Genomic DNA, 115,343 nt, shown 5'->3' on the forward strand with positions numbered 1-115,343 from the left:
CGAAAAGTCACAAGACCTCTACAGCTACGAAGCCTCGATCGACATTCTCGAAACACTCGACCCCAAGCTATTGTTTGTCATCGAGGAATCAACTCGCCGTTTCAATGCCGAGTGCCGATCGATCGATCCGAAGAACTTCAACGCCGACGTCCGCGTCTTCCTGGACATCTACAACCAATCGCTGCAGCGAACTTGGGGCTATGTCCCGATGAGCGAAGCCGAAGTCGACGACCAAAGCAAAGGTCTGAAGAACCTGTTGCTTCCCAAACTCACCAGCATCGCAGAAATCGATGGCAAGCCTGTCGGCGCGGGATTTGGCCTGCTCGACTACAACCCGTTGATCAAAAAGATCGGCGGCAAATTGTTCCCATTTGGATGGCTAAAACTTTTGATGGGACGCAAGAAGCTCAAGCGTCTCCGGTTGGTCAGCGCCAACGTTCTGCCGGAATATCAAAAGTGGGGCCTGGGTTTGGTCACGCTTTACAAGATCTTGCCCGAAGCAATCAAATTCGGAATCGAGATGGGTGAGTTTTCTTGGGTGCTCGAGAGCAACCAACTTTCGCGGGGAACGATCGAACGTGGCGGAGCCACCCGAAGCAAAACCCACCGCATCTATGACCGTTCGCTGACACCAGATTCTGAACAGGCCTCCTCGTGAGCGAACCACTCTCGATCGATTCGATTCTGGGTCCCGGCGGAAGCATCAGCCGCCGACTGCCTCGCTACGAACCTCGCGAACAACAACTCGAGATGGCTCGCTCGGTCTCATCGGCACTGACCGACCGCGAGCACTTGGTCGTCGAAGCGGGCACGGGTACCGGAAAGAGCTTCGCGTATCTGGCGGCCGCGATCCTTCACGCGACGTCGGATCAAACCGAACCCGGAACCAAAAAGCCAAAGCGTTCGACGGACGACGCCGACGACCGAGTTGGCCCGGCCAGTGATCGAGACAAAGACCCCGATCGCCCCAAACGCGTTCTGATCTCGACGCACACGATCAGCCTGCAAGAACAGCTGATAGGCAAAGACATCCCGCTGCTCAACAGCGTGATCCCGCGGGAGTTTTCCGCGGTGCTGGTGAAGGGCCGAAACAACTACCTTTCGCTAAGGCGAATGGGACGAGCGGTTGAAAAATCGGTGTCGTTGATGGCCAACGATTTCCAGATGCAACAGCTTCGCGAGATCCGAAAGTGGTCCGACAACACGCCGGACGGGTCACTATCAACGCTGCCGATCAAACCCGATGGTCAAGTCTGGGACGAGGTCCGCAGCGACACGGGCAATTGCCTTCGCAATAAATGCCCCAACTTCAAAGACTGCTTTTACTTCCAAGCCCGACGTCGCGCTCAAAACGCACAACTGCTGATCGTCAATCACGCGATGCTGTTCACCGACATTGCGATGCGTCGGCAAGGCGTTTCCCTTCTTCCCGACTACGACGCGATCATCCTCGACGAATGTCACACGATTGAATCCGTCGCGGGGGATCACCTTGGTATTCGGCTGACCAGCGGCCAATTCGACTACCTGTTCGATCGTCTTTACAACGATCGCCAGCAAAAGGGTTTGCTCGTCGCTCACGAGCTGGAAGCCTTGCAAAAAATGGTCGACCGATGCCGATTCGCGGCCAGCGAAATGTTCGCCGGTGTGCTGGATTGGATGCAAGAATCACGCTCACGCAATGGTCGCGTGCATCATCCCGAAGTCGTGCCAAACCCACTCAGCGAACCGATGGAGATCCTCGCACGGCGACTGCGAGCACATGCGGACGGACAAGACAACGACTCCGACCGTCAAGACTTCCAGTCTGCCCACGATCGACTGCTCGCATTGGCCGGCGGCCTTCGCGAATGGTTGGACCAATCGCTCAAACAAGAATCGGTCTACTGGGTCGAGACCTCCGGCAGTCGACGCGGAATGGACCGAGTCTCCCTGTCCGCTTCACCAATCGACATCGGCCAAACGCTTCGCGAAGAAGTGTTTCAGAATGAGGAAATCGGCTCGGTCATCATGACCAGTGCCACGCTTGCGACTGGCGAACAAGACAAGTTCAAATTCTTCCGCAGTCGCGTTGGCCTGACGACTGGGCGCTCACTCCAAGTCGGCAGCCCCTTCGACTACGAGAAACAAGCCAAGCTGATCATCGTTCGCGGACTTCCGGATCCATCGGCGAAACGAGACGAATTCGAAGCCGCACTTCCCCAGCAAATCAAACGCTTCGTCGGGCACACCGATGGCCATGCCTTTGTGCTTTTCACCAGCTACTCGTTGCTCCGCAAATGTGCGGAGGCCATCACGCCCTGGTGCATCGAACGTGACCTTCATCTGTACAGCCAAGCCGGTGATCAAAATCGAACTCAACTGCTCGACTCCTTTCGCAAAGATCCTCGCGGAGTGCTACTTGGAACGGACAGCTTCTGGCAGGGAGTCGATGTACCGGGTGACGCTCTCACCAACGTCGTGATCACGAAATTGCCGTTCTCCGTTCCCGACCATCCGCTACTCGAAGCACGGCTCGAAACGATCCGTGCCCGCGGTGGCCATCCATTCCCTGACTACCAATTGCCTGAAGCGGTGATCAAATTCCGGCAAGGCTTTGGGCGTCTGATCCGCACCCGCGATGACTCGGGGATGGTTGTGGTTCTCGACCCTCGAATTCGATCCAAACCTTACGGCCGACTTTTCCTCAGCGCGCTTCCACCACTGCCATGCCACGACGTCGGCACCGTCCCACGTCAAAAAACAAAGAAGCAGTGAGCAATGATCCAGGTCATTTTTCGCGACGCGGATTGGTCTCGATCAAGTCAATCGATCGCTGCACCTTGCTAGAATCAAGCCGCTGCATTCGACCGAGGTCATCCGCCATCATACCGGCATCAACGGACGGCGGCACTAAGTTGGCGTCCAATTCAGGGTGAGGTGCTGACTCATTGACTGGATTGGAATCTCGTTGGGAAAGACCGGCTGTGGCACGGTTCGGCTGTGTCGCGGACGACAACGACGACCCAGCGCGTTTGAGCTCCAACAGAATCCAGTTCCGGTTCACCGATGTATCGAAGGAGTCGGGCCTTGAGTGCGAAGCGTTGTCGTTCAGCGGCAGAAGCACCCGCCATTTGTTTTGATGCATGTCAATGCGACTCGGAAACAGGATCGCATCTGCTTTGCCACCTCTTCGGTACAGATCGATTGCCCATCCAGTCTCGCCGAGCAGCAGCTGGTAATCCAAACGGCGTTCGCCACCTGTTGTATCGATGAGGCGGATTGAATTCTCTTCGACAACAACCGTTTCAATGATCGTTGGATTGGTATGCGACTTTCCATTCCTTTCTGAGGAAGCAACTTCCCACTGGCCGATCAACCCCTCCCGAAATTCGCGAATGGGTGACTCGGCATGAAGTTCCGCTGCTGCGACCGCCAAGAATGCAATCGCGATGAACTTCGAAACCATGGGTGACCTCCGTGTAATGACACTGCCGATTCAATGGATTATTTTCAGTTCGCCGAACGCCCCGCATCGCCTGGGCCGTACGTTGGCTATTCCTTCGAACCCAAAAGTACCACAACCAATCGCAAACGGAGAGATATATTTCTGGGTTTCGAGCCGACGACATCAGTCTTCCGACGTCAAATTTCGATGTGGTATCCAATGGATACTTTCCATTGACTTTCCTGTCTCAACTGGCGTTTCCCAATGCGGCTCTTCGCTCTTCCGCTCTTATTGTTCGGGCTCGCGGCCCCCTGTTTATCAGCCGAACAGAATCGGGTGACGATTCAGTGGTTTGAACTCGATTCGACACAGGAACCCGAACTGACGAAGAAACTGGCGAGCTCAAGTTCGATCAAGAACTCCGACAAAGTTCTCGCCGAGCTTGGCGACTGCAAATCGGCGTGTTTGATGGTGCACCATGAAATAAGTGTCACGCCGGGAAGTCGCGTGCATCAATCGACCACGATGGGCGACACCACGTTCAAACTCAACCTGCTGGTCCGGCCTGGTGATCAGGAAAGCTACACTTTCCAATACGCGTCCTCGCTGGAAACTCTCGGACCGGGGCAGGACATTACCCAACGAACCACGGTCAAGAAGATTGACTCGGAGTTCAAGCTGTCTCCAGGCAAGAGTTTCGTGCTGACAGGCTTGGAGCGGAACAGTCGTGAGAAAGTCATCACACAAGTGCTGGTCGTTCGCTTGCATGGTCCAGCCCAAGAACAGTCTGACGAAACAGCTCAAAATGGGTTGGAAGCCTATTCAAGTCCTGAAGCAACACCTTCGAATACAGATTGACACGGTTCATGGGCTCTCTGGTCCCGATGGAAACGCCGTCGCCGCTTGGCCTCGCTACTCACCAACTCCAAGACTCATTCGTCGCACGACTGCGGTCGACCCCAATCCCAAAAGTGAAGAAATGATAAACATTCAGTGTGAGGTTGGTGAACCCTCGTTTCGAAGCCTTCCCGAGTAGCGGGGCATCACTAAGCTCAAGCGATTGGTTTCATTGATGCCTGATCTGGGTTCACAGCGATGTCCGTTACTTCTTCCACTTCCACAGCTTTAGCGTGTGGTGCGTGTAAACATTCGAATGCTCCCGACGCTCAGTTCTGCGGCGGTTGCGGTCATGTTCTGCATGAGAAATGTATTCAGTGCGGTGGCTTGGTGAGCCTGACTCAGAAGTTTTGCGTTGGTTGCGGGCAAGACTTGAACGCGTGGCTGGAAAAACGAATCGCGGAACAAGAGACAAAGCTCGCCGATGCGGTCACCGCTGCAAAAAATCACGAATACGATCGTGCCTTGGGCTTGCTCAACCTCCTAGCAAAGAACAGCGACTACCGCTTCAGATCCGTCCAAGAACAGGCGGTTGCAGCAAAAGGCAAAGTCGAAAACCTGCAAGAAAAGGTCAACACGCAAGCCAACCAGCGAATCGCCGCGGCCAAAGAAGCTCACGCTCAAAACGACCTTTCGACGGCAGTCAAACTGCTCGTTCAAGTTCCTGAAAACTTGCTTGACGAAGACTCCCGTCGCATTCGGCAAAGCAGCCAAGTCCACTTGGACCAGCTCAAAGCACTGCACAGTGAACTGCAGCAATGCCTGGAGGAAAAGAGCTATGCGCAGGTTGCCGGGCTACTGCAGCAACTGCTGGAACTGCAACCTGACAATCAAAGGTATCAACAACTTTCGCAGCAAGTGGGTGACAAGCTGTTGCGACGCGCCGAGAGACTTTGCGTTCGACAAGAATACGAAGCTGCCCGAAACATGCTGACGTCACTTCCGACGATTTGCCACAACGATCAATACAACGAACTCTTCCGACGAAGCGACTTGGCTTGCTGGCTGTCGAAGCAATTCGATGTGGAACCTTACGCAACCAATGCACTCGGCCGTTTGGCAATGCGATACGCAAAGGAATTTCCTTCGGATGGGAAAGCCGCGGACTGCGTCAAACAACTTTCAAAAGCGGTGAAGTCCAAACGACCAACCGCCCGCGATGGCTTGGCACCTTGGCGAGCCGATGCGAAGAGCTGGATCGGCGGTCGCGTGGGCGTCCTCGCCAGTCCTCAGTCGCTGAACTTCGAGGAACTGAAAGAACGCCCCCAATCAATGGCGCCGTTCGCGGTTGCAATCGGCTTGGCACTGCAAGCACTCGGGCTCGGTCGAATCACCGGAAACTTGCTGCCCAAGAAGGGCGTGATGGCAAAACTCGGATTAGGCAAAGCAAAACCAGCCTGGGGAATCGACGTTGGCTCTTCCGCGGTCACTGCCGTCAAATTGCGAATGGACAAAGGCAGTGAACAACCGATCGTGGAAGCCACCCACCGAGTCGAATTCAAAAACCCAACTTGCCGCGGTGGCTCAAAATCAGCGAGCGAATTGGTACCCGAAGCGATCACTCGGTTGTTGGAAGAAATCGATGTCGCTAACACACTTGTCTACGCGAACTTGCCCGCCTGCGATGGTGTTGCTCGTTTCTGTGAGCTGCCACCCGTCAAAGACAAAGACGCCGAACGCTTGATCGAAACCGAGGTCAAAACTCGCATTCCAATCTCGACAGAAGACCTGGCACTGATTTCATGGGTCGCACCCCTGCAAAAAGAGAGCACGATCGGACGCCCTGTGGTCATGGCCGCCGCAACCAAACTCGCCGTCAGCCGACGTGTCGATCTTCTCGGGATTGGAGGCCTGAAAATTGATGGACTGATCCCGTCTCCCATCGCTTTGGCTAACTTCGCTGCTCACGAGTTTGCAGAGTTGCTTTCACCTCCCGAAGAGAAGCCAACGAAGAACAAAAAGTCGAAAGCGAAGAACGGGAAAGAGGCTTCCGAAGAACAGGACGAAGAGATCACCGCGGAGGTGTCGGTCTCAGGCAAACAACCCACGCTCGCATTCGTTGACGCTGGGGCATCCAAAACAACAATGCTTTTGATCTCGCCGGTTTCGGTTTGGTTCTGGTCCTACGAAAGTGGTGGAGAAGATGCCACCGCTGTGGTTGCTCGACGAACCAAGGTCACCGCGGAGGAAGCCGAACAATCCAAGCGAAACCTCGCGTCACTGAAGACACCGCACGATGTCGACGACGACATTCGCGAAAAACACGAAGTCACCCGGGCTCGGCTTCGAAAGCTCTTCCAAGAAGCGGACAAGACTTTCCGCCACTTTGATGTGAAAGAAACTTGGTGCGTCGGCTCGGCTCACCAGCAGCACGGTTTCCTCCGCCGCGTGATGATGAAGTAGCCACTCTGTGGCTGAAATGGACTCAACGATAGAGTCTCTGCTGTATCCACTTGGCACGCTCGACTAGGATGACAACGGATCTTTGCGTTCCCCACGCATCGATTGGGAAATCCATTCTTCAATTTCGAGCGGAAATATCAATGAGTGCTGGTGGCGGACGTTGCATGCAAGTGGCAGCGGGATTGGTTTTGGCGTGTTTCTTCGGCTTTTCTCTAGGTGGCGATGCGAACGCACAGGACTCTTCCACAGTTGATGCTCGGCAGCATTTCCAAAACCCGATCGCAAAAGGCGCCGATCCTTGGGTGATTCGGGATCCACATCAAGCTCGCTATCTGTGGTGCAAATCAGACAACGACCGTGGCATTCTCATCTTTGAAAGCGACGATCTGACCACAATGGGGGAACGTCACCTTGTCTGGAAAGCACCTGACGAAGGACCTTATTCGAAAGAAGTCTGGGCTCCCGAACTGCATGTGGTCGGTGACCGGTACTACGTCTACTTTGCGGCTTCGGATGGAGACAACGCTAATCATCTGACCTATGTCTTGGAATCCAAGACATCTGACCCGCTGGGCGAGTACAACCTGCACGGCCCCATGGCCACCGGAGATGGCGAAGACGGACAATCGCCTAACATATGGTCGATCGATATGACCCTTCTGAATCACAACGACCAGTTGTTCGCAATCTGGTCGGGATGGGACAAACCGGGCAGTGACAATCAATACCTCTACATCGCTCCGATGAGCTCACCGACCGAATTGTCGGGGCCTCGCGTTCTTATTTGCGACAACGACGACTATCTGTGGGAACGAGTGGAACCCGATGCTTCTCAACGGGGGCTCAACGAAGGCCCTGAGGTTTTTAAAGCGAAAGGAAAGACATCGCTGCTCTATTCCTGCGGCGCCTCTTGGTTGCCAACTTACAAGATCGGTCGATTGGAATTGGTGAAGGACAACCCGTTGGCTCCCGGTGCCTGGAAAAAGTTACCCGAACCGGCTTTCCAAAGCACCGAGACCGTTTACGGCGTCGGTCACTCCTGCTTCGCAAAGTCGCTGGACGACAAACAATGGTGGCACATCTTTCACGCCAAAGTGGGTCCCGAGCACGGATGGAACCGAGCCCTTCACTTGCAACCCATGAATGTCTCCGATGATGGAACGCCACTGCTCGGCACACCACTGGACCGGGCGACTGCGATCGAGCGGCCAAGCGGCAAGTCTCTCAGCGAACGATAGCTCGAGACGATGAGCCGGTGTCATCGGATTCGATCAGCTCCAGAACCTGATTCGCTCGAACGTCATCAAAACGCTGAGCACGCCCGCTCGGCCAGCGAACTTCGAGCGAGATCACTTCATCCGACGCAAAGCCAAAATGAGCCATTTTCTGATCCGTCGAAAGATAGGTTCCGCCACCGGTGATCTCTTGAAACTGACGGCGTCCATCTTGGACGGCCTGCACCTTCACACCTTGTCCATGCCGCGGTGAAGATCTCCCCACGAACTTGACCTGCAACCAATTGCTTTTGGTTTGCTGCCGCTGATTCATCAACAACGCCGCCGGTCCGTTTTGATGCACCACGACAAAGTCGATATCGCCATCCGTATCAAAATCGATTTTCGCGACGCCGCGACCAATCTTGGGCTCTGAGAAAAACGGCCCAAGCGACGGACTGATGTCCTCGAACTGCTCACCGGAAAGAGCAAACAATTGGGGCGGCATCTTCTGCAGTTTGTTCTTTGGATGGTTGTCGACGTGACCGTTTGTCACGAACAACTCGTCGTGACCATCGTGGTTGAAATCACAGAACGTCGCTCCAAACCCGAGCACCGACTGGGACGGCAACGCCAACCCCAATGACGAAGTGGCATCCTGAAATCCAGACTTCCCCAAGTTGCGATACAGCGTGTTGGACTCGTTGAAGTAGTTCGTGCAAAAAATGTCCAGCCATCCATCGCGATCCACATCCGAAACCGCCACTCCCATTCCCGCCTCGAACTCACCTCGCTGATTGGTCGCACAACCGCGAATCACGGCCTCTTCTGAAAACATGCCTTGTTCATTGCCGCGGAACAGGAAGTTGGCCGTCGTGTCGTTGGCGACGTAGACATCCAGTCGATCGTCGCGATCAAAGTCGGCGATCGCGACGCCCAAACTCTTGCCATCGGCAGCGGTCAATCCGAGCGAGTTTGCCTCGTCCAGGTAGGTCCCATCGCCTTGATTGATGAACGCTTGGTTTTCCCAAGACGCGAATTCTTGCGGGCGACACAATCGACCTTCCCCATTCGTGTCGCGGCAGATTGGGCCCGCGATCATGTCATACATCAGGTAGTTGCACACGTACAAATCCAACAGTCCGTCGCCGTTCAAATCGGCGAACTGAGCGGACGTGCTCCAACGATCCTCCGCGGAAACGAGGACTTGGTCGGTGACGTCGACAAACGTCCCATCACCGCAGTTTTGAAAGCAGAGATTTCTATCAGTCGTTGTCAGATACACGTCCTCGAAACCATCTGAGTTGAAATCCCCAACAGCGAGACCTTGCCCGTAGTCGGACTGAACGTCGCCGAAAGCAGCCGGCGTCAACTCAAAGGCTTTCGCGTTTCGATTGCGAAACAGAGCGAAACAAGCTTCAGCAGAAAGATCGCCCGGTCGCCGATTGCCACCTCGCGAAAAAACCAAGTCTGGCAAACCATCGAGGTCATGGTCGAGTACGCCAACGCCTCCACCCATCGATTCCGGCATCCACAAATTGGATTGCTGGCCGGTGCGATACTCGAACTTCAAACCCAGCTCACTCGAGGCGTCTTGGAAAGACAAAGACTCCGCCAATGCCTCTCGCGTTATTTCAGCCAGCTGTTCGTTGTTCGCCGGCTCAGCCTGTTCATCCGTTGTCTCGGACGCAATGTCCGTGAACAAACGGCCGTTCTCTTTGGCAGCCGGTACCGACTCAGCGGAGACTACTTCAGATAGTTTGGAGTCTTCTCGCGAGCACCCCAGACTCACCAACCAACACACAACCAGCAGCACATACACACGTCTCATCGCGTCGCCCTTTCGACCAGCGTCTCCAAGCGTTCCGCGATGAGTGGTTGCTCAGCGGAGAGTGCAAAGCGATGCATTTGACGCAAAAGTGATGGAGTCAATTGATCGATCGATTTCAGATCGGTGATTTCGCGACGAATTTGGTTGCCGAGCGCACCAAGTTCGAGGTATCGCTTGGACGCGTCGACGTCGCCCTGGTGAGCCAACACGGTTCCGAGTTGATGACAACCGATCCAATCGAATGGATCTCGCCGAATCGATTCGCGGAGTGCCGCTTCGGCTTGTTCCCATTCTTGCCTCATCACATGCATCACGCCTTTCCAATGCCAAGGCCTCGGATCGCCGGCGCTGGATACCCGTACTTTTGCCAACCATCGTCGCATCTCTTCCGCATCGCCCTCGCTGGACGCTTCCTCGACCTGTTCCAAAATCAGTTCTGTATTCTCTGGGTATCGCATGGACAGATCATCCAGTCGCTGATGCAAGCGAACTGTTTCCTCGTCGAACTCTTTTCGCGTCGTATCCAATCCCGTTTCGTTCAATCGTTTTGCCTGTGCCGCATGACGATACGCCATCACCAAGTAGGGCTCGGGATCGTCAGCCAGCTCTGCCCATTGGCTCGCGAACGTTTCTCCATCGCTATACGTCACGATCGAACCTGCCAAAAGGTAGACGTACATCGCTGGTGTATCCGCTTCGTTCGCAACCGCGTCATTGACGAGCGGTGTGATCGCTTGCTGTTGAAACGTCAAACCATACTGTCGAAGCAGTAGACGACGGTGTTCAGTCAAGCTTGGATTGGACTCAATCGCTTGCTTCAAGTACTCGATCGGAACGGCTGGCAGATGCTCGGCATCTGACGCCATCTTCGCCATCAGAACACAACGCTCGGCGAACATCGGAAGCTCCGGCTCAATGGGCTCCAACAAGTCTCGAGCGGTCGATTCATCACCACGCATGTACGCGGCCAATCCAGCTGCGAAACGTGCTTCGGGATCACCAGGCCGGTACTCCATCCACATCTTCGATATCGACGCTAAGTGCCCCCAACGTTGACTCTCCGTCGCAACCTGTGCTGCGTTGCGAAATTCGTTGACGCGTGAACGTTGCCAGAAATGACGCCCGACCAGGACCGCCAAAGCGATGCAGAGGATCACCAATCCATGCTGCCATTTCAGTTGCGATTGGCGCGAGGGCAGGCTAGGGCGTTCGCTTAACGAATCACCTCGCGTTGTTCTGGCATTCGCCGGTTCCCGTTGAGACGGCCTCGCGTGCTTTTTCATTCGTTTCTCGCTTTGCGTATCCGCATTGAAACACATCGTGAATTTGATTTTTTACATTGAACCCCTTTTCACAGGTCCGTAAACTAAGATATTTACTCACTAAATGCCATTAAGGGAAATCGGTTCGCTTTTCGGGCAACCGGATCGAAAGCTTTGGCGTCCCAATCTCCCCCCAGAGAACCATCCATTTTCACAGGATTCATCGCGATGCACCGCCTCTCTCACTTTCTCGCCACAGCTGCCTTTTTCGCTGTTTTCGCCGGCTGCGGGCCTGATACGTCGATCACGACGACTGATCCGCCACCGCCGATGACGGAAGAAGAAATCAAAGCTCAGGAACAGCACTACCAACAACCGAGCATGGCAGACCGGAAATAAACCAAAAACACCTACGATAATTTACCGCCCGAAACACGGCAATTTGGGCAATGAATCGCTACGACACATTCCCATCCCACTTTTCTCTTCCGTTCTTCTTTTTGAGGGTTCCTAATGAATTCCAAGGTTTCCCGACGCGGGTTTACTCTGGTTGAGTTGCTCGTTGTCATCGCCATCATCGGCGTACTTGTTGGCCTGCTATTGCCAGCCGTTCAGGCCGCCCGAGAAGCTGCACGCCGAATGCAGTGCGGCAATAACATGAAGCAGCTTGGCCTCGCGCTGCACAACTACCATTCCGCTTACAACCGCTTGCCTCAACACGGTGGCGGCACAGCGCACGTGGCTGGTGGCCCCGACAACGTTCTGATGCTCAGCGTTCTCGTTCCGATGACTCCGTTCATTGAACAACAAGCCTTTTGGGAACAAATCAGCAACCCGTTTGTTGCATCCAATGGAAACACCTACCCAGCGATGGGCCCCGCCCCTTGGGACACCGGCTACGATCCATGGCGAACCACTGTCGGAACGTTCCGCTGCCCGAGCGACCCGACCGTCCCAACGGCTGGCCAGTTTGGGATGAACAACTACGCAGCTTGCATCGGCGATGGCATCAACTGGACCGACCGCGGTGGCATCAATGACAACGGGACGCCCGGCAACCCACAAGCAGCTGATCAGTTCCTGCGAGGTGTTTTCAAAACCCGACGAGCGACCGCGTTTCGTGACATCCTCGATGGACTGTCAAACACAATCATGATGGGCGAGATCTGCACAGACGCGGGAAACCGTGAAATCATCGGCCAACCAGTCTTCATCGGTGACGGTGCGGTTTTCACCAACCCGACCGCCGCTGCTTGCACAACCAACGCGATTGACCCTCAGCGGCCTCAGTTTTATTTGCCGACCGCGGAACTGCAGTACGGCCGAGCCGACCAATGGAACCGAGGGCATCGATGGATGTGTGCTCTGGGGATGTACACGATGATCAACACCATCCGGCCTCCGAACAAAGAAAGCTGTCAGTCCCACAACACGGACGGCCGAGAGGGAACCTATACCGCGGCCAGCAGACACCAAGGTGGTTGCCACATTCTGCTAGGAGACGGTGCGGTTCGATTCATCACCGATTCAATTGAATCGGGTAACCAAGAGGCGTACATCGACCAACCCGGTGTCGAAAGCCCTTACGGAGTGTGGGGCGCACTCGGGACCGCGGCAATGCGCGAGACCCTCGACGCGGAAGCCTTCTGACAAATCGTGACCATCTCCGAAATGGATTTCGCTCGAAGCATCGGACAACTGCTTGGAGTCCTCTGTTTCGAGCGAACACGATAGAATCAACCGAATCACTCGCCGGACGAACCCTCGCCCGGCGAGTGATTCTTTTTTTGATTCAACGTCCATTTCGCCCATGACTCGAATGTCCACTCCCACCACCACTGCCGACGACGGATTCCCTGCGACCGGACGATTGGCATCGGTCGACTATGGAACCGTTCGCATCGGCGTCGCGATTTGCGATCCCGACTGGATCCTGGCCAGTCCGCTCGAAATCCATCCAGTCAGCACGCCGGAGAAGGACGCCCAGTATTTCATTGACCTGGCAAAGTCCGAACGAATCTCCGCTTGGGTGGTTGGCCTTCCAATTCACTGCGACGGCGGCGAGAGCGACAAAAGCAAAGAAAGCCGAAAATTCGCCGCCTGGCTGAAAGAAACGACTGGCTTGCCAACGCGGCTATTCGACGAACGTTTCACAACTGTCGCAGCCAATGCGAAAATTCGACAAGGAAAAACGACTCGAAAGAAGACGAAACAACGAGTCGATGCCGTTGCCGCCCAAGTTTTACTGGAATCGTTCCTGGAATCCTGCCGTTACCGTGGTGAGCTGTCCGGGCACATCCTGGAAGATTCAACTTCCGATGATTCGCTTGATGATGCATGATGAAGCCGGCCGCCCTGAGTGTTGGATGAGCCAATGATGTCGCTCGGCAAACTCGAGAACCTCTGATGAGATGGATCGCAATGACCAGTCGCACGATATCCCTCTGCTCATGCACGTTGGTTTTGCTGGGACTTTGTTCCGCGTTCACCCTGACCTCCGCTGCACAGGCCGATGAAGCAGACGTCGTCGTCGTCGCGGCACCTGAGCTCGACGAAGCCCTGCAGCCTTGGATCCAAATGCGATCCGACCAGGGACTGCGAATCGCGATCGCTCGTCCGGGCGACACCGCAGCCCTCACGCATCAACAGATCTGGAATGCTGGCGGTCCGGAAACTCGTTACATCGTCTTGGTCGGCGACACGCCCGACTACGACACACGTCGCGATCAACCACATCAAATACCAACCTGGATGATCCCAGCCCCGGTCACTTCGCGATTCGGATCCACATCCGCTTTGCCCAGCGACCTTCCTTATGGTGATCGTGACGGCGACAAGATCAGTGACGCTGCGATTGGCCGCCTACCCGTTCGATCGGCCGAGCAACTCACTCGCGTGATCCAGCGCATCGAAGCCTATGAAAACTCAGACGACTTCGGACTCTGGCGACGTTCATTTCAATTGACCGGCGGAGTCGGCGGCTTCGGTGCCATGGTCGACACCGCCATTGAATCCGTCACTCGTGGTGTCATCACGACCGTCTTGCCAGCGGATACGAAACCACAGATCGCATATGCCAGCCCCAACCATCCGTTTTGCCCGGCGGGTGAATCATTCACCGATGCGGTGCTTCATCGCTACCGCACGGGAGCCCGTTTCTGGGTGTATGCCGGTCACGGACAAATCGATCGCCTCGAACTGTTGAAAACAACGGCTCCCGATGGCACGCCTGCAGCACGTGAACAATGGTCAGTTGAATCGTTGCTCAACAATCAAAACGCAAATCAGCTTAAACGAGCCCCCGAAGGCGCAACCATCGCCGTGTTGCTCGCTTGTTTTGCCGGCGCCTACGACGCACCAGGAGACTGCTTGGCCGAACGAATGATACTCGCCGACGGAGGCCCTATCGCGGTGATAGCTTCATCGCGTTTGTCGATGCCCTATGGAAACGCTTGCATGGGATTGGGACTGCTGGAATCGGTTTACTCGGGCGGCCCTCAAAACACCGGATGCGACCGAATCGGTGACGCGATGTTGCATGCCGCCCGCAGCCTGCAGTCCAAAGAGAAAGGAACGCAATCCACAATGCGAGTGATGGTCGACACGCTCGCGTCGATGATCTCGCCGGCGGGCACGGATCTGCAACAAGAACGTTTGGAACATGCCGCGCTCTATCAATTGCTCGGCGACCCGACCTTGCGTCTGCACCCGCCGCAACCGCTGGACCTGTCCATCGAATCCACCGACGATGTCGCCGCACGATCACTCAGTGTCGCCGTCACCAGCCCCATCGCCGGGACGTTGATTGTCGCCATTGAACGACCGTTGACCGCGATCACTCAAACGCCCACCGATTCGCCCAACGATCACGATGCCCACGGAACCACGATCACCGAGCACCACATCGAAGTTCCCGCCGGCAAACGAGTCCTGCAAACACTTTCGCTTCCTTTGGGCGAAACCGGTCCATTGATCATCCGGGGTTTTGTTCATGGTAAAACAGGGTGGGCCAGCGCGGCCCAGAGAACCTTCCTCCCTGATTGACCCACCTCATGCGAATCCCCTATCTCCTGCCGTTTTGCCTCCCCGCCGTCTTCACAATTCTTCCCACCCCAACTTTTGCCGCCGATCCCGATGATGTCGCGGGGTCACGCCCCAACATCGTCGTGATCTTCATGGACGACATGGCTTACGCCGACATCGGTCCTTTTGGTGCCAAGGGCTACTCCACACCGAACTTGGATCGACTCGCCAACGAAGGCCGCAAGTTCACCGACTTCAGTGTTTCTTCCGCAGTCTGCTCCGCGTCACGTTCGGCTCTTCTGACCGGCTGCTACCACCGAAGACTTGGACTTTCCGGTGCCCTCGGACCTCAAGCCAAGGTTGGACTCGCTCCGTCCGAAACCACCTTCGCCGAAGTTTGCCGATCCGCTGGCTATCGAACCGCCTGCCACGGAAAATGGCACCTGGGACATCACCCCAAATTCTTGCCAACCAATCAAGGATTCGACCAGTTCTACGGAATCCCCTACAGCAACGACATGTGGCCGTTGCACCCCGACACCATTCGTCGTCAACAGAAAGATCCCCACGATCCAGGCAACTGGCCACCGCTGCCAATCATCGAAGCTGTCGCGGGCCAGCCCCCTCGAATCGTCAACGACAACGTCCAACCCACAGATCAAGAACAGATGACGGTGGAACTCACCCGTCGCAGCGTCGAGTTCATCGAAGATCCATCCAGCGACAAGCCGTTCTTGCTGTATCTGCCTCATCCGATGGTCCACGTCCCGCTGTATGTCTCCGAGCGTTTCCGTGGCAAGAGCGGAGCAGGGCTGTTCGGCGACGTGATGATGGAAATCGATTGGTCGGTCGGCCAAATTCTTTCCGCGATTGAATCCATCGACCAACAAAAGAACACGCTCGTGATCTTCACCAGCGACAACGGACCGTGGCTTTCTTATGGCAACCACGCCGGCAGTGCCGGTCCCCTTCGCGAAGGCAAAGGCACCCAGTGGGAAGGCGGCGTTCGCGAACCAACTGCGATGTGGTGGCCCGACACTATTCCGGCTGGCACCACCTGCGACACGTTTTGCTCCACCATCGATGTGCTGCCAACGATTGTCGAGTTGACCGGCGGCGAGGCTCCCGAGCAAAAGATCGATGGCCACTCCATCCTGGACTTGATGTTGGATGTCCCGGGCGCGAAATCACCTCACGAATCCTTCGTCGGCTACTACGGCGGCGGGCAACTCCAAACGATTCGCAACGAACGTTTCAAATTGGTTTTCCCGCACGCCTATCGAACGCTTGGTGATCGTAAAGCAGGAAAAGACGGCATGCCCGACGGCTACGCGATGACCAAGTCTGGTTTGGAGCTGTACGACTTGGACGCCGATGTTTCGGAAACAACCAACGTGATCGAAGCCCACCCGGAAATCGTCAAGCAACTGCAGGCCGCCGCGGAAGCCTATCGTCAACAACTCGGCGACAAACTTCAAAAGGTCACGGGTTCAGAAATTCGCGGCCCCGGAAAGCTGGCCGAAGACGATGCCCAACTGAAGTGGTGATGTCCGCGTTGACGATAATGAGTTTCTCGGTGGGGACCACCGAGCTACAGGTTGATCGCCATCCACGTAGGCCGTGACGTAGCAACGCGCAGACAAGGCTCCCATGCGTGTCACCTCTCCCGACGAAGGAGGTCGTGCAATTTTGAAGTGCCGTGCTCGCAAGGTTGAAATCACCCTCCTGAACGCAGTTGGGGAGGGTCGGAATGCGAGCGTTCAGCGAGAATTCCGGGGAGGGTAGTGCGCGCCATATCCCATGCTCGGCCCTCACCCTCGCGTACGCCTGAACGGCGTCGCTCGACCTCTCCCCAAACTTCGTTTCGGGAGAGGTACGCCGTGTGTAAATCCGCCGAAAAGCGGCACTTCAAAACCGCACGACCTCCGAAGTTGGGAGAGGTCGGATGCGAGCGTTCAGCAATGCATCCGGGTGAGGGCGTAAGCGTGACCCTCGCCAAACAACACTGACCGCCGTATCACGCCGATCAAACGTCACCAGCCAATCGCACGACCTCACCCAGCTCCATCACTCCATCATAGAGTGACCGGCCGACAATCGCGGCGGGCATCTTCATCTCGACCAGTTGCTTGATGTCGTCGTAGGTCGTCACACCACCGCTGGCGACCAAAGGGATGTCGCTCGCGGCGGCCATCTCAGCCAACCCTTCAAAGTTGGGCCCTTGCATCATGCCGTCTTTCGCGATGTCGGTGTAAACAATCGCGGCAATGTTCTCCGTTCGCGATCGCAACTTCGTCGCAAACTCAAACGCAGAAACATCGCTCGTCTCGAGCCAGCCTTGCGTCGCAACCTTGCCATCTCGAGCATCAATTCCGGCGACCAATTTGCCTGGAAATTGGTCACACATTCCAACGAACCAGTCCGGGTCTTTCAGCGCCCGCGAACCGACGACCAACCGAGTGACACCAACCTTCAGCAACGACTCGATCGTTTCTTCATCACGCACGCCGCCGCCCATTTGGCAGGGCAGCCCAGTCGCTTCGATGATCCGCTTAACCGCATTTCGGTTCGCATCGGGGCTATCGCCTCGAGCAGCATCCAAATCGACCAAGTGCAATCGCTTGGCACCAGATTCCTGCCATCGCTTCGCGAATTCGACGGGGTCATCACCGAACGTGGTTTGCTGGTCGTAATCCCCTTGGCGAAGACGAACCGGTTTTCCGTGACGCAAATCGATGGCGGGCCAAATTTCCATGCGTGGTTCGTTTCCAGGTGTCTGCGAGGACAAAAGTTGCGGGTTTGGGGCAGGGTAGGGCAGGGCAGGGTTGCGTCGGCGCTACCGTGAATACGCGTGAGGATAATTCGAGACCGCCGTTTGCTGGACCCGTCATGACAAAAATTCGCCATCTCGTGCTCGTCTTGGGTGATCAACTCAACCACGATTCCGAGGCCTTCGACGATTTTGATCCCGAAACCGATCGTGTTTGGATGGCGGAAAACGACGAAGAAGCCACCCATGTTTGGTGCCATCAAACTCGCCTGGTCGGATTTTTCAGTCCGATGCGGCACTTTCGCGAGGAGTTGATCCAGCGAGGATTCGATGTTCTCTACCACGAACTGACCGGCGATCGACGAAAGGCTCGCGAAAGTTCATTTGCCAGCGTTCTGCGGAGAACGCTCTCGGCACACTCGGTCGAAAAGATCTTGGTCGTTGCTCCGGGTGACTACCGAGTTCGCGAACAACTCAAATCCACCGCCGAGCAGGAAGACGTGCCACTTGAGTTTCTCGCCGACAATCATTTCTACTGCTCGCCCGACCAATTTGACGAATGGGCATCGGGTCGCAAATCGATGGTGATGGAACAGTTCTATCGAGCGATGCGAAAGGAGCACAGCATCCTGCTCGACGAAGAAGGTGCCCCGGAAGGCGGTCAATGGAACTTCGACCAAGACAATCGCAAGACATTCGGCAAAGGCGGCCCGAAAGAAGTTCCGCCGACGCCCTCATTTGAACCTGACGCGATCACACGCGAAGTGATCGCGATGGTGAGAGATCGATTCGAAGACCATCCCGGCAAAGTCGATCGGTTCGATCTGCCCGTTTGCCGCGACCAGGCGTTGGAATCGCTCGATGATTTCATTGAACATCGATTGCCGTTGTTCGGCACCTACCAAGACGCGATGTGGGAGGGCGAAACCTTTCTCTATCATTCACGATTGTCTCATTCAATTAACTTGCACCTGCTGTCGCCGAAAGAGGTCGTCGATGCAGCAGTGAAGGCTTACAAAAATGGTGACGCACCGCTGAACTGCGTCGAAGGATTTGTCCGACAGATCCTTGGGTGGCGAGAGTACGTCCGCGGAGTCTATTGGAACCGAATGCCAGACTACGAAGAACGCAACGCTCTTCACTGCGACTCGGAACAAGATGTTCCGCCGTTCTTCTGGGACGGCAACACCGACATGGCCTGCGTCTCCGACGCGATGCGTTTGCTGGTCGACACGGCCTACGCGCACCATATCCAGCGACTGATGGTGCTTGGATTGTTTGCTCAACTTTTTGGCACACACCCGTTGCGATTCCATCACTGGCACATGGCGATGTATGCCGATGCGATCGATTGGGTCAGCCTTCCCAATGCACTTGGCATGAGCCAGTACGGTGACGGAGGCTTGATGGCGACCAAGCCCTACTGCGCCACTGGCAAATACATCAACCGCATGAGCAACCACTGCAAGAATTGCCGCTACGATCCCGCGAAATCAACCGGGGACGACGCCTGCCCATTCACGACTCTGTATTGGGACTTTCTCGATCGTCACAAACAGCAGTTTCAAAACAACAATCGCATGACGCTGCAACTGAAGAACATTGAACGAAAAGACTCCTCTGAATGGACGGCCATCCGTTCGCGTGCAAGGAAGATCCGCAGTGGAGCGATCAAATTGCAGCAGTAGCGTCAAAGCGTCAACGGAATGCGAAGAAAATCATGGAAGCCCGCATTAGCTTCATTCATTCTTCACCGCACACTCACACCGGATTGACGGGAAGAAAAGATGCAACCGCTATCCTGAGGCGGAAATTCAACCTTCCCGCCGAACATATTCAGGACGCCCCGAGTGTTAAGCAATCGCATCGAAAACCAATCGCTTAGCACCTTGTGCGAGCGCGTCGGTGTGGCCTTCGAAGTTGGTCTCGATCCCCATCGAGTCTTCGAGCGCGAAGCCAAACATGCGAGCACACTGTATGGACGCCGAATGCAATCTGTCGCCGACCAAGTTCGCGAAGGATCGGCTTTGTCCGATGCGGTGAAATCTCAGGGCAATTACTTCCCCCCGCATTTTGCCGAGATGTTGGAAGGCGGTGAACGATCCGGAAAGCTGGACAGAGTGTTGGAAAGATTGGCGGAGTACTATCAGCAACTCGCCGACTTTCGCGGGATCTTCTTCAACTCCATTCTCTGGCCGCTGGTTCAGTTGATTCTGGCAGTCGTGGTCGTGGGGCTTTTGATTTACCTGCCCGCCGTCTTGCTGCCGGATGCGGAAACCAGCCGGACGGATCTTCTTGGAATCGGTCTCACTGGTGAACGTGGGGTACTGATCTATATCAGCATTGTCCTCACCACCTTGATTGTCGTCGCGACGATCACTGTCCTGATCAAGAACGGATACTTTGCTTTCCTCTCCAACTGGGCGGCTCATCTCCCATGGATCGGACGCAACCTCCGAGTTTTCGCGGAGGCCCGCTTCGTCCAAACGTTGGCACTTACGATCGAATCGGGAGTGGACGCTGCCTCAGCCGTGGACCTTGCCTTCCGTTGTGCTGGAACGAAGCAATTCCAATCAAAAGCGAGTCAATCCAAACAAGCCATTTTACAAGGGCACGACCTCCATTCCACGCTCGCGGATAGCCATCTGTTTCAAGAAGAAACGATCGAAGTCGTGGAACTTGGAGAAGCCAGCGGAAGGCTTGCCGAAACTCTGGACAAGCACTTCCGCCATCTCAAGTCGCAGGTCAAGAGTTCAATGGCCAAGTTGACCTATGCGGCATCCGCCGCGATTTGGGTAGCGATTGCGATCGTTCTCGTCCTGATCATCTTCCGAGTATTTTCTCTCTACGTCGACGGGATGGGAGAGCGGGCAACAGATGTCATTCAAGGTCCATCCGGATTCTAACAACGCCCGCATTTCAATCGAATCCGAACTCTCCTCACGCAAGCCAGCTCACGTGATCCAATCGCTCCAGAACATCCTTTCCCCAAACAAGAATGGAAAGCTGCCTCAAGATCATTCCTTGGATGAACAAGTGGCGGCCTCCGCTCAACGCTTGAATAACTTTCGTCCCGAGACGGCTTCTTATGCCACAGAAGTGGTGGAAGAGCTACTCAGGTTTGCCGATCAAGCAGGCACAAGCGACATGCACCTGCAGCCCGTCGTCAATGGAATCGATGTTCGGTTCCGCGACAACGGCCTGCTTCAACCCTTGGCGACTGTCGTTGATGGCAGCAAGGTATCGATCGTCACTCGGCTCAAAGTGCTTTCGAATCTACTGACCTACCAAAATGATGTTCCGCAAGAAGGACGCGTTGCCGTTCCCGGTGAAGCAGCTGAGGTTCGCGTGAGCACGTTTCCAACGCTGCACGGCGAGCGCGCGGTGTTGCGGTTCTTTGGGCAAGGCTCGCGTCTTCAAAAGCTTGCTGACTTGGGACATACCGAACAAGTTCTGGGACACATCAACGACACGTTGGCTGAAACCAGTGGAGCAATCCTGGTTACCGGCCCGGCAGGAAGCGGAAAATCCACCACGCTCTACGCCAGCTTGCGTCAACTCGTCCAAGCCTCCGGTGGTTGCCGTAGTCTGCTGTCGATTGAAGACCCAATCGAAGTCCCGATCCCCGGAGTGGCGCAATCCCAGGTCAATGCGGCGGCGGGTTTCGATCTGCACACGGGACTGAGGTCGCTGTTGAGACAGGACCCCGAGGTCATTGTCATTGGCGAAATCCGAGACCGTCTGACAGCTGAGATTGCGATCCAAGCGTGCCTGACAGGACAACTCATGTTGACCACCTTCCACGCGGACAGCGCGGCAACCGCGATCAGCCGTTTGCTCGACATGGGAATCGAACCCTACCTGCTGAGAAGTGGCCTGCTCGGGATCGTCAGCCAAAGGCTATTGCGAGCTCTGTGTGAATGCTCCGAGCCCTCCGATGATCCGAGTCAATTCTGCGGGCTACCCATTGGCAATTGCCGCGTGGCAGTCGGCTGCGACTTGTGCCATCAAACCGGTTACCAAGGACGATTGCTCGCCAGCGAATTCCTTTCCCTGAAAGACTCCGAATCGGTGGACCAACTTCTCAGCACGCGAGACAGTCGACAAATCTATCGCTGGGCGGTTGAACGAGGAATGACATCTCTCTGGGAACGAGCCACCGACATGGTTCGACAAGGATTGACCAGCCCGTCCGAAGTACGACGAGTTCTGGGCATGACAATGCGTATCTAAATGTCGCATCACAAAATTGCTTGAAAGCGGCGAGTCACGAACGACCTCCTTTCACTCAGCCAATCGCCCAACTCAGCGTGCAGTCGTGCATATCGCTCACCCACCCAGCATTCACTGACATCCACCAAGCCATGCCACTCCAGGAAAATGATTTTGATGCCGTCAGTTTGAAACCGGTCACTTCGCGCCCCAACGACTCAGACGCCAAACCGGCGATTGATAGTCAGCCGCCAACTCCAAACGCTCGTAATCTCTACAACGAATCCGCTGGCATTTACCCTCTTCAACGCGAGTACCCAACGCTTCGTGCAACACAAAGAATTTTTCGCGTTTTGGCCTACGCAACCGTTGCCTTGGTGATCCCTGGTCTGCTCATTCGATTTCTCTGGATCGTGTGGTCCACTCAAGACGGCATTCTCAACGAGGTGGGACAATTCAGCCTGTACGCGGTGGCAAGCTTGTTCGGGATGGTCGCGTTGGTTGGCACACTCCTGACCGCCTCGGAAGGGATCGAACTCGCAATTGACGTCCAAGACAACACACTCCGCATTGCCAACCAGTCAGGACGTCGAAAGCCGTGATGAAACGACGGCACGAAAGTTCAACCATCAACATGAAACGCATCTATCTTCAAAGCACAATCCTGCTCGCGCTTGCCTCGGCAGGGTGCTCGCCTGCAGCACCCGAGCCAACCTTCGACGTTCCCTTGGAAGAACCCACTCGAGCGGACCGCCCAAGCAAAATGATTGTTGCCGACTATCAGCAATCGGTGAGGCGTGATGATCTCGAAACACAGACGGACTGGCCGTTTCTATTTGGCCCGCATCGAACCGGTGCGACGCAAGCGTCCATCCCTGCGGTTTGGACCGAACAGGGTCCCGTACTTCGATGGGACGTGGAAGTTGGCACCGGATATGGATCTCCTGTGACCGCCGAAGACCGCGTCGTCTTTTCCCATCGCGTCGATGACCTGGAGTGGATTCAGTGTCATGATGCCCAGGATGGAGCGGTCCGATGGAAACACTCACTCGAGACTGACGCCAAATGCGACTTTGAATACAGCGATGGCCCCTACAGCACTCCGTTAATCGACCTTGAGCGTCGCGCCGTCTATCACTTCAGCGGTTCAGGGACGCTGATCTCTTTGGACTTCGACACTGGCGAAGAAGTCTGGCGCCGCGATCTTCACGGCAAACTTCAGGTGGAACCGGAATTGTTCCCATCCGGAGCGACACCGCTGCTGCACGGGGAACACTTGATCCTTTCCTTGGGCGGAGCCAACAACGACGCGGGAATCATTGCCATCCATGTCCGAGACGGTGAAACCATTTGGTCGTGCACAGATCATAAAGCCGCCTACACCACGCCCGTGGTGGCTCAACTATTCGGGCAAGAATTCGCCTTTGTCATGACAGCCGAAGGCTTGGTTTGCCTCGATCCCGCCAACGGAGAAATTGACTGGGAGATCCCCCATCGAAGCCGTGCCCCCATGAGCTACAACTCGGTCTCGCCGCTGGTTTGGAACGACCATGTTTTGATGGTCACCGGCCCCGGACCGGGCGCGGTGTGCCTCCAAATCCTGCCGAATCGTTCCTACGAAGAACGCTGGAAAAACCGACGACTCCTCGACAGCCAATACACCAACCTTCTGCTCTCCGATGGCCATGTCTTTGGGTTCACGTCCGCGGGGCAGGGCGGTGCCGAACTGCGCTGCATCGAATTTGCCACGGGTGAACTGAAATGGAAGTACCACAGCGTTCTGCGTCGCGCTCAGGGACTGATCGCGGGCGATGCAATGTTCTTTCTCGGAGAACGCGGTCACTTGGCCTCACTGCAACGCAGCGTCGAAGAACCGCGAGTGCTCTCGTTCACCCAACAACCACTCATGAAGGCCGAATGCTACTGCTCGCCAGCCATTCTAAAGAACGGCATCGTGCTTAAAGACGAAGACCGAATAGCGGTCTTTGATCTTGGGCGTCAATCAGGAAAGCCTATACAACGCACGAAACCAACTACGCAACCGAGTCCCCATCCCAACGAGAGCAACCGCCAACATCGCGACCAATGAACCCGGTTCAGGGACGGCGGAGGCACTGAACGTAACGTTGTCAAACTGGTGCGCCCTCGCTGTGGGCCCCTGACTCCAGCTCAAACTAGTTAAGTTCGAAAAATCCACTCCAATTGCATCAAAATCGATCGTCAGACCACTCCTCGTCGATGCATCAAAGGACACCGTTTCATAAGTCACATCCTCATTTGAATCAACTTTCGATCCTGTAAACGTTACGAACGTAGTCTGGTCTGCGCTAGAGCTAGTAGAAAACCCGATCAGTGTAATGGATCGCATGTCAAACGTTGGCCCCAAATTCGGGTCGTCCAACTCGAGAGTAAATGTTTTGGCTCCTGCTTCGGAACCGAGTGACGTCGAGTTCGTATCGTTTTGCCCCGACCAATAAAAGCTGTTGTTGCCGTTCTGAGCGTAGAGAAATACTCCTTCCGATATACTGAACTTCATTCCGTCAATCGTGTAGGAAGAAAGTCCGTTCTCAACGTCGCTGCCAGCCACATCGAAATAACCGACGTCGTTGAAAGTTACCGTCCTAGTAACGATCCCTGCATCGAGGCCCGCACTGGATGCGATGATGCCTGCGATGAATATAACAGCGGAGAAGCCTCCCCTCATCATGTCGACATTGCGGTTGCCCATCAAATCAACCATCTTCATAATCATCACCTGGTGCATTCACTTGAGTACGCTTTCGAGCCACAACCTGCTCGAGATCTGTGCTTTCCGCCAAACCTAGTTGTCGATTGATCGTTCGGATCGTTGCGAGCGGACTGCCGGGGTCCTGCGACTGCCATTCCTTCACACGGGCCTGCACATGCAAGCGATCCAACGATTCCGGCATCACTTCCAAGGACTGCTCGTACCAGTACCCCGCTCGGTCACGGGTCCCTTGACGATAGATTCCTGCTGGCAATCCTTCCGACAGTTCCCACCACATGTCGCCTAGTGCCAAGAAGTCCTCGGCATCGTTGGCACCTTCCAGATCTCGCTTGGCAACTCGGGAAAGTTTTTCACTTGTTCCGTTGATGACCAACGGCAACCCCATTGCCCAATCGCCTTTCAGAAAGCAATAAAACCGACCGAGAGCTGATGCCAATTCCGCGTCATCCGGATTCTTTCGGTACTCGGCCACCTTCTCAGCGGCTTGCTCGTATTGCTTGTTCGCAGAAGACAGCTGTGTCTGAAGGATCCGGACAAGTTTTTCAGCGGACACTTCACGTTTGCCACCTCGGACATTGGCTCGCCGAAACCCTCGACGCTCTTCCTCCACTCGTGGCAAAGCGGAAGCGATCCGGCCAACTCCTTCAAAATCGTTTCGCTTCAAACCTTCTTGAATTGCGACCAGCGCTCGGCGGACAAATGCCATCTGACTTGCAGTGTCCTCGTCGACATCATTTCGACGCGAAAAATCCAATAGGCCATCTCGATTCACCTGATAAAGATCGACCTCAAAGGTGGACGCGTGTTGATCCAAGACCGCTTGAAAAAGCATGAAGTCGCCGCTGTCGATCGCCAGATCAATCGCAGCGTTCTGCAGGGCGTAGGCACCTGCGGCGTCATCTGACATCACCAATGATTTCTTCAGAAAATCGTTGCTCAGCTCCGCCTGCGTCTGATTCTGTTTCGCTCGAACTAACTGTTCCCCAAACAACTGCTCGATCCGTCGATTGGACGTGGCTAAGTCAGGAGATGGTGGGACCGGCAAACGATTCTCACCCCAACTCTCTGCCTCAGCCTCCGTATTCACGACGACCTTGGATGCTTCAACTCGGCCAGAAACCTTCGCTTCCACCTTCGTCTCGCTGCGGGATGGTTTATGTGCAGTAAGCAATCCATCGGGCTCTTTGTGGATTACTCCCGCCCGCTGCCCATCACCTGACTCATACGTGAACGCGTTGATCCACTGTGTCGTAGACACCGAATTGGCAACATACGAAGGCCAGCCATTCGCCCAAGCAACCAACGTACCTCCCGATCGCAAATCACCGAGCGATCCTTTCAAAGCAGCTAAATCCGCCGGTTCGAAGTCGACCGGACGAGTCCATTCGACTGCTAGATCATCATTGACCTCCACAAGCATCAACGTATTCTCAAGCCCATCCTCAATATTGCGATCGCGGGGATAACGGTTGTCCCCGAACATGAAGTTGCGATGAGCCGGCAACATCCAATTCGTCTTGCTGTCAAATCGCTCGGGAGAAATCAACTCATCAGGAATGAACTCGATCAGCTCTTTGTTTGGGGAACGATTCCATGGCATATTGAGATCGAACTTCTCAAATAGATCTTGGTGCCCGAGATAAGGCAAAATCAGAACTCTCCAAGACAATGTCTTGATCCCAGCCTTCGCTTGCGCCGACGGCGGGTAGTGTCCTTTGTCTTCTTTGTATGCCATCAGGGCTTCGGTCAATCGATTGAGATTCTCGACAGCCTTTGCATGACGTCCTGGTTCACCCAACGAATTTGTGGGTTTTCGATCAGCGATTGGCTTCCAGTCTCCGATTGTTTCTTCCGGACTGTTTGTATCACTGTCTTTGGCTGCCTTCTGCACCGCCGATGTTGTGGCGGCGTTCGCCGTCTCCTCTACCCCAGCTTTGACATCGACCACCTTTGATGCGATTGCCGTGCTGACTGGCTGAGTTTGTGCCTTCGCGGACTCTTCCTTTTCGTCCGAACTTTTCGGACGAGCACGCTGCGCAGCGCGCATCATCAATTCTTCTTTGCTGGGACCACAGCCCCCGCAGCATAACAATTGGCATCCCAACACGAGCGACACCATCTTCCCGACGATGCTGCGAAGACCAATTGTTCGCAAGACGATTCCGCTTCCTAAAGTGCTATCACTCATCGTTTGCAACCACCGCACCGATCAAAGGAAACCAATTCGAAAAGTCGTCGTTTTCGGGATCACCGATTTGGACGTAACCTCGCTTCTGATCCAAATTGAATATGGTGGATGGGATCCCTTTGGGAATACGAATGGTCAGTCGATAGTCGCCAGAACGACTGGTAGGTTCAATGGATACATCGAGTGATTTTGGACTGACGTCCAGAACGCTGAGGGCACGCTCTTCGTCGAAATGCTTGCGAACAATCAGATAAAACTCGTGCTCTCGGTCGTTCCCAAGTGTTCCCAGCTCAAGTCCATCTCGCGAATGAAGCATGGGTGAGTGAAAACTAATGGGAGCGTGCACGCGTCCAGTTAGCTCGACACTTTTTTCGATCACATCTGACTCACCATTGACCAGCAAATCCAGCTTCACTTCGCCTTGAAAACGGCCCGGCTTCTGAGCTCGACACCGGAGTTTGACTTGGTTGATGACGGTCGGCTGCTGTTCTGACAAAGACGGCTGTGAGTCGGAAGGAACGACACTTGATTCCCAATCAAATCCGACCAAATCGGACTCGGCACTGACGACTGCGATATCGTCGTGCTGTTGGCTGTAGATCAAAAGAGTCGACTCAACGACTTCACCCGCATCACCGGAGTGGAAAACACCCTTGGCAGGCACAAAGAGCTCGGTTTTGACCACGCCGGAAACCGTTAGATCGATCACTTCTCGCGTTGGGTCGTTGGTAATGACCCGCGCGGCCTGTTCATATTGTTCGGATTTCTGACCTGTGTTCCACGTCAGTGTGACACTCGTTTTTTCGCCCGGTGCGAGTGTTCCTTTCTGTGCACTTCCAACAGTGCATTTGCAGGTCGTCTCTGCAACGTCAATCGTCAGTGGTCCCGCCCCACGATTCCAAATCTCGAATGCGTGCGAAGCGGTTGTATGCGGATCGACCAGCCCGAAGTCGTACCGGGTAGATGGCAAAACCGCTTGCGGCAATCCAAACGCCTGGGCTTCTTTTCGCAGTGCCTCTTCGCGTTTGATCAACGAAACCTTCTTCTCGTAATCAGCGCGTTCGGCTTTGGAGACTCCAAACGGAGCGTACGTCACAATGGTCGCCAATCCCGTTGAAAGGCCGCCAAGGACAGACGCCAGCAGGATCCCCACAAGCAAAAACTTTCCTGTGATGCTCATCACACTCTATTCTTCAAAGAAAAGGAGAACCAACGAAAATGGAAGCCAAAGCTCGCCATCTTTGTCCGCAAACATTCCTGAACTCGCGCTCATTCGGGGGCATGCTTTGCGTAAAACGGCCACGGCATCCATTGAAAGATGCCGTGGCTTGAATGGATGAAACCCGCAATGGTTCCAACTTACGAATCGGATTGCTCAAACCCGAAATGGATCACTCAAAGTTGCCTTTGAAGTAGCCATCGTTGATGAAGATACCGGCGAAGAATTTGTCGCGTGGCATTTCCAATGCGTCGTCGGAATACCCAACGCCGGAGATTTCGGCTTCGGTCAAACCGGTGACGGGGAAACCAGGATTCAAGAATCCGTCGGCGTTGCTGTCGGCGAAGACTTCAACGTGACCGTCGCCCATCAGAATGTTGCAGCTACCAGCGTGAACGGCGTACCAGTCACGGGTGTCTTGCAAGTAGACACCGTTGCCGCCAGGGCCGGTTGGAGCAGCACATCCAGCTGTGGTGGGTTCGCCTCGCTCACAGCTGATCTGCGCCAGCAAAGTTTCATTGCTGCCGATCAAGTCCAAGTTTCCAGCACCAGCATTCCAGTAGGCAGGTCCGTCGTTGAACGCTTCGGTCAACAACGATCCGCTGGCGATGTACTCGACAGCTTCGGTTTGATTCAGGGCAGTTCCCCAGACGCCGGTTCCATCGAAACCGAGAGTTGCAGCGAGAATCGCTTCGTCGACATCACCAGGTGCTGCACAGCCGATGAAGCCAACGTTGCTGCTGCTGATACGGCTTCGCTCCAAGTCGGCGACGCTCATTGGACCAGTCGATCCACCCAAACCTTTAAACCCACCGCCGGACCAAGTGGTCAATTCGCCAGTGCTTGGATCAGCTTCGGTCTTGACCATACCACGGACCAAGTGCCAAGAAGCGGCGTAGTTGGTGTTGTAACCGTTAGTAAGGAAGTAGCGAGCGATCAGCTCTGCTCGTGGAGCAGTCAAAGGATCCGTTCCCGCAAATTCAGCTAACGCACCGCCACCGGGAGTGCCTTGCCAATCGGCTTTTCCACAGATACCGGCACTCAAACGTGCCAAAGGAGCAGCGTCTTTGTTGTCGGTTGTGTCCGATCCGTACAAGTCATTCAGTTTTTCCGAGCCCTTCAATGGGTTCGAAGGGTCCAACGACTCGTTCATGTTGCCGTCGCCAACGTTGACGAGGTCAGCAACCCAACCGTATTCGTCCATGCAACCATCGCGACGGAAGTCCGACGCTCCGCTGCAGAATGAACCAGATGGAGCACGGTTGCTGTACTTGAACAGGCCGATGCCGATGTTCTTCAAGTTGGCTTGGCACTGGGCTGCACGGGCAGCTTCGCGAGCCTTGGTGATGGCTGGCAACAACAACGCTGCCAACAGAGCGATGATCGCGATGACGACCAACAACTCAATCAGGGTGAAACCTGATTTTCGAAATTGTGACTTCATTATCTTTCCTGAGAATTCAGTGGTCAAAACCCGTACAGCTTCGACCTTGTGTTAAAATGGGAGGTGGCGAGTTTGGTGGCGTTTGACCGTTAAAAGCCGGTGTTTGTTACAGCAAACCTCAGCTGGTCGGGCGTCACCGACTCCTTCTTCTGCGGAACGAAACCTGGCGGAGAAACTCTCTTCCAAACTTCAATTCCATGGCGTGATTGCTATCACGCCCGATCGTCTTCTCTCAATTGCCGCAGCATGAGCCGTGGCCTAGGGCGAACCTCCTTTCGGTCGACAAGTTTCCGATTGTCCCCAGCCCCCTTGAACCGATGCGGTGGCTGACGTGACATTCATTTGGGTGGTGTTTTACAAGAAGCCAACAGCACCAACAGGCTTCACAACTTGCATTCACAAATCTTTCACAATCCCTACTCGCTAGCTTCGCAATCAAGCCAACGAGTTCTTGCCGATTTCGAGTGGAACATCAGCTATATGCGTTGGAATCGGCACCAAACGGCAGCTCGCTTCCACCCGAGCTTCTTCATCAAGACTTCATGCTCACCGCTTCATCGGTTTACAAAAGTCTGCTTGCAAGAAGCAGGTACGCAGGAATGACAGGGTTCAACCCGTGAGCCGCTTGGACGTCAACCCGGCTGTGCGCTGGAACCGGGGCTGACGTCAAGCGGCTTGCATCCCCGAAGACACTTGCAACCTGCTTAGAACCTCAGCCGTTCTGGCGTTGGCGGGCCGCTGAGCAACTCAGCCGCACGGCATTCGCCGCGGTGATTGATGCCACAAAACCGCTAGTGAGGTTTCACCCGACCAACTTGGCCTGCCCGACTGTTGCATCAACAACAACTCGCCCCGAGAGACAGAGCCTCGATTTCAGTTCACAAACGTTGATCGCTTGCTACTAAAGCTCTTCGCCCTTGCTATTGAGCGAGTAGTAGCTTGCCAGTTCGAGGTCCCCCGCTTCGACTTCACCATCGGTCCAGAAATTGGCGTCCTTTGGAAACCCGTTGTTGATGAAGCCATCTCCGTTTGCGTCATAGAGACCTCGCACACTTCCGTCCGCCATCAAGACGTGACAAACGCCACTGTGATGACTCGACATCCCGCGATAGTCCTGACGAGTGTCATAGTTCCAGATCCGCAACCACCCCGACGCCCCTTCACGTGGCGTGCTAGCCGCGATTACCGGCTCCTCCAGATAATTCGGGTCGGTTTCCTTGTGCAGGATGGGCTCCCCGACAATCGGAGTCACAAACGGAGTTCCTGACGTCAATTCGCCGACGTTGCTAGAAAGCTGCCCAATTGGCGACGCGTCACAAAGAAGTGGAACCGTGCTGCTGGGTGCCTTCGCGGTATCCAGCAAGCGAGTTGTCAATGGACCTCGCGTGACGTTGAGCGACTTCAGATCGTTGTCCGTGCAACTGGAATCCTTCGGCTTGGGCTGACCATTCTCGTCTAAGATCACGTCGCTGCGGACCAGGAACCACGATGCCGCGTAATTGGTGTTGTAGCCGTCTTCCAGCATCTTCCGTTCGATGAACTCGACACGATCGGCTGGCGTGGCCTCAATCAAACGAGCCACATTCTTGATGACCGTGCCCATTTCATTGGTGTACTCCTCGTTTCCGAGCTGGTTGACGCAGTCGTTGCTTGCCCAATCCGATTCGTTGTCTGTGAGCAGGTGCTCGATCGCACTGCTGGCCTGAGCCGAAGTGCTGGTGCATCGCATTTCACTCACCAAAACACCACGTCGAACGAGATCAGCCACCCAACCCACTTCGGTTGGGACGCCGTCACGACGAAAGTCAAACGCACCTGAACAAAACTCGCCGTTGGGCGCGTTCACTGTACGTCCGGTCAGACCGACACCGAATTGCTTCAGATTGTTCTGGCACTGAGCGGCTCGCGCGGCTTCTCGAGCTTTCGAAACAGCGGGAAGCAACAAAGCCGCCAACACGCCAATGATCGAAATCACGACCAACATTTCAATCAATGTGAACGCGGCGTTGTCTCGCGACATTAGCGAATGCGCTCGCGAGGTTTGAATCCGGTGGTGACGGTTGATGAACATGCAATGAGGGCCGTAGCAGGGGATAAGACAAGAACCCGAAGAGGTATTCTTGCGCACCCACACTTTCCGCATGGCCCATCCGGGCTTCAATGTCAAAACGGAACCCGCGGAAAAACCTTCATGAAAACAACACGTTCTTCTTCATCACAATTTCACTGGCACGAGAACCCATCCACTTCGGTTGCGCAACATTCCACTGGCGAAGAAATTCAGCATTTGGTATCGGCGATTCCTGCTGGTCCCTTCCTACCGAACAATCTCTGCCTGGAGCCCACCACGATGTTGCTGCGAATCCCTTCCACGTCCCGTCGTCTTGCCTTGATCGGACTGGCCTGCCTGGGAACACAAAGCGTTCTGGTCCCCCGCTCGGTCGGACTCGCAAAGGAGCAATCGGTGCTCGAACAGCCCGAAGATGCTTCCGGCGGAACCTACACGCTCAAACACTCGCTTCAGCCTGGGCAAACGCTGCGATACGAAGTCACTCACATCGCGAAAACGAAGACTCGGATCAACGGTTCCGAAGAAATCGCGAATGTCCACACGACCAGCAGTCGAGCTTGGACCGTCGCCGAAGCCAGCGACGCTGAAATGACCTTCGATCACTCGATCGAATCCGTTGCCATGACGCAGCAAAATGGCGATGCCGAAGAAGTCCGCTGGGACAGCACCACCGGAGACGAGCCACCCAAAATCTTCAGCGTGGTGGCCTCGCAAATCGGAACTCCATTGGCCACGGTGACGATCAATCAACAAGGCCAAGAGGTTCGCCGCGAAGATCATGCGGGTTCCAAGTCGTCGTTGGGAATGGGCACGCTCGCGTTGGCACTGCCTGACAAGCCGATCAAAATCGGTGAGTCATGGGCCGTCCCATCCGAGATCCAAGCGCGCACCGAAGACGGATTCGTCAAGCAAATCAAAATCCGACAACTGTTCACGCTGAAGAAGGTCAAAGCCGGCGTGGCGACCCTGAGCGTCAAAAGTGAAACGCTGACTCCGATCGAGGAAGAATCCTTGCGTGCCCAAGTCGTACAGCAACTTAGCAATGGAACGCTTCGCTTCGACGTCGACAACGGTTACTTGCTCAGCAAAGAACTGAACTGGGATGAATCTGTCGTCGGCTTCCAAGGACCTGGAAGCATGATGGAATACCGAGCCAAGATGTCCGAGACGCTGCTGCCCGAAGACAGCCCCACGTCGGTCGCATCGAAGAAGAAGAACCAACGCTGATCGCCGCCGCCAGTCTCGGCAGACTCCTCTCCCCCGTAGGCCAGGTCCTACCTGGCGGGATGATTGGACCGTACTCGTTTGAACTCGAGAACCAAATTGTGACTCGCCTCGCTTTGTGCCAAAGCATCGGCTCGAGTGCCAGGTAAAACCTGGCCTACGTTGCTTCGCTGCGGCTCACGCAAGCGATCCGCCATTTGACGAAGCTCGTCGATCAACAGCTCTTGCTCTCGATAAAACACGGGAGCTCGAGGCGGTGATGTGACTTCTTGGTGACCGAGCGAGTTTTCGCCGTTGCGACGGTCCTTCAACAACTCACCCCAAAGCAGCCGTTGCTCGGTCAGCTCAGGATCGTCCCACTCGGGCAATCCGCTCTCAAGCTGATTCAGCGTACTGCGAACCGCGACATCGAGCTTCCGCTCGAAACGCTTCTGCTCGATCCCCAGCCGATACAACGGGTCGGACAACGGAGCCTCCAAGAACGACTTCTCGTTTCCCAGCTCATCATCGAACCGGCCACTCCACTCTCCCGTCTGAAAACGTTGCCATTCGGCGATCAGACATCGTTGGCGACTCTCACGACGCAGGTCCTCGCTGGCCAGTTGATCGACCACTCGAATGAAGGTTTCGCGATCCAACTGATGCTCTTCGCCCTGCGGGAGAGCCTGACCAGTGAACAGGTTTTGATCGTAGGCGATCTGCCTCAAACCAGCGATCACGATCCACTCATTGGATTCCGCATTGTTGAGCAGTTCAACCAACGCGCCAAACTTCGGTGCCTGCTCCCGAGACAGCCTTGACCACTTCGCAGCCACCTCCAAAGCTTTGCGACGCAACGGTTGCCACTCAAAATTTTGCGGAGCCACATTGCGGTAAGGTCTATTCCAAATGGCTTGCCCCAGACCCAAGATTGGGTCGCGAACGCACAACTGGTACAGCTCCGTTTGCGAGACGAACTCACCCATCATCGTGTCAGACTTCAATTCCGTGTCCAATCGGAATGTCAGATCACGCATTTGTTCCGCTCGGTTCAAGTGGACCGCCTCGACCGCCGCCAAACCAGACTGATGAAAGCTCGGATCCAAACGGATAGTGAATTGCATCTTGCCTGCGTCTGCGGTGCCCACATTTGGAAATTCCGTTTGCAGCATGATCTTCTTCATGCCTTCGTCGAACCGATCGAGGGAATACACATCCGCATTCAAATCGATGTTCCGAGTCCCTGGCAACACACCGATCGTGGACTCGATGACTTCAGGCGTAACCGGTTCCTGAACGATCGCCAGCATCTCGTTTCGCCACGCAGGCATTTCCGGCGGCGTCGTCCACCAGCGATGCACGAAGAGACACAGGCACATCACTCCCAAGGCCAGCAGGCAATACGCCAGCCCTCGTCCCCACACAGCAGCCGAAGATACACCTTCCATCACAAAAGGCGTCAAACGCCGAGTTGCGAACAGCAACACGCCTGCGGCCAGCCACAGCAGGCTAGTGTAACCTCCGTAGAACGCGAGCAGCCCAAACGCGGGCAGCATCCAAAGCAGAGCCACCACAGGTGCGCCGAAGAACGCCAGCGATGGACGGCGGCCCCATTGCCCCGTCAAAACACCGATCAAGAACAAGAGGGTCTGGACGACCACGCTGAACGCAAAGGCTTGCCACAAAGTTCCAGTTCCGTAATGCATCCCGAGATACAAATCGAGGCCAGAAACAAACGGAAACACCAGTATCAGAAACAATGATGCCGAGGCGGTTGGGATCAATCGAGTCAACCAAATCAGGTTGGGTGACCACCCACGGTCGGCGAAGAACCCTTGCCGCATTCCACGTCGGTCCCCATGGAACGTGGCGACTCCCAACATCAATTGAGCGGCCGGCCATCCGAGAACAACCAATGGCCCTCTGAAGCCAGGCTGATCCTCGATGAAAGCGACAGCCACCGTGACCAACGCAAACAAGATCGCAGCACCAATTATGAAACGAGTCTGCCGAACCTGTTGCCAAAGCAATGCACGAAACGGACGCGGTTTGGCATGCCAAGCCACTTGCACCACGCTTGGTTGCCAAGCCGAAGCCGAAGCCGGAGCGGCTGCCGGAACCTGCCAGCGATGATCACTTGCGCCCGCCAACCGGTGCTGAGCCAAACCGGACATCACCGCCCCCAGTGCGGTGAGGTAGGCAACAGCCGAGCCGAACATGACAACACGCTGTTCGCTGGTCGCTTCCACGAACGTGACACCGTTATAAACATGCGTGCCGGCCAATCCAGCGACCGTGTAGTTCCACAACAAAGTTAGTCCCACAATCAATGGGATCACCAACATCACCGAACCGACCGGATTGCGAACAATCAATGCAGCGATCCAGCCACAGATCAGCAAGCCAACCCCGTAGATCATCAGTTCAACAACCGATTCCGAACCTGAGATCCGTCCGATCTCACCCCAGTCCCACTCGCCCCGCAACACCACCCAAGAAAGCACAAAGCAGGCCGAAGCAACCAAGACCGCCAGTGCCCAGGCGGCGAACCCAACCAACAACTTGGACAACAACACTTGCGACCATGTCACCGGCAACGTCCGCAACCAATCCAGGGTTCGTTCTTCGTTCTCCGTGCCCAGAGAGATCGGCGGAATTCCGAGTGCCACCAAGTTCGGCAACAACACCCACAACACGGAAAGTGTCATCAGGCTCGGATCCGAGGCCGGATCGATCGCGGCACGAAGGACCGCCAGGAAGAACAACGCCGCCGTGCCGATGACACCCGCCAACAACAGCGGCTGCAGCATCCGAAGGTCTTTCCAAACCAAATGCTGAAATGCTGATCGTGGACGCGAAACGGCTGGATAAACAAAAGCATCAAGCGAAGTGGCCATCGTTCACCTCCTGACGACGATCAAAAACCGAGGGTTCATCCCGAATGGGTTGACCGCAAACCGCAATGAAGACTTCTTCCAGCGTTGGCACACTGACATGGAATTGGCGTACACCGTCATCGGGTCCCCACTGCAGCTCCCCAGCATCGTTCCAATCTGTGATCACCCAACGTCTTTGGCGACCATTGCTCGTTTCACTCAACACACGCCCCGGCAAATCAGGAGACTCGACGTGAGCGTCATCCATCGTCGCCGTCACGATTCGAGTGTGCAGCTTCAAGTCGTTCATCGACTGAACCAATTTCACTTGGCCGCCATGGATCATCGCCACCATGTCAGCGACTCGTTCGACCTCGTTGATGTGGTGACTCGATAGCAACACCGTTCGACCAGCGGCGGCACGGTCGACCATCGATTCCAAGAACTGACGACGGACCATCGGATCCAACCCACTGGTCGGTTCATCCAAGATCAACAGTTCCGGGTCGTGAGCGGTCGCGAGAGCCAATGCCACTTTGGCTCGTTGACCCTTGCTCATCGATTTGATCTTCGTCGCCGGTGGCACCTGAAACTCTTCGATCAAGTCTCGATACCGGGAGATGAAACCTTCGTCGTAAAACGCACTGACGAACCATCCAATCTCCGGGGGTGTCATCCACTCATACAGAGCCGGCGAGTCAGACACATATCCGATTTTTCGCCTGATCTCCTCGGAGTTCTGACCACAGTCATGCCCCAAGATCGACGCGTTGCCGGAATCCGGCTTTTGAAAACCGGTCAAGATTCGAATCAATGTTGTCTTGCCCGCACCGTTCTCACCTAGCAAAGCGAAAACAGTCCCCGCCGGAACGCGCAAACTGACGTTGTCCAAAGCGACGGTGTTGCGAAACCGCTTGCTCACTCGGTCGACTTGAATGATGCCCCCAGGTTCAACGTTCGGCCGTCCTTGGTGCGAATCATACGCCGGACGATCCGAGGCGATGTCAGAAGCTTCCCGTGTCGTTGGCTCACGCCCGATGGAATCCAATTCATTCATGGCTCGGCTCGTTGTTGGAGGAAGAAACAGATTCAAGGTTGGGTTCGTCCGAGTTGAACTTCGCCGAGGCTGCACTCAATCGTGAAAGCTCGGCTTCGAAGAGCGTCCGCAATTGGTCGGGCGACATCCCGCCGGCAATCGCGTCCGCCAATGCACGGCGAACACCATCCCCAACCAAGTCATCTCGGGCGGACGTGCAGGCATCCATCGCATCGCGACGAACCACCATCCCGCGACCACGCAGCGGTTTGAGAATCTCTTGGGTTTGCAGCTCGCGGTAGGCTCGTGCGATCGTGTTGGGATTTAGCGCGACGTCGCGAGAAAGCTGCCGCACACTGGGAAGCATTTGGCCACCGACCAGCGTGCCATCGGCCACAGCCAGCTTGACCTGACGAACAATCTGCTCGTAGATCGGCACATCGCTGGCCGCATCAATCGAAAAGAACATGGGCATCTCCTGAGGAGGAGTTCGATGCGGCAAACGCGGCATTGAACCTGTGTGCTATCACGATAGCACACCCGAAGATCGAGTCAACGATTTTCGATAGAAAAAACGGCACAACCGTCTCAATCGCACCTTGGGATCACGAGATTTCTCGATCTTTCACGCTGGCCGATGAAGTGAACAAGGTGCCACTCACCAGCGAGCCACTCTTTCAAAACCTTGCAATTCAAGACTGCTCACCACGCGGACTCGCTCCGCGCGTGACGTGCAATCGTTCAACTGATCACCGAAGCCAATTGCCGATGTCGACTGCCGACTCAGCCACTCAAGCAACCACCACCCATTCGGCCTTCCGAGTCGACTCGCTGGCGATCGGAATGATCGTGATGCTGGCGATGACGGTGCTCGGCCGAGGCATCGGCTTCATTCGCGGGATGGCATTCTGCCGATTGATGGACGACACCGATGTTGGACGTTGGTCGATGGCGTTTGGATTCATCACGTTGATCACCCCGGTGATGCTGCTGGGGATCCCCGGCGTATTGCCACGATTCACAGAACACTTTCGTCTCAAGCGTTCGCTCACGCCTTTTGTGCGACGCATCGCAATCGGAACTCTTGCGTGCACCACGGTCTTCGTCACAACCATGTTGTGGCTGCCCGACTGGTTTGGATGGATTGTTTTCTTGCAACCGCAAGACAACCGACTGATCTACGGTGTTGCCGGAGCCGTCGTGGGGATGATCGCTTACAACTTTGTCAGCGACCTCAATGGTTCGTTGCGACAAGTCCGAATGGTCTCATGCATGCAATTCATGCAGGGCGTCGGTTTCACGCTGCTGAGCGTCGCTTGGCTGATCTACGGCGGGTCGTTCACCGGCGTTGTGTGGATGTTCGCTGCATCGTGCCTGATCGCCGCGATCCCTGGCCTTTGGTCACTGATTCGATCGTGGGATTCCGCACAACAAATCTCGGACGCCGACCTCGCAAACACCAATCTCACTCAAGACACCAAAGCTCAATCACCAGACGATGACCTTCCCTTTGATTTGTGGGACATGATTCGCAGACTCGCCCCGTACGCAACAGCGCTCTGGCTGATGAACTTGATCGGCAATCTGTTTGAGCTTTCGGATCGCTACATGATCCTGCACTTCATCCCGGCGACCGAAACGATGTCGGCGGAGATCGCGGGTCAAGCCGCGGTGGGGCAGTACCACTCGGGACGAATCATCCCGATGCTCTTGCTCAGCCTAGGAACGATGATCGGCGGCGTGATGCTGCCGTATTTGTCAGCGGACTGGGAAGCCAAACGCTTTGAAGCAGTGCAGACACGATTGCGAGACGCGTTGCTGGCAGTTTCGATCGTGTTCACCAGCGGCAGTGCGGTGGCCATTCTGCTGGGGCCTTGGATCTTCAACGTTCTCCTGCAAGGCCGCTACACCGACGGGATGACGCTGATGCCGATGGCGTTGTGCTTCTGCACTTGGGCGGCCCTCGTGACCGTTGGGCAAAACTACCTTTGGACGGTCGAAAAAGGAAAATGGATTCCGGTCGCGATGGCAGCGGGATTGATCAGCAACCTAGCTCTCAACGCGTGGTTGCTGCCGATGATGGGCTTGCAGGGAGCCGTGATTGCGACGATGTGCTCCCACGGGGTCGTAATGACCGGCGTGTGGCTGGCCATGATCGGCTGCGGCTACCAGCTGGACGTGACTCTGGTGGTCCTGTCGCTGCTTCCCGTCAGTCTGCTGTTTTCACCGTACGTCGCATTGCTGCTGGCGATCGCAATCGGGTTGATGGTTTGGAACGACGACGCCACCCGTCACCGCTGGCTGGAAAGCTTGCCTGACAAGGTTCGCTCGAAGCTGATGCCGCTGGGCTGAGCCTAAAAGCTTTGCTGCGATTCGATTGAAAAGGTTAAATTGACAATTGTAAATTTTAAATTGCTTGCGACCCGTTCACCCCAACAGCATTTTGCACTTTGCATTTGTCAATTTAACTTTTTCAATAAATACACGGGCCCCGAAACCGGTCTCTGACAGCGGCCCCGTCCGAGGCGATGCAAATGGATCACCGCATTCCGCGACGATTCGACGTGAACCTTTCGCGGCACAATTCGCACTTGTATCCCGGTCAGCTCGATTCACGATTGGCTCGGTATTGCCGATCATCGCACACGGTGCGGGCGTTCCTCCGCGAACGTAAACAAACCTCCTTCCGCCGGCCTTGACGATCGCCCCAAAAATGGCGTTTGATACGGGGATGAACGCACCCAACGACTCCACCGACGCTCGGCATCTTGGCCCCGAAGAAATCGAGGCCAAAATCCCCCACCGCTCGCCCATGCTGTTGCTGGACGAAGTCGTGGAGATGACCGAAAACACGCTTCACGCCCGCAAAACGTTCTCGGCCGACGAGTTCTTTGTGCAGGGGCACTTCCCGGATTACCCGCTTGTTCCCGGCGTGATTCAGTGCGAATGCTGCCTGCAGGCCGGTGCAATCCTGCTGTCCGAACACACGCCCGCGGCCGGCGAATTCGTGCCCGTGGCGACTCGCATGGACAGTGTGAAGTTCAAAAACATGGTGCGTCCCGGCGACACCGTCGACATCCACGTGACGCTCAAAGAGCAACTTTCCAACGCGTTCTTTTTGTCCGGCAAAATGCTGCTCAATGGAAAAGTCACCACGCGTCTCGAGTTCGCTTGCAGCGTCACCCAAGCGCAGCCCACCCCATCCACTGAATCGGATGCAAAATCGTGAGCACCCAAAACAACTCCGCGTTCGACTTCCTGGGGATGACAGGCAAGACGTTCCTGGTGATGGGAGTCGCCAACAAAAAAAGTGTCGCCTTCGCGATTGCCAAGCAAATTGAGCAAGCCGGCGGAGAGGTCATCTATGCAGTTCGCAGTGAGGCTCGCCGGGACAGCCTGACGAAATTGCTGTCCGGTCGCCGCTTGATCGTTTGCGACGTCGAACAACAATCTGAAATCGACGCCATGGCTGCGGAACTCGAACGAGAAAACGTGACGCTCGCTGGGTTGGTGCACGCAATTGCCTTTGCCGATTACAGCGACGGCATTCGGCCGTTCCATGAAACGACGCGTCGCCAATTCCTTCAAGCGATCGACATTTCGGCCTTTTCATTGGTCGCGGTTTGCAACGCTGTCAAAGACCGTTTGGCGAGTGACGCCAGCGTGGTCACGATCGGTATCAGCACCACACGAATGGCCAGCGAAAGTTATGGCTTCATGGCACCGATCAAAGCCGCGCTTGAATCGTCGTTGGCTTTCCTGACCAAATCGTTCAGCCGGTTCAGCCAAGTCCGATTCAATGCCGTCGCGGCTGGGTTGCTAAAAACGAGTGCGTCGGCGGGAATCCCAGGCTACGTCGATTCGTACCTGTACGCCGAGAAAGTCATCCCTCGCGGGGAAGCGGTCTCGACGAACGAAGTCGCATCGACGGCAGCCTTTTTGCTGTCACCACGCAGCAGTGGAATCACCGCTCAATCGATCGTGGTCGATGCGGGCATGTCCATCAACTATTTTGATGCCGACGTGGTCGGAGCGGTCACAAACGCATCGGTCGACTGAAACCGGGTTCCAAAGCTGAGTTCGCCCACTCGCCGACAACACATATCCATCGCACCTTTCAATCTCTGAGTTTTCGGGCATGACCCAAGCCATCTACATCAACGGTGAATACTTCTCTCGCGAAGACGCCAAGATCAGCGTCTACGATCATGGGCTGCTGTACGGTGACGGCGTGTTCGAAGGCATGCGAATTTACTCGGGCAAAGTCTTCGCACTCGAAGATCACATGACGCGGCTCTACGAGAGTGCTCGTGCAATCATGCTGGACATCCCGATCAAGATCGATGCGTTGACGACGGCGGTCAACGAAACTGTTGCCAAAAATGGATTGACGGAAGGCTACATCCGCTTGGTCGTCACCCGCGGCGGGAACCAATTGGGGCTCAACCCGTTCGCTTGCGAGGATCCTCAAGTGATCATCATCGCGGACACGATTTCGTTGTATCCCGAGAAGTTCTACACCGAAGGTTTGGATCTGATCACCGCATCCACGATCCGCAATCACCCGGCCGCACTTAGCCCCCGCGTGAAGTCGCTGAACTATCTCAACAATATCATGGCCAAGATCGAAGCGATCCGGGCCGGGTGCATTGAAGCGGTGATGTTGAACACCAAAGGCGAAGTCGCCGAGTGCACCGGCGACAACATTTTTATCGTTCGTGGCGACCGCTTGATCACGCCACCCATCGACGCGGGAATTTTGGAAGGCATCACCCGCAACACAGTGATCGACCTGGCTCGCGAAAATGGGATCGAAGTGGCCGAGGAAGCCATGACGCGTCACGACATCTTCGTCGCTGATGAATGCTTCTTGACCGGCAGCGCCGCAGAAGTCATTCCCGCGGTCAAACTCGATGGCCGAGTCATCGGCGACGGTAAACCCGGTCCAATGACCCAAAAGCTCAACGCCGCCTTCCGCAAATTTGTGGCTCGCTGAGGAAGTCGCTGGTCCCACCGTTCAGCTTGACGGGCACCCAACTTAACGGGCCCCCAAAGCGGATCGAGTGACTGAGCGTTGCAGGGAACGTCGTCCAAACCGTAGCGGAAGTCGCCAAGACTTTCGGCCAACACCCAATCGCCGAAACTCTTGGCGAGTTCCGCTACGTTTTCTGTGCGTACTTTGGGTCATTGCGGCGAAAACACTCGGTTCGTTTTAAAAACGAGAGAGTCCGCCAAAGGATCTCCCAACTATCCAGCTCAAACAATCGGAGGTTGGGATAACCAGGAATCAGGCATCCGGTATAGATATAATCTGAAAATCCATCGACCGGCGCCAGCCCTTTCCGTTCGGGGTTGCGAGCGATGTACTCCGCAACGTCTTCGATTGCCGAACACTCGCATTCTGATTCACGCAGCACATGATCATAGGGCTGCCGCTGAAACTCGAAACCAATTCGCTTCAAGCAGGAGTTCAAATCGTTTCGAACCGTCTTCATCGCGAGACGTTGGTCAGCACTTTCACTCAATCCGCACCACAACAGATGGGCATGGTCTGGCATCAAACAGAAGATGGGGCACGCGAACTGGTAACGAAACATTGCGTGGGCGAGGACTTCACGAAACTTGTAGAAGAAACGTGGTTCCAACCAACCTGTTCGACGACCTTCGATCGTCATCGTCCAGTGGACCCAAGCAAGCCCGCGATAGGACTCCGGATCAAGACGCTTCAGTCGCTGTTTGTGTTGCCTGTCCATCCCAAAATTCTATCACCCCCAAACCGCAGAGAACGTCGCCAAAACCGTAGCGGAAGTCGCCAAGCCTTTCGGCTAACTCCCAATCGCCGAAAGTCTTGGCGACTTCCGCTACGGTCACATCCCTCACTCCGCTGAAAATGCTTCGCGGAGATGTTTGAGGTTGCGAGGGTTCTGCCCCAAGTCACCTTTGCCGACGCGGGATTGGCTTTCCGCGTCGACGCGAGTGACCACTTCCCCGGTAGACGAAACCTCCTCCGTCAATTGCACGTGAACGTCGTCGACAAACCTCAGCCACCGTGTTCGACGCGTCAAATGAATGGCCTGCGTTTGATCGGCGACCGGTGCGTCAACGGAGTCGTCTGCGATCGATTCAACTTGCCAAATGGGTTCCGATTCCACCCACGTTTTCAGATCGCTCTGCACATTGGCAATTCGTTTGTGCAAACGCATCGGACGCATCTCTGGGTCCGTGGCGGAATCATCCCACTTGGCGTGATTGGTCGTCCAATCTCGTCCCCAATCGTCGACGAGAGTCGCCACACGTGCGACAATTGCCAACGTCACGACTCCAGCGATCACTGTTCCTGTCATTGCTCTTCTCGTTCTCATCCGCGAGCGGTCATCCCGCCCATCACTTTGAATTGTCATGTCGACCATGGACCTGTTTGCAGATCAAGAAGCTGACCACCTGTTCGCTGCTCAGCCCTTGGCCGCGCGAATGCGTCCCAAGAAGCTATCTGAGTTCGTCGGCCAACAACACATATTAGGCGAAGGGAAACTGCTCCGACGATTGATCGCCAGCGGTCGAGTCGGTTCGATTTTGTTGCACGGCCCACCGGGCACCGGCAAAACCACGCTTGCTCACCTGATCGCATCGGAGCAAAACAGCGAACTGGTCACGCTCAATGCAATCAGCAGCGGCGTCAAAGACGTTCGCGAAGTGCTGGCCAAGGCTCGCGATCGCGTCTCGGCGGGTGATCCCAGACCCTTGTTGTTCATCGATGAAATTCATCGCTTCAACAAATCTCAGCAAGACGCTTTGCTCGCGGATGTCGAATCGGGCATCATTTCTTTGATCGGAGCCACGACTAGCAACCCTTACTTCGCAGTCAACGCAGCGTTGATCAGCCGCAGCCAACTGTTCGGGCTGGAACCGGTCTCCGTCGACGACATGCGGACACTGCTTCGGCGAGCGATCACCGACCGGGAATCCGGATTGGGTGCACAGAAGGTCAAGATCGCAGAAGACGCCATCGACTACCTCGCTGCCGCCGCGGATGGTGATGCTCGCAAAGCACTCACGGCCCTCGAAGTCGCGGTGCATAGCCATGAAGATGCATCGGTGACGATCTCACGAGAAGACGTTGCCGAATCCATGACCAGCCGCATCGCCGGCTACGATGCAACCGGCGACGATCACTACGACCTTGCCAGCGCACTCATCAAAAGCATTCGCGGCAGCGACGTCGATGCGTCGTTGTACTGGCTCGCTCGCATGCTCGAAGGCGGTGAAGACATTCGCTTCCTTTGCCGGCGACTGGTGATCCTGGCCAGCGAAGACATTGGCAATGCGGACCCGCAAGCGTTGATGATCGCGGTCAGCGCCATGCAGGCATGTGAGATGATCGGATTGCCCGAAGCCCAACTCACGCTCAGCCAAACGGTGGCCTACTTGAGTCTCGCACCCAAGAGCAATGCAGCGACGACCGCGATCAGCGCAGCCCGCCGCGACGTTCGCGATCGCCAAGTCATCCCCGTTCCGAAAATGCTTCGCTGTGGACACTACTCCGGCGCAGAAGAACTGGGGCACGGCGATGGATACCGATCCGCTCACAACACCGATGCCGGAGTGGCAGAGTTGGACTACTTGGGAGTCGACCGACGCTACTACGAACCCGTCGAGCGTGGTTTTGAATCGGAACTGGCATCGCGACTGCAGAAAATTCGCGAGCAACTGGGTAGAGAAACCAAGTGAGCCGGCCAGTTCACGTGCGGCTCAGAGCCTCGTCGACTACAGCCAATCCAGCTGCGTGATTCTTCGCAGCCGATCTTCGAAATTCCCTAGCAGACCGCCGACCAAGACCCATTCATGCTGGTCCCTCAGTTCGATCTCGCCGAACTTGTTGATCCGCAAAATGGAGTCGCCATTGACACCAGCCTCATGGAGCTGGCCCATGTCAATTTCGCCCTCGTTGATGACGTCCAGCAACGATTTGCCGGTCAGTTCGATGAATTGCATGGTCGCAACCTAGCAGACGGAAACAAAGACGAGTCGTTTCTCATTGCCCCACGGCGCTCGCCCGTCCGACCAGTCTAATTCAACGCAAAAGGTTTTCGACAACCGGCGTCAAATCTCGTCCAGAAAACTCGACGGCCCTCACTTTGCCTTCTTGGTCGATCACAGCCACAAACAAAAGCGAAACCACGCCAAATCGATAGGCAACGGAGTTTGCAACGGACGCTTCCGGGTCAGTAACGCTTCGAAAACTTGGGAACGAAAGTTTGTTGCGAGACTCGAATGCGGGAACGTCTGTCGACTGAACATCCAAATTCATGCCAACAATCGCGACGTCCTCTGGATACTGACGAACGATCTCTCGAAGGTTGTCGACCACCATCAGCGACTTAGGGAAAGCGGCAGACCAAAATGGCATCAGGACAACTTTGCCACGGTAATCCTCCATCGAGAGTTCATTTCCTTCCGTGCTCAGCAGATCAGGATCGAATGTCTTGCCGATGATCTTTTCACGATTGTCGCGAGCCTGGAGTGCCGTCCGAGCCTCGCTTCCACGGTTGTCTTGCAGCGCCGCAAACTTGTCATCCAATACTTGGTAAGTCGCCTCCGCCAAATCACCGCGTCCGACCGTTTCGGCCTCCAAACTTGCACCCGCCAAGAACTGAGTCGTCAAAAGATCAGGTTGCTCATTCGCCAATGCCGTCACCGCATCTTTCCAATCTGCCGATGACACCGCGGAATCCGCAACGGCCGTGTTCTCGTTTGCTTCGGTGATGAACGTTTCCATCAACTGTTGAATACGAGCGGTCGCCTCGCTCACTTGCGGATTTGGCCCAGCGATTTGACGAGCCATCTCAGTCAGACCTGCCATTGCGTCTGGCTCGTCAGAATTCGCTTCTGCTGGTTCAACGAACTCCTGCAGAATCATCGAGCGGACACGAGACGCTTCTTCGACGTGTTCGAATTGCAACAGAGCGTCCTTCGCTTGTCCCATCACCATCAACGTCGCGGCATCCGGAGCCGAACTCGATTGCAAGAGATTGTCGATCTGCGATACCACTCGAGTCGCCGCGTCCGACTTGCCGTTTCGCAAGTCTTCGATTGCAAAACCAATCAAAACCAGCTGGCTGTCCGAGCGGACTTCGGGATCGGAATCGCTCTGCAGTTGTTCTGCCAAAGCTTGCAGACTCTCTGCTGCTTGCAAATCGCCCAACGAGGCCAAGTGTGAGAGCGATTGCAGTTCACCGCGACGGCCAATCGCTTGGTCTTTCTCCGAAGCATCCGCGTGCTCAATAAGTCGACGTGAGGCCTCACGCTTCAGCGACGCGATTCGTTTCAGCTCGCTGAACGCAGTGGTGCGGTCTTCGATTCCGGACTGACCACTCGCAATCATGCCCATCTCGATGTCGGCTTCCGAAAGGAATGTGCGGAGTTGCTGCGGTCCCAGATCGCGAGCCAGCTGTTTTCCCTGCCCGTTGGTTCGCGAGGTGACGCTCTGCGGAACGTCAATTTCAGACACATCGTTCTCTGTTTGAACGGTGGCCATGCGACTTTCGCCGTTGGCCGGAGCGGAGCCAGGCGAAACGCTCTCACCTTCGCTATCACGGACGAAAATCATCTCGTCCGTAGATGAGGCGTCGGGTTCATCGGAGTTGCCATCGATACTTTCCGAGGGGGCATCCTCAGGGGCAATGGCAGAGTCATCAGTCAATTCAGTGGAAGGCTGACGGGTACAGCCTCCGACGACATGGGTTAAAAAGGTCGCGACCACACACACCAAAATCGCTTTTGGAAGGTGGTCGATCACAGCAGCATGGGGAGCACGAGTCATCCGGCGACATCCTTGAAGAATGAAAACCAATATTCTACCGGCCAACGGGCCAGTTCGAATACCGTTCATTCAATTCTGAACGAGCCGGAAAGCCGGAACCACGATCAGGCTGCGGTGTGATCGCAAGACAGGGCGTCGAGCAGATCAGCGAATCGGTCGTCTGCTTCACGACGACGACGCAAACGCTCAGCCACGCTCCAACTGCTGCGGATCTTCATGACTCGGCGAGTGATCTCAGAGTCGGATGGTGCAGTCTCATTTTGCGAAGCTGCTGAGATCATTGAGACGTTTTCGAGCGATGGCATGGTTTCGGTCAACATTGCGATTCTTCCTGAAACGGGGCTTTTCATTAGGCTCGGTACCACGTTGACGCCGGCACCGATTGTGATGCCTCCATCCGAGGCATTGGCGTCTGAATCGGTGGTAATGCAACCACGGTGCCAAAACTCCGAAAATCAGAAAATTCGTTCCAACTGAATCAATCGAATCGTTGTTTGCACTCAAGTTACTCCTTATTTTCCAGCAAAACAGCGGTAATTCGATGGCTGATCGAAAGTGAGAGATCCTTGATCGATGGCAACTCATTGACCAGCAACGCTGGTTCAACAGACGTCTTTTTCAAAAGCTTGTAAATCTTGCCACGTCCGATCCGGGATACGCAGCAACGAGATTGATGCGGGATCGCTGAATACTGAAAACAAGGCCCGCAGGCGATCCAGCAAGAACTCGCGCCCCTCTTCGGATGAACCGCGGCCATGGAGGTCAACGTATTGAATGGCCTGACCGTTGTCGTAGACGGTGCCATCGATTTGCCAGCCTTGCGACTGATTGGCCCAGGTGAACGAACCATCCCATTCAAAGAACAGTCCTTCCAGTGACTCAAATCGGCTCGCGACCGTCTCCATCGAGACGTCAAAAGCCCCCCGATTAGGTCCGTACACATACGTCTGAAACGAAAAAGCAGCAGCCATGGGACACAAAATCGCAAATTGAGTGGGAAATGGATCGAAAACGCGACACTTCGTATTTGCCAGCAAAACGGCCTGTTTCGCAAGCTAACCCCCTCTACCAAGCGACGGATGCAAGATTTTTCACCGTTTGTCAACCCGGATTTCCTTGACCGAACCGTTTTTTGTCCTAGAGTTGTTGGACCAAGGATCTCTGTCCGTACTACCTCCCACAACCTGTCCACTATTCGTCGTTGACTAGGCAGTTGTTACTAGGAGGCGGGCGGCCGCAAAAAGGAATGAGCCATGTTGGTACTCTCGCGAAAGAAAAACGAAAGCATTGTCATCAACAACGATATCAAAATCGTTGTGGTGGAAATCCGTGGAGACAAAGTCCGCCTGGGCGTGGAAGCTCCTCGCGAAGTGCCAGTCCATCGTCGTGAAGTCTACGACGCGATCCAACGCAACAACGAAGCGGCTGATGCAAACGCACCAGCGGATTCCAACGACGTTTCGTAGGTCAATTCGCCACGCATTGAACGTTCGTGAAGGCACATTCTGCCTCCTGACAAGTTTTTTGTTGTCGCATTGAAAATCCAACGCTCGTATCCCTTGACGCCTTCTTGCGATCTTGGTTTGATACTCGCCTCGTTGGCACGCCAGCTTTTGTTGGCAAACCAACCGGCCCCTTCGTCTAGCGGTCTAGGACATCGCCCTTTCACGGCGGTAACACGGGTTCGAGTCCCGTAGGGGTCACTGATAAGCCGGCTGTCTTCCAAGACAGTCGGCTTATTTTTTGGACTCACTGAAAATCAGAATGTGTCGCTTTCAAGATCTCGAGAATTTCTCGCCGCATCTTGCTGGTCAGATGCTGGTAAGTCTCGGACTGGTCTTCGCCATCGAGGATCCGCTTCAGCTTCTCCAGAACTCGCGTTCGCACTTCGTCTGGCAACGCAGCGAACGAATCGGAGTAGATCAGATAGCTGCAGGGATACCGAAACAGTCGCGTTTCCAAATCAAACTCTCGCAGTGAACGCTGCTTCAAATCAGTCGGTCCGATTGCCGCGAATTCTCGGGCAAACGTCGAGGTTCCCGCGACCGAATCGGTCAGCTCGAACTCGTCGCACATCAACAGGTACTTCAGCACCCGATCCGCCGACGACTCAATACGCCGCGTGGCGCTCTCGCTGATGAATTCAGGTTCTCGCTCGAGCAGTTCGTTCATCTGATAGGACTGGTGGAGCGCCTGCCGCGTTTCAAAGTTGGCAGCTGTGATCGCGTTGTGCATCTGCGTCTGATGCTCCAACACCATCAACGCCACAATGTCGCTGTGCGGCGTCAGATACGATTCCGTTCGAAAATAAGATCCCAGCTCGCCTTGGTTCGCACCGCTTTCTCGATCGAGCTCGTGGGCTTCGTCGGTGCAAATCACGTTTCCCATGTGACGCATCGAGCCGTGGGATCCGGTGACGTACCAACCGCCCCATCGTTCATCAAACGGACTGGTGTGATCGGTGGTGAAAGTCCCACTGCCAAGTTTGGGACGACCAGCGGCATCCGCGAAAACACTGCGGATCAGAAATCCCGGCACGTTCTGAGTGCGCGACGAAGCATGACACGACAGGCACCCGCCGCGGTCACGCACGAACTCGGGCTCCTTCTCGTCCGACTGGGACAGCGTGTAAAAGATCGCACCTTGCTTGGCATCCGTGGATGCGAATTCCAAGACATCGCCGTGCTGGCAATAGCCGACATAGACGTCGTCGTTGAAGTACAACGCCCGCGGTCGCCGCGGCGAAATCCGATGCAACTGCAGACTGGTCTTCGAAAACACCAACGTTTGCGAACTCAAGGGCACGTCCAATGCTTCGAGAACCGACGGCAAGTACCCAAACTTCGGGTCGCTGCTCAGCGCCACTTCGCCCTCCGCAATACGCTTTGCTAACCTGGCAACCGGGTCGTTCACCTCCGCGTTGAGGTAATCAATCGGCGGCCGCTCAAAATCAGGTTGGGCCCATGCCGGAGTCGCCAACAACGCGATCCAACACAGCAATCCACCGTAGATGAATCGTTCATTTCTGACGGCAACGCGATGGCTGAGGCGGGACGGAGCAGCACCATTTGAATGCGGCGAGACCATAAAAGATTGCTCGTACGTGGGTTCCAGCTTAAACTCTCATTCGTACACCTCACTGTACAGAATCAATATCTGCATTTCAACATGCAGATTTCAAGTTCACACCAAACAGCCATGCTTTCCAAAACCGCCGAATACGCTCTCCGCGCCATCGCCTGCATGGGCAGCCAGGTCGGAAAACCTGCCTCGGCAGACCACTTGGCCGAACAAACCAAGGTCCCGCGGCGGTACCTCACGAGAGTGCTTCAAGACCTCGGTGCCGCCGGGCTGGTCCGCTCTCGTCCCGGTCCCGGAGGCGGATACGAGCTGTGCGTCCCAACGGACACGCTCACGATCTTGGATGTCGTCAACACCGTCGCTCCGGTCGAACGCATTCGGAACTGCCCACTCGGATTGAAGTCCCACACCGAACTTTGTCCGCTGCATGCCGAGCTTGATCGAGCCTACGCCGCGACGGAAGAAGCCTTTCGCGGGGTCACGATCGACGACCTTGTGAATTCAGCCAACCCGATCCTGCCTCTTTGCGAAAGCTGAACCCGAAGCTAGACCACGTGACTCGAAGCACCGACCCGTGACGGCTTCAGAAAAGCCACGTTGCCAATCAGCTTCAAATCCGAAGCTGATTTCCGGAAGGCCGCCTGCGTTTTGAACAACCAAAGAATTTGCGTGTGCCGATTCTTGGGACGCTTTGGCTGAGGCGAATCACCATCCGTGAAAACGACGACTCCGTCATAGTCACGCTGTTCGTCGATGAACCGGGTCACACATCCGAGGTCGGTGCCTCCTCGGCCGGTAACACCGACATCGCGCCGAGCCGATCGAAACGTCAGCGGTTCGCAACGAACTTCGGTATCAAACCAAATGACGTCGATCGAGCGGATGCCATATTGGAAGAACCGATTGACGATCGAAAACCCGTTCTGCAAATCACGATGGCTCATGGATCCCGAAACATCCACCGCGAAAAGCAGCCGAGTCGTGAAGTCGTACCGGCTTCCCATTTGAGCAAAGCCATAGCGCCGACTCGGTCGCATACGGGTCAACCGCCGGTCGACCGACAAGACGCTCTGTCGGAACTGACGCAAGACCGCTCGGTAATCCAACGGAGGACGAAGCGTCGCCAGCAATCGTTCTTGCGCATGCCCGGGCAACGTTCCCCACCCACCATTCTCGGCCGCATCGGCGACCGCGGATTTGATCTCCTCGTGCAGCAGATCGTCGGCGTCCCACTGATCCGCGTTCTGGCCGCCCGTTTGGCTCGGATCAACATAGGACTCCAGATCACTCGCGACTGGTGAGTCACCGTTTTGGTCCGCCGAAGTTGTATCCATCGAAGGCTCTTCGGAATCCTCACGAGAGAGGCCCTCTTCGTCTTCATCCTGTTCAGACGACATCCCATTCGATTCAGAATCATAGCGAGAAGACTGAGCGTCTTCCGAAGTGTCTAGGTCATTCCCATCGTCTGAATTCGCATCGGACGAATCATTTCCCAATCCATCTCCGGGAAGCGATTCCTCCGGGTCATCTGGTTCGGGGTTCGCCTCCTCGGAATCGTCGGCTTGGTCGCCTTCCCGCTCCGCCAGCTGCCGATAGTAGTATTCAAAGTACTGATGATCGTGCGATTCGCTGCCCAGAACCTCACGCGGTCGCGGCATGGGCAATCTGCTTCGCAAGCATTCCTGGACGGTCAAGTTGCTGGCCGAGTAAGACAACTCCGTCTTCGGTTGACGACGGGCGTAGGGGTGCCCCAACAGGATTCGCATCGCTTCAAACCGCAGCACCTCTGCCAACTCTTCTCGTTTGAGCGAAGCGATGAACTCGGGATTGAACTCGACTCGACCATGAGCGACTCGGAGCGTTGCAATCTCCGGTTTGGGAGCGACCTCGTGCAGCGTCCACGCGGCGAACAACAATGGATCCACGAGGTACCAACTTTCAACGACGCGGGTGATTCGCTCGCGTGCCTTGGCATCTCGCTTCGAATCCGGTCCACCGGAAACGGATGTGTCGCTCGCCGAAGCCATGTCACTCACTGGATTCGGATTCCCTCGACGTATTCGGTCAACAACGTCGTCAGCTCCATCGACTCAGCAAAGAACTCCATCGCCGGCTCATACTTCGGCTGATCCGTCATCGACACCAAATGAGCAACCGCCTCATCAAGCTTTCGTTTGCGAAGCAGCTTCAAATAGCTCAGCATTCCCTTCAGAGCTTTCGTTCGATCCGCGTCCTCGTATGGGTTGCCCACCAGGTGAACGAGCAATTGTTCGTTCAACATCAACAGCTCTCCCAACGCCATCTTCTCGATGACTTTGCGATGCTTGGTGAACTGCAACAAGACTTGATCGGGCGTCACCGGCAACCGCGACGCGAGACTTCTTCGGAACGCCATCGCAGCGGATGATCCAACAACACCCGCAATCAATTTGATGTGCACCGGCTCGATCGTTTCAACGCCATGAAGGATGTCGGACACACGAGCCCAACCGCGACGATCGGGCGTTTTGACCAACCCCGACATCGAATCGACGTCTTCGGCTGCCGGCGATATTCCTTCGCCATCCAAATACTGAGGATGCTGTTGCACAAACCCGGTGACGCGATCGTCCACATGGTGCTGGTCCGCCCATAGCAACCAATCGTCGACCGTCGGTGCGAACTGGTACAGATTGAATCGCGAAACGAGTGCAGGATCCAAATCGGTCAGCTGATACTCGTCGCCTTCGTTGACCGCAGAGATAATCACGCTGCCCGCCGGCAACCGCTTGCCCGCCAACGTCTTGTTCAGCCCCAACTCCATCACCGATTGCAAAATTTCAGGCCGAGCACGATTGAGCTCGTCCAGAAAAAGCACGATGGGCTCGCCATCGACCGGCCACCAAAACGGAGGCAAGAACTCGCTTCGCCCCGAGGCCTCATCCTTGTGCAACAAACCAATCAAATCACCAGGGTCGCTCATTTGCCCGAGGAAAAACGGAACGACTTTCATCCCGCGAGTCGAAAAGTGCTCCGCGATAATCTGCGATTTTCCGATCCCGTGCTTACCGACCAACATGATATTTTGGTCGGGCGGAGTGATTTCGAGCAACTGGATTAACTCGTGAACATCAACTCGAACAGCCAAGGGAACGTCTCAATCAATATGGGAATCAAAATCGAAAATCACTCTTCGTACCGAATCCATTCGGTTCGCCAATCAGCCTGCATGAAGCCAATCATTTTGAATCGCAACCCATCCTCGTACAGCGATCGCAGAGTTCGAATGGTTTCCTGCAACTGAGGCAAGACCTTTTCGAATCGCGTGAACGGGATATGGATCTCGATCATGTGTTGGCTCGACAGCTTCACAAACAGACGCAGCTTCTGCGTGTCCATGCTGGTCGCGAAGTCAAATTGTTCTTCCTTGGCCAGTGCCTTGACCCGAGCGACGATCGCTTTGGACTTCATCGTTCGGACTTTTGCACGCTTGGCTTCCCCGGCGTGACGCTTGATATATCGCCGCAAAACCTCGGCCACCAAGCTTTCCAGCTCATCAAAATCGCTGATCACCCCGACAATCTCGCGATCAAATTTCCCGAACGCACAGATCAATTCGCCTTGCTCGCTGCGTTCCAACCGTAGCTCATCGGACCGATAGTAAGTCTTCGATGCGTTTGGATCAGGAATCGTGAATCGCACCCAAGTCGGTGACCGCGAATCACGATCGGCGGGGTGATTGGTCAGACGCACGCCCTCGATCTTTTCAAGTTTCGCCCGCCACTTTTTGATCAGCGCCGCTCGCTGCCCCGGATCGACCTCAATCGGCGAATCGCCTGAAAAGTGTTCTCGAAAGAGCTTTCGCACTGAGGGCAGTGGCAACTTCACTTCAACGTCAACTCAACAGGGCAGTGGTCCGAACCATGGATCTCGCATCGGATCTGTGCATCGGCAACACGATCCCAGAACTTCTTGGCGACCCAAAAGTAATCCAAACGCCACCCGATGTTCCGGGCTCGAGCGTCACTGCGATAGGTCCACCAAGAATAGTGTCCCGGGCCATCGTGAAATTGTCGGAACGAATCAACGAAGCCCGCCTCAGTGACGGCATCCAACCCGGCGCGCTCTTGGTCACTGAAACCCGCATTCTTGCGATTGGCTTTCGGATTCGCCAAATCGATTTCCTGGTGGGCACAGTTCACATCGCCGCAGAACAAAACTGGTTTGCGCCGATTCAGCTTTCTGACGTAGTCCAAGAAAGCCTCGTCCCACTGCATCCGGTACTCCAAACGAGCCAGACCACGCTGGGAGTTCGGAGTGTAAACATTGACCAAGTGAAAGTCGTCAAACGTCGTCGTCAGCACGCGACCTTCGTTGTCGTGTTCCTCCAGGTTCAACCCCTTGGTGACTTTCGACGGTTTCACGCGGCTCCAAGTGGAAACGCCAGAGTAGCCTCGCTTTGTCGCGGTGTTCCAAACTTGGTGGTACCCAAGATCATCCGCCCATGACAAATCAACCTGCTCGGGTTCCGCCTTGGTCTCTTGCAGGCACAGCACATCGGGCTGTTCGCTTTCGACAAATTCGCGAAAGCCCTTGTTCATCGAGGCGCGGATGCCATTGACGTTCCATGAAATCAGTTTCAACGTTTCGATCAACCTTGGTTTTGGAACACGACTTCTTCGTAGGGCTGGACCACCACAAAGCCATGTCCTTGGAAAAGGAACTGCAACGATTCACCGGAACCACGACCGAGCATTGTTTTGAATTGCACGTCGGTCTTCAGTTGAGGTTCCAGTTGCCCGGACCACAGCACCGTTGCGTTCGGGTCCGTGACGACGGGCTGATGAGGCGTGACCGGCAACGTGATCGGATCGTAGTGACTGGTGATCGCCACCATGCCCGTTCCTTCCAGGCGGATATTGAACAACCCACCGGCCAACATCGCGGTCATCTTCTTCATCATTTTGATGTTGTAGTTCAATGACATTTCGAACGCGAGGAGGTCGTTTCCGTTGACGCAGATCGCTTCGTTTTGCAGTTCAAGAATCGTGATTTTCTTGCCACTGTCAGCGCAAAAGACGGACCCTTTCCCGGTGACTTTCGTGAGCGCGGTGCCTTCGCCGGAGACCGCCTTCTTCAGCAAATTGCCCAAACCTTGGGACAGAATTCCTTCGCGTTCGAACTTCACATTGCCGGTGTAGGCGATCATCGAACCCATCTTGGTCCACACTTCACCATTCAGGTTGATGTCGAGCATGCGGTCCGATTCCAGTTCGAACAGCCCCTGATCGAGATCTTTGTCCCGGGTTTTCTCCAAGAAGCGGTCGAGGGAATAGCGTCTTTCACTCATCGTGAGATCCTTCAAGCAACGTGATTCAAAAGAAGACTGATACAAAAGTAGACAACGTCGGGCAGCACGCCCAAAACGCCATTGAACGCACGAGGGCGGCACCACACCATCGGCAGTGTAGCGATTCCTCCGGAAGTGGATGGGCAGCAAGCGGCTTTCATTCGTGCGAGCGGGTTGCAGAGAGCGTAGAATCATTTTGCGAGGATTTCTAAACGAGGTCCCGCCCACCTGCGTTCCCACCCGCGCACCAACATGAGACCTGTCCTAGTGAATGCATTTCGCTTCCTTGTTGACATCCGACTCGACGACCAGCTTCACGAAGCTGTCGCTCTGGGCGATCGTTCTCAACCGCCGCATCGCGATTGCCACCGAAAACAATGTGTCACCGTGACGACGCTCTGCTTGGCCGTCGCTTGCGTTCTGATTGCAACACTTGGCTCACCCGCAATCGCTTCCGCGGCAAGCTACGACGACGCAGTGCAGCAGTTTCGAAACGGGGAGTACGCCGTTGCCGCGGAGACAGCCGCGTTCGAAGTCGACCGGGGTGTTTGGAGCGAACGTTGGCCGCGACTGTTAATTCAGTGCCAAATGACGCAGGGTCAACACGCCGCCGCTTTGCAGACCTACCAGGAAGCGTTGAAGCGATACCCGACCAGCATTGCTCTGCGATACATGGGGCTGGACGTGCTGCGTTTCAACGGATTGCAAGACGAAGTGGGTCAGGCAGAAGCGGACCTGTTCTCGCAAATGCAGCGTGCGTTCGCGGGATACATCACGCGAGACAATTTGATCGCGGCGGGTCGATTCCTGACCGGGCGTGGCGAAGACGCTCGAGAGGTATTGGAACAGTTCTACGACCGTGTCAAAGAACGTGACCCGGACTACCTCGACGCCTATTTAGCCACGGCTGAATTGGCGATTCGAAAAGGTGATTTCCAGGTCGCAGCGGACACGCTTCAACAAGCATTAAGACTCGAAGAAGAAACTCCCGAACTTCATCAGTTGCTGGCCAAAGCATTGGAATCCAGCGATGGGCAGGCGGCCGCTGAACAAATCGCAATCGCTCTGAGAATCAACCCGCACCACTTGCCTTCGCTTCAGTGGTTGGCGGAACGAGCGATTGATCGCGAACGCTACGACGAAGCCAAAGACATCGTGAATCAGATGTTGCAAATCAATTTGCACGAACCATCCGCGTGGTCGTTGCTTGCCGTCATCGCCCATTTGGACGGCGAATACGAAGTCGAAAAACTGATGCGTGCCGCCGCTCTTTCAACGTGGGAACAGAATCCCAACGTCGATCATTTGATCGGCAAGAAGCTCTCGGAGAAATACCGCTTTGCCGAAGGGGCGGAGTATCAGAACTTGGCCCTCAGCGCCGATCCGCTGCACATCGCGGCCAGTTTTCAACTCGCGCAAGACATGCTGCGTTTAGGCGAAGAAGAGATCGGATGGGAAATCGCGGACGAAGTCGCCAAGGCGGATCCGTACAACGTCGTCGCTTACAACCTGATGACGCTTCGCGACCGAACGTCAAAGTTCACTGTGCTGAAACAAGACGGCATCCAAGTCCGAATGGATGCCAAAGAAGCCAAACTGTACGGCGACGCGGTGCTGGAGTTGCTCAGTGATGCCAAGCGAGTCTTGTGCGAGAAGTATGACGTCATGCCGGACAAGCCAATCCTGGTGGAGATCTTCCCGCACCAAAACGACTTTGCCATTCGCACGTTTGGTCTGCCGGGCGGGGCAGGGTACTTGGGAGTTTGCTTCGGACGGGTGATCACCGCCAACAGCCCCGCATCGCAAGGCGAACGCCCGTCCAATTGGAAAAGTGTTTTGTGGCACGAGTTCTGTCACGTCGTCACGCTGGAAAAAACCAACAACCGGATGCCACGTTGGCTAAGTGAAGGCATCTCGGTTTACGAAGAACGCCAACGCAATCCGTCTTGGGGCGAAAAGATGACGCCTCAATATCGCTCGATGCTGCTCTCGGACGATCTGACTCCGGTCAGCGACTTGAGCGCGGCGTTCCTTTCGCCGCCATCCGCGATCGCGTTGCAGTTTGCTTACTACGAATCGTCTTTGGTGATCGAGTTTCTGATCGAACAACATGGTCATGACGCTCTGCTTGCTGTGCTCGATGACTTGGCCGCTGGGATTCCCATCAACGATGCTCTGACTCGGCACACCGGATCATTGCAACGGCTGGACTCACAGTTTGATGCCTACGCCAAAGAACGAGCCAACCAGTTTGGAGCTCTCGCCGACTGGTCACGAGACACCTTGCCCGAGAACGGTGACTTGGCGACTTGGAAAGGTTGGACGCGTGCCAAGCCGACGAACTACTGGGGCCTGCGTGAACTGGCCAAGAGTGCCATCGAAGGAGGGCAGTGGGAACAAGCCTTGATTCCACTCTCTCGAATGCAGCAACTGGGAGTGCTAACGGGCGAACGCGGCGGTCCGCTGGAATGGTTGGCCCGGGCACACCGTGAATTAGGCCATGGTCGTCAGGAAATCCGAGCAATCCAAGACAATCTGGCACAATCCAGCGATGCTTTGCCGGCTTTGCGGCGTTGGATCAATATTGGCCAATCTGAAGAGCAATGGGAAAACGTCTTGGACGCGTCGCAGCAGGCGCTCGCGATCCAACCCTTGCTGCCCGAATTCCATCTCGCATCCGCAACCGCCGCCGAAAAACTCGATCGCCACGATTTGGCGGTGGAAGCTTTGTCGGCGCTGCTTGCATTGGATCCGGTGGATCCTGCGGCGTTGCACTTCCGTCTGGCCAATGCCTACGACGAACAAAACGAGTCCTTCCCCGCGAAACACCATGCACTGATGGCATTGGAATTGGCCCCCCGCTACCGCGATGCTCACCGATTGCTTTGGAAGCTTCATCACGGGGTTTCGGACGAGGATCCAGCAACCGCGAACCAAGCAGGCGTTGAAGAGCCTGATGCTGTGAGAGTGCCCGCCATCGAAGAGGAGGAAACGCTATGACTCCTAACAACCTCAACCTAATGGGCATCTTGCGAGCACTTGCTCGGGGCAGCTTCCATTCCCATTCACCTCTCCCCCGACCATCGTCGAAGGAGAGGTCGGACGCGGCGTTCAGCCGTCGTCCGGGTGAGGGGACGGATCACATGGCGGTCGAAATCGCTACGCCACAGAACGCCCCATGTCGCGCGGACGCCCCCTCACCCGAGCAACGCCTGAAGGGCGTGCTCGACCTCTTCCCCAATGAAATTGGGGGAGAGGTGACAGCGGCGTTCACGGTCGGTGACAAGACGCAAACCTGCCAGCAATCCACCCCTCTAACTTTCGCTCGCAAGTCATTCGGCCATCGTCGTTGGATACTCGCAGCATTGATCCTTTTAATGGGCGGCGCCGCGTTTGCTCAACGAGGATACTGGGGACGTCGCAATCGTTCGCTTCCCTCTGATCGCAATGGTGTGCCCTCTTGGGAAGTTGATTCACGATTCCCGAAGGACTGCTTCACGTTTGCTCGCATCGAATACGATTCCTACGGCGGTCGCAGCCGAGGTGGCGGAGGATGCTGGACCGATTATCCCGACAGCGACCTGAACTTCTCGCTTCGGTTGCAGCAACTCACCTCCATGAAGGTCAACCCTGACCCGGTGGTCATCCGACTGACCGACGATGAACTCTTCGACTACCCGTTCATCTACATCATCGAACCTGGTGGCCTCGTTTTCTCTGACGCGGAGGTGAAAGCACTTCGCAAGTACTGCCTCAACGGTGGCTTCTTGATGGTGGACGATTTCTGGGGCGATTCGCAGTACGAAAATCTGCGGCACGAACTTCAACGTGTGTTCCCTGATCGCGATCCTTTTGAGGTTCCACTGGAACACGAGATCTTTCAGATCGTTTACCCACTTAAAGAGAAACCCCAAGTCCCCGCCATCAACTCCGCCAGGCGTGGTGCCGATGGCAGCGTTGGGACGTGGGAATGGTCGCGAGATGGAAGTGACACCAGCGTCCCTCATTATCGCGCCATCACCGATGATGAAGATCGCATCATGGTCTTCATCTGCCACAACACTGACTTGGGCGACGGATGGGAACGAGAAGGCGAAGACCAGTGGTACTTCGATGAGTTCTCCGTCAAAAAAGCCTATCCAATGGGCATCAACATCGTGACTTATGCGATGACCCACTGAGTCGTTCCTAGTATTAGCCACAAACGGTTTCGAAGCTCCTCCAACCCGATTGCACTTCATGACAACGGACACCATGACCCACGAAGACGAAGCCCAAGTGGTGGAGCAAATTCGCGAAGGACGAGAGCGGATCGTCCAAGAACTTTCCAAGGTCATCATCGGCCAAGAAGAAGTCATCGAGCAGCTTCTGATCTGCTTGTTCGCGGGTGGCCACTGCTTGATCACTGGAGCACCAGGGCTGGCGAAAACCTTGCTGGTAAGCAGCGTCGCGAAAATTTTCCACTTGAATTTCCAGCGGATCCAGTTCACGCCCGATTTGATGCCAGCCGACATCACAGGAACCGAAATTCTGGAGCAGTCCGCCGATGGCCATCGAAAGCTGGAATTCGTCAAAGGCCCAATTTTTGCCAACGTGATCTTGGCCGACGAGATCAACCGAACACCACCAAAGACGCAAGCCGCGTTGCTCGAAGCAATGCAAGAGCATCAAGTCACCGCCGGCGGCCACCGCTTTGAACTGGATGAACCGTTCTTCGTGCTGGCGACCCAAAACCCGATTGAGATGGAGGGAACCTATCCGCTGCCCGAAGCCCAACTTGATCGTTTTCTGTTCAATGTTTTGATCGACTACTTGCCTCCCAAAGACGAGTTGGCCGTGGTCATGCAAACCACGTCGACCAAGCCGGAACCGATCGTGCCCATCTTCACCGGCGAAGATGTCGCTCGATTCCACGCCGCCGTCCGTCGCGTTCCCATCGCCGAATCAATCGCCGCCTACGCCGTGCGTTTGGTCGCCGCGACACGGCCCGGACGAGATGGAACGCCCGACTTTGTCAACCAATACGCATCCTGGGGCGCGGGACTTCGGGCCGCTCAAACATTGGTGCTCGGTGCGAAAGCGAGAGCACTGCTCAATGGCCACGCCCACGTCCGAACCGAAGACATCCAGGCTCTTGCTCACCCAACGCTTCGGCACCGAGTTTTGCTGAGTTATCGAGCCGAAGCCGAAGGTTTCAACGTTGAGAACTTGGTCACACGACTTCTTCAAGAAATCCCAACGGAAGTCTGAATTGAGCTGGTTCCAACGTCAAACTCGCTCGTCGCGAAAAGCCACCAACGGCAGCACCGGCACTTTCCAGGGCAACTCATCCAAGCCCTCGCGAGCGACCGCTTCGTCGGCGGACAGCACCGGTGAAACCGCTGCCTCCATGGATCCGCATGCGCTGATGCGGATCAAGAATCTGCAACTACGATCCAAGCTCGTCGTGGAAGGTTTCTTTGGCGGACTGCACCGAAGTCCCCTTCACGGGGCCTCGGTCGAATTCAGCGAATACCGAGCCTATTCGCCTGGTGATGATCCACGAGGACTGGACTGGAAACTGTTCGCTCGCACGGACCGCTACTACATCAAGAAATTCGAGGACGAAACCAACCGACGCTGCTACTTGTTGGTCGACCAAAGCCAGTCGATGGGTTACGGGTCGCTCGAATACACCAAAATGGAATACGCGAGAACGTTGGCCGCCACGCTTGCATACTTCCTGACCCTGCAACGCGACCATGTTGGCCTGATGACGTTCGACGAAGCGATCGCGGATGTGGTTCCGGCTCGCAGTCGGGTTGGCCACCTGCGTCAGATCCTCGCCTGCTTGGCACGTCCGACATCGGGATCCGGAACGGACCTCAACGGACCGATCTCTCAAATCGCCGCGATCACCCGCAGGCGAGGTTTGGTGGTGTTGATCAGCGACATGCTCTCGCCAACGGAGGACCTGCAACGTTCCCTCGCGCTGCTGCGTTCGCGACAACATGAAGTGATCGTCCTGCGGATCCTGGATCCCAACGAAGTACAGCTCTCGGTGGACGAATCCAAGGTTTTGGTGGACATGGAAACCGGACGCAAAATCCAGGTCGATCCCGATGCAACTCGCAAAGCCTACCAATCCGCGTTCCAAGAACACGCCGAGGCAGTGGAATCGATTTGCAATGCCGTGGGCGCAGCGATTTACACCAGCACCACCGACCGCCCACTGCAAGAATCGCTGTCTGATTTTGTCTCCGCCCATCAACGACGCGCCGTCGGCGCCAGTCGATCGGGCATGCTGAGCTCGGGAGGCACGTCCGGATGAGCATGCTTGCCCCATTCTTTCTCGCTGGTGCATTGGCCGTCGCCGCACCGATCTTGTTTCACCTGATTCGGCAGCAACCCAAGGGTGCCGTGCCATTCAGCTCGGTGATGTTCCTTAGAGAGGTTCCACCGAAACTGACCCGCCGCAGTCGCCTGGATCAGTGGCCGTTGTTGCTCCTGCGAGCCTTGGCGTTGCTGTTGTTGGCCGCTGCCTTCGCCAGACCGTTCCTTCGCGGCGCTGCCGACCAGCTCAACAACACCCCTGTCCGGCGAATCGCGATTTTGATTGATCGCAGCGCCAGCATGCAGCGAGAAGATTTGTGGGCCCAAGCGATCCAAAAGGCCGAAGCGGTCCTCACCGACCTCTCCGCTCAAGACCAATTCGCGGTGTTCGTCTTCGACACCCAAACCGATCGCATCTGGGAAACATCGCAAGCAGCGACGTCCGATGAACGTCAAAGTGCACTCGCTCTGCAGGCTCTGACGGAGCTTCAACCCACCTGGCGAGCGACCGACCTGGGCGCGGCGCTTCGCGAAGCAGCCGACTGGGCTCAGTGGCCGACCGAACCACGAACACCAGGGGAAGATGACTCCGAACCTGTGTCCCGCAATCAGCCACCAGGCCCCGCCAACATCGTGCTGATCTCTGATTTGCAAGACGGATCCAAAATCGATGCGTTGCAGCAAAACACGTGGCCCGAACAAGTCAGCTTGGACATCCGCCGCGTCGTTCCAAACGCGAAAGGCAACGCCACAGCGATCGTGATGAACGATCAGACACTCGACAATCTGCAAACATCGACGGTCGCCGACTCCGATCGCAAGCTTCCAGTTCGGGTCGTCAATTCCAAACTCGCCTCACAGTTCGACCTGACGCTGCAATGGAAAGACGCCAGCGACAAGCAAACGATTCAGATCGAAGCCGATGCGACGCAGATTGTCCGCCTGGCTCCGCCCGCGGACACCGCCACTTCGATTGTGTTGTCCGGCGACGATTCCCCGTTCGACAACACGGTCCACTGGGTCGCACCGGAAAAGCGATCGTATCGACTGCTGCACGTTGGAACGCCCCAAGACGACCCACGTGAGAGTTTGTTTTACTACCTCGAGCGAGTTCCGCTCGACAACGCGACCCGATCAGTCTCCATCGAATCCGTCGAGACAGCGCAATTGCCATCTGACTTGGATCCTCGTGAATGCCCGTTGGTTGTGGTCGGCGACGTCGCCAACACCGATGCGTTCACGAACGCGATTCAAACCTACACGGAAGCGGGTGGCCGGGTGTTGTTCGTGATGGATGCTTCCGACGATGCGTCCGATGTATTGGCCTGCATTGAAACCATCACCAACGACAAGTCGCTCTCTGCCAAAGAAGCATCCGTCGAGGACTACGCCATGTGGTCGCGAGTTGATTTTTCGTCGCCCTTGTTCGCTTCGATGGCAGACCCACAATTCAACGATTTCAGCAAGATTCAATTTTGGAAACACCGCGACGTTTCCGGATTGGAAGAAGCGGACTGGAACATTTTGGCGACCTTCGATTCCGGTGCCCCAGCATTGGCTCAATCCGGCAACGTTTGGTTGCTCACAACAGGCTGGCAACCCTCATCAAGCCAACTGGCACTGTCGACCAAGTTCATTCCGCTGATGGCCCAATTGTTCGCTGGCAATGAAAGAGCCGCATCCTACGTGGCAGGTCATGTGGTGGGGACGCCGCTGCCATGGCCACCCGTCGAAGGTGCCGAACTGGTTCGCTCAGACGGTGAATCCTCGCCTTACGAAAAATCCTCGGACGCGAATTTCATCGATCGTCCGGGGGTGCATCAACTGAAACTGCCCAACGAAGACCCGATCACGTTTGCGAGCAACCTGGCCGAGTCAGAGAGCCAAACCGACGCGATGGACGAAGACACGCTCGAACGATTGGGCATCGGACTGGGTGAAGCCGCCACGACTGAGAAACTGACTCAAGCGACTCTGCAACTTCGAGATCGTGAATTGGAAAGCAACCAACGTTTGTGGCAATGGTTGTTGCTCGCCGCGATTGGGATGTTGGTGATTGAAACCCTTTGGGGAGGACGCTATGCGAAACGAATTGCTTGACTGCATCGATCCCGTGATTCGTCGAATGCGACGACTGCGATTCTGGCAATCACTCGGCTGGCTGGCGTGGACCATCGCGCTGATCGTCCTCCTTTGGCTCGTGTGGACTCAGCGAACGTTTGCATTCCTATCGTCGATGACGCTTTCGACCTCGTCGCTTTCCACGTCTGTCGCGATCGTGTCGACATTAGTGATCGCGATGTTGGTTTGCTTGATTGCTGCTCGCTTGCGAATTCGAAACGTCCAATCCGTCGCTCGAAGAATCGAACATCGATACCCGGATCTGGACCAGCGTCTGATCACCGCCGTCGATGATTCGGTTGCCAAGCAGCCCGACAACTATCTGAATCAACGTGTGATGCGAGAGGCACGCGAACACGCCCGTCGCAACGATTGGCCAGATGTCGTGTCGTCACGTTGGCTGTGGGTCAACCGACTGTTTGGATTGTCGGGAACGCTGGCGACGCTCGCCTTGGCCTCCTTCTTTCTCCTGGCCGAACCAGACTCATCAGCCAAAGCGTCATCCGTTGTGCTGCCCAAACCCGACGTGGTGATCCAACCCGGCAGCACCGAAATTGAACGCGGCACGAACTTATTGGTGACGGCGGAATTCCAAGCCGATTGGATCGATCGTCAATCCGCGGTGGAACCCGAACTCGTCCTCACGGCGATCGACAATCAACCAGTCGCAAATGCGACAGACGCCGAAACGATCGCAGAAGATCAAGCTGAACCGCGTGTTGCACGACTGCCTATGCGGCGAAGCATGGCTGACCCGATCTGGGGCGGTTTGGTTCCGGAGGTCGACGAGTCCTTCACTTACCGAGTCGCACTGCCTCATTGGTCAAGCGAAGAATACCGGGTCGAAGTGTTCGAATACCCGGCCGTCACCCGAAGCGATGCAGAGATCGACTACCCCGAGTTCACCGGGCTCGAGAGCCGCCGCATCGAAGACACCGTGCGAGTCTCGGTGGCCAAGGGCAGCGAAGTCACATGGTGGGTTCGCGTCAACAAACCAATCACGTCAGCCCGACTCTTACCCAAGCCATACAAGAAAAACGAAGAACACTACGAAGACGCTTCTCCACTGGAACTGACCCAAGACCGCGAGCGTCCTCTGTGGTGGTCCGTCGCGATCCAAGTGGAAGAGAGCCAGCGATACGACGTGGAACTGAAAGACGAAAAAGATCGCTCGAACCAGTCATCGACTCAGCTCATCGTTCGAATGCTTCCCAATCAGTCGGCCAAAATCCGGCCGACTATCGGCGGCGACGTTTCTGTTTCTGCTCTCGAAGAGTTTCTCATCGCCGCGGAAGTTCGGGACGATCACGGGCTTGCTCGCGCAGGCGTCTCACTGACGTTCGCCGGCAAACCGCCGCAAGACATCGTGTTGGCCGAAAACATCGCCGCCAATCAAAAGCAAACGATCCAGCATATGGTCGACATGGAATCGCTCGAGGCGAAACCCGACGATCTGCTGTCGTATTCCTTCTGGGCCGAGGACAAGGTCGCTGGTGAATCCTCTGAGACCGAAGTCCGTCGCACACAGAGTGATCTGTACTTTGCCGAAGTCCGACGTTTCGAAGATATCTTTCGTGAGGGCGATCCCCAAGCCAGCCAACCTTCCGAACCGTCTGAACCAAGCGAACAAGAACAACAAGCCGAAGAGCTGATTGAAACACAAAAGCAAATCATCCAGGCCACCTGGAAACTACTGCAATCGACCGTTCGGTGGAACGAGCAAACGACAGCGGACGTTCGTGTGATCGCTGACTCGCAACAAGACCTCATCGCTCAATTGGACGAACTGGCTCAAGAGCTCACCGAAGACGAAGCCAAAAAGCACGCAGCCAACGTCCGCCGATCGATGCAGTCCGCCGATAGGGAATTGAACAGAGCGATCGAGACAAGCGACCGTGAACCATTGTCTGCTGCCGTGGTCGCGGAACCATCCGCATACGCCGGTCTGCTTCGGATGCGAGCCAGTGAATTCGAGGTCACGCAGTCTCAACAACAGCAACCCAGCCAAGGCTCCGCGGGCCAGCAACGCAAGCATCAACAACTCGACGAACTGGAACTGGATCAAGAAGAGGACCGTTACGAAACGCAGCAACAAGCTCAGATGACGCCGGAGCAGCAAGCTCAACGTGAGACGCGTCAGGTTCTCAGCCGGTTGAGTGAACTGGCTCGTCGCCAACAAGACCTCAACGAGGAACTCGCACAACTTCAGTCCGCATTGCAACTGGCGGACGACGAAGAGGAAAAGGAAGAACTCCGCCGCCAACTCGAACGTCTGCGAGAACAGCAACAAGACATGCTTCGTCAGACCGACGAACTGATGGAACGCATGAACTCACCCGAGAACGCGTCCAACATGCAGGAAGCCAGCGAGCAACTTGAAGAAACGCGAGAAAACATTCGTGAGGCGGGCGAAGCGATGGAACAGCAGGACGCCGCGAAAGCGCTGTCCAGTGGCAAACGTGCCGAACGTGAACTGGAATCCGTCCGCGAAGAAATTCGCGAACAGGCTGCGGGTCAGTTCAACGAAGCGATGCAGTCGATGCGAGACCGGGCTCGCGACCTGAACACGCAACAACAGGAACTCGAAGAAAAACTCTCTGAGATGGATGCCCCCAGCGAATCGCCGGGACTGCGTTCCAGCGGCGGTCGTGAAGAGCTGACAGACGCTCTCACCGAGCAACGTGAATCGTTGGGCGAACTGATGGAAAGCATCGAGGAAGTCGTCCAAGACGCGGAAGAGTCGGAACCGCTGCTCGCGCAAAACCTCTACGATGCGTTTCGCGAAACACAACAGCGCCGGGCCGAAGAGCGACTTGACGCTGCCAGCCAACTTCTTCAGCGCGGCTTTGAACCGCAGTCCCAGCAGATGGCCGGGCAAGCCGGAGACGCGATCGAAGAGTTGAGCGAGCAAATTGAGGCGGCCGCCGAAAGCGTGCTGGGCAACGAATCGGAAGCATTGCAACGTGCCGCCAACCTGGCCGAGCAATTGGAATCCGCCGTGGACGACGAAGTCCAACAAGCACGCTCTGACGAACCAAACGAGGAAGGGCAGGGCAGAGCAAGCCAGAATCAAGAAGGCGAATCAGGAGAAAACCAACCGGGACAAACCCCGGAGAGCCAAGCTGGTGACCAACCCGGTGGCCAGCCAGGCAGCCAATCACCCGAAGGTGAAGAACCCAGCGAAGAAAACCAGCCCGGCCAAGGCGGAACGGGTCAACCGCAAGGTGAACAACCACCCGGTGAGCAATCAAACGGCAACCCACCACCGGGCGAGCAATCACCCAGCGAATCGGAAGGTGGCCAACCGTCGGAGTCAGGCTCGCCATCGGAGTCAGGCTCGCCATCCCAATCCAGCTCGCCAGGGCAGGGTGGGGCAGGGCAGGGCGGCCAACCTCAAGATGGGCAGCCCCAAGAAGGGCCCGCACAAGGTGAACCTTCGGAAAGCGGCGAAACGCCGGGGTCCTCCGAGCGTCCTCAAGGGCCTCCCGGACTTCGCCCCAGCTCTCAATCCCAACCTGGTCAAGCACAGCAAGGCCAATCGCAATCACCTTCCATGAACCCCAGCCAGGGTGAACGTAGTGGCGCTAATCCAAGTGCCGCCCAAGCACCATCGTCACCGAGCAACTTCACATCGCCTCTCACCGGCGAAGGTTTTCGTGAATGGTCCGATGGTTTGCGTGACATCGAGGAAATGGTCTCCGATCCCGAGCTCCGCTCGCGAGCCACGCGGATTCGAGAGCGAGCCCGCGACATGCGTGAGGAAATTCGGCGTGAATCCAAACCGCCTCAGTGGGACTTGGTGGAAGAGATGATTGTGGAGCCCATGCGAGAACTCAAACGCGATCTCGCTGAGGAATACATGCGGCGCAGTGCCAAGAAACAATCCCTGGTTCCGATCGATCGCGATCCCGTTCCGGATCAATACTCCGAAGCCGTGCGACGTTACTACGAACGAATCGGGAGTGGGCTTTGAACGACGCTCTCAACTCGTCTGACAACTGGACCCAGCATTTGGTTTGGGGTGCACCGGAGTGGATCGTCCCCGCCGCGATCCTCGCGGTCGTGCTCGCCGCTGCGATTGGCTGGTCCTACACCCGATCTCGCGCGTCCACCCCGATTCGCGTGCTCGCGGCCACACTGAAACTGATCGCCGTTGCGTTGATGCTGCTGTGCCTGCTCCAGCCGATGTGGCGAGGCGAGCGACCTCGTCCGCAAGCCAACCTGTTTCCGATTCTGGTCGACACCAGCCAGAGCATGCAGCTTCAAGACGTCGACGAAGAACTTTCCCGCGGCCAAAAGTTTGCCGGCGCACTCGCATCGGACTCCGACTGGCGAGCCCGCCTGGAACAAACCTTCGACGTGCGTCTGTTTGGCACCGATTCGCGATTGAGCCGACTCGCTGACATCGAAACGCTCGAATTCAGCGGCACCCAGTCATCCTTACAAACGTCGATCGCTGCCTTGTCCCAGCGACTCGAGGGACGCCCCGTCGCAGGTGCGTTTCTCTTCAGTGATGGCAACCTCACCGACGCCGCTTCCGAAGCAATCACCAGCACGGATTCTCCCTTTCCAATTTTCCCCGTGCTGCCCGACCGTCCAACCACACCGACTGATTTGCGACTCGAACGAGTCAGCGTGACTCAAAGTGATTTCGAGACGTCGCCGATGACGGTGCGTGCCGATTTGATGGCGACCGGAATCGAGGACCAAGAGGTCGTTGTCCAATTGCTGAACGCATCCGGAACGTCCATCGAAGAGAAAACGGTGACGATTGAAAAAGAAGGTGAACTGCAATCGGTGACCTTCCGTTTTCGCCCGGAACAATCGGGAACGCAGTTCTATCGCGTGCTGGCTTTCGCTCCCTCCCAACGCAAATCGATTCGGTCGCAAATCGATGAACGCAACGCTTGGCTAGAAGGATCCTCCGGCGATGAAGCCACCCTGCGAAACAACCAGCGTTGGATCGACGTTCAACCGCGGCGCGGACCATTTCGAATCCTGTACTTGGCCGGGCGTCCCAATTGGGAATTCAAATTCCTCCGGCGTGCACTACAGAGTGACGCTGAAACGCAGCTTGTGGGGCTGCTGCGAATCGCCGACAAAGAACGCAAATTCAACTTCCGCGACAAGAGTGTGAACACGAGCAACCCGTTGTTCGCTGGATTGGGTGACGACGAAGAGGAAACCCGCGAGCAGTACGACGAAACCGTGATGATTCGCTTGGGCGTCAAAGAATCCGAAGAGCTCAGCAAGGGGTTCCCCGAAACGTCCGAGGAACTGTTTGCCTATCACGGAATCATTTTGGATGACATCGAACCCGAGTTTTTCACGCAGGATCAGATGCTGCTTCTGCGGCAATTCGTGAGCTTGCGTGGTGGCGGTTTGCTGATGCTGGGAGGCCAAGAATCATTCAACGATGATTCCTTTGGGAAGACACCTCTGGGCGAGCTTTCCCCCGTTTATGCCCCGCGAAATCGGCCCGATCAACCGGCTCCCGCTGGCAATTGGTCGATCACGCGAGAGGGTTTGCTGCAGCCCTGGCAGCGACTCCGCGAAACCGAAGCCGCTGAAAAACTGCGACTTTCAAAGATGCCACCGTTTCAAGTCACCCATGAAGTGGGCGACATCAAACCAGGGGCGATCGAACTGGCTCAGTTGAAAACGCAATCCGGCCAGTCGGCTCCCGCATTCATCACTCAGCGATTTGGCAAAGGGCGGACCGCAGCCATGCCGATCGGCGACTTCTGGCGTTGGTCAATGCGAAAGAACCAGCAGGACAACTCCGCTGAAGTCAACGACGACCCCGCCCAGGCTTGGCGTCAGATGGCCCGTTGGCTGGTCGGAGAAGTGCCTCGCCGAGTGGAACTGGCCATCCAACCGGACAGCTCAACCGGATCCACCGACTTGCGAGTCCTGGTACGAGATGAATCTTACCTGCCGATGGAAAACGCAACCGTCACACTCAATGTGACCGGCGAAGATGGCGTCGCGATCCCACTCACCGCTCGGCCGGATGCGGACGAACTGGGAACGTACACCACCACGTTTGTTTCTCGCGAATCCGGTCGGTTCATGGTTTCAGCCGATGTGAAAGCGGCCGACCAGAGCTTCATCGGAAACGACGAAGGAGGCTGGGTCAGCGATCCCGGCATGGAGGAGACTCAGCGGTTGGCGTGGAACGAAAACTGGCTGAATCAGTTGGCCAAGTCCACCGGCGGCGAAGTCCTGCGAGTCTCAGACCTTGGCGACTTTGTCAGCGACCTTCCCAACCGAGAAATACCAGTGACGGAAACTTGGGTCTATCCTCTTTGGCACCAAACATGGGTGATGGTACTCGCGATGGCATGCCTCTGCGGCGAATGGGGACTTCGACGATGGAAAGGACTCGCATGAGTGACCGATTGAAAATGCTTCGTGGAAAACACTGGGCCAAACTGGGCATCGCGACCGTACTGTGCTTGCCCACGTCGACGATGGGCTGGGGACAAGACGCACCGGCGGTGGATCCAAGCACATCCTCCGAAGTGAGCCAGGATTCGAATCCCGCTGATTTGAAAGACAGCGAGCTCGTTCGCGGCGATCTGATTGTGGTCGTCGGCGCGGCGGGCGAAGAAACGTACGAGCCCGTCTTCCTCGAGTGGTCCAACACGTGGATGCAGCTTGGGAAAACGGCGAAGCTGAACACGATCCGAATTGGCGAGGCGGCTTCGAACAATGAACAGAGCGATTTGCAATTGCTGGAGGAAGCACTGCAAGAGCTGGAAACGGATTCCCCGCGACCGTTGTGGATCTCGCTCATTGGGCATGGGACATTCGCTCGCAACGTCGCCAAGTTCAACTTGCGAGGCCCCGATGTTTCGGCGGATCAACTGAAGGATTGGTTGGCGGGTTTCAAACGACCAGTCGTGGTCATCAACAACGCGTCGTCCAGCGGTCCATTCATCAACGCTTTGTCGGGCCCCGATCGAATCATCGTGACCGCGACCAAAAGTGGCAACGAACAGAACTTCGCAAGGTTCGGTCAATATTTCGCGAAAGCCCTGGCGTCGATCGACTCCGATCTGGACCACGACGATGCCGTCTCGATTCGCGAAGCGTTCGTCAGAGCGAGCAAGGGCGTCGAACTGTTCTACGAAGCCGAAGACCGTATCGCGACGGAACATGCGTTGATCGATGACAACGGTGACGGGTTGGGCACCAAAGCTGATGACCTTCGCAAAAAAGTGCTCACGCCCGAGCAACTGTTGATGCTCGATGGGAAACAGGCGGGCCGCATGACGGTCGCCCCGGTTGCCAACTCGCTGAATTGGACCGACGATCAACTCCAGCGTCGCGACGACCTGGAAGATCAACTGGATGCACTTCGCATGCAGCGACTTTCCAATCCCGCGGCTTTCCCTGACAACCAATGGGCGGATCACCTGGAAAAAATCCTAGTCCCGCTCGCCGAACTCTACCATGAAGTTGAAAGCAACTCGCCTCCATGAACTCACCCGCTCGATTGAAAGCTTCTGTCTGCGTGGACGCTGTCCTCGAAAACCAGCCCACCGTGGACGCGATGAAATTGGTCGCAGAGTGTGGCTACCCCGCTTTCGAATTTTGGAAGTGGTGGGACAAGGACCTGGACGCAATCAATCAAGCTCGAGAAGAACTGCATCTGCAAGTCGCGGCATGCTGCACCAAATTTGTCAGCCTGGTCGATCCTTCCACCCGAGCCGAATACCTGTCGGGCCTGAAGGAATCCATTGCGGCGGCAGGCCGACTGAATTGCCCCGTGCTGATCTCTCAAGTCGGCGATGCACGACCGGGTGTCGATCGTGCGGAGCAACGAGACTGCATGGTGGCAGGTTTGAAAGAAGCCGCGCCGATGCTGGAAGATTCAGGCGTGGTGTTGGCGATCGAACCGCTCAACGAACTGATCGACCACGCAGGTTATTACCTGGTCCGCAGCGACGAAGCGTTTTCAATCATCGACGAGGTTGGCAGCCCGAATGTGAAGGTGACCTTCGACATCTATCACCAACAAATCAGTGAAGGGCACGTGATCGCGAATTTGACGAAGAACATCGACGCGATCGCTCACTTTCACGCCGCCGGCAATCCCGGTCGACATGAACTCGACCGAGGTGAACTGCATTACCCGTCCATCTTTGCCGCGATTGCGGACACCGACTACTCCGGCCACGTTGGGCTGGAGTACTGGCCGGTGAACGATCCCGCGGCGGGACTTCGTGACGCCGCGTCGTGGATCAAGAAGGTTTGAACTTCTTCTTGCCGCGTTTTGCCGTCGGCGCGGTGCTTCCGTTGTTGCGGGACTTGTTCCCAAACGAACGTTTTCCGCCGCCGAAGTTCTTACCACGCGAATCTCCGCCGCCGGAGAATTTGCCTTTGCGAAAACCTTCTTTGCGGAAGTTCTTGCCACCACCGCCACCTTCGAAGTCGTCCACCACATCGCCGGCTTCTTCGAGGTTCAACCGTTTGCCGGCGACCCAAGTCTTGCGAAGCGTTTGATAGATGTCGGAAGGCATGCCTTCGGGTAGGTCGATCAAGGTGTGCGAATCGCGAATGTTGATTGGCCCGATGTACTCGCCATCAATACCAGCTTCATTGGCAACCGCACCAACAATGTTGCCGGGTTTGACTCCGTCTTGCCAACCGACATCGAGGCGATAACGAGTCATGCCTTCTTTGACGGGTGTGAGTGGACGACCTTTGCCGCGACGAGGACGATCGTCGCCGAAGGAACCACGGTTGCCGCGATCGTTCGAACCGAACGAATCACGTCCGCGAGAATTGTCTCGGTCGGAACGTTCGCGTTGCTTCTTCGGACGTTCCTTCAACAAGAACGGACGTCCGTTTTGGCTCATCTCGGCCAATGAAGCAGCGATCATTTCCATCGGTTTGCCGGTTTCTTCCGCGTACTGGGCGATCATGTCCTTGAAGACAGTCAGATCCTGGTCAGCGGAGACATCCGTGATGCGTTGCTTGAATCGACGCACACGAGCGTCGTTAATATCAGCAACGGTCGGCAGGTCGATAACTTCGATGGGTTGCTTGGTCGTGTTCTCGATGAACCGAAGTTGACGACGCTGAGCGTTGGTCAAAAAGATGATCGCTTGCCCGCTGCGTCCCGCACGACCGGTTCGGCCAATGCGGTGCACATAAGATTCGCTGTCGTGTGGCAAATCAAAGTTGAAGACGTGACTGATTCGTGGCACATCCAAACCTCGAGCGGCCACATCCGTGGCAACCAACACATCGAGGTGACCTCGTTTGAGTTGATCGATGGTTCGCTCACGAACCTTTTGTGGCATATCACCGTTCAACGCGATCGCGGAGAATCCTTGCTGGCTCAGCTTTTCAGCAACGCCCAACGTGGAGTCTTTGGTTTTGGTGAACACGATCACACCATCGGTTTCTTCCACTTCAAGAATGCGAGCCAACGCATCAATTTTGTCTCGAGGCGAAACAAACAACGCACGCTGGCGAACCGACGCGGCGGTGATCGTTTTCGATTTGATGGTGATCCGAGCCGGGTCGTTCAGGTACTCATCCGCGATTTTGCGAATGGGTTTTGGCAACGTCGCCGAGAACAACGCGACTTGGCGTCCCTCCGGTGATTTTTCAAGGACAAACTGCACGTCCTCCAAGAATCCCATGTTGAGCATTTCGTCCGCTTCGTCCAGCACGAGACAATCCAGCGAACCGAGGTCCAAGGTGCCGCGTTTAACGTGATCGATCACGCGACCGGGTGTCCCCACGACAACTTGAACGCCACGGCGAAGCTGCTTGAGCTGGGGTTCGTAGTCTTGACCGCCGTAGATGGCTGCGACTTGGAAACCATCCAGATCCGCACCGTACTTGGTGAACGATCGAGCGACTTGAATCGCCAATTCGCGGGTGGGTGCGAGGACGAGGACTTGTGGGCGACGGTTGCGAACGTCCACTCGCGATAGAATCGGCAGAGCGAACGCGGCGGTCTTGCCGGTTCCCGTTTGCGATTGAGCCAAGACGTCGCGGCCATCCAACATGTACGGGATGATCTCCGCTTGGATCGGTGTGGGTTTGTCGTATCCCGAGGCGGCAACCGACTTTTGAACTTCGGCTCGAAGATCCAAGTCGCGGAACAAAGGCTCCGTTGGTTCGTCTGGTTTGGGCGTTGCTTCCGCTTTCACTGGCTCAACCGCTTGGACCGGTTGAACTGGAGCGGGCTTGGCGGGTTCTTCGCGAACGGGCTCGGCTTGCTTCGCGACCACTGGTTGAGTCACGGGCTGTTCACTCACAACAGGCTCCGGCTGGGCAGCAGGCGCCGATTGTGCGACTAGCTCAGACTCAACAGCAGGCTCAGACTCAACAGCAGGCTCAGACTCAACAGCAGATTCTGGCTCAACAACTGGTTCTGGTTGAGCGACTGGCTGTGATTCGGCGATCACTTCGGGCAGCAACTCCGGGGTCGATTCTTGGGCTGGTGCTGGTTCGCTCACAGGCTCTGCGACCATTTCGACTGGGGGAGCGACTGACGCGGATTCGACCGACTGCTCCTCGAGCGTGGGCTGCTCGGGTGTGGATTGCTCAGGAACGACCTGCACGGGCTCCGCAGATTCTGCGGGAGCTGCCACGGCGTTCACTTCTGCGACGTTCTGTTCGAATGAGACCTGTTCGGCGACTGGTTCTGGCAACGCCTCGATGGCCGCCTCGGCAGGTTCATCTGTGCATTCGGCTTGGTAGTACAGCAGGGACTCGTCGACGGCGGGCGTTGGCATTTCGCTCGGGTCGATCACGGGGTTGGCGTACTGAGTCGCCCATTGTGCCGATGGATCCACCACGGTTTCGGTGGTCGACATTTCAAACGTGTCCAGAGATTGTTCTTGCGAATTCAACTCGGACGCTGGATCGACCAACGTTTCTTTGGAAGCGGGATGATCAGACATCAAAATTCTCGTGCGGTAACAAGGTAGCCGCACCCACGCTGCTGTTTCGCAGGCGGTCAAGGTCGCGGCAGGATTGGTAAGGATGGAATGCCAAACCAGAAAGCTCGTTCCGAGCCTTGGACCTGGTTGCTTGTCGGTTCGATCAGTCACTCCGGACCTTCGAACCATTGCATTCCGACACAACCGCGACGCCGCTTCTCATTCACTAGAAAGAATCCGCCTCAAGCGATCAATCAAGACGCTTGTCGGATTGGGTATCCACTCGGGTCGATGCCGAGAGGATCACACTGAAGACCTGTCGCAGAAAAGCCGATTCGCGACGCCAATTTGCACGCCGCCGACTTCTGTGGCCACGAAGAGTAGTTGAATCCCCAATTTTGCAATAGGAGGAAAACCAAAATCTGATTCGGGTTTCCGCGAATGCTGCCGGGGATTCCCTCCGCTGCCAACAGCTCCCTCGGCCAAGACGGCACATCTCGCCGGTGCGTGAACCCCCCATCCGGGAGCGAAAATGACGGTTGTTCAAATCTGCGCGATACTTTCAATCTGAGCGTGTGTTAATCCATGGACTCAGAGCATCTTTGGGGTTCGTCACCCCATCCTTCTACGAAAAAGATCGCGAAACACACGCAGTTCATCGTGGACGGCGGGGAAACCCTCGTTAATATGCTCATTATGAACCCCTTCAAGTTTTCATCTGAACTCTTGGCGGGGCCCAAGTCTGTCCAATTTTGACTCAACAGAGGTTTTGATGAACTCACGCAATTCTCGCTCCCGCGGTTTCACCTTGGTGGAATTGCTGGTTGTGATCGCAATCATTGGGGTTTTGGTCGGGCTGTTGCTTCCTGCAGTCCAGGCTGCCCGCGAAGCAGCACGCCGCATGAGCTGCAGCAACAATTTCAAACAACTTGGGTTAGCAGCTCACAACTATCACTCCGCCTTCAACAACCTGCCTGTCCAAGGTTCGGGCACCTACGCGGTCGGGGGCCGTGATCCTTGGGACAGCAACCCGAACGGAGACATCTCTTCGAACTACCGCCTGTCGTATTTGGTTGGCATGCTTCCATTCTTGGAGCAACAGGGACTGTGGGAACAAATCGCCAGTCCTTTGAGCGTCAACTCAGACGGGTCAGTTCGCAGTCCAGCTTGGCAAGCAATGGGACCTCACCCCGATCGTGTTCAATACCCACCATGGGCAACTGAGCTTCCAACCCTGCGATGCCCCAGCGATCCAGGCAGCGGGCTGCCATCGCTTGGACGTACTAACTACGCGGCGTGCCATGGGGACTCAGCGGTCTACTCTCGTGACTCTTACCTTGACGTCGACGAAGTCGGTGAAGGCGGTAAGTTGCCTTACATTTCCGATACCGCTCACGCCAACGCATCGAGCGCATCTCACCGTGGGATGTTCGTCACAGGACGACACATGAAGTTTCGGGACACATTGGACGGCTTGTCCAACACGATCATGTGTGGAGAGATCACCACCGACCTCGGCGACAATGACAAACGAACAACCGTTGCCACCAACACAGGTGCACACGCGGCGCCGAGCGAAAAGAATGAATGCAGACTGAATCCTTCATACGCGGAACCTTATCTCGACCCCGAACGCCCCTTGTTCTGGACGAGCACCGTTACCAAACAAACGGTCTGGGGACGCGGTTACCGCTGGCATGACTACATGCCTCCTTACAGCCAAATGACAACGATCCTGGCTCCGAATGCACAGCTCTGCTCGGAGGGAACTGACCACCGCGACATTGTTTCGCCACCCTCGAGCCGACACCAAGGCGGTGTTCACGTTTTGATGGGCGACGGTGCCGTCAAATTCATCACGGACTCGATCGAAGCTGGAAACAAGAACGCACCGCAAGTCTCTGATCGAGCTGGCTCACCGGCCGCTGGTAGCCAAAGCCCCTACGGACTGTGGGGATCACTCGGATCACGATCAGCCAAAGAAGTGATCGACGGCGAATTTTAATTTGAAGTCTTTCGACAAATACTGACCACGCAACTGCATTCCCATCCGCTTCTGATGAGAGTGCAGTTGTTCATTTTGACCTTCCTAAAACCTTTGGATTGAATGATGAAAACCTGGATGATGACCCTCGCAATGCTCTGCTTGCTCGTCGCACCACTGGGATGCGGCTCCGGAAGCAACAGTAACATCGTTGACAACACCGACGCAGAAAAGTTGGCGGAATACGAAGCCGCACTCGCGGAAGCAGACGCCATGTCAGAAGGGTACGAAGGCACGAAATAGCACCAATTTGCTTTCGGCGACAGAACACACGTTTGCCGAAAAAATTGGGGACATGCACGAGACTGAAGTGAGCGGCCAGCAACAGCTGGCCGCTTTTTTTGTCTTCAAGCAATCGAATTCTCTTCCCCAATCGTTCAAATCGACGCTGCATTCGAGATAGAGCGGACGAGAACCACAAAGTCCATCGATTTTGCCATGAACCACCACACGGGGTGTCGAACACCACCTAGAATGTGATCTATGAAGCGCAGGCGACCGTTCAATGATTGATTTGTCGCTCGAATTTACTAGGTACCTGAATCATTGAGGCATCAAATGCAGAGGAACAGAAAACGAAGACATGGCTTCACGTTGGTGGAGCTCCTTGTTGTGATCGCAATCATCGGCGTGCTGGTGGGCCTATTGCTCCCTGCCGTACAGGCTGCTCGCGAAGCAGCCAGACGCATGAGCTGCAGTAATAATTTCAAGCAAATCGGCTTGGCAATTCACAATTACCACTCGGCCTACAACCAGATGCCGATCCACGGCGCTGGCACCTACGTCCCTGGCGGACGTGATCTTTGGGATCAACCAAGCCCGGTCAACGGATTCACGGGAACATCGAACCATCGTCTATCGATGCTGGTAGGTCTCACCCCGTACATGGAGCAACAAGCGTTGTGGGAGCAAATCAGCAACCCACTTGCGATCAACACCAATGGGAGCGTCCGCACTCCTCCGTGGCAAGCCATGGGCCCAAGACCTGATGAGCTCCAGTACCCACCATATGCAACCGATATCCCAACGTTGCGTTGCCCTAGCGACCCTGGACTTGGCCTCCCCGCCTTGGGCCGCACTAACTACGCAGCATGCACAGGCGACTCATCCTATCGGTCCCGCGATCCGTATTTGAATGTCAACGAACTTTCCGAAGATGGAAGCGTGACGTTCCCTTACACGCCCAACAGTGGATCCGCACAGCATTCCAATGCAGCTCACCGCGGAATGTTTGTGCTTACTCGAGGTATGAAGTTTCGCGACACAATCGATGGCCTGTCGAACACCGTCATGTGCGGTGAAATCACGACAGACCTGGGTGACAACGACGCGCGAACATCACTGCCTCGCGGTGATGGAGTGGGCGTTACCGGCGAACGCCAGAACTGCCACCTGAATCCTTCGTTTTTGGAAGCAACCCTGGACCCAGAGCGACCACAATTCTGGATCCCAGGACTTAACATCAACGCAAACTGGGGTCGTGGCTACCACTGGCACGACTGCATGCCAGTTTACAGCCAAATGCACACAATCCTCGCACCAAACAAACAGATTTGCACCGATGCAAACGGTGCTGCACACGGCGACTTGGTGGCAACCGCATCAAGCCGACACCAAGGCGGTGTTCACGTTCTGATGGGCGATGGAGCCGTGAAGTTCATCACAGATTCAATTGAAGCTGGTAACTCTCAAAACCCCGTGGTCTACCTGAACGGATCAGCTGCCAACAACAATCAAGCTGGTGGAAAGAGCCCATTCGGTTTGTGGGGAGCATTGGGATCACGAGGCGCCAGAGAAGTGATCGACGGTGAGTTCTAGACATGTAGGTTGCGGGTACATCCAAATATCCTCCACCTATAAGCACAAAAAAACAGCGTCGTTTCATTCATTGAAACGACGCTGTTTTCGTTGACATTCATCTAGGCGACGGAACAAGCCCTCAATCACTTAGGTCCGTCATAGTCGCCAAGTGCCTTGGCATCTTCTTCTGCCTGTGCATTGTAGGCATCAATTTTTGCTTGATCCGCATCTTCGAGGACGTTCGTGGACTCACCTGATGAACACCCTGGCACCGCCAACAATAGCAGCAGAGACATTCCACATAAGAATCGAATCATTCCAAACCTCAGAGTTGAAAGAACAGACTGCCAGCCAAATTCATCTGGCATCGATCAATTATAAGACAAGGAGAAAATTCCGACACTATAAGAAATTGCCAAAACAGACTTTCATGCAAAATTGGCGATGAAAGAACTGTGCCTTCGATTGCAGCTTGATCTCCCAGTAGTTATCAGACCTGTTCTGGGAACAGGGCGTCGAGGGTGAGTTGGCTCCAGGTTTCCAGGTGCTCGCGTTCTTCGCGAAGTTGTTTCACGGACACGAACTGGCCCTCGGCGAGCTCGGGTTCGTTGCTGGTGACGAGCGGTTGCTCCAAGATAAATCGGTGGACGACTCCCAGGTGCACTCGGCCAACTTCGTTGCTGGGGTCGTAAAGCAATCCTTCACGTTGATCGACGTAAGGTGCTCCGATCGTCACTTCCTCTTCCAACTCACGACGCATACCGATCGTGTAGGGATCTTCTTCACCGCCTGCATCTTCCTGGCTGATGTGGCCACCAACGCCAATGCTGCGTTTGGCGTGCAAGCGTTTTTCACCGGAACCACCGCCCCGAGTGTACTGGAACCACTTGACGTCTCCGTCAGCTGGATCAGTCCACTGCATCACGACGTAAGGGATCAGCTGCTTGAAGCTGGGATCGAGCTCCATCGCACCTCGCGGACGATAGGACAATTCATCGCTGGCCAAAATGGGCTGCAAGAATCGGTCCACGTTGCGGTCAAACCCTTCCAACTTCCCGATCGATTCAATCAAGGTCGCGGGAATGACGAGGACGTGTTCTTCGGTGGTGGAGTTGGAGGACATTCTGCAATCGAAGTCGTGGACAGGCTGGCAAGTTCAGATCAATCGGCACCGCAATTTGGCGGCCTCTTGGTCGCCGGCAGTGTAACGAATTCTCAGGGGAGCGAATCCCGTCGAGGTCGACGATGCTGGCCAGCTAAACCGCTGACGTAGCGATTTCCATCGACGAAGAAACGCAGCGGCAACTCCTTGGATTGCGAAATTCCGATCCGCGAGGTGGCAGTGATCCGATTCCTCGGCACCTTGGCCCCGACGAACAGGCACCAGTTCGGGTCAGCAATCGGGTCCACGCGATCGGAACGGCGGTCGATCGCCAAGGAGTGACAAAGTCGTCCAGGCCCGGTGGTCAGCATCCTGCCATCGGAAACGTCCAACGAGCTCAAACCTCGATGTTCAATCATGCGTTCGATCCCCCACACCGGCTGGAGAGCCCGGATCAAAACCGCCGACCCGCGACCAATCGATTCAGTGACCAAATTCACGCAGTGCTTGGCGTGAATCGGATAGACATACAATGTGCTGGGCCGACCGAACATTGATGCGTTCCCAGGTTTCTCACCCCTCGCACTGTGACTCGCAGCATCGCGACTGGACAGGTAGGCTTCGGTCTCAACGATCCAACCACCAACCCAAACGCCCTCGATCCGTCGAGCGAACCCGCACCCCAACAATTGGCGAGCAACAACCGCCGGCCGACGATCGAAAAACTTCGACTGCAACGACTCCGTCGACTCCCAATCACGTTGCCGATCGCCGCCATCCTCATCGTCCTGCTTCAGCTTTGCATCATTCATCGAAACAAACCTATCGCGCGCGTTGGCTACTGCCCATTGATGGCGATCCGATTCCCAATGGAATGATGGCTGTTGATTCGGGCATAGTCACTTCAATCGGTTCGTTTCAAGACTCGCAGGTGGAAGGCGACCTGGTCGACCTAGGCGATGTGGCGATGATACCGGGACTGGTCAACGCTCACACGCACTTGGAATTCAGCGACCTCACCAATCCCGTGGGGCATCCAGGCATGGAACTCGCGGATTGGATTCGCGAAGTGATCAAGACTCGTGGGATGGTCGATACCGCGACTCGACAACAACACATTCTCAAGGGGCATGCGGAAGCGATTGCGTCTGGCACGCAGTTGATCGCTGACATCGTGACCACGCCACTCACAGCGATTCCGAGCAACACCATTGCGTTTGCGGAAGTGCTCGGGCTCAGTCGAGAACGAGGCGATGAGCGAATGACTCAGGCTGAACTTCATCTTCGCAACGCGGCCGCGAAAGATTTGCCAGACGATTCAGCCGCAATCAGCCCGCACGCTCCGTACTCGACTCCGTTGCCCTTGATCGAGCGATGCGTCCAACACGCGAAGCAATACAAAACGACACTTGCAATGCATGTGGCGGAGTCGCCCGCCGAACGGGAACTCCTGAGCCAAGGTAGCGGCCCGTTCGCCGAGTCATTGCGGGCGTTGGGATTGCCCGTTGAAAAGTACTTTCCGTGGCCTGCAGCCTCACCGCTGATTCAATTGATTGACACGCTTGCCAAAGCACCTCGTGCGTTGATCGTTCACGCGAACGACCTCAACGAAACTGAGATTCAGCACGTCGCAACCAAACGAAATTGCAGTGTTGTGTTTTGCCCACGAACGCACCACTTCTTCCAGCATTCCGAACACCCGGTTGCCAAACTGCAGGCCGCGGGCATCAACGTGGCACTCGGAACCGATTCTCGGGCCAGCAACCCGGACTTGAATCTTTGGCGTGAAGTCCAGTTCCTACTCAACCATCGCCAGGAGCTGGCTCCAGCGTCCGTTCTTGAAATGGCGACGCTCAATGGTGCCCATGCACTTGGACGCTCCGCCACAGATGGAAGCCTGAAGGTTGGAATGCCAGCCAACTTCATCACCGTGGCAACGAAAGCCGATCGTGCAGATCAGCTGTGGTCGGACTTCTCTTCGTCATCGTCAACCGCTCGCCCGGCACCCCAAAGCTGAACTGCGTCGTACAGAGCATGAGCGGTGATCGGGATCAACAGATTCCCGCTGACGATTAGCAGAGCCCCAAAGTACAAACCCATCAGAGCCGTGACAGCGATGTAAAGTTTTGTGATTGGGTGAAACATCCCAAACGCGAAAGAAGAAACCAGCCAAGCTGCTGTCAATTCCCAACCGCCAACGCGAGACCACCAAGCCATCAGGCCTTCTTCTGGCCAGGCGAATTCGGTGACCGAATTAGGCAAACTTCCTAGCCAGCCGCCATAGGCCCACCAACGTGACGGGGCTTCCAAATCGGGGGCGAGCGATGCGGCGTCTCCGGCCAACCAAGGCAGCAACCAACCGCGAAACAAGAGTTCCTCGCCAACACCTGCACACAGACTGATCGCAAACAGCTCCCAGCCGTTCAGACGCAACATCAACCCAATCATGGGATGGTCGCTGAGCTTGTCGAGTTCTTCGATCGCCGGATGCTTAACGCGTCGCAGCACGGCAATGAACAGCAGCAACGGAACGGTCGCAACGATGCCCAGCCCGATGCCGCCGATGACCGCGGACGAGGCGACTTCGCTCAGCGGCGGAACCAACTCGCGAGCACTGGGGCCGAGCAGATATCCAAGGACCAACGCCAAGGCACCCAACCCGGCTTCGACCGCGACCGCGGTTCGAAAAACATCGTCCGGGGTTTGTTCGTCATCCGCGTTGGTTTGCGTCACACGCCTCTCTCAGGATGGGCTTCGGTGTCGGTATGGATTGAACAGCAAGTAGTTCAAGTGGCGATACAAATCGCTTGAATTCAGCAACTCGGTGTGACGCCCCTCGCCGACCAAATTAGGTCCATTGAGCAACATCACCCGATCACATGAACGTAGCGTCTTCAGCCGGTGAGGCAACATGACCACCAACGAACCGGCGTCGGCCAATTCACGCAATGCATTCAGACACGGGTCTTCATTGACATGCTCGGTCGGGGCAGGGGGCTCTTTGGCGAGCACGATCGGAGGCCGGTGCAACATCGCACGGGCAATTCCAACCGCGTAGCGAACATCCGTGCCGAGCGAATCGGAATCTTCGGTCGCCCCCAAATTCGAACCGGGCTCAATGATCGTCTCCAAGCCCTCGGGCAGACGAGTGATTCGTTCGTAGATCCCAAGTCGCTCGAGCGTTTCGACCATGTCACGGTTGTCGACGCTGCGGTCGACTCCCGCCATCAAATTCTCACGTAACGAACCTTCCCAAAGCGGACCGTCGGGACCGATCCACATCACGTTCTTCGCGAGGGCCTGTGGGTGAACATCCAGTAGCGAGATGCCATCTATCTGGACTTTGCCACGATGCGGCCGACCAAACCCCATCAACAATTCGAGCAACGCCCGCGTTGAAACATCTTCGGTCCCCAAGAACGCCACCAGCGACTTTGGTTGCAGCGACAAACTCAGGTCTCGCAAGATCGGCTTGCCCGCCGAATCTTGTAGTGACACGTCTTCCATCGTCACGCAATCACGAAGACCGCCCAGTCCAACACGTTGTTCGCTGGGAGACGTTTCGCTGTTCGGCTGCAGATACAAGTAGACCGATTCGCACGCTTTACTACTGCGACGCAATTGACGATTCAGTTCGCTCAATCGAGCCGCAGCCAAAGCCGCACCGGTCAGCGACAAACCAAGCACCAGCGCCGACGGAAGGCTCAACCCTTGCTCGCCTTGCAGTGTGTTCAGGCCAAGCCCCAACAACATGACCGCGATCGCAACGCCGCCGGCCATCATCATCACCGGCCACAGACGACCTCGTCTCGCGTCGTCACCAGCGATCCGGCGATCGAGCGCTTCCAGCTCCGCTTCGTAGGCTTGATCAGCCAAACCACCGGCTTGCAAACGAGCCATCATGGGTGCGTCGCCAATCAATCCAATCAGACGATCGCGAATTTGAGGGATTTCGAAACGCGACAGCTCCAACCAGTCTGGGTTGCGAAGCTTGGCGTACAAACGCCACAGAGCAACGCCACTGATGACGGCAAGGATCGCCAGCCAAACGTTGACAAGCAATGCCAGTGTCACGCAGCCGATCAACATCAAAACACTGCGCGGGATGGATCGGTACCACAGCGAAAGACCTCGGCCGACTTCGGGTAGATGCCGACCGATGATCACGCGTGCTCGTTCGCGTTGGGCAGCGGCACCTTCGACTTCTGCGCGACGCAAGCTTTGCTTCAGCGTTCGCGAATGCAACATTTTGATGACGCGTCGGGACCGCGCATCGGCCGAGCGGCGATGCAACCAAACGGCGAAGCAAAAGATCACTGCGATCGCCAAGGACACACCCACAAGGCCGAACAACTGAACGACTTTGCTTTGCGCCAAAAACAGTTCTGGCAATGGAATCGACAGGTGAGTGCCCAGACGCAGTGGCGACTGCGTCAGCCCGTCACCTTCGTCCACCAGTGCGGCGATCACACCGAAGACCAGAACCAAGACCGGTATGATCAAACCAGCAACGGCAGCCCAAACCAAATGCAGGGGAGCCCCCGCCGCCTCGGGTTCGCGACGCGGTTGTTTCAGACTGGAAAAGCGATTCACTGTTGCGAGCCTCGTTGAAAACCTAGCCACCGTTCGTTTGTCATCCCGATCGCACTCGTTGCGATCGACGATCCGTCACGACCGGTCACTGTTCTTCCTGGAACGAGTTTCCAATGCAACAGATGTGGCAATCAAGCCAAATCGCGATCTTCAAACAACAACATCGCGACCATCCAAATGGCAATGACAAAGACCACAAGATAGTTGAATGCGGCAGCAAGGTAGATCAGGGGGATGGCATTTCCCGCATCCACCGCCGCCTGAACGTTGAATGAGTTCAGGTTGGGGACCACGACCGCTATCAATTTACCAACAAATCCGACCAGCTCGGTGTTTTCCCTGGCAGATGCGACCAGCGGACTGAGAAGGTTCCCGACAACATAAATTGCGAAACACGTGATGAAATTGGCCAGCAACGGCAATCGAGTCGCCAACGCCACGGCGATACCGCCGATCGCCATCGTTTCCATGAAGTACAGGCCCAAGATCGGAAGCGTCGTGATGATCTCTTCGTGACCGACTTGCCATGGCGGTTGTTGCTGGCTGGTCTCGCGAGCGTCATAGATCGGCTTGTAGGACATCACGACCAACAGGACCGCTGCCAAAATCACGAACAGCACCAACACGGACAACATGATTCCGGTGTACTTGCCCAAGATGAACGAACGTCGACTCACTGGTTTACTGAGCACGGTCAAAGCGGTCCGGCCGTCGATTTCGTCGCTGACCGAGGTGCCCGCACTCCAAACGGCGAGCAACATGCCCAGGACCATGATCATCGTCACGCCGCTGTCCTTCAACAAACGAATATCGTCGCCCAGCGTGTTGAACGGGAAGATCCCAAAGAGCAGCACCGCGAAGATCCCGATGGCCAACAACAACAGGTAAAGAGGCTGAGCCATCTCGTTTTTCGCAGTCGACAAAGCCAATGCCCACACCCGCGGTGCAGCCTGCCGCACGGCCATAAAACCGGTCAGCGTCAAAAACAATGCGACGGCCGAGAAGACGATCGACGAAGCTTGCGGAACCTGGGGCAAGTTCTTGAATGTGAAGACCACGCGAGCGGGGTCGATTTCTTGGTTGTAAATGTGCAGTTTGGACGGATCACCTGGAATCGGTGGCTGCTCTCGGTCCTGGTATTTGTAGGTGACTGCTTCGGTGCTGCCGGGGTTCAATTCGATGGGAGCACGGCTGAAGGCTTCCGCTTTGTCCGAATCAGCCAGGAAGACTTTCTTGTCGCTTTCGATCCGCAGTTCCGCGACGTTGCGAAAGTTGTAGGTGATCTCAGCAGGCAGGAACTCGGGGATGTCAGGATCCGACGAGGGATCGATCGTCGCGACTTCGACCACCGTTCCGTCTCCGACCAAATTGACCGCGGGCACGCTTTCCAAAATGGCCATTGGCTCTTCGACAAACGGCGTCGAGCCCAGACCGATGACAGCGAACAAGCCCAGCGTGCCCAAGATGTACGGGATGACACCTTCACCGAGAATCGACAACCACTCCGAACGAGTCCGATGCCACATTCCATAGATCAGGCCAAACCCGAGGATCATGCCCAGGGTCACCAATGGCAGGAACAGAAGCTGACCGTTCTCGCCGCCTTGTGGCACATAGAAGTAGCACAACAAACCGGAGAAGATCGCGCCGGCAACCAGCGACAACGTGACACCCCGTTTCGGGTCATCCGCCAGATTCCCAAGACCGGGAATGAACGACAGGGCACTCAAAATGCCGTGGATCACAGCGGTCACCAACGCACCGAGCAGCAACCCAATCGACAGCACCCAAATGGGCGTGACGAAGGCAGGCAACCACTTGCCAACCTGAGCGAGAGGTAGCAAACCCGATTCAACACCAGCAAAATCGGAGAAGAGTGAAATAGCGGACCCAGCAATCATGCTTGGCGACTCGTGTCGAGAAAAGTACGAAATGAACCTTCGGTCAGGCTGCTACGTGAGACCAGCCCGTTTGGTTTGCTACCAGGACGCGGATTCAAAGGATTTGTTTGCCCTGGCCAGTTTGCTTTTCTAAGCAATCGACCAGGTCCAACCGTTCCGTGAAAGCGGCTTCAGGAGTTGGAAGCGGACTCCGCACCGGGGGTCTTCTTCACCCCAACGCGAAAACCGCCGGTCGCCTTCAAATGCTCACGCAGTCTCGCCCGGCAATCCGCCGCGAATTGAGCGACTGTTTCGGTGCGATAGTCTGGGTAGCTCCATCGGTGATGGATCCAACGGCCACCAACATAGTTCAGAGTGACCTCGGCAAAGATCCCATCTCGCAGATAAATCCGGTGATCGCGGTCCTTGATCGTCGCCAGCACCAATTTGGCTTGGCTGACGTATCCCGGATCCAAATTCAGCGGCCTAGGCTCGGAGTGATTCGAAAGTGAAGCGTATTCAGCTTCCCACTCGTTGGTGAGGTTCTTCCAGTCCGCCAATCCGGCCGGATCCGCGAATTCTGCGATGCCGATCAGCTCCTTGGTCAAACCATCGCCCATTTCCGGTTGGTAAAACCCGCCCGCTTCGAAGGGACTGGGTGTGCCATTCTCACCGAGTTCACCCCAGCACTCCGCTAAACGCTGCTTTGCCCACTGACGAGCCTCCTCGTGCCGTGAAATCACGGCGCAGAAACGCACCACCGGCTCGATCAATCGGATTTCGCTCATTCAGTTCTCTTCCATCGCATGCAAACTCTTGTTTTCATTGGCCACTCGCACACGCAACTGACCGTCCGAATCTTGGGCGGGGCAGGGCAGGGGTGTCAATCGATCGAGCCTGACTCCCAAACGCGGACTACCGCAACCCGATGCGGTTGATATCCTGATCCACGAAACGAGCGTGATTTGCCGGAGATTTCTCCCGCATCCAGCCACAGCTTCCAACCTACATTCACCGGCACGAATCAACATGCATCCTTGGATCGCGGATCGAACGGCCTCCTTCGATAGCAGCGGAATCCGCAAAGTCTTTGACTTGGCGGCGAAACTGAAAGACCCGATCAATCTGTCGATCGGGCAACCCGACTTCGATGTCCCCGAGGAAATTCAAGACGCGACCGTCGATGCCATTCGATCTGGCAAAAACGCGTATTCGCCGACCCAGGGGATCGCTCCGCTGCGGGAAAAACTGCTGGCGGAGGTGAACGCCAAGTATCCCGGCCAAGATCGCGATGTGTTTGTCAGCAGTGGCACTTCGGGCGGTTTGGTCCTGTCGCTGCTGTCGATGATCAATCCGGGCGACGAAGTCATCTTCTTGGATCCCTATTTCGTCATGTACCCGGCGTTGGTCAGCCTGTGTGGCGGCGTTCCCGTGACGATCGATTCTTACCCGGACTTTCGTTTGGATCCGGCCAAGATCGAAGCCGCGATCACACCGAAGACCAAGATGATTCTGGTCAACAGCCCCGCCAATCCGACCGGCGTGACCGCATCGGAGCAAGACTTGCGCGACGTCGGCGAGCTAGCTGCGAAACACAACATCGCGTTGCTATCGGACGAGATTTACAGCCGCTTCTTCTACGATGGCGACTTCGCATCGCCGGCGGCGACCAACCCAGACACAATCGTGATCGACGGTTTCAGCAAGTCTCACGCGATGACCGGATGGCGAGTGGGTTACGTCCACGGGCCGCCCGAAATCATTGCGACGATGCTGAAAATCCAACAGTATTCGTTTGTTTGCTCGCCACAGCCCGCCCAGTGGGGTGCTCTGCGAGCGATGGAAATCTCGCTGGACGGCCACATCGACGATTACCGCCGAAAACGCGATTTCATGGTGGAACAACTGTCGCCACACTTCGAATTGACCAGCCCCGGCGGCGCGTTCTACCTGTTTCCCAAGGCCCCCGGCAACGAAGGCGGAACAGCATTCGTTGAACGCGCCATCGCCGATGGCCTGCTGATCATTCCTGGCAAGATCTTCAGCAGCCACGATTCTCATTTCCGAATCAGCTTCGCGGCGAGCGATGACACGCTGCGTCGCGGTGCCGAAAAGCTGATCAAGCTGGCTGGCGACAATCGCTGAACGATTTGTTAGCCTGCTGCGTTCCCAACGCAGAAATTTCCCACTTTCAAACATCCCTGATCGAGTTTTTGCATGTCCGCCGATCCGACCCAAAATCATCGTCTGGCCACCCGTGCTCTCCACGCTGGACAAGTTGCTGACCCAACAACCAAAAGCCGCGCGGTGCCGATCTACGCCACGACGAGCTATCAGTTTGACAGCACCGATCACGCGGCAGCCCTGTTCGGCTTGGCTGAGTTCGGCAACATCTACAGCCGATTGATGAACCCGACCGTCGATGTGTTGGAAAAACGCATCGCGGCGATGGACGGTGGTGCCACGGGATTGTGTTTCGCATCAGGACAAGCGGCCATCACGGCAGCGGTTTTAGCAATCGCTCACAGCGGTCAGAACATCGTCAGCAGCACCTCGCTGTATGGCGGAACCTGGACGCTGTTCACGCAGACTCTGAAGAACCTCGGCATCGAAGTTCGCTTCTTCGATCCGGATCACCCTGAGGAAATTCACGGACTGGTCGATGAAAACACGCGACTGGTCTACATGGAGAGCATCGGCAACCCAAGAAACGATGTTCCGGATTTCAAAGCCATCGCCGACGCGGCCCACTCAGCTCCTCACGGGGCGATCCCGGTCTTGTGCGACAACACCGTGATGACGCCTTACTTGCTGCGTCCGATCGAACACGGCATCGACATCGTGATCTACAGCACGACCAAATTTTTGGGCGGACACGGCACTCACATTGGTGGCTGCATCGTCGACAGCGGAAACTTCAAATGGGCCGACCAACCTGAAAAGTGGCCTGAGTTCTGCGGCCCCAGCCCTTCGTATCACGGTGCCGTTTTCGAAGAACACCTGCGTGGCATGGGCAACATTGCCTACAACGTCCACATCCGCACGCACTGGTTGCGTGACACGGGTGCAGCGATGAGTCCTTTCGCCGCGTTCCTATTCCTTCAAGGAATCGAAACTCTTCACCTTCGCATGCCGCGTCACTGCGAGAATGCGATGAAAGTCGCTGAGTTCCTCGAAGCTCACGACGCGGTCGAGTGGGTGAACTACCCCGGACTGAAGTCGCACTCTCACAACGCGATGGCCGAGAAATTCCTGACCAACGGCAAGGGTGCCATCCTTGGCTTCGGTATCAAAGGCGGCATGGAAGCAGGCAAGAAATTCATCAACGCTTGCCAACTGTGTTCGCATCTGGCCAACATCGGCGACGCCAAGACACTGGTCATTCACCCCGCCAGCACCACGCACCAACAGCTCGCCGAAGATGAGCAACGTCGCGCGGGAGTCAGCCCCGAGTACGTCCGCGTCTCGGTCGGGATCGAAGACATCGATGACATCCTCGATGACCTGAAACAGGCTCTTGCTGTTGCAACCGCGTAACCCAACCGGAAATCGAAACGCCGCTTCCGAATCCTTGGATCTCCCGCGAAAATTCTTCTGGGGGATCCGTTTGGGAAACGCCGTTCGAAAGCAAAGCTTCCATGGGTGAGCCTTCCAATGAGGACCTGTCCAGCACCGACGATGTGCGGACCGACGCTCCCTTGGCGCACGCCAAGTACGTCACGTTTGATCAACCGCTGCCTCTCGAGCGTGGCGGCGAACTTCCCGAAGTTCGGTGCTGCTACGAGACTTGGGGCACGCTGAACGACGATGCATCCAATGCCGTGCTGGTCTGCCACGCGGTTTCGGGTGACTCTCACGCTGCTCGTCACGACGCGGGCGATCAACCGGGTTGGTGGGACGGCTTGATCGGCCCCGGATTGCCCATCGACACCGATCGACTGTTTGTGGTTTGCCCCAACGTCCTGGGTGGCTGTCGCGGTAGCACCGGCCCCGGCGATGCGGATCCGACCTCAACCGACGGCAAACCCTACGGTGCCAACTTTCCACGGATCACCATCGGTGACGTCGTGGAAGTTCAGAAGCGACTGGCGGACCACCTTGGAATCAAACGATGGCGAGCGGTTGTCGGCGGATCGCTGGGCGGTCACCAAGTGTTACAGTGGATCAATCGCTATCCCGACGCGGCCAAAACCTGCATCGCCATCGCGACCTCGCCTCGACTGAACAGCCAAGCGTTGGGGTTTGATGTCATTGCTCGAAACGCGATTCAAACGGACCCGCACTTTGCGGGAGGGCAGTACTACGACCAAGACCAACGTCCTGACACTGGATTGGCCATCGCGAGGATGCTCGGCCATATCACTTATCTTTCGGTCGAAGCGATGGAGGCCAAGTTCGATCCGGACCGCCACGATCCACGACAGATCGCTTCGCAATTCGAACAACGATTCAGCATCGGATCATACCTGGCACACCAAGGCCAAAAGTTCACGACTCGCTTCGATGCGAACAGCTATGTGACCCTGTCGATGGCGATGGACCTGTTTGATCTTGGCGGCACACGTTTGAAGTTAATGGAAACGTTTGACGAAGCGACTTGCGATTTCCTGCTGGTCAGCTTCAGCAGCGATTGGTTGTTCCCGCCGGCTCAATCCCGTGAAGTCGTCAACGCACTGACCGCCCTGGACAAGCGTGTGACCTACGCTGAAATCACCACCAACGCTGGTCACGATGCGTTCCTGATCGCGAAAGACATTGCGACGTACGGTCCCTTGGTCCGCGAACGATTGCGAGACACAGAAACTCATCCAGCGGTCCCTTCCGATATCGCTCTCAATGTGGATGAGGAATCGATCCTGGACATCATCCCGGCGGGATCCAGTGTGCTCGACCTTGGCTGCGGCAACGGACAACTGCTCGCCGCGATTCGAGATCGATGCCGAGACTCTGGTCTCGTTGCGACAGAGCACCGCTTGATGGGAGTCGAGGTCGCTCAAGAGAATCTTCTTGCGACCGCGATGCGTGGCATCGACGTGATCGACTACGACCTCAACCATGGATTGCCTGCTTTCATCGACAACCAATTCGACTACGTCATTCTCAACGCGACATTGCAGGCGGTCGAGAACGTGGAGGAACTGCTGGGCGAGATGCTACGAGTCGGTCGACACGCGATCATCAGCTTTCCCAACTTTGCCTATCGCCAACTCAGAGATCACTACGTGACACATGGGCGATCGCCGAAAGCACCCGGCGAGTTTGACTTCGATTGGCACAACACGCCGAATCGTCGCTTCCCCACAATTGCCGACGTCCGGGACCTGCTGGGTCAACTGAACGTCGTGATCGATCAGGAAGTCTTCTGGGACGTTGATCAGGGCCAACGCATTGACCCTGACAACGATCCCAACTTGAATGCCGATACAGCGGTGATTGTTTTTCACCGCAAAGATCAGTAGGTCGGGGCGACCAACGCCGCCCCGACAGAACATCAATCAGAATTCTGTATTGATGACTTCTCGTGCGGCTCGAGTGCCTAAGGCACCCCAAACACCAAACGGTGATTTCGAACCAGGCGCCAAGAATCCGCCACCTTCACGAACCTGAGCGCTGTTGCTGTTCCCGGCTTCGATCGAATCAGTGATGAACTTCACGGCACCGTCGCACATCAGCACGTGGACACCGCCTTGGTGACGACTGCTGGGCGTGACATCGCCTTCACGTTCTTGGTTGCCTTGAAAGCACAACTCATCGTTGGGTGCCAAGACCGTGACGAACCCGGTGTACAACGGACGAGCAAGAGCCCATTTGAAACCGCGACGCTGTTCGGCGTCACCGGTGAAAGGAGTTCCACCGTCGTTGCGCCAAAACTGAGGCCGCTCCGCATCGATGTATTGTCGACATGACAACGCATTGTTCTCACGCCACACTTCGTCGGGACTGTCGACCGCGTGAGTACGAACGTCGTAGTCGCCCAAGTCAGTGATGATCTCGCCCATTCCGATCGTGTTGGACAATCCATCCAAGATATCGCGGAATTTGGTTTGCGTTCGAGGAACGAAGGCACCGCGACATGCGCTTTGCTGGTAGACACGCAAGCCTCGGCTGGTGCCGTTGTCATTCGTGTCACCAACATCACACAACGTCCCCGAGTCACCCAAGCAAACGGCGTAGTTGGTTCGACCGTGAGCAGGCAGCCCCACACCGGGATCGCTGGGGCAACGGAAACTTGGAATGTTGGTCAACCAAGGGTCGTATGGGATCGCGGCATGGTCGGCCAATTGGCGGTTTGGCCAAGGGCCCATCGCCTGAAAACCAGTGTCGGTGGGATTACTGATGACTTCCCACAAACCTTGCTGTTCGATGAATGGCAACATGCCAACCAAAACCGACAAGTCAGACCGATTGCCACCAGGCGGATTAATACCTGTGTCCGGCGGATACTGGGTGTAGGTTCCGGAACCATGTTTCGGCATCGCGTTGTATGCCGAATGGTAGTTGTGCATTGCCAAGCCGAGCTGCTTGAAATTGTTGCTGCAACTCATTCGGCGAGCGGCTTCACGAGCAGCTTGAACCGCCGGCAAAAGCAAACCCACCAGAACGCCAATGATGGCGATCACCACCAGCAACTCCACCAACGTGAAGCCCTGGCGTTTTCTTTGAGAACTCATTGAAAAACACCTTGATTAGAAAAATCACCGGTGCGGCACTGCAAGCCGCAATCGATGGAGAAGGAAGATTACGGATTCTTTGGGTCCGACGCTGGAGCGTCGTCTTTGGGTTCTTTCAGCTCTGGGTTGTCGTCCAAAAACTGCGTCAGCTCATCGGTCGGGGTCGCTTCGGGCTCCGATGAACCTGTGCAACCACTGATTGAAGCGATCCCAACCACTGCGGCCAAGCTGACCGATTTAAAATGACAAAACTTCACAAACACAACTCCATAGATTTACATCGCAAAATGCAATGATTGACCACTAAAAAATCTCGTTCTTTCTGGGCCGCTTCGCGACCGAACGACTCTGGTCAGCGCGTGATGAGCACTCGCTAAAAGAGAACACAGAGCAAGAATCATGCTCAATTGACTGCTTAAGTCAATCGATTTTCACCTTAGCTTCACGATATGTCGCATTTAATTGACATTTTCACACCGGCTGCTCGCGTGAATTACAAGCGAACTCGAGCGATAGCGATGGTTCAGAAAGGCGAACGAACGAGACGTTCGCCGCAAAAAACGCCATGCCAATCCAAACAGACCGGGCACTAACCCCTCCCTTAATGGCTATCCATGCATCATTAAACGCCATCAAAGAGCGACCAATTAGCTTAGTGTCTCCCAGCCTGTTTGGCGGCGACTAGAGCCAGGTTCAAGTTTTGTCGGCGATCAGAATGACTCGATCACCGATCTTGACCGGAACGCCTGTCACGGAGACTTCATCACCTTCGCTGATGTTTTTCTCGTCCGACTCGAGCCCCATGTCCACGGTTAGCATCTTGCCGCTCTTCGTTTTCAGTTTGACGACGCGGTGCTTTTCACCTCGGACCGTGGCGGCTTTGGTCGACTCAACGACGCCGCTGTACTGACTGCCGGATCGCTCAACCTTGTACATCCCGTGTTTTGGCAAATCGACTGCTGTCGCCACTAACACTTCTTTCTCGCCTCGTTTGACCATCGGCCCGAAAAACGTGGCTTTGTCGTCCTTGAAAATCTGCAACCCGGTCGCGTGCCCTCCGAGGTCGATCCAGACATCTTTGCCGTCTTGCGATTTGACCTGCATCATCAACGAGTACTCGTTGCCTCGCTGGACGGTTTTTCGATCGCGAATCGTGCCCGTCACTTCGCGTCGTTTCCCGCTCAAACCATCTTTCACCGACTGAGCGATCTTCGAAGGAGGAACTGCGTTTTTGGATGTGCTGCCCAGTTCCGAGTAGTCGTAGTTTTCGTACATGCCGTCACCGTCTTTGTCGTCATAGGTGACGTACGCATCGCTCAAGTGGTCACCGTCGCTGTCGATGTACCGAGTCGATCGCTCATACGTCCCGTCTTCATCGCGATCCTCGTACGACACATAACTTTCGTTGTAGTCCTCGCCATAAAAGGTGTCGGCGGGAATGATCAGTTGGTCGTTGTCTGAATCTCCGCTGGTGCGAGCATCTTCATACGAGAACACTTCGTCGTCCCAGCGTCCGATCGCCTCGTCGGTCGGGTTGTAGTCGTTGCCGTCGAACCATTCCGAGACGTCGTACCAAGCGTCGTCTTCGACTTTGCTGCCGCGGTCCTCCGGATCAAAGTCACCAGTCTGGGCCATGGCCACCGGAGTGCATGCCACCGGAAATGAAACGGCAGCGGTCGCGACCAATGAGCGAAGAAGTCGTTGTCGGCGATGAAGGAAAGTCATGGGGATGAGCCTTTCGTTTGAGTGGAAACAGCCCCGCATTCGACGGGGCGAGAGTCAATTCACTCACAAAAGAGGCAAAATGCGCGCCACCCAGCCCGTTCGCTTGAATTGGCTCGCCGACTCGGAGAGATCACTCGATCCCACTCCACGGCGGTCGCTCAACGATCATCCCCATCGCCCAATTCCCCTCGAAACCCATCTCCAAAAGTCTGCTTCGCATCGGCATCCCTCATCAAATCATTAAAACAGACGGTTTGCCGTGAGCTGAAACGATCGGTAGACTCCGGCGATCACGCCTTTTTTGTCGCTAACAAGAGATTGCGAGCATGAGCTTTGGTGCCGGTGCAGACACGCAATTCGATACGATGCGCGGTCGCGAATTTCCCGCGATTCGTCAATTCACGATCTTCCTCGAAAACCGAGTCGGGCAATTGCTCGAAGTCGTTCGCCGTTTCGAAGGGACCGGAATTCGAATCGTGGCGTTGTCGATCAACGACGCGGCAGAATGTGCGTTCGTTCGGTTCTTGATCAGCGATGCAGACCGCGGTCGTGAAATTCTGGAACGAGCCGGGCTGGCGATCATCGAATCCGATTTGGTCGGAGTCGAACTGCCCGAGGGCCCGCAACCACCGCTCAGAGTTTGCACCGCACTTCTGCAGGCCGAACTCAACATCATCCAGGCCTACCCGTTGTTCATGCGTCCACACGGCAAACCCGCCGTTGCGATCATGGTCGAGAACATCGACCTGGCGATGAAAACGTTGACTGAAAAAGGCTTTCGCATCATCACCGAAGATGACTTGGATGCGGACAACCTTCCGCCACAAGATATCTACTGAGTCGAATCGCCCTCTCAGGCCAAACCGCACGATGGTTGATCACTCCGTACGATGGCCTTCCAAGGCCGTCGAAACCTATGCTGGCGACTTCCAACGGCCATCTGAATCAGGTTCGGCGACCTTGGAAGGCCATCGTACATCTCGTCCAACCGCCGCCTTCGTGATTTCCCTTCATGAGTGAACTGCCTCCCTACGACTCGTTCTTGCTGGTTTCCTTCGGTGGCCCGGAGGGACAAGACGACGTGATGCCGTTTCTCGAAAACGTGTTGCGAGGAAAAAACGTGCCGCGTGAGCGCATGTTGGAAGTTGCCGAACACTACAAACACTTTGGCGGTGTCAGCCCGATCAACCAGCAAAACCGTCAGCTCATCGCGGCATTGCAAAAACGATTTGACGCCAACGGAATCGACTTGCCGATCTATTGGGGCAATCGGAACTGGGATCCATACTTTGCCAACACGCTTCGCCAAATGAAGTCGGATGGCAAGAAGCGATCGCTGGCGTTTTTCACCAGCATGTTCAGCAGCTACAGCGGATGTCGCCAGTACCGCGAAAACATCATCCAGGCTCGCGAAGAAGTCGGCGAGGGAGCTCCTTTGGTTGAGAAGGTCCGCATGGGGTTCAACCACCCGGGATTCATCTCGGCGATGGCGGACAACGTTTCCAAGGCGGCCCAGACAATCGGTGCGTCGCCCGCGGAAACCAAGGTGTTGTTCACCGCCCACAGCATTCCAATGGGAATGGCTGACAACTGTGATTACGAAAAGCAGCTTCAAGAATCCTGTCGCTTGGTTGCGGACGCCAGCGGCGCGACGGATTGGGAATTGGTGTACCAAAGTCGCAGCGGCCCACCGTCGCAGCCTTGGTTGGAACCCGATGTTCTGGACGCGATCGCCGAAATGGATGACGCGAAAAAGCTGGGCTCGTTGGTAATTTTGCCGATTGGTTTTGTCAGCGACCACATGGAAGTGCTGTTTGACTTGGACGAGGAAGCGGCCCAGCTTTGCCAGGAACGTGGCATCAAGATGGCGCGGGCCTCATCGGCGGGCACCCACCCTGATTTCGTCGAAATGATCTGCGGTTTGGTCCGGGAACGGCTGGGTATTTCGAGCGAAAAACCCGCTTTGGGCGACCTGGGTGCCTGGCACGACGTCTGCCCGCAGGATTGCTGCCTGTACACGCCTCGCAGGCCTCCGATGACCGGTGGGCGACCGGTTCAAGCCAATTGATGCGGCGGCTAGAATCAGCGACGAACCATCTAGGCAGGTAAGCAGGAACGATTGGGAATGCCCCGTCAATTGATTGGGCATGACCCGCGTGAGCCGATTGGGCATTTGCCCGGTTGCACGAGGGGACCGTGGCTCACGCCAAACGGCTCCTTTGTCCAAAGCCCCTTGCCTGGCTGCTTCGATTTCCGCCACGCCGACTTCGTTTTCATTTCCACGAAGCAGCGTTCCAGTCCTTTTTTCGATCCTTCGTGAGCACCATGCCCCGACTCGCCCACCAAGTCTTTTTCACGACCAAAGACCGCAGCGACGAAACTATCAACGCGTTGTTGGACGATTGCCAAACCTACTTGAACGACCATCCTGGTTTGATCGGCTTCGCCGTGGGACGCTGCGAGCCCGATTACGATCGCCCGGTCAACATGGACTTTGATGTGGTTCTGCACACGGTCTTTGAAAACCGAGCCGCCCACGATGTCTACCAAACGGCACCTCGCCACCTAGAATTCATCGAACGTCAAAAACCCAATTGGGCCGAAGTTCGCGTGTTCGATTCCAACCTTCGCGACTGAGTTCTTCCCACTCAGTTCGTTCAGCATTCACCACCACTTTTCACTCTTTTTAAAAAGCAAGCATCACCATGAGTGTTTTGGTCACCCAAAAAGCCCCTGACTTCACCGCCACCGCTGTCATGCCCGACGGCACGTTCAAAGACGACTTCAAGTTGTCTGACTACGAGGGCAAATACGTCCTGCTGTTCTTCTGGCCACTCGACTTCACATTCGTTTGCCCGACGGAAATCATCGCGTTCAGCGACCGTGCCAAAGACTTCGAAACCCTCGGTGTGAACATCATCGGCGTTTCGATCGACAGCCATTTCACGCACTTGGCCTGGACCAACACGGCTCGCAACGAAGGCGGAATCGGCAAGACCGAGTACCCATTGGTTGCCGATTTGAACAAGCAAATTTCGCGTGACTACGACGTGCTGCTCGATGGCGGCGTCGCTCTGCGTGGTTTGTTCTTGATCGACCAAGAAGGCGTTGTGCGTCACCAAGTCGTCAACGACTTGCCACTCGGCCGCAGCGTCGATGAAGCGTTGCGAATGGTCAAAGCCCTTCAGTACTTCGAAACCAACGGTGAAGTCTGCCCGGCCAACTGGCAGGAAGGCTCCCGTACAATCAAAGCCGACGTCGAAGGCAGCAAAGAGTTCTTTGGCGCCGAATACAAAAGCTAAGAAAGCAACCGAGCACCTCCCATGTGGCAATTTCAAGATTTCGCGGCACCGACTCCAGGCTCCGCTTGTGACCAGAACGCTGGCCAGTGCTACACCGCGCACTGGAACGCGGACGGTCATGACTGGGTTTGCCACACCGCGGGTGGTTCAAAGGGGATCAGCCTCGGCGATCCCGATGGTTCGCTGCACGTGAACTTGTTGCCCGTTGGCGATGACACGCTTCCCGTCGCGACGGAGCAATCCGTTCGCGGCGACGTTTGGAACGTGACGCTCCCGCAAGGCGACAATCAATACTCGCTTCGCTTGGCTCTCCGCGTGATCGAAGCGACTGAAACACGATTGGTGATCGAACCCACGCTTTCGATTCAAACGCTTTTGCTCGACACACACCCCACCTTGGACCTCACTGCCTTGGGTGATTGTGGCGTGATATTCGACGAAGGCGACACGCTGGGTGACGGCAGCCCACCGATTTCGACCGTCCAATTGCATGGCGAAACGGGATCGGTTGCCGTTCTCTTGGCACCCACTGACGCTCCCTTCACGACCGATTTGCGTCGCGAAGGGCATCTTCAACTGCGTTTGTTTGGCGAATTCCTTGAAAAAGGTGTGATCCGCAAGGCTCGCCCCTGGATCGTGCTGGATCGTTCCAAACAGGGCGTTTCTGAGTCAGAACTTCAGGCGTATCTGAAACGATTGTGCGAAACGCCGCTGCCTTTGACGGCATAAGCCAGCGTTTTTGGGCCTCCGGGCTCGCTCGTGCATTGAGTTTGGCTTTTCAAGAACGCGTCGGGCGGCAAGAATAGCGGGCTTCCCCACCCGCCTCCCTTCTGATTGGCCGACAATTCAGTGGAACGCCGACTCTTTTCGTTCATCCTCTCGTCGATGGCGTTTTTCCTGATTTACATGTCCCTTCGGACCATGTTCGCGCCACCGCTGCCCCCTGAGGAAGACCTGGCTGCGGAAGTCGACGGCGAATCCGTCGAACCGGCCGAAGACTTGGTCGCCGACACCGAAGTGGATGCGACTGAAACCAGCGACGGTGAAGAAGCCACCGAAGAAGATGCGGATGCGGTCGAGCGTCCGGACGCGCCGACATGGTCCACACTCGGATCGATGGATCCAGCCAGCGGCTACGTGATGTTGGTCACGTTGAACAGTCGCGGCGGAGGGATCGAACGGATTGAGCTGACCGAACGCAAAGAAAATGGTCGCCTGAAATACCGACGTGTCGATGTTCGATCGGGTTACCTCGGTTACTTGGCCGCGGACCCCGCCGCCACCGACCTCGGAATTCGAGTCAACGTCGTCGGCCCAGGTACTCCCGCCGATTTGGCAAAAGCGACAGGCGTGCAGGGCGGTTTGAAGCCAGGCGACATCATCACCGGTTTCAACAATGCCAACGTCAACAACCTGTCATCGCTTCGCGAAGCGATGTTGGAAACCAAGCCGGATGAAACCGCCACGATCACGGTCCTGCGAAATGGCAAGTCGATCGACTTCAAAACGACGTTGGCCGAACATCCGCTGGATCTAGTTCGCTTGGCCGAACACGGTGGAGATGACGAAGTCGCGGGCAACCTTTCTCGGCTGTCATGCCTGCTGACGGTGGGACGCGTCGGACGCCGTGAAATCCAGTCGGGCGAAAAGACAATCGAAGGAATGGTCGACACGGGCGACTTGATCTGGGATGCCTCACAAGATGGAGCCAAGGTTTCCTATGAATTGCAATTGTCCGACTCCGAGATGGAGCCGGCTTCCGGCAAATCGGTGTCACTGCAACGCACTTACTCGCTGCAACCCGACAGCTACTCGTTGGACATGGACGTTCAGATCGACAACCGTGCCGATGAGGCACAAGAACTTGCCTACCGGATCGAAGGTGCCAATGGCATCACTTTGGAAGGCTGGTGGTACAGCAACAAAATCAGTCCCAACTGGGGCGGCTCAGCCGCTCGCGATGTCGTTTACAAAACCACCGCCGAAGGCCACGAATTAGTTTCCGGTTACGCATTGCTAAAACGGGCTAAGAATCCTTCGGAAGCGAATGACCAAACCTTGTTCGCGCCCGATTCCGCACCACCGGCTCGCAACCTGAGTTACATCGGTGTCGATGCTCAGTACTTCACGGTCGCGATGCTGCCGCCGGAAGGACAGGAATCGCTCAAGACGTTCCGACGCGCGGCCGCCAATATCGTCGCGGATCCGAACACCGTTCCTGAGAACCAAGAGAAGGCAGTCAATACAAGCTTCTATCTCGACAGTGCGATCGCTGACGTGCCTCCCGGATCATCGCTCAAACAATCGTTGCGACTGTTTGCCGGCCCTAAGCAACCCGACGTCATGGAAGCCTACGGGCTGGGCGACTGCATCTACTACGGTTGGTTCTCATTCGTTGCCAAACCACTCGGCGGCTTGCTGCACATTTTCTCCAACGTCGGCAACTACGCGCTTGCGATTGTGCTGCTGACACTCTGCGTTCGTGGCCTGATGTTCCCGCTCTCTCGCAAGGCGGCGATCAACGCTCAACGAATGCAAGAGTTGGCACCGGAACTGAAGAAGATCGCCGAGAAACACAAAGACGACATGGAGGCTCGCGTCCGAGCCCAACGAGAACTTCAGCAGCGTGTCGGGTTCAATCCGATGGCAGGCTGTGCCCCGATGTTCCTGCAGTTGCCCATCTTCATCGGCTTGTACCGGACGCTGTCCGTCGACATCGAATTGCGACAAGCCGCGTTCGCGTCGTGGACCACCTGGGCGTCCAACTTGGCCGCTCCAGACATGATGTATTACTGGGGCGACTGGATGTGGGACTACTTGGCTGGTCGCGGAACCGGTTGGTTGGGTCCGTACTTCAACTTGCTGCCAATGATTGTGGTCTCGCTGTTCTTGGCTCAGCAAAAGATGTTCATGCCACCGGCAACGGACGAGCAAACTGCGATGACGCAAAAGATGATGAACTACATGACACTGGTCATGGGTTTGTTCTTCTTCCGCGTTCCAGCCGGTTTGTGCGTCTACTTCATCACCAGCAGTCTGTGGGGCATCGGCGAACGGATCTTGGTCAAGAAAACGTTGCCGTCCAAGCCACACTTTGATCCCGCGATGCTGCAAGGCGGCGATGGAAACGGGACCGTCCAGGGAGCGGTGAATTCGGGCGGAAGATCAGGCGGTGGAAACGGCAAGGATGGCGACCCCAAGAAACCGAGCTTGAGTGACATGATTCGTCAACGAATTGCTCCCGAAGAAGAAGCGGCCCCGCTTCCCAAGAATCGCAAACGACCACCGTCGAAGGGTTCGGGCAAAAAGCGTCGCTAGCCATCGGCCGGATCTAGTCTCTGCCCGAATAACCGTACGACGGACTTCCAAGTCCGTCGAAGCAGACGACCTCTGGCAACTTCAAGTTTTTCCAAGCTTTGCAATCCTGAAAATCGGATCGGGGCAGGGCAGGGCGGAGCTTCACTCAGCCACTTCCCAGCCGTCCTTGGTCAGAATCAGTTCCATCGATTCGTCCACCGTTTTTGCATCCAATCCATCGACTCGGAATGTCGTTGGAAAACAGCGTTTCATGCTCACGGTGGTCCGAGGTGGCATCTCGAAATCATCGACACTCTCGTTGGTTTCGATTGACAAGGTTTTGGCCTTGCCGGACCGGTTCAACACCGAGATCTCGATCTGAGCGGACTTGGGCCGGCCGAACAAATGGACGGCGTAGTAAGTCGTTTGATCCGTCGTTGCGACAGCCACACCCGTTTGCGTGATGTGCTTGGCCACGATGTTCTCGTGGTGCGGCGGCGAGTCGATCCATCCCTGCACGAAGATGTCAATCAAACTCTCCGCGGTGACTTCGCCAGTGTTGGTTCGATAGGCAATGTTTTCTCTCACGACGCAGTACTCATAACCGGCCTCCTTGGCTCGCTGAGCCGGCGTCTTCCCATCAGCGTGATGGCCATACTTGCCTGACTCAGCCATGAACGCCGCGAATTTTTTCGCGGTGGCCTGCAGCTCGTCGTCTAGCTCCAACCGACGAAGCTCCTTCTTTTCGCGGTAGTCGTTGATCTGCTTGACGATCGCTTCCTCAACTTGTGTGACCAGTTGGCCATTGTCCTTGGACTCGGCCTCAACGGTCCTCGCTTCCTCCTGCGCCATCAACGGAGCGACCAACAACAACTGTCCCAATACGAGCCATCCACGCACAACCACCACTCCTTCACGAAGAACTGAAACGCCAAACTGCTTGAAGTGGCCGATGCAATCATCATGCCCATTTCACCACGATCTTCATCAAGTTGGTAAAACGTGTCGCAATCTCAGCCCGCCGCGAACGTTTGGCTCGCCAATCACTGATTTGACACACCACCCACATCAACATGCGAATTCAAGCTCCCTCCTTCGTTGATCTCGACACGCCCACCGGTCCAATGCGGACGCATCTGTTCCGCCCGGACGGTCCCGGCCGCTATCCCGGCGTGATTCTCTACAGCGAGATTTATCAAATGACGGCGCCGATCGCTCGGACGGCGGCGGTGCTGGCGGGACATGGTTTGCTGGTAGCTGTTCCCGATGTCTATCACGAGTACACCGAATTGGGCGAATCCTTCGCTTATGACAAAGAGGGCACCGATCGCGGAAACAATCTGAAGATCGAAAAAGTGATCTCCGCCTACGACGCCGACGCACGATCCGTCATCGACTTCTTCGTTGACGATGAGGGCTGCACGGGAAAAGTCGGATCCGTCGGCATCTGCCTGGGCGGCCACCTGGCGTTTCGCGCCGCGATGAACAAAGAGGTTCGGGCTGGCGTGTGTTTCTACGCCACCGACATCCACAAGCGAAGTCTCGGCAAAGGCATGAATGACAACAGCCTCGATCGCATCCCCGAGATTCAGGCTGAGATGATGATGATCTGGGGACGCCAAGACCCTCACATCCCCGCCGAAGGCCGCCGGATGATCTACGACGCCATGTCCGCGGCAAACGTCAGCTTCTCGTGGCATGAGTTCAATGGCGAGCACGCCTTCATGCGAGACGAAGGGCATCGCTACGACCCCGAAATCGCATTGCTGCTCAACTCGATGGCCTGTCAGCACCTCAACCGTCATCTGCGGTAGCGTGCGGAGAATCGTCCCACTTACGAAAGAGCGAGGATCGCGTATCCTTTGCGGTTCATTTTCGCGAATATCGAAACCATCCATCAGCCTTTGATGGGCCGTTTCGTTGCTTTTTCCCCTCGAACCCTTTGATTTCGACCCGTGTTACGAACCCACACCTGCGGCGCGCTTCGCAAATCTGACGTTGGCTCCCCCGTGACCCTGTGCGGATGGGTGGACAGTAAACGAGACCACGGCGGAGCGGTTTTCATCGATTTGCGAGATCGATACGGACTGACCCAGGTCGTCATCGGGCCACCAGAAGCAGGCGAATCACTGATCAAGCAAGCGGGCCACGTGCCCAACGAAAGCGTGATCTTGATCCGTGGCGTGGTAGCAGATCGCTTGGAAGGCAAAACCAACGCGAAACTTGAGACCGGCGAAATCGAAGTACGCAGCGAGCATTTCGAAATCCTCTCGGCCTCCGAAACGCCCCCCTTCACCCCCGGCCAATCCGATTTGCCCGGCGAAGACTTGCGTCTGAAGTATCGCTTCCTGGACCTTCGCCGCAAAGAAATGCAGCAGGCTCTGATCCGTCGCAGCGAAATCATCAAGTGCATGCGAGACTACTTCGCCGAGCACGATTTCATCGACGTCGAAACACCGATCCTCGGCCGCAGCACGCCCGAAGGAGCTCGCGATTACTTGGTGCCCAGCCGTGTGCATCCGAGCAACTTCTACGCGTTGCCTCAATCGCCACAGCTCTACAAACAAATCTTGATGGTCGCCGGTTTTGACCGCTACATCCAAGTCGCCAAGTGTTTCCGCGACGAAGACTTGCGAGCCGACCGCCAGCCCGAGTTCACGCAGCTCGACTTGGAAATGTCGTTTGTCGACTCGGAAGACATCATCGGATTGATCGACGGCTTGGTCGCCAAAACCGCAAAGCAAGTGTTGGGCAAAGACATTTCGCTGCCACTGCCTCGCATGACTTATGCGGACGCCATGCGACGCTTTGGTTCCGACGCGCCCGATTTGCGTTTCGGTTTGGAAATCGTCGACGTCACCTCGGTGGCTGCCAAGACCGACTTCCGAGTCTTCCGCGGAACCGCCGACGCCGGCAACTTCGTTCGCGGAATCAACGTCAAAGACTCCGCCCTCAAATTCTCGCGTCGCCAAATCGACGAGCTGACCGCGTTTGTTCAACAAGACTTTGGTGCCAAGGGATTGGCTTGGTTCCGCGTCGAAGATGACGGAACGCTTTGGAGCCCGATCGCAAAGAATTTTGATCCGGAACACTTGGCGGAGATCAAAGAGTTGATGGGCGGCGAACCCGGTGACTTGCTGATGTTCTTGGCCGACACTTGGGAAGTCACCTGCAAAGGCCTGTCGGGTCTTCGCAAACGCTTGGCCGTGGAACTGAAACTCTACGAAGATGGTGAGCTGAACTGCAGCTGGGTGACCGAGTTTCCGATGTTCGAGAAGGACGAAGAGGCCGGCCGCTACGTTGCCATGCACCACCCCTTCACCGCTCCACTCGAAGAAGACCTGCCACTGCTGACCGAGTCGCCTGAGAAGTGCCGCGCCCAAGCCTATGACTTGGTCATCAACGGATCGGAAGCCGGCGGCGGAACCATCCGGATCCATGACAGCAAAGTTCAATCGCAAGTCTTTGAACTGCTGGGCATGGACGAAGAAACCGCCCGCGATCGTTTCGGCTTCCTGCTCGACGCGTTGCGTTTTGGTGCTCCCCCTCACGGCGGGATCGCCTTGGGCGTTGACCGCTGGGTGATGCTGTTCGCCGGATTGGAAAACATTCGCGAAGTGATCGCGTTCCCCAAAACGCAAAAGGCCGCAGACATGATGACCGGTGCACCTGGCGAAGTGGACTCGGATCAACTCAACGAACTGCACCTGCGAACGGTATCCGCAAAGACTTGATCGCCGGTTCAGGTGGATCCGGTCCCCAGCTCACCTCGTTGGTCAATCAACCGATACTTGCTACAAACATCGGTTGATGCGAGGTCGGAGCAGGGCAGGGCACTCGTTCGTTTATCGCCGCCCGATCTCGCCGATTGAATCTCATTTCCATCGCCGGATTGCATCATCGCCGCTAATCGCCACCTCGGTTTGTTTGGAGCCACCAGCGTCGGCGTCGGCGCGATCGTGGGTGGCGGGATCCTCGCATTGGCCGGAGTCGCATTCGCGACCACAGGTCCTTCGGCAATTCTTGCGTTTGGCCTGAACGGCGTGATCGCGGTTTTGACCGCTCTCAGCTTCGCCGAGATGGCATCCAAGTTCCCCGAGTCCGGCGGCACTTACACCTTCAGCCGCAAAGTCCTTTCAGTCGAATCCGCATTCACAGTGGGCTGGGTCGTTTGGTTTGCCTCCATCGTCGCCGCGGTTCTTTACGCAATCGGCTTCGGCAGTTTTGCGACGCTGCTTCTCAGCGAACTGTACGCGACGCAGGGCTCCGTGCCACATTGGCTGGAAGAATCATGGAGCGTCCTCGCGGTTGCCCTCGCCACGACCGTTGGCATCGGTGCGATGATGACGTTTCGTTCCTCCGGAGGTGGTGCCTGGATCAACGTTGCCAAGGTCGCGGTCTTCACCGTCTTGATCGTCGGCGGATTCTGGGCGTTGACGGGCCAACCGGCCTCCAAAACCACTCAGGAATTGCGTCCGTTTCTCGCATCGGGTTGGGGCGGATTGGTCCAAGCGATGGGATACAGTTTCATTGCACTACAAGGATTTGACTTGATCGCCGCGGTCGGTGGCGAGGTCCGTGAGCCGACCAAGAACATCCCGCGAGCGATGCTGCTGTCGCTGGTGATCGCATTGTTGATCTACTTGCCGTTGCTATTCGTGCTGACCACGGTTGGCACGGATGAATCACAAAGCATCCGTGAACTCGCGGCTTCGGATCCCGAAGCCGTGGTCGCGTTGGCGGCACGTCACTACCTCGGCACCTCGGGATATTGGTTGGTCTTGATCGCCGCGGTTCTCTCGATGTTCTCGGCTCTGCAAGCCAACCTTTTCGCGGCATCGCGAATTGCTTTGGCGATGTCACGTGACAACACTTTGCCAACCGCACTCAGTCGCATCGCCGCTGGTTCAGGTTCGCCTTGGGTTTCGGTGCTGGTGACGACCGGCTTGGTGTGTTTGCTGATTCAACTTTTGCCCGATGTCGCTGCCGCGGGTGCCGCGTCGAGTTTGATATTTTTGGTGACGTTTGCGATCGCCCACTGGTTGGCCATTTTGGTTCGACAACGCAGCGTCAGTGTTCCGCCCCCGTTTCGAGTTCCCGCCTATCCTGTCGTGCCCGTGATTGGCGGACTGGCATGCTTGGCCTTGGCGATTTTCCAAGGCATCGCGGTTCCCGAAGCTGGAATCATTGCGGTCATGTGGATCGCGATTGGCGGCGTTCTGTTCTTGTCGCTCTTTGCGCGACGAGCCCGTTTGACCGACGTGTCGAACATGGCCACCAATCCCGAGTTATCACTTCTGCGTGGCAACTCGCCGTTGGTGTTGGTGCCGATCGCGAATCCGAACAATGCTCGTGCGATGATTGCCTTGGCCGACACCTTGGTCCCCGCTGCTCTTGGACGCGTGTTGGTTCAAACCGTGGTCGTTGCACCTGACGATTGGGATCCGCGGGTCAACCACCGCCCCTCGGCGCAACTCCATGCGGTGATGACCGAGGTCCTGCATGCGTCGGCAAGCCTCGGCGTTCGATGCGAAACGTTGACCACTGTTTCAGCCGAGCCCCTGGAAGAGATTGCTCGAGCGGCCAAACTGCACCAATGCCGATCGGTGTTGCTTGGATTGAGCGAGATCACTCCGGAGGCACGCGATACTCCACTGGAAGGATTGCTGGGACAACTGTCCTGCGACGTCGTTGTGCTGCGAGCACCGAAAGATTGGCAACTCGACCAAAGCGAACAAATCCTGGTCCCAGTCGGCGGACGAGGTGGCCACGACTACTTGCTCACCCGGTTGCTCAGCAGTCTGTCTCGAGAACAACAGCGGCAAGTCAAATTCCTACGAGTGATTCCGACCGACACGCTTCGTGCCGATCAAAAACGCATTCGCAAGGAATTGGATCGAACAACTCGAGTCAACGCGGGTCGGGTTTGCGAACGCGAAGTGGTGCTGAGCAACGATCCGATCAAGACCATCGCTGACCGAGCGGGCGATGCAGGATTGGTTATTCTCGGTGCCCAACGTCTTGGCCCTCGACGCAAGCTGTTTGGCGACTTCACACGAAAAGTGGCAATGGAATCCAATTGCCCCGTGATCATCATCAGCCGCCGCGGCTAAAGAACGAAAGAGCCGAGGTGTCATGGCGTCAATCAGCATCGTTCCGCTCACCGAGGCCCGAAGGGTCGACACAGCAATCCCATCCGAGCAGAAAGACGCTGGCAAGTCACGTACAACAGACATCGGCAAGCTCATTGTCTCGTACCTGGAGGTCGTGCAGTTTTTAAGTGCCGCTTTTCGGCGGATCTACACACGGCGTACCTCTCCCGAAACAAAGTTTGGGGAGAGGTCGAGCGACGCCGTTCAGGCGTACGCGAGGGTGAGGGCCGAGCATGGGAAACGGCGCGCACTTCCCTCCCCGGAATTCTCGCTGAACGCTCGCATTCCGACCTTCCCCAACTGCGTTCGGGAGGGTGATTTCAACCTTGCGAGCACGGCACTCCAAAACTGCACGACCTACCTGCTGGGGAGCCCAATCGCTTGCTGCGATTGGTTGCGCTCATGCCGACGGAGAGCCTCCGTCGGCTACAGGTGCTACCAACAAACCAGCCTAGAAAGATTCAGAACCGGACGGGAGCCCCGATTCCGCGCTGTGCGAGGCAGGAAACACCTTCGCGAAATCACGACAACTTTTTTTTCAGCTTTGCGTCGGCATCATCCATCTCTTCATGTGATTTGAAGTCCACCCGGACCGTCTTCAGCCGAGAGGTTTCGCCGGCGGTGATTGCGACACAGCTTTTGCTGACGCCGAACCATTCCGCGAGCGAAGCAATGACGGCCTTGTTGGCTTTGCCATCTTCAGGCACCGCGTGAACAGAAACCTTCAACGCTCCATCATGAAGCCCACCCACCGAAGCCTTCTTGGCTTTGGGAGTGACCCGCACGCGAAACTTCCATGTCAATCCTTCGCGCTGTCGGTCCAGTGCGACGCTCGGTTCACTCATCCGCTTTTCATTCCTCCGCGGGTTTCGACAACGCTGCGGAGCGACGCCCCAAGTTGCCATAGCGGTGGTAGTCGTGCGAGATCGATTGCTCGTTCAAGTACCGCAGACATTCGATGCGACCATGATCCACAACCGGTTCATCAATGACCGTGATGAAGTTTCGCCCGCAAGCTCGACGAATCGATTCTCTCGCGGGAGTCAGGGTTCGCATCCGGCTGACACCGCCCGCTTCCACTCGCTCGACCAGTAGTTCGACTGATTCTTCGATGGGATCGATTAAACCGGGCAACCAATCAGCGGTTGTTTCGAGCATCGCCAACTTCGACCGATCCAGCTCCGACGACAACGAAAGCGTGAACTGAGTGCCGACGCAAACCGCAGCAGAAATTGCCACGATCGCATCAACAATGCTGTCGCCTTTCTCAATTCGAATGGTCATGCCATCCACAGATCGATAGCGACGAATGTTGTCCTGGCCGACCAACTGATAGGTGTCGTGTTCCAATGCAAAATCTGTTTCGTTGGCGATCTCTTGCGAGGTGATCGCACGTTCCATTCGGAACTTCTGATCTTCGCCCAGCATCTCGTCCGAATATCGACCGCGCTCAATCCAATCTCGCATGCGATCGAGCTGATCGTGCGAAGCGTCCACTTCATCCGTGGACGGTTGCCAGTCTTTGACGTGCGTGACACGCGAAAGAGCCAACACGTAATTGGGCCCGCCAGCTTTGATCCCAGGTCCGTACGCGGAAAGACCGACGCCGCCGAATGGTTGTCGCAACACGATCGCACCGGTCGTCGGACGGTTGATGTACAGGTTGCCAGCGGGGATCGATTCTCGCCAGAGCTTGATTTCGCGATCGTCCAAACTTTCCAAGCCGCTGGTCAACCCATAGCCGGTCGAACGCACAATCTCGATTGCTTCTTCCAGTCGACCGAAACGCATCACGCCCATCACCGGCCCAAACAACTCGGTCGTGTGAGTGAAGCTGCCCGGTTGAACATCCCACTTCACGCCCGGTCGATACAGCGTTGGGTTGCCGTCGATATGCTCGGACATCACCAACCAAGATTCACCACCCTCGAGCTCTTGCAAACCGCGTCGCAGTTTGTCGGTTGGCGGATCGACCAACGGGGTCACGCGTGTGTGCAAATCCCAAGCGGATCCCACTGGCAGACTGCGCACGGCATCCGCCAAAATTTCGCGAAACTCGGGATCGTCGAAGACTTCGTTTTCGAGCAACAACAGCGACGTGGCACTGCATTTTTGTCCGCTGTGCCCAAACGCGGAGTGCAGCACGTGCTTGATCGCCAAATCGCGATCCGCCATCGCGGTCACGATCGTCACATTTTTGCCGCCGGTCTCCGCCAACAAGTGCAGATCCGGTCGCACGTCCAACATGCGTTTCGCGGTCGATGTGCCACCGGTCAAGATCACAGTGTCCACAATCGGGTTTTTCACCAACCACTCCTCCGCGACTTCGTCGTCACAGATCACGAACTGCAATGCGTCGCGAGGAACTCCCGCGTCCCAGAATGCCTGGCACATCAACCAAGCTGGCAACAACGTTTGCATCGATGGTTTCACGACCACCGGGTTGCCCGCTGCGATGGCCGCAGCGATACCGCCACAGGCAATTGCCAACGGGAAGTTCCATGGCGTGATGACGGCGACGACGCCGCGTGGCTCGCACTGGATTCCCTCGCACTCGTCCCAGGCTTTCATCGTCAGCGGATAGAACTCCAAGAAGTCGATCGCCTCGCTGACTTCGGGATCCGCTTCGGCAACCGTTTTGCCAGCACCCGCGACCATGCTGCCGATCCAATCTCCGCGTCTTTCGCGAGCCAATTGCGCAACCGCACGAAGCACGGCAAGGCGTTCGTCGACGGAGAGATCCGCCGCCCAGGTTGACTCACTGGAAGCTCGAACGGCCGATTCCACCGCTGGCGACGTCGCCTTCTTGTAGCGGCACGTCACCACACCCGGCCTGGAAACATCGTCGGTTGTGAACCACTCCGGCGATACACGATCGTCTCCATCGAGCCCGTCCGCGTTGGGCAAACCAACCAACACCGGCATCACTTGGGTCGCTTGGTCGTCACACAATGGTTTCCAACGATCCAAAGTCTCTTGCGCCCACTTCGAATTGTGCGGCAAAGACCAATCCGTGTCCGGTTCGTTGACAAACTTCGTCCAGTGCTCCGCGACCGGAGGTTGCACAGGAATTTGGTGCCGGTCTTGTGTTCGCCGAGGCTGCGCCGAAACCTTGTTGCAATCCAGCAGCGCGTCCTTGAAGCGACCTGCCAACAACTCAAAGTCGGGTGTGTCGGGCTGCAATCGATACGCGTGACGCAAAAAGTTCTCGGCACCGGTGTTTTCATCCAGGCGGCGAATCAAATACGTGATCGCATGCAAGAAGTCAGATTTTGTACAAGCGGGTGCGTACAACAACATCGCGGCATCGCGTTCAGTCAACGCGCGACGTTGATGATTCGCCATTCCCTCCAGCATTTCAAACTGGACCGCATCAGATGCACCCAATCGCTGGGTCCACATCATGGCGAGTGCCACATCAAACAGATTGTGCGATGCGACACCGACGCGAATGTTTCCAGCCGCCGCGGCCGTGATCAACTCCCGCAGCATCCGTTTGAAATTGGCATCGGTGTCGTGCTTGTTCGTGTAAGGCGCCAGCGGCCATCCACCGACGGATGCATGCACGCGTTCCATTTCGAGGTTGGCACCTTTGACCAACCGAATCGTCAGCGGTGCCCCACCGGCGGCAACCCGTTTCGTCGACCACTCGATCAGGTCTCGCATCACCAAGCATGAATCAGGCACGTAGGCTTGCAATGCGATGCCGGCTTGGACGGAATCCAAATCCTCGCGTTCCAAAGTCTCGCGTAGCACATCCGCGGTCAGGTAAAGATCACTGTACTCTTCCATGTCCAAGTAAACGAACTTGTCTTTCGCCTTGGAACCGTCGTCCATGTGGTTGGCGTTGCGATACAAACGCTCCAGTCGATCAGAGACCATCCGGATCGTGTGGTCTCGTGCCAGCGGTGACACTTGGCTGTAGAGCGTGGTGAGCTTGACCGAGATGCACCGAACCTCTGGCATGCGAAGGAGTTCGTAGAACGACTGCGTTCGCTTGCGTGTCTCGTCGTTGCCCAACAATGCTTCGCCGAGCAGGTTCACATTCATCGCCACGCCGTGACGCTGACGTGACGCCAAGTGCGGAGTCAATAGATCTGGTTCCGCGGGCAGAATCACATTGGCCGTTTCGCGGCGCATCTTTTCTTTGACCAACGGCACCGCCACACCAGGCAGGTACTCGCCGAACGACTGGAATCCTTTCAGCATGGCTTGTTCGACGGGACTGAAGAACCGCGGGATGCCCTGCAAATCCAGCAGGTGAGTCATTTGGTCTGCCACGCGTGCGGGCGTGTGTGTCCGGAAGGCTTGGTCCGTCATTTCGACCAAAGTCGCTTTGTCGGCGTCGTGGCCGATCATCCGATCCAGCTCGGATTGCTGGCGACGTTCTTGAGGTGTCTGCAATGCTCGCGACTCTCGCAAAAGGTCAGCCGCCATTTCAATCGCGGCTGCGGCATCCTGTTCGGGATCAAAACCCTGCAAAGTTGACGATGGAGTTGAGTCGGGCTGATTCAAGACACGATCCTTGACGAGAGTTTTTTTTTGGAAACGAAGATCTGAGACACGAGGTTCGCCTATCAACCATTGACGGCTAAACTTTCTGAACTTGCAACCGCCTGTTTTCACAGCGATTTCTCTATGGCATTCCGCCGGGACCCAAAGACGCCTGCAATGACGACAGAATTGCCGCAACATGTGTTCCGTTTGCGAGTCCGTTACGACGAATGTGATCCGATGGGATTGGTTCACCATTCAAATTACTTGCGGTACTTCGAAATTGGCCGCACTGAATTCCTTCGGTCGGCGGGGGGGCGGTACCGCGAAGTCGAAGAAGCAGGGCTGTATGTCGTGGTCGTCCACATCGATTGTCGCTATCGTGCCTCGGCACGTTATGATGATGAAATCGATATCGTGACACGAATCGCTAAGATCACCGCGGCCAAGATCATCCATGAATATGAGATCCGCCGCGGCGACGAGGTGCTCGTGCAAGCGACCGTGACTCTGGCGGTGATTGATAAGAACGGTCAATTGCAACGTGTTCCCGAAGCATTGTTGACGTAAAGCTTCTTTGACTCCTTCCTCCTGGTGCCCTCCCAATGCGTCCTGACCAACCCGCCCGATCGATCAGCAACCGCCGCCAATTCCTTCGCCGCCTTGGAACGACCTCCGCCGTCGGCTACGCGGCCTACTTGGCTCATCAAATCAGTCCGTCACCTCTGAGCAACCATGCCAATGGATTGCCGGGGCAGGGCAGGGCACTTTGGGCAGCCGAAGCGAACGAGACAACAACCAGCACGGGCTACCTGAAACAATCACTCAAAGCGGGCATGATTCGCGTCAAGAAATCTGACGCTGCGAACCCCTGGATCGAACGCTTTCGTCTCGCCAAAGAAGTTGGCTTTGAAGGTGTTGAGCCCAACACGTCGCCGGGCATGGATGTCAAAGCGATGGTCGCTGCATCGGCTGAAACCGGTCTGACGATCGACGGAACCGTGGGTGGTTATCACTGGGGCACAACGCACACCAGTCCCGAGGCAGCGACTCGCAAGAAGGCTCAGCTGTTGCTCGAAGAATCACTTCAACAGACTGCAGACTTGGGCGCCAACACGTTTCTGATCGTCCCCGGACACGGCAAAGACGGCACGGCCGAAGAAGTTCGCCAACGAGCCTTCGAAGCCCTCGATCGCGCCGTTCCTCTGGCTGAGAAACTTGGCGTGAAGATCCTGATCGAGAACGTTTGGAATCAGTTTCTTTACGACCACGGCGGAGACGAGAACCAATCGGCTCAGCCGCTGGCCGACTTTGTCGACTCGTTCGATACACCTTGGATCGGTGTCCAATTCGATCTGGGCAACCACTGGAAGTACGGTGACGTGGCCGAGTGGGTGACGACGCTGGGCCATCGCATCGGCAAACTGGACATCAAAGGTTTCTCTCGCGAGAAGGGTCGCTTCACCGACGTCACCGAAGGCGACATCGATTGGGCCAGCGTCCGAAAGGCCCTTGCCGGAATCAAGTTCCAAGGCTGGGTCGCCGCAGAAGTCGGCGGTGGAGATGCCGAGCGTCTGAAGAAGATTCACGGACAAATTGAATCCGCGTTGCACTGCACCAAATCGCTGTCGCAAATCGAGGCGGAATCTGCGTGACAGAGTCGCAACCTTTGGAATCGAACGACCAAGACTCTGAACGATCTTCCGCGGGGGTAACCTCCGCGGAAACAGAACACGTCAGCGTGATGCCAAACGAGATCGTTCAATGGGTTCGGGAAATCAATCCCACCACGATCATCGATGGCACCTACGGTGGCGGCGGACACACCCGCTTGCTAGCCGAGGTGCTGACTGACACGGGTTCCGCTTCCGGCACACCACGCGTGATCGCAATCGATCGCGATCCGGCGGTCGTCCGTCGTGACGAGCAAAAACCTTGGATCCAAGACGATCCACGAATCGAGTTATTCCTCGGCAGCTATGAGAACTCGCCCAAGGCACTCGACGCGTTGGACCTGACGCATGCCGATGCCTTGGTGCTGGACCTGGGTTTGTCCAGCGATCAACTTGCCGACCGAAATCGAGGGTTCACCTTCACAATCGAAGACGCGGAACTGGACCTCCGTTTTGATCCGGAAAATGGAGTCCCGGCATACCGTTGGCTTCAACAGCACAGCGAAAAGGAAATCGCCGACGCGATCTATCAATTCGGCGAAGAGCGATTCAGTCGCCGCATCGCGAAACAAATCTTCTTGCGAGCCCGAGAACGCAACCCGGTCACCAAAGTGGGCGAGCTGGTGGAGATCTGCCGCCGCTGTGTGCCTCGTTCTCGCAACCATGACATCCATCCAGCCACTCGAACCTTTCAAGCGTTGCGGATCGCGGTCAACGATGAACTCGGTGGTCTCACGCGAACCCTGCAATCGGCTCCCGACTGGATCGCACCCGGTGGACGAGCCGTGATCATCAGCTTTCATTCGCTCGAGGACCGGATTGTCAAAAACGCTTTTCGAGATGACGAGCGTTGGGAGATTTTGACGAAGAAGCCGCTGCGTCCTACCGATGAAGAAGTCCAAGCAAACCCACGCAGCCGCAGTGCGAAACTCCGCGTCGCCAAACGAGTTGAGTGACGCGAGGCGTTCAGACGCGTCCGGTTTAGAGCAGCGTGTTGAAGTCGGCGGATGGGATCTCCATCGAGCGGAGTCGATGGGCGACGGTCAACCTGTAACACGTTGGTCTCCAACGTGAGTGCCGCGTGTCTCGGTGGGGACCACCGAGCTACAAACTTCCTCGGGAAATGAGCCAGCCTTCCGGTGGAGGTGGCAGGTCAAAGGCTTCGTGGTAGTCACGCTGACGCAGCTCAATCCAAACCAGGGTCTCTTCGGCCAGAGATTGGTTCACTGGTGAGAATGCCGATCGACGAACCGCCTCGGCAATCCGTTCCCTGGCGGCTGAAAAATCTTGTCGCGCGGCGGCCGCGATCGACGCATTGATCAGCGCTGCCGGATTGCGAGGTTGAGACTCCAGGACGCCGTTCCACACTTGCTCCGCCATCGGCCAATTGCCCGATCGAGCCAGCTTGTTGCCGCGTCGAACCGCTCGGCTGCCGGGCAACATTCGCGGCGAAGCCAATGTGACTTGTTGGCGATCGACGCTGGCGGCAAGCAATCGTTTCGTTTCCAGCACGGCCGCTTGTCGGGTTCGTTCCGCCACATCGGGAACGTTCATCAATTGTGGGTAGCGTTGTTCGATCAGGGCTTCGTCGATTGAAACCGGCATCCCTGCGGATGATGCATCGGGCTGCAGACCAGTCAATCGCCATGACAAACTGATTTTGTCGTCGCGGTCCTCGTGCCCCGTCGCCTGCAGGATTTCACCGTGCAAGAGGTAACGCAAACCTTCCCGGCGTGCGGCTGCACTGACAGCCACATCGTTCGGTTCTTCTTCGAAGCCTGAAACAAGCCGAATGGACGATTCACTCTCCAATCGCTCCGCGGCAATCAATCGCCAACGCGTGGGTTGGTTCTGCAGCAAAGATTTTTCGATCGGGTCGGCCCACTCATCAGGCCCGGAAATGCCCATGAAAGCCACTCCAGCGGGCTCGACTGCCAACTCCGGTGGACGCCAGACGTGAACTGGAGCCGTCGTTTTACAACCAAGCAGAAGGATCCAGCACGCGCACACCCCCATCCACGCACCCCGAGACACCCAAGGTGAGGGCCAACGTCGCTCGATGGGAATCGCCGAGCCTAGCATGCAGAAAATGAGCTTCCTCACGAACAAGAACCGGATCCCAATAGAAAGGGGCCCGAAGCGGACGGTAGCCAAACAGAACCGTCCGCGGCAAGTTATCTTGTGTGAACTAGACTTAGAAATCGTTCGTGAA

Annotated in this window: 89 protein-coding genes, 1 tRNA gene and 1 pseudogene (1 of these 91 cut by a window edge); 52 read left to right on the forward strand and 39 right to left on the reverse strand. The window is 56.1% G+C overall.

The genetic code is table 11. The annotated features are described in order from the left end of the window. Positions 1-658, forward strand: partial view of an N-acetyltransferase gene (locus tag CEE69_RS10345; RefSeq protein WP_099260589.1) — the 3' portion only. It extends 605 nt beyond the left edge of the window; 658 of the gene's 1,263 nt are visible here — the last part of the coding sequence; the start codon falls outside the window, past its left edge; its stop codon occupies positions 656-658. Further along, entirely contained in the window at positions 655-2,757 is a 2,103-nt protein-coding gene (locus CEE69_RS10350) for an ATP-dependent DNA helicase (protein ID WP_099260590.1), read from the forward strand. The genes CEE69_RS10345 and CEE69_RS10350 overlap by 4 nt, the downstream gene beginning before the upstream one ends. Before the next feature lie 13 nt (positions 2,758-2,770). On the opposite strand, the gene CEE69_RS10355 is transcribed toward CEE69_RS10350, so the two are convergent. Further along, complete coding sequence (locus tag CEE69_RS10355) at positions 2,771-3,448, reverse strand: hypothetical protein (protein ID WP_099260591.1); 678 nt, start codon at positions 3,446-3,448, stop codon at positions 2,771-2,773. Positions 3,449-3,763: 315 nt separating this feature from the next. On the opposite strand from CEE69_RS10355, the gene CEE69_RS10360 reads away from it, so the two are divergent. From CEE69_RS10360 to CEE69_RS10370, 3 genes are all read left to right on the forward strand, one after another. Continuing rightward, a complete protein-coding gene (locus CEE69_RS10360; RefSeq protein WP_233215112.1) occupies positions 3,764-4,285 on the forward strand; it encodes a hypothetical protein in 522 nt (173 codons plus the stop codon). A gap of 237 nt (positions 4,286-4,522) precedes the next feature. Beyond that, entirely contained in the window at positions 4,523-6,727 is a 2,205-nt protein-coding gene (gene pilM, locus CEE69_RS10365; protein ID WP_099260593.1) for a pilus assembly protein PilM, read from the forward strand. Positions 6,728-6,867: 140 nt separating this feature from the next. Continuing rightward, positions 6,868-7,965 carry a glycoside hydrolase family 43 protein gene (locus CEE69_RS10370; protein WP_199169844.1) on the forward strand — a complete coding sequence of 366 codons (1,098 nt, stop codon included), beginning with the start codon at positions 6,868-6,870 and terminating at the stop codon, positions 7,963-7,965. Here CEE69_RS10370 and CEE69_RS10375 read toward each other — a convergent pair. Further along, complete coding sequence (locus CEE69_RS10375) at positions 7,952-9,772, reverse strand: CRTAC1 family protein (RefSeq protein WP_099260594.1); 1,821 nt, start codon at positions 9,770-9,772, stop codon at positions 7,952-7,954. The two genes, CEE69_RS10370 and CEE69_RS10375, sit on opposite strands and share 14 nt — an antisense overlap. Then, positions 9,769-10,929, reverse strand: a complete 1,161-nt coding sequence (locus CEE69_RS10380; protein WP_143549190.1) for a tetratricopeptide repeat protein — start codon at positions 10,927-10,929, stop codon at positions 9,769-9,771. Before CEE69_RS10380 ends, CEE69_RS10375 begins: the two co-directional genes overlap by 4 nt. Positions 10,930-11,262: 333 nt before the next feature. Here CEE69_RS10380 and CEE69_RS32475 point away from each other — a divergent pair, with 333 nt between their 5' ends. The 5 genes from CEE69_RS32475 (at position 11,263) to CEE69_RS10400 (ending at position 16,604) form a co-directional block, all read left to right on the forward strand. After that, entirely contained in the window at positions 11,263-11,433 is a 171-nt protein-coding gene (locus tag CEE69_RS32475; protein WP_008667967.1) for a hypothetical protein, read from the forward strand. Between the two features lie 114 nt (positions 11,434-11,547). Then, positions 11,548-12,684, forward strand: a complete 1,137-nt coding sequence (locus CEE69_RS10385; protein WP_099260596.1) for a DUF1559 domain-containing protein — start codon at positions 11,548-11,550, stop codon at positions 12,682-12,684. A 169-nt stretch (positions 12,685-12,853) separates the two neighbouring features. After that, the gene (ruvX, locus tag CEE69_RS10390) at positions 12,854-13,375 is read left to right on the forward strand and encodes a Holliday junction resolvase RuvX (RefSeq protein ID WP_099260739.1); all 522 of its coding nucleotides are present in this window, start codon (positions 12,854-12,856) and stop codon (positions 13,373-13,375) included. A gap of 65 nt (positions 13,376-13,440) precedes the next feature. After that, on the forward strand, positions 13,441-15,078 hold the full coding sequence (locus tag CEE69_RS10395; protein WP_099260597.1) for a C25 family cysteine peptidase: 1,638 nt from the start codon (positions 13,441-13,443) through the stop codon (positions 15,076-15,078). An 8-nt stretch (positions 15,079-15,086) separates the two neighbouring features. Further along, the gene (locus tag CEE69_RS10400; RefSeq protein ID WP_099260598.1) at positions 15,087-16,604 is read left to right on the forward strand and encodes a sulfatase family protein; all 1,518 of its coding nucleotides are present in this window, start codon (positions 15,087-15,089) and stop codon (positions 16,602-16,604) included. A gap of 479 nt (positions 16,605-17,083) precedes the next feature. On the opposite strand, the gene hisA is transcribed toward CEE69_RS10400, so the two are convergent. Next, positions 17,084-17,812, reverse strand: a complete 729-nt coding sequence (hisA, locus tag CEE69_RS10410) for a 1-(5-phosphoribosyl)-5-[(5-phosphoribosylamino)methylideneamino]imidazole-4-carboxamide isomerase (protein WP_099260599.1) — start codon at positions 17,810-17,812, stop codon at positions 17,084-17,086. 134 nt (positions 17,813-17,946) lie between these two features. Here hisA and CEE69_RS10415 point away from each other — a divergent pair, with 134 nt between their 5' ends. The 5 genes from CEE69_RS10415 (at position 17,947) to CEE69_RS10435 (ending at position 24,128) form a co-directional block, all read left to right on the forward strand. Further along, entirely contained in the window at positions 17,947-19,515 is a 1,569-nt protein-coding gene (locus CEE69_RS10415) for a cryptochrome/photolyase family protein (protein WP_099260600.1), read from the forward strand. A 162-nt stretch (positions 19,516-19,677) separates the two neighbouring features. Further along, positions 19,678-20,733 (forward strand): type II secretion system F family protein, encoded by a 1,056-nt coding sequence (locus CEE69_RS10420; RefSeq protein WP_099260601.1) that lies wholly within the window; start codon positions 19,678-19,680, stop codon positions 20,731-20,733. Positions 20,734-20,785: 52 nt separating this feature from the next. Beyond that, positions 20,786-22,060 (forward strand): GspE/PulE family protein, encoded by a 1,275-nt coding sequence (locus CEE69_RS10425; protein WP_233215113.1) that lies wholly within the window; start codon positions 20,786-20,788, stop codon positions 22,058-22,060. Positions 22,061-22,191: 131 nt separating this feature from the next. After that, positions 22,192-22,641: a hypothetical protein gene (locus CEE69_RS10430; RefSeq protein ID WP_099260740.1), complete on the forward strand. Its 450-nt coding sequence runs from the start codon at positions 22,192-22,194 to the stop codon at positions 22,639-22,641. Further along, on the forward strand, positions 22,641-24,128 hold the full coding sequence (locus CEE69_RS10435; protein ID WP_233215114.1) for a PQQ-binding-like beta-propeller repeat protein: 1,488 nt from the start codon (positions 22,641-22,643) through the stop codon (positions 24,126-24,128). Before CEE69_RS10430 ends, CEE69_RS10435 begins: the two co-directional genes overlap by 1 nt. Here the strand turns inward: CEE69_RS10435 and CEE69_RS31965 are convergent. The 5 genes from CEE69_RS31965 to CEE69_RS10455 all read right to left on the reverse strand — a co-directional run bounded on the left by CEE69_RS31965 (position 24,042) and on the right by CEE69_RS10455 (position 31,710). Then, positions 24,042-24,791 (reverse strand): PEP-CTERM sorting domain-containing protein, encoded by a 750-nt coding sequence (locus CEE69_RS31965; protein ID WP_158230989.1) that lies wholly within the window; start codon positions 24,789-24,791, stop codon positions 24,042-24,044. The genes CEE69_RS10435 and CEE69_RS31965 overlap by 87 nt on opposite strands. Continuing rightward, on the reverse strand, positions 24,772-26,976 hold the full coding sequence (locus CEE69_RS10440) for a DUF1559 domain-containing protein (RefSeq protein WP_099260603.1): 2,205 nt from the start codon (positions 26,974-26,976) through the stop codon (positions 24,772-24,774). Before CEE69_RS10440 ends, CEE69_RS31965 begins: the two co-directional genes overlap by 20 nt. Further along, entirely contained in the window at positions 26,969-28,156 is a 1,188-nt protein-coding gene (locus CEE69_RS10445) for a DUF1573 domain-containing protein (protein WP_099260604.1), read from the reverse strand. The genes CEE69_RS10440 and CEE69_RS10445 overlap by 8 nt, the downstream gene beginning before the upstream one ends. A gap of 211 nt (positions 28,157-28,367) precedes the next feature. Continuing rightward, positions 28,368-29,639 (reverse strand): DUF1559 family PulG-like putative transporter, encoded by a 1,272-nt coding sequence (locus tag CEE69_RS10450; protein ID WP_099260605.1) that lies wholly within the window; start codon positions 29,637-29,639, stop codon positions 28,368-28,370. 901 nt (positions 29,640-30,540) lie between these two features. After that, positions 30,541-31,710, reverse strand: coding sequence for a DUF1559 family PulG-like putative transporter (locus tag CEE69_RS10455; protein WP_099260606.1), 1,170 nt, complete (start codon positions 31,708-31,710; stop codon positions 30,541-30,543). Between the two features lie 279 nt (positions 31,711-31,989). Between CEE69_RS10455 and CEE69_RS10460 the strand changes: the two genes are divergently transcribed. Beyond that, a complete protein-coding gene (locus CEE69_RS10460; protein WP_099260607.1) occupies positions 31,990-32,937 on the forward strand; it encodes a DUF6263 family protein in 948 nt (315 codons plus the stop codon). A 170-nt stretch (positions 32,938-33,107) separates the two neighbouring features. Here the strand turns inward: CEE69_RS10460 and CEE69_RS10465 are convergent. The 3 genes and pseudogenes from CEE69_RS10465 to CEE69_RS10475 form a co-directional block, all read right to left on the reverse strand. Then, positions 33,108-35,810, reverse strand: a pseudogene (locus CEE69_RS10465) (ABC transporter permease); the annotation flags it as partial. After that, entirely contained in the window at positions 35,794-36,711 is a 918-nt protein-coding gene (locus CEE69_RS10470; RefSeq protein WP_099260609.1) for an ABC transporter ATP-binding protein, read from the reverse strand. The pseudogene CEE69_RS10465 and the gene CEE69_RS10470, both read right to left, overlap by 17 nt. A 127-nt stretch (positions 36,712-36,838) precedes the next feature. Then, positions 36,839-37,294, reverse strand: coding sequence for a GntR family transcriptional regulator (locus CEE69_RS10475; protein WP_099260741.1), 456 nt, complete (start codon positions 37,292-37,294; stop codon positions 36,839-36,841). A gap of 299 nt (positions 37,295-37,593) precedes the next feature. Between CEE69_RS10475 and CEE69_RS10480 the strand changes: the two genes are divergently transcribed. From CEE69_RS10480 to ilvE, 4 genes are all read left to right on the forward strand, one after another. Next, entirely contained in the window at positions 37,594-39,177 is a 1,584-nt protein-coding gene (locus tag CEE69_RS10480) for a lipopolysaccharide biosynthesis protein (RefSeq protein WP_099260742.1), read from the forward strand. A gap of 361 nt (positions 39,178-39,538) precedes the next feature. After that, the gene (locus CEE69_RS10485; protein WP_099260743.1) at positions 39,539-40,054 is read left to right on the forward strand and encodes a 3-hydroxyacyl-ACP dehydratase FabZ family protein; all 516 of its coding nucleotides are present in this window, start codon (positions 39,539-39,541) and stop codon (positions 40,052-40,054) included. 59 nt (positions 40,055-40,113) lie between these two features. After that, positions 40,114-40,884: an SDR family oxidoreductase gene (locus CEE69_RS10490; RefSeq protein WP_390179969.1), complete on the forward strand. Its 771-nt coding sequence runs from the start codon at positions 40,114-40,116 to the stop codon at positions 40,882-40,884. A gap of 79 nt (positions 40,885-40,963) precedes the next feature. Continuing rightward, a complete protein-coding gene (gene ilvE / locus CEE69_RS10495; protein WP_099260611.1) occupies positions 40,964-41,821 on the forward strand; it encodes a branched-chain-amino-acid transaminase in 858 nt (285 codons plus the stop codon). Positions 41,822-41,984: 163 nt separating this feature from the next. On the opposite strand, the gene CEE69_RS10500 is transcribed toward ilvE, so the two are convergent. Together CEE69_RS10500 and CEE69_RS10505 are read right to left on the reverse strand one after the other, a co-directional pair. Then, positions 41,985-42,578: a hypothetical protein gene (locus CEE69_RS10500; protein WP_099260612.1), complete on the reverse strand. Its 594-nt coding sequence runs from the start codon at positions 42,576-42,578 to the stop codon at positions 41,985-41,987. Positions 42,579-42,701: 123 nt separating this feature from the next. Next, positions 42,702-43,169 carry a DUF1499 domain-containing protein gene (locus CEE69_RS10505; RefSeq protein ID WP_099260613.1) on the reverse strand — a complete coding sequence of 156 codons (468 nt, stop codon included), beginning with the start codon at positions 43,167-43,169 and terminating at the stop codon, positions 42,702-42,704. A gap of 64 nt (positions 43,170-43,233) precedes the next feature. Between CEE69_RS10505 and CEE69_RS10510 the strand changes: the two genes are divergently transcribed. Beyond that, on the forward strand, positions 43,234-44,553 hold the full coding sequence (locus CEE69_RS10510; protein ID WP_099260744.1) for a replication-associated recombination protein A: 1,320 nt from the start codon (positions 43,234-43,236) through the stop codon (positions 44,551-44,553). 36 nt (positions 44,554-44,589) lie between these two features. Here the strand turns inward: CEE69_RS10510 and CEE69_RS10515 are convergent, their stop codons facing one another. From CEE69_RS10515 to CEE69_RS10530, 4 genes are all read right to left on the reverse strand, one after another. After that, the gene (locus tag CEE69_RS10515; RefSeq protein ID WP_099260614.1) at positions 44,590-44,817 is read right to left on the reverse strand and encodes a hypothetical protein; all 228 of its coding nucleotides are present in this window, start codon (positions 44,815-44,817) and stop codon (positions 44,590-44,592) included. A gap of 79 nt (positions 44,818-44,896) precedes the next feature. Beyond that, a complete protein-coding gene (locus CEE69_RS10520; protein ID WP_099260615.1) occupies positions 44,897-46,645 on the reverse strand; it encodes a redoxin domain-containing protein in 1,749 nt (582 codons plus the stop codon). A 104-nt stretch (positions 46,646-46,749) separates the two neighbouring features. Then, positions 46,750-46,965 (reverse strand): hypothetical protein, encoded by a 216-nt coding sequence (locus CEE69_RS10525; RefSeq protein ID WP_099260616.1) that lies wholly within the window; start codon positions 46,963-46,965, stop codon positions 46,750-46,752. Between the two features lie 282 nt (positions 46,966-47,247). Beyond that, positions 47,248-47,616, reverse strand: a complete 369-nt coding sequence (locus tag CEE69_RS10530) for a hypothetical protein (RefSeq protein WP_233215117.1) — start codon at positions 47,614-47,616, stop codon at positions 47,248-47,250. A gap of 282 nt (positions 47,617-47,898) precedes the next feature. Between CEE69_RS10530 and csrA the strand changes: the two genes are divergently transcribed. Together csrA and CEE69_RS10540 are read left to right on the forward strand one after the other, a co-directional pair. Continuing rightward, complete coding sequence (gene csrA, locus CEE69_RS10535; protein WP_099260617.1) at positions 47,899-48,111, forward strand: carbon storage regulator CsrA; 213 nt, start codon at positions 47,899-47,901, stop codon at positions 48,109-48,111. 164 nt (positions 48,112-48,275) lie between these two features. Next, a tRNA-Glu gene (locus CEE69_RS10540) sits at positions 48,276-48,348 on the forward strand. Between the two features lie 46 nt (positions 48,349-48,394). Here CEE69_RS10540 and CEE69_RS10545 read toward each other — a convergent pair. Continuing rightward, a complete protein-coding gene (locus CEE69_RS10545; RefSeq protein WP_099260618.1) occupies positions 48,395-49,732 on the reverse strand; it encodes a hypothetical protein in 1,338 nt (445 codons plus the stop codon). 111 nt (positions 49,733-49,843) lie between these two features. On the opposite strand from CEE69_RS10545, the gene CEE69_RS10550 reads away from it, so the two are divergent. Next, positions 49,844-50,263 (forward strand): RrF2 family transcriptional regulator, encoded by a 420-nt coding sequence (locus tag CEE69_RS10550; protein ID WP_099260746.1) that lies wholly within the window; start codon positions 49,844-49,846, stop codon positions 50,261-50,263. An 8-nt stretch (positions 50,264-50,271) separates the two neighbouring features. Here the strand turns inward: CEE69_RS10550 and CEE69_RS10555 are convergent, their stop codons facing one another. Genes CEE69_RS10555 through CEE69_RS10575 form a run of 5 tightly spaced genes read right to left on the reverse strand, consistent with a single transcriptional unit; the run spans position 50,272 to position 55,055 of the window. Continuing rightward, positions 50,272-51,753: a DUF2201 family putative metallopeptidase gene (locus CEE69_RS10555; RefSeq protein WP_099260619.1), complete on the reverse strand. Its 1,482-nt coding sequence runs from the start codon at positions 51,751-51,753 to the stop codon at positions 50,272-50,274. Positions 51,754-51,758: 5 nt separating this feature from the next. After that, on the reverse strand, positions 51,759-52,853 hold the full coding sequence (locus CEE69_RS10560; RefSeq protein WP_099260620.1) for an AAA family ATPase: 1,095 nt from the start codon (positions 52,851-52,853) through the stop codon (positions 51,759-51,761). A gap of 38 nt (positions 52,854-52,891) precedes the next feature. After that, positions 52,892-53,593, reverse strand: coding sequence for a hypothetical protein (locus CEE69_RS10565; protein WP_099260621.1), 702 nt, complete (start codon positions 53,591-53,593; stop codon positions 52,892-52,894). Further along, complete coding sequence (locus CEE69_RS10570) at positions 53,590-54,348, reverse strand: exodeoxyribonuclease III (protein ID WP_233215118.1); 759 nt, start codon at positions 54,346-54,348, stop codon at positions 53,590-53,592. Before CEE69_RS10570 ends, CEE69_RS10565 begins: the two co-directional genes overlap by 4 nt. An 8-nt stretch (positions 54,349-54,356) precedes the next feature. Beyond that, complete coding sequence (locus CEE69_RS10575; protein WP_099260623.1) at positions 54,357-55,055, reverse strand: AIM24 family protein; 699 nt, start codon at positions 55,053-55,055, stop codon at positions 54,357-54,359. A gap of 252 nt (positions 55,056-55,307) precedes the next feature. On the opposite strand from CEE69_RS10575, the gene CEE69_RS10580 reads away from it, so the two are divergent. The 9 genes from CEE69_RS10580 to CEE69_RS10620 all read left to right on the forward strand — a co-directional run bounded on the left by CEE69_RS10580 (position 55,308) and on the right by CEE69_RS10620 (position 71,751). Next, positions 55,308-58,055, forward strand: a complete 2,748-nt coding sequence (locus CEE69_RS10580; RefSeq protein ID WP_233215119.1) for a tetratricopeptide repeat protein — start codon at positions 55,308-55,310, stop codon at positions 58,053-58,055. A gap of 143 nt (positions 58,056-58,198) precedes the next feature. After that, positions 58,199-59,236 carry a DUF4159 domain-containing protein gene (locus CEE69_RS10585; protein WP_099260625.1) on the forward strand — a complete coding sequence of 346 codons (1,038 nt, stop codon included), beginning with the start codon at positions 58,199-58,201 and terminating at the stop codon, positions 59,234-59,236. Positions 59,237-59,309: 73 nt separating this feature from the next. Beyond that, the gene (locus tag CEE69_RS10590; RefSeq protein ID WP_099260747.1) at positions 59,310-60,305 is read left to right on the forward strand and encodes an AAA family ATPase; all 996 of its coding nucleotides are present in this window, start codon (positions 59,310-59,312) and stop codon (positions 60,303-60,305) included. A 1-nt stretch (position 60,306) separates the two neighbouring features. Next, positions 60,307-61,365, forward strand: coding sequence for a DUF58 domain-containing protein (locus CEE69_RS10595; RefSeq protein ID WP_099260626.1), 1,059 nt, complete (start codon positions 60,307-60,309; stop codon positions 61,363-61,365). Continuing rightward, on the forward strand, positions 61,362-63,467 hold the full coding sequence (locus CEE69_RS10600) for a BatA domain-containing protein (RefSeq protein WP_099260627.1): 2,106 nt from the start codon (positions 61,362-61,364) through the stop codon (positions 63,465-63,467). Before CEE69_RS10595 ends, CEE69_RS10600 begins: the two co-directional genes overlap by 4 nt. Beyond that, positions 63,448-67,461 (forward strand): coiled-coil domain-containing protein, encoded by a 4,014-nt coding sequence (locus tag CEE69_RS10605; RefSeq protein ID WP_099260628.1) that lies wholly within the window; start codon positions 63,448-63,450, stop codon positions 67,459-67,461. The genes CEE69_RS10600 and CEE69_RS10605 overlap by 20 nt, the downstream gene beginning before the upstream one ends. After that, a complete protein-coding gene (locus tag CEE69_RS10610) occupies positions 67,458-69,881 on the forward strand; it encodes an Ig-like domain-containing protein (RefSeq protein WP_099260629.1) in 2,424 nt (807 codons plus the stop codon). Before CEE69_RS10605 ends, CEE69_RS10610 begins: the two co-directional genes overlap by 4 nt. Continuing rightward, the gene (locus tag CEE69_RS10615) at positions 69,878-70,975 is read left to right on the forward strand and encodes a hypothetical protein (RefSeq protein WP_233215120.1); all 1,098 of its coding nucleotides are present in this window, start codon (positions 69,878-69,880) and stop codon (positions 70,973-70,975) included. The genes CEE69_RS10610 and CEE69_RS10615 overlap by 4 nt, the downstream gene beginning before the upstream one ends. Further along, complete coding sequence (locus tag CEE69_RS10620) at positions 70,972-71,751, forward strand: hydroxypyruvate isomerase family protein (RefSeq protein ID WP_099260631.1); 780 nt, start codon at positions 70,972-70,974, stop codon at positions 71,749-71,751. The genes CEE69_RS10615 and CEE69_RS10620 overlap by 4 nt, the downstream gene beginning before the upstream one ends. Here CEE69_RS10620 and CEE69_RS10625 read toward each other — a convergent pair. After that, complete coding sequence (locus CEE69_RS10625; RefSeq protein ID WP_099260632.1) at positions 71,738-74,419, reverse strand: DEAD/DEAH box helicase; 2,682 nt, start codon at positions 74,417-74,419, stop codon at positions 71,738-71,740. The genes CEE69_RS10620 and CEE69_RS10625 overlap by 14 nt on opposite strands. 751 nt (positions 74,420-75,170) lie before the next feature. On the opposite strand from CEE69_RS10625, the gene CEE69_RS10635 reads away from it, so the two are divergent. From CEE69_RS10635 to CEE69_RS10645, 3 genes are all read left to right on the forward strand, one after another. Beyond that, positions 75,171-76,403 (forward strand): DUF1559 domain-containing protein, encoded by a 1,233-nt coding sequence (locus tag CEE69_RS10635; RefSeq protein WP_099260633.1) that lies wholly within the window; start codon positions 75,171-75,173, stop codon positions 76,401-76,403. Between the two features lie 117 nt (positions 76,404-76,520). Continuing rightward, positions 76,521-76,685, forward strand: coding sequence for a hypothetical protein (locus CEE69_RS10640; protein WP_233215121.1), 165 nt, complete (start codon positions 76,521-76,523; stop codon positions 76,683-76,685). A gap of 315 nt (positions 76,686-77,000) precedes the next feature. Next, a complete protein-coding gene (locus tag CEE69_RS10645; protein WP_099260634.1) occupies positions 77,001-78,260 on the forward strand; it encodes a DUF1559 domain-containing protein in 1,260 nt (419 codons plus the stop codon). Between the two features lie 125 nt (positions 78,261-78,385). Here CEE69_RS10645 and CEE69_RS10650 read toward each other — a convergent pair whose 3' ends face one another. The 3 genes from CEE69_RS10650 to CEE69_RS10660 all read right to left on the reverse strand — a co-directional run bounded on the left by CEE69_RS10650 (position 78,386) and on the right by CEE69_RS10660 (position 80,156). Then, entirely contained in the window at positions 78,386-78,610 is a 225-nt protein-coding gene (locus tag CEE69_RS10650; RefSeq protein ID WP_099260635.1) for a hypothetical protein, read from the reverse strand. A 122-nt stretch (positions 78,611-78,732) separates the two neighbouring features. Continuing rightward, positions 78,733-79,365 carry a phosphoesterase gene (locus CEE69_RS10655; protein ID WP_099260636.1) on the reverse strand — a complete coding sequence of 211 codons (633 nt, stop codon included), beginning with the start codon at positions 79,363-79,365 and terminating at the stop codon, positions 78,733-78,735. A 92-nt stretch (positions 79,366-79,457) separates the two neighbouring features. Next, positions 79,458-80,156, reverse strand: a complete 699-nt coding sequence (locus tag CEE69_RS10660) for a DNA-3-methyladenine glycosylase (protein ID WP_099260748.1) — start codon at positions 80,154-80,156, stop codon at positions 79,458-79,460. Between the two features lie 62 nt (positions 80,157-80,218). Here CEE69_RS10660 and CEE69_RS10665 point away from each other — a divergent pair, with 62 nt between their 5' ends. After that, positions 80,219-81,361 (forward strand): amidohydrolase family protein, encoded by a 1,143-nt coding sequence (locus CEE69_RS10665; protein WP_199169846.1) that lies wholly within the window; start codon positions 80,219-80,221, stop codon positions 81,359-81,361. Here CEE69_RS10665 and CEE69_RS10670 read toward each other — a convergent pair. From CEE69_RS10670 to CEE69_RS10685, 4 genes are all read right to left on the reverse strand, one after another. Then, positions 81,301-82,077 carry a CPBP family intramembrane glutamic endopeptidase gene (locus tag CEE69_RS10670; RefSeq protein WP_099260637.1) on the reverse strand — a complete coding sequence of 259 codons (777 nt, stop codon included), beginning with the start codon at positions 82,075-82,077 and terminating at the stop codon, positions 81,301-81,303. The genes CEE69_RS10665 and CEE69_RS10670 overlap by 61 nt on opposite strands. A 9-nt stretch (positions 82,078-82,086) precedes the next feature. Further along, positions 82,087-83,937: an ATP-binding cassette domain-containing protein gene (locus CEE69_RS10675; RefSeq protein WP_099260638.1), complete on the reverse strand. Its 1,851-nt coding sequence runs from the start codon at positions 83,935-83,937 to the stop codon at positions 82,087-82,089. Positions 83,938-84,068: 131 nt separating this feature from the next. Then, positions 84,069-85,838, reverse strand: a complete 1,770-nt coding sequence (locus CEE69_RS10680) for an ABC transporter permease subunit (RefSeq protein ID WP_099260639.1) — start codon at positions 85,836-85,838, stop codon at positions 84,069-84,071. A gap of 170 nt (positions 85,839-86,008) precedes the next feature. Next, positions 86,009-86,605: a DUF4416 family protein gene (locus CEE69_RS10685; protein WP_099260640.1), complete on the reverse strand. Its 597-nt coding sequence runs from the start codon at positions 86,603-86,605 to the stop codon at positions 86,009-86,011. Positions 86,606-86,846: 241 nt separating this feature from the next. Between CEE69_RS10685 and CEE69_RS10695 the strand changes: the two genes are divergently transcribed. From CEE69_RS10695 to metX, 3 genes are all read left to right on the forward strand, one after another. Beyond that, the gene (locus tag CEE69_RS10695) at positions 86,847-87,962 is read left to right on the forward strand and encodes a pyridoxal phosphate-dependent aminotransferase (protein WP_099260642.1); all 1,116 of its coding nucleotides are present in this window, start codon (positions 86,847-86,849) and stop codon (positions 87,960-87,962) included. 72 nt (positions 87,963-88,034) lie between these two features. Continuing rightward, on the forward strand, positions 88,035-89,354 hold the full coding sequence (locus CEE69_RS10700; RefSeq protein ID WP_099260643.1) for an O-acetylhomoserine aminocarboxypropyltransferase/cysteine synthase family protein: 1,320 nt from the start codon (positions 88,035-88,037) through the stop codon (positions 89,352-89,354). A 101-nt stretch (positions 89,355-89,455) separates the two neighbouring features. Further along, complete coding sequence (gene metX / locus CEE69_RS10705) at positions 89,456-91,276, forward strand: homoserine O-acetyltransferase MetX (RefSeq protein WP_099260644.1); 1,821 nt, start codon at positions 89,456-89,458, stop codon at positions 91,274-91,276. A gap of 36 nt (positions 91,277-91,312) precedes the next feature. On the opposite strand, the gene CEE69_RS10710 is transcribed toward metX, so the two are convergent. From CEE69_RS10710 to CEE69_RS10720, 3 genes are all read right to left on the reverse strand, one after another. Beyond that, on the reverse strand, positions 91,313-92,488 hold the full coding sequence (locus CEE69_RS10710) for a DUF1559 domain-containing protein (protein WP_099260645.1): 1,176 nt from the start codon (positions 92,486-92,488) through the stop codon (positions 91,313-91,315). 68 nt (positions 92,489-92,556) lie between these two features. Further along, on the reverse strand, positions 92,557-92,745 hold the full coding sequence (locus CEE69_RS10715) for a hypothetical protein (RefSeq protein ID WP_233215122.1): 189 nt from the start codon (positions 92,743-92,745) through the stop codon (positions 92,557-92,559). Between the two features lie 436 nt (positions 92,746-93,181). Next, positions 93,182-94,213, reverse strand: coding sequence for a hypothetical protein (locus tag CEE69_RS10720; protein WP_099260647.1), 1,032 nt, complete (start codon positions 94,211-94,213; stop codon positions 93,182-93,184). Between the two features lie 326 nt (positions 94,214-94,539). On the opposite strand from CEE69_RS10720, the gene CEE69_RS10725 reads away from it, so the two are divergent. From CEE69_RS10725 to CEE69_RS10750, 6 genes are all read left to right on the forward strand, one after another. Beyond that, a complete protein-coding gene (locus tag CEE69_RS10725) occupies positions 94,540-95,052 on the forward strand; it encodes an acetolactate synthase (protein WP_099260648.1) in 513 nt (170 codons plus the stop codon). A 173-nt stretch (positions 95,053-95,225) separates the two neighbouring features. Then, positions 95,226-96,281 (forward strand): ferrochelatase, encoded by a 1,056-nt coding sequence (locus CEE69_RS10730; RefSeq protein ID WP_099260649.1) that lies wholly within the window; start codon positions 95,226-95,228, stop codon positions 96,279-96,281. Between the two features lie 257 nt (positions 96,282-96,538). Beyond that, positions 96,539-96,850, forward strand: a complete 312-nt coding sequence (locus CEE69_RS10735; RefSeq protein ID WP_099260750.1) for a Dabb family protein — start codon at positions 96,539-96,541, stop codon at positions 96,848-96,850. A gap of 68 nt (positions 96,851-96,918) precedes the next feature. Next, positions 96,919-97,515 carry a peroxiredoxin gene (locus CEE69_RS10740; protein WP_099260650.1) on the forward strand — a complete coding sequence of 199 codons (597 nt, stop codon included), beginning with the start codon at positions 96,919-96,921 and terminating at the stop codon, positions 97,513-97,515. Positions 97,516-97,536: 21 nt separating this feature from the next. Then, entirely contained in the window at positions 97,537-98,244 is a 708-nt protein-coding gene (locus tag CEE69_RS10745; RefSeq protein ID WP_099260651.1) for a hypothetical protein, read from the forward strand. Between the two features lie 120 nt (positions 98,245-98,364). Continuing rightward, on the forward strand, positions 98,365-100,833 hold the full coding sequence (locus CEE69_RS10750) for a YidC/Oxa1 family insertase periplasmic-domain containing protein (protein ID WP_099260652.1): 2,469 nt from the start codon (positions 98,365-98,367) through the stop codon (positions 100,831-100,833). 141 nt (positions 100,834-100,974) lie between these two features. Here CEE69_RS10750 and CEE69_RS10755 read toward each other — a convergent pair whose 3' ends face one another. Further along, positions 100,975-101,712 carry a CAP domain-containing protein gene (locus tag CEE69_RS10755; protein WP_099260751.1) on the reverse strand — a complete coding sequence of 246 codons (738 nt, stop codon included), beginning with the start codon at positions 101,710-101,712 and terminating at the stop codon, positions 100,975-100,977. A gap of 173 nt (positions 101,713-101,885) precedes the next feature. Between CEE69_RS10755 and CEE69_RS10760 the strand changes: the two genes are divergently transcribed. From CEE69_RS10760 to CEE69_RS10770, 3 genes are all read left to right on the forward strand, one after another. After that, on the forward strand, positions 101,886-102,626 hold the full coding sequence (locus CEE69_RS10760) for a dienelactone hydrolase family protein (protein ID WP_099260653.1): 741 nt from the start codon (positions 101,886-101,888) through the stop codon (positions 102,624-102,626). Between the two features lie 141 nt (positions 102,627-102,767). Further along, positions 102,768-104,546 (forward strand): aspartate--tRNA ligase, encoded by a 1,779-nt coding sequence (aspS, locus tag CEE69_RS10765; protein ID WP_099260654.1) that lies wholly within the window; start codon positions 102,768-102,770, stop codon positions 104,544-104,546. A gap of 189 nt (positions 104,547-104,735) precedes the next feature. Beyond that, a complete protein-coding gene (locus tag CEE69_RS10770) occupies positions 104,736-106,925 on the forward strand; it encodes an amino acid permease (RefSeq protein ID WP_099260655.1) in 2,190 nt (729 codons plus the stop codon). A gap of 560 nt (positions 106,926-107,485) precedes the next feature. On the opposite strand, the gene CEE69_RS10780 is transcribed toward CEE69_RS10770, so the two are convergent. Together CEE69_RS10780 and CEE69_RS10785 are read right to left on the reverse strand one after the other, a co-directional pair. Continuing rightward, entirely contained in the window at positions 107,486-107,809 is a 324-nt protein-coding gene (locus tag CEE69_RS10780; protein ID WP_199169847.1) for a DUF167 domain-containing protein, read from the reverse strand. Between the two features lie 7 nt (positions 107,810-107,816). Then, positions 107,817-111,401 carry a bifunctional proline dehydrogenase/L-glutamate gamma-semialdehyde dehydrogenase gene (locus tag CEE69_RS10785; protein WP_233215141.1) on the reverse strand — a complete coding sequence of 1,195 codons (3,585 nt, stop codon included), beginning with the start codon at positions 111,399-111,401 and terminating at the stop codon, positions 107,817-107,819. A 234-nt stretch (positions 111,402-111,635) separates the two neighbouring features. On the opposite strand from CEE69_RS10785, the gene CEE69_RS10790 reads away from it, so the two are divergent. The 3 genes from CEE69_RS10790 to rsmH are packed head-to-tail and all read left to right on the forward strand — an operon-like array spanning position 111,636 to position 114,087. Then, the gene (locus CEE69_RS10790; protein WP_233215124.1) at positions 111,636-112,028 is read left to right on the forward strand and encodes an acyl-CoA thioesterase; all 393 of its coding nucleotides are present in this window, start codon (positions 111,636-111,638) and stop codon (positions 112,026-112,028) included. 35 nt (positions 112,029-112,063) lie between these two features. Continuing rightward, positions 112,064-113,113 (forward strand): sugar phosphate isomerase/epimerase family protein, encoded by a 1,050-nt coding sequence (locus tag CEE69_RS10795; RefSeq protein WP_099260658.1) that lies wholly within the window; start codon positions 112,064-112,066, stop codon positions 113,111-113,113. Continuing rightward, the gene (gene rsmH / locus CEE69_RS10800) at positions 113,110-114,087 is read left to right on the forward strand and encodes a 16S rRNA (cytosine(1402)-N(4))-methyltransferase RsmH (RefSeq protein ID WP_099260659.1); all 978 of its coding nucleotides are present in this window, start codon (positions 113,110-113,112) and stop codon (positions 114,085-114,087) included. The genes CEE69_RS10795 and rsmH overlap by 4 nt, the downstream gene beginning before the upstream one ends. Positions 114,088-114,235: 148 nt before the next feature. On the opposite strand, the gene CEE69_RS10805 is transcribed toward rsmH, so the two are convergent. Further along, complete coding sequence (locus CEE69_RS10805) at positions 114,236-115,039, reverse strand: tetratricopeptide repeat protein (protein ID WP_233215125.1); 804 nt, start codon at positions 115,037-115,039, stop codon at positions 114,236-114,238. Positions 115,040-115,343: the final 304 nt, after the last annotated feature.

This window comes from Rhodopirellula bahusiensis, assembly GCF_002727185.1.
GTDB classification, from domain to species: Bacteria; Planctomycetota; Planctomycetia; order Pirellulales; family Pirellulaceae; genus Rhodopirellula; species Rhodopirellula bahusiensis.

Coding starts and splice junctions, on each gene's coding strand:
- CEE69_RS10790 (WP_233215124.1), top strand. CDS start 111,636: ATGACGACAGAATTGCCGCAACATGTGTTCCGTTTGCGAGTCCGTTAC.
- CEE69_RS10735 (WP_099260750.1), top strand. CDS start 96,539: ATGCCCCGACTCGCCCACCAAGTCTTTTTCACGACCAAAGACCGCAGC.
- CEE69_RS10510 (WP_099260744.1), top strand. CDS start 43,234: ATGGACCTGTTTGCAGATCAAGAAGCTGACCACCTGTTCGCTGCTCAG.
- CEE69_RS10375 (WP_099260594.1), bottom strand. CDS start 9,772: ATGAGACGTGTGTATGTGCTGCTGGTTGTGTGTTGGTTGGTGAGTCTG.
- CEE69_RS10655 (WP_099260636.1), bottom strand. CDS start 79,365: ATGTCCTCCAACTCCACCACCGAAGAACACGTCCTCGTCATTCCCGCG.
- CEE69_RS10605 (WP_099260628.1), top strand. CDS start 63,448: ATGCGAAACGAATTGCTTGACTGCATCGATCCCGTGATTCGTCGAATG.
- CEE69_RS10760 (WP_099260653.1), top strand. CDS start 101,886: ATGCGAATTCAAGCTCCCTCCTTCGTTGATCTCGACACGCCCACCGGT.
- CEE69_RS10710 (WP_099260645.1), bottom strand. CDS start 92,488: ATGAGTTCTCAAAGAAAACGCCAGGGCTTCACGTTGGTGGAGTTGCTG.
- CEE69_RS10685 (WP_099260640.1), bottom strand. CDS start 86,605: ATGAGCGAAATCCGATTGATCGAGCCGGTGGTGCGTTTCTGCGCCGTG.
- CEE69_RS10625 (WP_099260632.1), bottom strand. CDS start 74,419: ATGTCTGATCATCCCGCTTCCAAAGAAACGTTGGTCGATCCAGCGTCC.
- CEE69_RS10695 (WP_099260642.1), top strand. CDS start 86,847: ATGCATCCTTGGATCGCGGATCGAACGGCCTCCTTCGATAGCAGCGGA.
- CEE69_RS10665 (WP_199169846.1), top strand. CDS start 80,219: ATGATGGCTGTTGATTCGGGCATAGTCACTTCAATCGGTTCGTTTCAA.
- CEE69_RS10400 (WP_099260598.1), top strand. CDS start 15,087: ATGCGAATCCCCTATCTCCTGCCGTTTTGCCTCCCCGCCGTCTTCACA.
- CEE69_RS10430 (WP_099260740.1), top strand. CDS start 22,192: ATGCCACTCCAGGAAAATGATTTTGATGCCGTCAGTTTGAAACCGGTC.
- CEE69_RS10635 (WP_099260633.1), top strand. CDS start 75,171: ATGAACTCACGCAATTCTCGCTCCCGCGGTTTCACCTTGGTGGAATTG.
- CEE69_RS10580 (WP_233215119.1), top strand. CDS start 55,308: ATGAGACCTGTCCTAGTGAATGCATTTCGCTTCCTTGTTGACATCCGA.
- CEE69_RS10435 (WP_233215114.1), top strand. CDS start 22,641: ATGAAACGACGGCACGAAAGTTCAACCATCAACATGAAACGCATCTAT.
- CEE69_RS10395 (WP_099260597.1), top strand. CDS start 13,441: ATGAGATGGATCGCAATGACCAGTCGCACGATATCCCTCTGCTCATGC.
- CEE69_RS10475 (WP_099260741.1), bottom strand. CDS start 37,294: ATGTTCTTTTCGATTGATGCGGCCAGCGATGTGCCGATCTACGAGCAG.
- CEE69_RS10555 (WP_099260619.1), bottom strand. CDS start 51,753: ATGGCTTCGGCGAGCGACACATCCGTTTCCGGTGGACCGGATTCGAAG.
- CEE69_RS10415 (WP_099260600.1), top strand. CDS start 17,947: ATGACAAAAATTCGCCATCTCGTGCTCGTCTTGGGTGATCAACTCAAC.
- CEE69_RS10650 (WP_099260635.1), bottom strand. CDS start 78,610: ATGCCAGATGAATTTGGCTGGCAGTCTGTTCTTTCAACTCTGAGGTTT.
- CEE69_RS10700 (WP_099260643.1), top strand. CDS start 88,035: ATGTCCGCCGATCCGACCCAAAATCATCGTCTGGCCACCCGTGCTCTC.
- CEE69_RS10500 (WP_099260612.1), bottom strand. CDS start 42,578: ATGGACAGGCAACACAAACAGCGACTGAAGCGTCTTGATCCGGAGTCC.
- metX (WP_099260644.1), top strand. CDS start 89,456: ATGGGTGAGCCTTCCAATGAGGACCTGTCCAGCACCGACGATGTGCGG.
- CEE69_RS10460 (WP_099260607.1), top strand. CDS start 31,990: ATGTTGCTGCGAATCCCTTCCACGTCCCGTCGTCTTGCCTTGATCGGA.
- CEE69_RS10445 (WP_099260604.1), bottom strand. CDS start 28,156: ATGAGCATCACAGGAAAGTTTTTGCTTGTGGGGATCCTGCTGGCGTCT.
- CEE69_RS10725 (WP_099260648.1), top strand. CDS start 94,540: ATGAGCTTTGGTGCCGGTGCAGACACGCAATTCGATACGATGCGCGGT.
- CEE69_RS10615 (WP_233215120.1), top strand. CDS start 69,878: ATGAGTGACCGATTGAAAATGCTTCGTGGAAAACACTGGGCCAAACTG.
- CEE69_RS31965 (WP_158230989.1), bottom strand. CDS start 24,791: ATGATTATGAAGATGGTTGATTTGATGGGCAACCGCAATGTCGACATG.
- hisA (WP_099260599.1), bottom strand. CDS start 17,812: ATGGAAATTTGGCCCGCCATCGATTTGCGTCACGGAAAACCGGTTCGT.
- CEE69_RS10355 (WP_099260591.1), bottom strand. CDS start 3,448: ATGGTTTCGAAGTTCATCGCGATTGCATTCTTGGCGGTCGCAGCAGCG.
- CEE69_RS10520 (WP_099260615.1), bottom strand. CDS start 46,645: ATGACTCGTGCTCCCCATGCTGCTGTGATCGACCACCTTCCAAAAGCG.
- CEE69_RS10515 (WP_099260614.1), bottom strand. CDS start 44,817: ATGCAATTCATCGAACTGACCGGCAAATCGTTGCTGGACGTCATCAAC.
- CEE69_RS10620 (WP_099260631.1), top strand. CDS start 70,972: ATGAACTCACCCGCTCGATTGAAAGCTTCTGTCTGCGTGGACGCTGTC.
- CEE69_RS10455 (WP_099260606.1), bottom strand. CDS start 31,710: ATGTTCATCAACCGTCACCACCGGATTCAAACCTCGCGAGCGCATTCG.
- CEE69_RS10740 (WP_099260650.1), top strand. CDS start 96,919: ATGAGTGTTTTGGTCACCCAAAAAGCCCCTGACTTCACCGCCACCGCT.
- CEE69_RS10720 (WP_099260647.1), bottom strand. CDS start 94,213: ATGACTTTCCTTCATCGCCGACAACGACTTCTTCGCTCATTGGTCGCG.
- pilM (WP_099260593.1), top strand. CDS start 4,523: ATGTCCGTTACTTCTTCCACTTCCACAGCTTTAGCGTGTGGTGCGTGT.
- CEE69_RS10785 (WP_233215141.1), bottom strand. CDS start 111,401: ATGGCGGCTGACCTTTTGCGAGAGTCGCGAGCATTGCAGACACCTCAA.
- CEE69_RS10600 (WP_099260627.1), top strand. CDS start 61,362: ATGAGCATGCTTGCCCCATTCTTTCTCGCTGGTGCATTGGCCGTCGCC.
- CEE69_RS10645 (WP_099260634.1), top strand. CDS start 77,001: ATGCAGAGGAACAGAAAACGAAGACATGGCTTCACGTTGGTGGAGCTC.
- csrA (WP_099260617.1), top strand. CDS start 47,899: ATGTTGGTACTCTCGCGAAAGAAAAACGAAAGCATTGTCATCAACAAC.
- ruvX (WP_099260739.1), top strand. CDS start 12,854: ATGTCCACTCCCACCACCACTGCCGACGACGGATTCCCTGCGACCGGA.
- CEE69_RS10680 (WP_099260639.1), bottom strand. CDS start 85,838: ATGATTGCTGGGTCCGCTATTTCACTCTTCTCCGATTTTGCTGGTGTT.
- CEE69_RS10805 (WP_233215125.1), bottom strand. CDS start 115,039: ATGGGCATTTCCGGGCCTGATGAGTGGGCCGACCCGATCGAAAAATCT.
- CEE69_RS10450 (WP_099260605.1), bottom strand. CDS start 29,639: ATGAAGTCACAATTTCGAAAATCAGGTTTCACCCTGATTGAGTTGTTG.
- CEE69_RS10505 (WP_099260613.1), bottom strand. CDS start 43,169: ATGACAGGAACAGTGATCGCTGGAGTCGTGACGTTGGCAATTGTCGCA.
- CEE69_RS10640 (WP_233215121.1), top strand. CDS start 76,521: ATGATGACCCTCGCAATGCTCTGCTTGCTCGTCGCACCACTGGGATGC.
- CEE69_RS10440 (WP_099260603.1), bottom strand. CDS start 26,976: ATGAGTGATAGCACTTTAGGAAGCGGAATCGTCTTGCGAACAATTGGT.
- CEE69_RS10730 (WP_099260649.1), top strand. CDS start 95,226: ATGAGTGAACTGCCTCCCTACGACTCGTTCTTGCTGGTTTCCTTCGGT.
- CEE69_RS10485 (WP_099260743.1), top strand. CDS start 39,539: ATGGCGTTTGATACGGGGATGAACGCACCCAACGACTCCACCGACGCT.
- CEE69_RS10490 (WP_390179969.1), top strand. CDS start 40,114: ATGGGAGTCGCCAACAAAAAAAGTGTCGCCTTCGCGATTGCCAAGCAA.
- CEE69_RS10370 (WP_199169844.1), top strand. CDS start 6,868: ATGAGTGCTGGTGGCGGACGTTGCATGCAAGTGGCAGCGGGATTGGTT.
- CEE69_RS10530 (WP_233215117.1), bottom strand. CDS start 47,616: ATGGCTGCTGCTTTTTCGTTTCAGACGTATGTGTACGGACCTAATCGG.
- CEE69_RS10545 (WP_099260618.1), bottom strand. CDS start 49,732: ATGGTCTCGCCGCATTCAAATGGTGCTGCTCCGTCCCGCCTCAGCCAT.
- CEE69_RS10525 (WP_099260616.1), bottom strand. CDS start 46,965: ATGTTGACCGAAACCATGCCATCGCTCGAAAACGTCTCAATGATCTCA.
- CEE69_RS10385 (WP_099260596.1), top strand. CDS start 11,548: ATGAATTCCAAGGTTTCCCGACGCGGGTTTACTCTGGTTGAGTTGCTC.
- CEE69_RS10795 (WP_099260658.1), top strand. CDS start 112,064: ATGCGTCCTGACCAACCCGCCCGATCGATCAGCAACCGCCGCCAATTC.
- CEE69_RS10550 (WP_099260746.1), top strand. CDS start 49,844: ATGCTTTCCAAAACCGCCGAATACGCTCTCCGCGCCATCGCCTGCATG.
- CEE69_RS32475 (WP_008667967.1), top strand. CDS start 11,263: ATGCACCGCCTCTCTCACTTTCTCGCCACAGCTGCCTTTTTCGCTGTT.
- CEE69_RS10585 (WP_099260625.1), top strand. CDS start 58,199: ATGGCGGTCGAAATCGCTACGCCACAGAACGCCCCATGTCGCGCGGAC.
- ilvE (WP_099260611.1), top strand. CDS start 40,964: ATGACCCAAGCCATCTACATCAACGGTGAATACTTCTCTCGCGAAGAC.
- CEE69_RS10660 (WP_099260748.1), bottom strand. CDS start 80,156: ATGAATGATGCAAAGCTGAAGCAGGACGATGAGGATGGCGGCGATCGG.
- CEE69_RS10745 (WP_099260651.1), top strand. CDS start 97,537: ATGTGGCAATTTCAAGATTTCGCGGCACCGACTCCAGGCTCCGCTTGT.
- CEE69_RS10590 (WP_099260747.1), top strand. CDS start 59,310: ATGACCCACGAAGACGAAGCCCAAGTGGTGGAGCAAATTCGCGAAGGA.
- CEE69_RS10480 (WP_099260742.1), top strand. CDS start 37,594: ATGTCGACTGCCGACTCAGCCACTCAAGCAACCACCACCCATTCGGCC.
- CEE69_RS10780 (WP_199169847.1), bottom strand. CDS start 107,809: ATGAGTGAACCGAGCGTCGCACTGGACCGACAGCGCGAAGGATTGACA.
- CEE69_RS10575 (WP_099260623.1), bottom strand. CDS start 55,055: ATGAGTGAAAGACGCTATTCCCTCGACCGCTTCTTGGAGAAAACCCGG.